Genomic DNA, 115343 nt, shown 5'->3' with positions numbered 1-115343 from the left:
TGGTGGTGTGGGTGCTGTGGGTTTCAAGATGGGCTTCGGCGAACCCGTGAAAATGGGGCCAGGAATCCTGCGTGCCGCAATCGGCCATCCGCATACCATCCTGGGTTCGGATAGTCAGGGTCGCGCGTTGATTCCGCTGCTCGACGGACTGATGCCGCCATTACCCCGCTGCTGTTCCTGGGCAGTGTGATCGGCCGCATCAGTTTCAAGGTATGGCTGTGGGTGGCGGCTGGTGGTCGTCGATGGGTGCGCTCGACTATTCCGGCGGATATGTCATCCATCTGGCCGCGGGCACCACCGGATTCGTTGCGGCGGCGGTGATCGGACCGAGACTGGCCCGGGATCGCGAACGCGCGGTGCCGAACAATCTGCCGATGCCAGCTACGGCGGCTGGCTGTACGGGCACCATCCGAAACTCATTCTGTGGCAGGCCGGAGCGGCATTGACGATCATCGTCTGGGATGCCTTCATCACGTTTGCGATCCTGAAGTTCCTGAGCCTGTTCATGAGTTTGCGCATGCCCGACGAAGTGCTGGAGGTCGATCGGCTACGACGGGATGTAGGCGGGCAAGGCCGCCACGATCTCCTTCGCGGTGGCGGTGAGGCCGAGGCGGGGGAAGATTTTGCCTGTCGAGTGCTCGTGTGAGGCGAGGTCGACGTCGGCGACCGCATCGGTGGCCACGACCACGTGGTAGCCGTGTTCGTGGGCCGCGCGGGCCGTTGATTCCACGCCGATGCTGGTGGCGATGCCGCCCAGGACGATGCCGGTGATCTTGCGGCGGCGCAGTTGCAGATCCAGATCCGTGCCGTAGAAAGCGCCCCACTGGCGCTTGGTGATCCGGATATCCGTCGGCTGGATATCGAGCTCGTCGACCAGCTCATCCCAGCTGTCCGGGCGCTGCACCGAGGACGCCGAGTGGGTGGTGCGCCCGGGCGCGACATCCGCTCCATCCGCCGAGAATGACACTCGCACAAGGACAACCGGCAGATCGCGGGCGCGGAACTCGCGAGCCAGGTCCCCGCACGTATGGACGATCTCGGCGCTGGTGTGCGGGACGGTGGGCAGGCCGACCACGCCGTGTTGCAGGTCGATCAGGACCAGGGCGGTGCGCTCATCGAGGGAGAGGCTCACGGGCGTGAATCCTTTTCTGGGAGTGGAGTTGTCAGGACTAGACCAGGCGGGCGAGCGCGGCGGCGAGCCAGTCACTGACCTCAGGGGGTGCGGCGGGCTCGAGCTCGGCGTTTGCCCTCGTGCATGGCCTGGACCCGGGCGACCGGGATGGTGTGGCCCTCGGCAATGAGGTCTTCGGGGAGGGAGTGCGGGGCGGGCATTTCGTCGAGCCAGGGGTCGCGATCGGCCAGGAGCTTGGGAGCCGTGCGAATGGTGAAGTCGCTGGGGTGGATCGCGGGCAGGTCGGCCCAGGGGATGGGGAAGGAGACGGGCGCGCCGGGGCGGATGCGGGGGCTGTAGGCGGCTACCACGGTGGCTCCGCCGGCGCGGGTGGAGTCCAGGAAGACCTTGCCGCCGCGGTCTTCTCGGATGAAGGCGGTGGTGGCCAGGGCCGGGTCCAGGCGTTCGGCGCGGGCGGCGATGGCGCGGGTGGCGGCCGCGGCATCCTCGATGGGGGTGCCGGGGTGGACCGGGATGAAGATGTGAACGCCTTTGGCCCCACTGGTTTTCACGGCACCGCCGAGCCCATCGGCGGCCAGTGCTTCGCGGACCAATTGGGCGGCGCGTACGGCCAAGCCGAAGTCCTGGCCTTCCGGCGGGTCGATATCGAGGACGAGATGGGTTGGGCCCGCGCTGAAGTCTGCCAGCAGCAGGGTCGGGTGGTATTCCACCGCGCGTTGATTACCGAACCACAGCAGCGTGGGGACATCGTCGCCGAGGGCGTAGGTCACCTCGCGGCGGGAGGTTTCGGCCCAGAGGGTGACTCGCGGGACCCACTCGGGCGTGTATTTGGGGAGGTTCTTCTGCATGAACGGTTCTTGTCCGGGACGGACCCGGACCACGGACAGCGGGCGACCGTGGATCGCCCGCACCATCCGTTCTCCGACGACCTCGAGATAGTCGATCAGGTCCCGCTTATCGCCGCCTGCGCCATCGAATAGTTCGACGTCCAGATTGGTCAGTCGAACACCCGCGCGAACCTCTTCGCTGCCCATCGCCCCACCATGCGCCTCCGGGCGTTTCGGGTCAACCGGGCGCGCGGCCGATCAGGCCGCCGCGAGGTGTGAAAGCTGCTGCCGCACGGCTTCCGGGTCGTCGACATCGATGACGAGCCGGGTGAAGTCCCCGCCGGATAGCTCGATGCGCACGCCGTGCCCATCGAAGCCGGTGTCCCAGAACTCTTTACGGCCCTTGCCCCGGAAGGTTCCGGCCGCGATGACGCCCGGGAAGAAGGTGCCCGGCGCACGCAGCCACGGTGGTCGGCGATCGACCTCGGCCGCGGCCACCTCGACGACATTCGACAGATCGAAACTGACGTGCTCCCGCAGCGACAGGATGCGATGCGCCCCGAGCACGTTCACCGTCACCGTTGTTCCAACGACCTCGAGCTCGACCATCGTGCGCACCTCGCCATCACCGGGAATCATCTGCTGCCCCCAGCCTCCCCCGCGCACCTGGCGGGAGCCTGAGGCAATCCCAAGAGTTCTCTCAGATTTGGCACACGATCGTTTCAACTCGTCTGGCGGTAGCGGTCCAGACCCACTCGGCGCAGCTCGAAAATACGGAATTCGCGGTGGTCGGAGCGGCGGTGTTCCATTTCGTAGCCGGGCCAGAAATCGAGGGCGTAGTCCCAGGCCTGCTTGCGGTCGACGCCATGCAGCTCGGTGACGGTGACCGTGAATCTCTGGCCCTGATAGACCACCGACGCGGTCTCGGCGGCACGCAGATTCGCGGTCCAGGCGGGGTGTTTGGTGCTGCCCCAACCGGAGCCGAGGACCAGGAACACGTCACCGCTCGGGACGGTGAGTAGCGAGGTCGTGCGAGGGAGTCCGGTCTTACGGCCGGGAACCGTGATCTCCAGCGAGGGCAGTCCCGCGACATCCAGAATGCCGCGGCGGCCACGCGTCAATCGCCGGATGAGGCTCTCGAGCCACATGACCAGCGGCGCGGCGCGCATCATCCACGGTTGCCTGGCCAGCAACCGGGCAACGGGAGGCAAGGGATTGTGCAGCATGGCGGATCCTCAACGAAGTGTGGTTTTCCGGGCGCGGCACCGAGCCTCGGTGAGAACGAGTTCCACTTTTTCACAACTCGGAGCTGAACGCTCGATGAATAATCTCACCGGGACAAGGGCTGAGATAGACAGTCCGCTGTGTGGGATTCGGGTCCGGTTGCCAGGATATTGCGTGTCGACCCACCCCACCGCCGACGCGCCGGAGTCATAAGGTGAGCGGGTGAGTGTCGAAGTTGAGGGGGCGGGCGGTCCCTTGCCGCGCGGGCGGCATGGGCTGAGCCGGGAAGAGGTGGTGACGTCGCAGTACCGGCGGTTGTGTACCGCGGTGCTGGAGGCGGTGGGAGAGCTGGGGTATGCCGCCACCACCGTCGCCGATATCGTGACGCGGGCCAAGGTGGCGCGGCGCACGTTTTATTCGGTGTTCGGCGGCAAGGATGAATGTTTTGCCGCTGCTTACGATCTCGCGGTGGGGACGGCGCTGGATCAGTTGCAGGAGACCGTGACCGGGATGGTCGGGGTGAGCTTCGCGGATCGGGCGCGGTTCTCGTTCGAGATCTATCTGCGGGTGCTCGCCTCACAGCCGACGGCGGCACGGGCGCTGTATATCGAAACCCTTGCGGCGGGACCGGGATTGGTGGCGCACCGGGCTCGCGTGCACGAGCGATTCGCGGACTACATCATGGCCGTGGTCCGGGTCGGCGTGCGGGAAGGGGATCTGCCGGGGGAGCCGGATCGGCAGCTGATCGACATGCTGCTCGGGGGGATCGATGATCGGGTGCGAGCCTGTCTGCATACGCGCGGCGCGGAGGCGCTGCCGGAATTGGCCCCGCTTTTCACCCGCACCGCCATCGCCATAGCCCGCACCGGCGAGTAATGGTGTCGATCACCACAACCGATGATCCGGTGACGCCGGGGATGGTTGTCTCCTGACACAGGAGTAGTGACACAGCGCACATCAAGAACCTACGGTCGCAATCGAATTCGACGTAATCGGTCGATTCGCTCGAAGGCAGTAGGAGAGTCATGAAGCCGATCATGCGGGCGCTCGGCAGCGCCGTGTTCGCGAGTGCGACCGCCGTGGCGGTGGTCTGTGCGAGCGGAGCGGCGAATTCCGATATCGACACCGGCAGCACGTCCGGATCGGGAATGGTCAGCGCCGCCAGCGATGCGATCGGCGAGGGCCCGGAGATGACGTCGTATTTGGCGGCCTTCGGGTATGGGCTCAGCCATCCCGATGCCGCGCCCGCGGGTTCGAACAATTGGAACTGCAAGCCCAGCGCCGAACATTCGCGTCCGGTGGTGCTCGTGCACGGCACCTGGCTCAATGTCTATGACAGCTACGCCTACCTCTCGCCCCGCATTGCCCGGGCCGGATTCTGTGTCTTCGCCTTCAATTTCGGCCGCGAGACGGTGCTGAACGGAGGTGGTTTCGGGACCATCCTGCCCGGCCGGTACGGCGTCGGGCCCATGGAGGATTCCGCACGTCAGCTCGCGCAATTCGTGGACCGGGTGCGGGAGGCGACCGGTGCGCCGGAGGTCGATATCGTCGCCCATTCCCAGGGCGGTCCGGTCGCCAGCCAATACCTGAAATTCGAAGGCGGCCAAGGGAAGGTGCGCAAGGTCATCACCTTCGGCGCGACCAATCACGGCACCACGCTGCTGGGCATCGCCGCGCTGGGACGGGCGATCAATAATGTCGGGCTGGATATTCTCGGCCTCTACCAACCGCTGATCGGGCAGTCCAATACCCAGCAGGTGGTCGGGTCGCCGTTCTACGCCCGCCTGAACGCGGACGGCGACACCGTGCCCGGCGTCGAATACACCGTTGTCGGAACCACTCACGACGAGATCTCCAATCCGTACGACTGGACCTTCCTGCGTCCCGGACCCGATGCCACGGTCGACAACATCACCTTGCAGCAGGACTGCGAGCAGGATCTCTCCGATCACCTGACCATGATGTACTCGCCGCGAGCGGCCTCAATTATGTTGCGCGCCTTGGATCCTGCCGCGTATCCGAACTTGGAATGCACCATGAACCCCTGGATCATCGGCGGCGGCGGACATTTCTAGCCGCCGCCCGGAAAGGATCACGATGACGATCGGCCATGCGGTCGAAACCACCGGTCTACCGGAGGAATTCGAACCCACGCGCCCGCGGCTGCCCTCGCAGGACCCGTTCTACCGCACGTCGATCGGCCTCGGACAGCTCGCGCCCGGGACGATTCTGCGCTCGCGGCCGGTGCGGCTGGGGCTGTTCGGGGTGATTCCGCAGCAGGTGCAGGCCTGGCAGTTGCTGTATCGCACCGTCGATCTGCACGGTACCCCGGAGGTCGCGGTCACCACGGTTCTGCTGCCCTGGGGAGCCGATCCGGCCGAGCCGCGCCCGCTGCTGTCATTCCAGTGCGCGATCGACGCGGTGACGCCGATGTGCTTCCCGTCCTACGCATTACAGCATCGGGCGCGGGCGGCCGGTGCCATTCCGCAGATCGAACTACCGCTGATTCTCAGCGCCCTGTCTCGCGGTTGGGCGGTGTCGGTGCCCGACCATGAGGGCCTCGACGGACGGTTCGGCGTGGCCCGCGAACCTGGCTACCGGGCGCTGGACGCGGTGCGCGCGGCGCTGCGTTTCGAACCCCTGAATCTGCACCCGCACACCAGGATCGGGCTGTGGGGCTACTCCGGTGGCGGGCTCGCCACCGCCTGGGCCGCCGAGGTGGCCGCCGACTACGCGCCGGAGCTCGATATCGTCGGCGCGGTCGCGGGCTCGCCGGTGGGTGATCCGGCCGCGGCGCTGGTGCGCATGAACGGTTCGCCCTTCGCGGGTTTCGCGCTGGTCTTCACCACGGGCCTGCGCCGCGCGTATCCGGCGCTGGATCACAGCATGCGCACCATGCTGTCGGCGGAATTCCAACAGCTGCTCGGCAAGACCGAGCACACCGCGACCTTCCCGCTGCTGGCCAAGTTCGCCGGGCGAAATGTCAACCGGCACATCAAGGGTGGGCTCGGCGCGCTGCTGACCCGTCCCGAGATCCGCGCCGTGCTCGACGATATCCGGCCCGGCGTGCAGGCTCCCGCCATGCCCTTGTTCGTCCTACAAGGCGTCAATGACGAGGTGATCGCGGTGGGCGATGTCGACGCGCACGTGCACCGCTATCTGAGCCTCGGCGCGCACGTGCACTACGTGCGCAACCGGCTCAGCACTCATCTCCCGCTACAGTTCACCGGCGCGCCGGTCATGGTCGACTGGCTGGCCGACCGGTTCGCCGATCGCCCCCTCGCCCCGCCGGGCATCGAGACGGTGTGGACCGTGGCGCTGTCCAGGAAGGCGCTGTCCGAACATTGGTCGTTCGCCGTGCTGTTCGCGAAGATGTTGTCCGGCCGCCCGATTCGGGTGCGCTCGGAATTGCGGTAGCTGCGCGCCACCAGTGCCGAGCGCAGGTACCACACCCCGGAGGACTGGGACGGATCGAATCCGGTGAGCTGCCCGATGCGTTTGAGTCGATTGTCGACGGTATTGATGTGCACGCCGAGCACGCGCGCGGTGCGCTGGCGGTTCATGTCATTGCCGATGTGGCGGACCAGCGTATCGAGCAGCTCAGGGTATTCATCGAGCGGATCCAGTAGCGCGCCGAGGAATTCGCGGCCCGGTCCGGGACGGGTGAGCTGGTACTCCATGACGAGGTCGTCGAAACGGTAGAGCCCGGCAGCGCAGTGCAGACGGTGCACCATGTCCAGCAGTTCGTGGGCGCGGTCGGCGGCCTCCGGGATGTCCGCGGTATCGGCCTTGATGAGAGTGGCGGTAATGGATACCTGTGCGGCCGTGGACAATCGGGAGACCAGGCCTCCCAGTGTGTCCTCTTCGACCACGCTCGCGGGCAGCAGCACGGTGCCGCCGTCCGCGCCGAGTAGTGATAGCGCGTGTCCCGCAGCGGAATCGGCCAGCTGGGATTGAATGCGCCGCAGCTTGCGCCGCGCCACCACCTCGCTGTCGACGGTGGGGTCGAACTCACCCGCGTGCGGTGGAATGCTCACCGCCAGTATGTAATACGACTCGTCGATCTGTACGCCGCCCGCGCGGGCCATGGTCGAGGTGGGATGCCCGGCCAGTAGCGCCGAGGTGACGGTGTGCACGGCCGTGTGATGTTCGGCGACCACCGCCCGATGCTCGCGGACATAGGCGACGGCGAAGGCCGAGTCGACCATCGCCACAACCTCCAGCAATCGCCGTGCGGTGACGGCCAATCGGTCGTAGTCCGCGGCGGTGGTGGTTTCCACGATGAGATCGAAGCCGAGCGTGAAGCCGTCGTGGACCGCCCGGTGAATGGTGCCGATCGGAATGCCCTCGCGCGCCCAATCCGCGCCCGCGCGTTGCAGCCGTTCGATTTTGGTCGTCACATCGCGGCCCTCGAGGACTCCGGCGGCGAGTTCGAGGCAGGTGCGGGTGACCGAGGTGATGTCACCGCGCAGAGCGTCACCGGGGAGCGTGCCGCACGGGGCGACATTGTCGGCGAAATGCGTGACCAGGCGGTGCGAGAGGGCTCGCACATCGCGCAGCGGGGAGGTGATCGCGGGTACCGGGGGTGCGGCGGCGTGCCGTGTCGGAACGGATGAACCTCGACCTGTCATGCGCCACTCCCACATTCGGTTTCAGGGAACTCTAGAGTTCCTACTGGAGCGTAACCATAGTGGCGGTCGGGTTGGGCGGCAATGACGGAATCGAGTTGTTTGTGCAGTTTGCCCATCGGTCACCACAGTACGTGCCGATGCCGAAGGGCCCGGCGCTCGCAAGCGCCGGGCCCTTCCACTCATGAATCAGCTCTTCAGCGAACCGAAGAACGCGCGAATGTCACCCGCCAGCAGCTCCGGAACCTCCAGCGCCGGGAAGTGCCCGCCGGAGAAGAACTCCGACCAATGCACGATATTGTGCGCCTTCTCCGCGAACCGCCGGATGGCGTAATCGCCGGAGGGGAACACCGCCACGCCCGTCGGCACGGTGCCCTTGGGCTTGGGCGCGAACATGCTCGGGTCGCTGAACCGCTCGAAGTAGTAATTCGCCACACTGCGCGCGGTATCGGTGAGCCAGTAGATGGTGACCGTGGTCAGCATCCTGTCCCGATCGATGGCCTGCTCCGGCAGCTCATGCGCGGCGTCGGTCCACTCCTTGTACTTCTCGATGATCCAACCCAGCTGTCCCACCGGCGAATCCGCCAGCAGCTGCGCGAGGGTGTTCGGCCGCGACCCCGCCAGATTCATGTACGCGGAGCCATTGTCCTGGAACTTCTTCATCGCACCCAGGCGCGTCTTCTCGGCATCGGTGAGTGCGGCCATATCGGCCGGATCGCCGGTCGGGAAGGTGACGAGTGCGTTGGTGTGCACGCCGATCACATGTTCGGAGTGTTCGCGACCCAGGCGTGGGGCGATGAACGCGCCATGGTCGCCGCCCTGCACGCCGTAGCGGTCATAGCCGAGACGCGCCATGAGCTCGGCCAGTGCGCCCGCGACCTTGCCGTCGTGCCAGCCGGTTTCGGTGAGCGGGCCGGAGAAGCCGTGGCCGGGCAGGGTCGGGATGACCAGGTGGAAGGCGGGTGCATCGGGTTCACCGTGCGCGGCCGGATCGGTCAGCGGGCCGATCAGGTCCAGGAAATCGGCGGCGGTGCCGGGCCAGCCGTGCACCAGCAGCAGCGGGGTGGCGTCCTGCTGCTCCGAGCGGATGTGCAGGAAATGCAGGTTCTGGCCATCGATGGTGGTGGTGAACTGCGGGTACTCGTTCAGGCCGGATTCGATGGCGCGCCAATCGAACTTCTCGAGCCAGTAGGTGGTGAGTTCACGCAGGTAGGAGGTGGGGACGCCGCGCTCCCAGCCGGTGCCGGGGACTTCGTCGATCCAGCGAGTGCGGGTGAGGCGGTTGCGGAGGTCGTCCAGGTCGGCCTGCGGGATGTCGATGCGGAAGGGGCGGATGTCCGTGCTGCTCATGAGATAAATACTTCCGGTAACGAGGGGCCCGGCACATCATGAGAATTCGTTATTCGCGGGATGGGTGGGGTCTTTACGCCGGACGCGGCATGATCAGCGAGTGGTGAGTTTTCCAGGCAGCAGCGCTCTGGTCGGCCGGGCCGGAGATATGTCCGCGCTGCTGGACACGGTCGGCGATGAGCAGAAGCATACGGTGCTGATCGCCGGGGAGGCCGGGATCGGGAAGTCGCGGCTGGTGGGGGAGTTCACCCGGCGGCTGGACCCGGGCGCGTTGGTGCTGGTGGGGCGGTGCCCGGAATTCGGCACCGGCGGTGTGGCTTTCGCGCCGTTCCTGGCGGTGCTGCGCAGCCTGGTGCGGCAGGTCGGGGTGGCCGAGGTGGCCGCATTGCTGCCGCCGCGGCCCGCCCTGGCGAATTGGCTGCCGCAACTGGCCGCACATACCGGTGGCGGGGCCCCCGAGACGGATCGGATTCGTCTGTTCGGCGAAATCCTCACGCTGCTGGAGCAATTGGCCATGGCGTGGCCGGTGGTGCTGGTGCTCGAGGACCTGCACTGGGCCGACGATGCGAGCCGGGAACTGCTCACATTCCTGGTAGCCAACCTGGCCGACGGTGAGGTGCTGCTGATCGGCACCTATCGCCCCGGCGATGCCGGACCCCTGCGCGGGCTGGTCGCCGAACTGCGCCGCAACCCCGGCGTGCGAGTGTTCACCCTCGAACCCCTCACCCGTCATGAGGTGGGCCGCCAACTCGCCTCCCTGCTCGATCGTGAGCCCGAACCTGCCCTGATCACCACAGTTTTCGAGCGCAGCGGAGGCAATCCGCTATTCGTGGAAGCCCTTTGGCAATCACCACAGAACGCGCCCGCCGATCTGACCGATCTACTACTCGGCTTCCAATCCGGGCTCTCCGATAAGGCCCGCGAGGTGCTGCGCGTGGCATCGGTGCTCGGTTCGCCGGTGCGACACGACCTGCTAGCGGGTGCGGCCGACCTGGCCCCCGACGCACTCCACACCGCTCTGCGCGAGCTGGTCGACCGTCAACTATTGCTCGCCACCGACACCGGTTACGAATTCCGCCACGTGCTGATCCGCCAGGCCATCTACAACGACCTGCTGCCGATCGAGCGCACCCGCCTGCACACCCGGATCGCCGAAGTCCTCCGCAAGAGCCCCGCCGACGAGTCCGGGGCGGACCTGGCTCACCACACCGAGGCGGCCAGATTGCTCCCGGAATCGCTGGCCGCGTACCTGAACGCCGCAGCGGCACCCACCGCGCTACCTGCCGAACGTCTGCGACTGCTCGACCACGCTCTGGGGCTCTGGGACCGTGTCCCGGCTGCTGAGCACCCGCCGGGCGCGACGAAACTGGCTGTGCTGGAAGACATTCTCGACGCCGCCGTGGAAAGTGGCGCGACCGAACGCGGCATAGCCGCCGCCGATACCGCGCTCGCACTGCACGCTGCCGCCGCATCGACAGATGGCGGTGTCATGTCGACGCTTGGCACTGCCGTGGAAAGTGGTGTGGCCGAGCGGGGTATGGCCGACGCGGATGTTGCGCTCGCATTGCGTACTGCCGCCGCGTCGACGGATGGCGGTGTCATGTCGGCGCCTGATGGCTCTGCGGCAGTACGAGCTGCGGATGATGCGCGGGTCGCACGGTTGTATCGGCAGCGGGCGTTGCTGCGCAGCGGGACCGGTGTCGGGCCGGGGGATGATTTGGCGCGGGCGCTGGAGTTGCTGCCCGCCGAGCTTCCGTCGCTCGAACGGGCCGAGGTGCTCTTGCAATTGGCTGTGGTGCGGATTTTTGGGGGCGATACCGAGGGGACGGTGGAAGACGCCCGGGCGGCGCTCGCCATTGCCGAGCAGTTCGGTGCGAGTGCGCTCGCGGCCCGGGCGCATGGTTATCTCGGTCTTGCTTCGGCCGCTCGAATCGATACCGCGCTGGCGCATTTCCGCGATGCCCATACCGCTGCGGAGGCGGACGGGGATCCACGGGTGCTGCTGGATGTGCTGACTTGGGAGTCGGCGGTGCTGGTGGCCGCCGGTCGGTATCGGGCCGCCATCACCGCTGCCCAGCGGGGGCTGCGGTGCGCGCATGCGGCCCTGCGTTTCTCGGACGCCGCGCCGATCCTGCTGGTGAAGTGGGTGCAGGCGCTGAGCGCGCTGGGGCGGTGGGCGGAGGCCCGAGACCTGGTCGAGGAGGCGGAGTTCGAGCAATTGCCGCCACTCAGCCGGGCGGCACTACGGTTGTGCCAGGGCAGGATCGATCTGGCGCGCGGGGATGCGGAGGCCGCTCGAGCCGGTGCGAGCGCGGCCGAGGAACTGCTGGGCGACGCTCACTGGGCGTTTCAGTACCGCCTGGAACTGCGTACCCTGCAATGCCTGCTGGCCCTTGAATCCGGTGACAGTGACAGTGCGGCAAGGATTCTCACGAAGGTGGCCGCTGTCGAAGAGGCTGCCGAGAGGCTGAATGCTCATCCGCATGAGGCCTGGCCATTGCTGGTCGTCGCGGGTCGGATGCCCAATGCACCTGGTGAATTGATCGAACTGGCCGACTCGCTCTCGATCGCCTTCCCGATCGATGCCGCCTACCATGCCGTATTCACCGCCCGGATGTCCCCATCGGCCGACCGGTGGCAGCACGCGGTCGAGGGCTGGCACACCCTCGAACGCCCCTATGAGGAGGCCGAAACCTTGCTCGCTGCCGCGGGATATCTTGCCGCCGAAGGCAATCGAGACGCGGCCCATGCCGCGCTGCGCACCGTGCTGGACCTCGCGACCCCGCTAGGTGCGACACCCCTCACCGCGGCCGCCACACAACTGGCCACAAGAGCCCGCATCGCCCTGGACCGTGCGCCCGGCGAATCCCCGAATCCCGTGGCCGCCAACCCTTCTCCCCGCTTCGGTCTCACTCCCCGCGAACTTGATGTGCTTCGCCTGGTGGCTAAGGGCCTGAGCAACCGCTCCCTGGCCGCGGAACTCTTCATCAGCGCCAATACCGCAGGCGTGCATGTTTCGCGAATACTCACGAAACTGGGCGTATCCACCCGCACCGAAGCCGCGGCCTTCGCCCACGAACACGACCTGCTCTGACAGTGGGGTGTCGCCCCGTTGAGCCCTTCCGGTGCGGGCGTGGCAAGGTGGACGGGTGGTGATCTTGGGATGAGCAGGGGCGTGCTGGTGACGGGGGCGTCGCGGGGGATCGGGCGGGCGATCGCGCAGGCGTTCGCCGAGCAGGGGGATCGGGTTGCGGTGCATTACTCCTCGCGGCATGCCGAGGCCGAGGAGACGCTGAAGAGCCTGGCCGGGGATGGTCATGTGCTGATCGGCGGTGATGTCTCCATTGCGGCGGAGGCCCAAGCCATTGTCGATACGGCGGTGGCGGCGCTGGAGACCGTCCATGTGCTCGTCAACAATGCGGCGATCAATCTCCCACATCCTCTGCCCTCCACTGATTACGAAGAGTGGCAACGGGTTTGGCGTCAGACGGTGGACGTGAACCTGCTCGGCACCGCCAATGTCTCCTACTGCGCGGCCCGCCACATGATCGAACGCGGTGTGCCCGGCCGAATCGTGAATGTCGGTTCGCGCGGCGCTTCCCGAGGCGAGCCCGACCACCCCGCGTACGGCGCAACCAAAGCAGCCGTGCACGCCCTGGGCCAATCCCTGGCCTTATCTCTGGCCCCGCACAATATCGCGGTCGCCTCGGTGGCTCCGGGCTTCGTGGCGACCGAGCGCGTAGCCGACCGCGTGACCGACGCGGTCCGAGCCCAAAGCCCCTTCGGCCGAGTAGGCGAACCCTCCGAAATAGCCGCGGCCGTTCGCTACTTGGCCTCTCCCGAAGCAATCTGGAGCTCCGGCTCGGTCCTGGACGTGAACGGCGCGTCCTACATCCACTGACGACAAAGAAACAGCCCCTCCCGGCGAGCCGGTAGGGGCTGTTTCGATGCGGCGGTCGATCAGGAAACGACCTCGACCGTGTCACCGGGGTTGAGATAGTTGAAGAACTCGCGCGCACCATCCGGAGTCATCCGGATGCAGCCGTGGGACTTCTTGTCCACCGGGCCGATGTGGAAGGCGATGTCGCCGTTGAAGAAGACGGCGTATTCCATCGGAGCGTTGTGCATGGTGCTCCAGTGGAACGGCTTCTTGAACGCCACGTGGAAGACGCCCGGCGGGGTTTCGAAGCCCGGCATGCCGTGCGAGATCGGGGTGGGGCCGAAAATGACCTTTCCGTTGTCCATCAGCCACGCCTCGTTGGTGTCGAGCTTCAGGCAGGCGCGAGCCTGCGCACCACATGGCGCGGTGACGGGGGTCGTGGTGTCCGGAACGATTGCGGGGACGCCCGGAATGTCCGGCCCGCCGGGCCACAACGGTTCGGCCTGCGCGGGCGCGGCCGCGAGCCCGGCGGTCGCGACGCCGGCCAACACCGCCGATCGCGCCACCACGCCGAGAGAACGCTTGCTCATCATGGAGTCTTGACCTCTCCTACCCTTGGCCCATCACCCTGTTGATGCCGCACGTCAGGATGAGGGACATGTTGTTGGCACAAGCATTGGGACCAGTTGGAGGTACCGGAGATCATTGTGAAGGGTGTACACGAGGATTTGCGGCACAAACTCGCGACACGCGCGCGTTTTACCAGGCGCGTCGTGCCGAGGGGTGTCACTTGATGGGCGGTAGGGTCCGCTCATTGGGATCGACGCCGGTCGGCCGCTGCGCGCCATTATTGGGTACATCCGGGCGCGGAGCATTGCCCGAGCCGCGAATCTGCTGTCCCGGTGGGGGATTGTCGCAGTAGCCGCCCCACTTGGCGAGAGTGCCGTCCTGCACCACGTATTCCGCGACGGTCTTGGCCGTGTACAGGCACCACGTTCGCGGCCAGATGTCCGCGATCGTGTAGAACTCATTGTCGTGCGCCGGGACGCCCATGGCCGAGGTGCCGATGACCAGCGCGGGGAACAGGGCTCGCAGAGCCGGGATTCGCAGTTGTGCGGCATTCACTATGGCGGACAGGGTTCCGGCGAGGGCCTGAATCGGGTCGTCATTGCGGGTGAGAATGGCATCGGCGATCGCGAGCTGCCCGGGCGCATTGTCGAGCAGGCGACGCAGCTCGGCATTGGCGGCATTGGCCGCCTCGAACAGGGTCTCCGAATTGCTGGTCAGCGTGCCGAGATCGGGCTGCGCGTGCGTGGTGGTGCTCGCGATCGAGCGCAGGTTCGCGATCAGGTTGGTGGTCTGCGGCAGCAGATTGTCGAGCCCGTTGACGGCCAGGCTGATGCCGTCGATGAGGTGCCGCAGCTGATCTGGCCCGCCGCTCAGCGCGATATCCAGCTCATTGAGGATGACGCCGAATTTGTCCGGATCGACCTGTGCGATCAAGTCATTGCTATTGGCCAACGCCTCCCAGATCGGCGTCGGGGTGGTGATCTTCTTCGGATCGAAGTGCACCACCGTGCCATTTTCCAGGTAGGGCCCGTCATTGGTATTGGGCCGGAAGTCGAGGTACTGCTCGCCCGCCCCGGACAGGGCGTGGATGGCGATGGTGGTGTCGACCGGAATCCGGTAGCTCTTATCGATCTCCGCGACGGCCTGCACCGCCGCGCCGCCATTGGTGAGCTCGATGGACTTGACCGTCCCGACGCGGTAGCCGCGCCAGGTCACATCGCCGCCGGGCTGTAGGCCGCCCGAGCGATCCAGCTGCACGGTGACGGCATAGGTGCTGTTGGGCGGCCGCACCCGGGCGATATCCAGCGCGAGGTATCCCGCGCCGGCCACCATCACCGTTGCGAGAGCCACGGAAGAAATCAGTGTCTTGTGTTCACTCAGCATGCTCACGGGCCCGCCTTTGCCGATCACGGACAACAGGTTCGGTGCATAGCAAACTCTTGGCGAAACTGCGGGCAATCTAACCACAGGTGCGGACGGGCCCAGCCTCGGCTCGGGGCGGCGGCGCGTGCGGGCTAGTCGAGGCCGGGCGTCAGCAAGCCGAGTTCGGCTGCGCGCACCCCGATTTGGAAGCGCGTCCGCACGCCCAGCCGGTCCATGAGCTCGGCGACCTGACGGCGGTAGGTGCGCAGCGAGACGCCCAAGCGCCGCGCGGCCGCCTCATCGATGAGCCCGAGATTGAGGGAGTTCAAGACCTTCAGCGACATCTCGTCGAACTCGGCCCCGTGCGAATCCAGGTGATTGCCGAGCCCGCACGCGGATTGCCAGGTCAGCAAGGCGAACTGGTGCAGCGTGCGCAAGATCGCCGGTTCTCGGACCAGATACGCGTACGGCTGCTCCGCCCCCGCACCACTCCACAGCACCGCGACGCGCCGGTCGATGATCAGCGCATTGTGGAAATCATTGTCCGTGACCCGAATCTGCGCGCCCTGCGAGGAATGCCGCAGCAGGGGCTGGCGATCCCGGCTCTCCAGATAATCCGGCGAATACAACAACCGGACCTGCTTCCCGCTGGCCAGCAGATCCCCGACCACCACCTGCCCGAGCCGCAAATGATCGGTCGACCTGGTCGGATTCGAAACGGCCACCACCGCTTCACTTCTGGCATGCCGCAGCAGCACCTGGACATCCTGATCCCAGTGCCCATCCTGGCTGAACCGGATGATCCCGGCAGCCGCCCCGGCGTTGGCTCGCGCGCTCATATTCCCCCGATCGTGGCACGAACCGCGCGGTGGCATCAGCTTTGGCAGCTTCCTGCCAGCCGCGCGGGACACGCCCGAATCCTTCGTACGTTCAGGCCATGCACATTGGTTTTACCGAGGAACAGGACCGGTTGCGCAAGCAATTGCGCGAATATTTCGCAGAACTCATGACTCCGGAGCGGCGGGAGGGGCTGCGGCCGGGGCCCGGAGGTGAGCACGGGGACGGGGTCGCCTACCGGGAGATCGTGCGGGCGCTGGGCCGGGACGGGTGGCTGGTGCTCGGGTGGCCGCTGGAGTACGGCGGGCAGGGGCGGTCCATGGTTGATCAGCTGATCTTCAATGACGAGGCGGCCGCAGCCGGAGTGCCGCTGCCGTATCTGACCGTGAATACGGTGGGGCCGACCATCATGCGATACGGCAGCGCCGAGCAGAAGACGTTCTTCCTGCCGAAGATCGCGCGGGGCGAAGTGCTCTTCTCCATCGGCTACTCCGAGCCCGAAGCCGGAACCGATCTGGCGTCGCTGCGCACCCGGGCCGTGCGCGATGGGGACGACTATGTGATCAATGGCGAGAAGATGTGGACCAGCCTGATCGAATACGCCGATTACGTGTGGTTGGCGGCGCGCACCGATCCGGCGGCGGGAAAGCACGGCGGGCTGTCTATTCTGCTGGTTCCGACTGCGGCGCAAGGCTTCTCGTGGACCAAGGTGCACACCATGGCGGGGGTCGGCACCAGCGCCACCTATTACACGGATGTGCGCGTCCCGGTCGCCGATGTGGTGGGCGGGGAGAACCGGGGCTGGTCGCTGATCACCAACCAGCTCAATCATGAGCGAGTGGCACTGAGTTCCGCTGCACCGCTACAGGAATCGCTGCGTCAAGTGCGGAAGTGGGCACAGCAGACCATCCTCCCCGACGGCTCCCGAGTCATCGACGCCCAATGGGTGCAACTGCACCTGGCTCACATCCACGCGCATGCCGAGTACCTGAAACTCCGCAACTGGCGCACCGCCTGGGCCGCCGACTCCGGCGAGCTCGGCCCCGCCGAGGCCTCCGCCACAAAGGTTTTCGGCACCGAATACGCCCCCGAGGCCTACCGCCTGCTCATGGAGATCCTCGGAGCCGAGTCCATCATCCGCGCCGGATCCCCCGGCGAACTACTGCGCGGCCGAATCGAACGCTTCCACCGCTCCTGTCTGATCCTCACCTTCGGCGGCGGCGTCAATGAGGTGCAACGCGACATCATCGCCAAAGCAGCCCTCGGCCTACCCGTAACCCGCTGACCTGTCTTCAAGGAGCCCACCCGTGGATTTCGACTACACCGAAGCCCAGCAAGACCTTTCGGCCCTGGCTCGAGACCTCCTCACCGATTGGTCCGCCCGCAACCCGCATCCCACCGACACCGGCTTCGACCCCGTCCTCTGGACAGCCCTGTCTCGAGCAGGACTGCTGGAAGCCGCGCTCCCCGAACGGGCGGGCGGCACCGGCTTCGGCCTGCTCGAACAGTGCGCCATCCTCACCGAAATCGGCCGAACCGTAGCCCCCGCACCGTATTCCACCACCATTGCCGTCTCCGCAGCCGCCATAGCCGAATTCGGTGCCCAAGCTCAGATCGACCACTGGCTCCCTTCAATCCTGCAAGGCGCGAAAACCATGGCCGCCGCCCTGGCCCGTGAAGCCCCCGCCTTCAAGGCTGTCGAGGCCGGAAAAGACTGGATCCTCAACGGTTCTCAGAGCGCGGTCGCCGCTGCTTCCTTTGCCGATGCCTATCTGATCGAAGCCCACTCCGCAGCAGGACCCCGCCTGTTCATCCTCGACCGAACAACCCCGGGCCTGACCGTCACCGAACAGCACGTAGTGAACGGCACGGACGCAGGTCTCCTAACCCTCACCGACGTTCACCTACCCGACCAAAACCGCCTGTCACCCGATGGCGCAGCCGAGTGGACCCGCCGCCGAGCCACCCTCGCCACCTGTGCCCACCAGCTAGGCGTCCTCGAAAGAGCCCTCGAACTCACCTGCGAATATGCCCGCACCAGAAAGCAATTCGACAAGCCGATCGGCTCCTTCCAAGCAGTCCGCCAACGCCTCGCCGACGCCCACATAGACGTAGAAGCAGTCCGCCTGACCCTCTGGCAAGCAGCCTGGCGCGAATCCCACTCCCTCCCCGCCGCCCCCGAACTATCGGTAGCCAAATACTGGTCCGCCCAAGCAGCCCACCGAGTAGCCCACACCGCAGTCCACATCCACGCCAGCACCGGCATCTACCTCGACTACCCCCTACACCGCTACTTCACAGCAGCCAAACGCTCCGAATTCGAATCCGCCCCCGCCACAACCCACCTCCGCCACCTAGGCCACCACTTGGCCAGCACTCCCGCCTGATGAGAACCGGTTCGATCGGGCGGCGGTGGGTTGGGGCGCGGCGCGGGTGGTCCACCAGGTGGCTTCGGCTCGGGCCAGGGTTAGGTGGGCGGTGAGGGTTGACCAGGATTCGGAGGCGCCGTCGCCGACCCTGGCGACGGCGATCCGGGCGTGCATGGTGCGTGTGCGCACCCCTCGTACGCACGCGGCCATGACTGCAATGTTCGCCTGCACCGTTGACCTCCCTTCGCGGGTGATGGCGTGGGGGAACAGTGCCAGGCGTCGATAAATTTCGAATAAACGGGCCCTACCGAGGGGTGTGGGCGGGGGCGAAGAGGCTGTTCACCGTGGGGGGTGGGAGGCCGGCGCGGCGGAAGATGTCGGTGGCGTCGGAGAGCTCGCGGGCGGCCGTGGCGGTGTCGCCGCGATCGGCGCGGGCGGCGGCGCGCAGGGCCATGGCCCGGGCTCGGTCGATCGGGTCGGCGGCCATATCGAGCAGGTCCAGGGCGCGGGTGGCCTCGTGTTCGGCGGCGGTGGTGTGGCCGGCGCGCAGGTGGATCTGGGCCAGGCGGGTTCGGGCCCAGCCTTCCCAGAGTCGGACCCCATTGCGCTGGGTGAGCCGGACCGCTTCCGCGCCGAGTTCGAGGGCCCGGCCGTGGTCGCCGAGCATCGAACGGGTGGCGGCCAATTCATGGGTGGCCCAGCCCAGTGCGACCGGATTGGAGGATTCGCGGGCCATGGTGATCGCCTTATCGGCCACGGCGATGGCCTCCTCGTACTGGGCGGATTCGCACAGGGTGCGGATGGCCAGGGCGAGAATCCAGGCTTCCATGGAGCGATCGCCCAGGGATCGGGTCAATGCCATGGCATTGGCGTAATGGCGGTGCGAGTCCTTGGTATTGCCGAGGCGGCGGTCCGCGATGCCGAGCAGCAGTTCGGCCAGCACCTGGAGCCTGCGCTCGACATCATTGGTGGGCGGCGCGATCACCTGGAGGTACTCCAGGCTGGCCGCCACCTCACCGAGCCCGACCTGGAGCAGCGCACCCAGGGAGGTCCGGACCCGCCGCACGCTTCCCTCGTCACCCTCACGAATGGCGGTGTGCAGCAAGGCTTTCAGAGCGTCAGCGAGTTCCCGGGCGCGGGTGCCCGCATCGATGATCTCGGCCATCACCCAGGCCAGGTCAGCCGCCACCGCGACCGCCTGACCACCCACCCGGGCAGCCTGCCGATGCAGCGCGATCACGACCGGGCGCTCGATATCGTTCCAGCACTGGCCATCCGCGCCGCTGGAGAAGTGATGTCCGGGCACGTTGGTGGGCACCAGCAGGGATGTCACATTGCTGTAATCGATTGCGCTGAGCAGGTTCTTGGCGCTGGCCAGGTAGTAGTCGAGCAGCCGGGCCAGGACATCCGACTCGTCCTCGCCGGGCAGCCGCCGCGCGAACAGTCGCAGCAGATCGTGGAAGTAATAGCGTCCCGGCGCGGCGGTCTCCAAAAGGCTGAGATCCACCAGTGATTCGCAGAGATACTCGGCGTCCGTCACCTCGACGCCCAGTACCGCGGCCGCGCCGTCGACCGGGAAGTCGGGCACATCGGCGCGGGCCAGCGTGCGAAAAGCCCTGGCCTGCTCCGGATTCAACTGCCCATAGCCGAGCCGGAAGGCCGCCGCGACAGTCAAGTCACCGGTTTGCAGCACGTCCAGCCGCTGGCTCTCATCGGCGAGCCGGGCCGCCAGCGACGCGATCGACCACTGCGGCCGCACCGCCAGCCGCGCACCGACAATGCGCACTGCCAGCGGCAGGCGCGCGCACTGGGTGATCACCGCATGCGCCGCATCTTGTTCGGCGGCAACCCTTTCCGTGTCGAGCAGGCGGGTCAGCAGGGTGAGGGCTTCCTCGGTTTCGAGGACGTCGAGGCGGGTTCGGCGCAGGGCGGGCAGTTCCGTCAACGCTGACCGGCTGGTGATCAGCACTGCGGTCCCCGGCGTCCCGGGCAGCAGCTGGCGCACCTGGGCGCTGTCGCGGGCATTGTCGAGCACCATGAGAATCCGCTTGTCGGACAACAGGGTTCGCAATTGTGCGGCGCGATCGTCCACACCTGGCGGGATATCGCCCTCCGCGACGCCGAGCGCGCGCAGGAATCCGCCGACCGCATCACCGGGGGAGACGGGTTCGGCATCCACTCCGCGCAGGTTCACGTACAGCTGCCCGTCGGGGAATCGGTCCCGGACCCGGTGCGCGATGTGCAGCGCCAGCGTTGTCTTCCCGACTCCACCCATGCCACCCACCGCAGAGATGGCGACCGCGCTGCCGTCACCCGTCAGCTGCGCCGCGATCTCCTCGGCCAGCTGCGACCGCCCCGTGAAATCGGCAATATCGGGCGGCAATTGGGCGGGCGTCTGCACCGCGCGAGCGGGCCGCACCACGGGTGGCAGATCCGCGCGCAGAATTCGCACATGCACCGCGGCCAGCTCCGGCCCGGGTTCGACGCCGACGCCGTCAACCAACGCCCGGCGAGCCCGCGCGTACTCTTCCAGCGCCTCGGCCTGCCGCCCGCAGTGATACAGCGCGGTCATGAGCAGCGCCCGGAAGCGTTCCCGCAGCGGATGCTCCTCGATCAGCGGCCCGAGTTCGGCGACCGCCTCGGCGCTATGGCCGGTTTCGATATCGAGGGCGAGCCGATCCTCCAGAATCGCCAGCCGCCACTGCTCGAGCCGCGCCCGCTGGCGTTCGGCATAGGGTCCGGGCAGCGCGCCGAGCGCGGGCCCCTCCCACTGGTTCAGCGCCGAGACCAGGGTGTCGCGGGCCGTCACCGGATCGTCGTCACGCAGTTTGTCGGCCGAGGCCACCCGGTCGGCGACCTCGTCGATATCCGTGCAGCCCTCCGGAACCCGCAGCGCGTACCCGTCACCGATGGACACCAGCAGCGTGGACGGCCCCCGATTCACCCGGTCCGGTTCCAGCTCGCGGCGCAGCTTGGCGACATGCGTGCGTAGCGCCGGAACGGCCCGCAGCACCGGATCCTCCCCCCAGATGCCCTCCACGAGTTCAGCGGCCGTCACCGCTTTACCCTCCCGCAGCAGTAACGCCGCCAGCACAGCCCGCCGCTGTGGCGGCCCTAATTCAATAGGCGTATCCCCGCGCCAAGCGCGGACCTCTCCCAGTACGGCAAATCTCAACAAACCGACCTCCCCGTTCGGCAGTGTAGATGGCCGCCAGCTGCATTGATCCGCCAACTATCCAACACTGATCCGAGCCCTCCATCGTGGAATATCGGCCCGACCACCGGGTCTGTCAACGCAGTTTCCACTGCAAACAGGGGGAGGGACCCATGACTCACCGCGCATCCGACAATGTCGCGCGCGCCGGAGGGGGCGCTGCTGCGGCGCAAACCCGAACGGCTGCGGGCCTTGCGGCGGGGGAAGCAGACGCTGCTGCGGGAGGAGGCGGAGCAAGTGCTGCTGTGAGGGGAGACGGAACCGGCGAGGGTGTTGATGCGGTGCAGACCCGAACGGTTGCGGGCCCTATGGCGGGAGGAGCCGGAGCGGGCGCTACTGCGGGGCGAGTTGGCGCCGGGGTGGTGCTGCTCGTGGTGTGCGCTGCTTCGTTCCTGACTTTTCTGGACGTCTCGGTGGTCAATATCGCGTTTCCGAGCATCAGTAAATCGTTCTCCGGCACACCGGAATCCGCGCTCACCTGGGTGGTCAGTGGTTACAGCGTCACCTTTGCCGCGGGGCTTGCGCCCGCTGGGCGGTTGGCTGATGTTATTGGGCGCGGCAGGCTGTTTCTGATCGGTCTGGCCGCCTTCGTGCTGACCTCGCTGGCCTGCGCGGCGGCCCCGACCGCTGAATGGCTCATCGGCGCGCGGCTGCTGCAAGGTGTGGCGGCGGCTGTGGTTGTGCCAGCCTCGGTGGGATTGCTGCTGGGCGTGGTCGAACCGGCCAAGCGGGCCAGTGCGATCGGCACTTGGACGGCCACCAATGGGCTTGGCGCGGTGCTGGGCCCGGTGCTCGGTGGGCTGCTCGTGGACCAGTGGGGGTGGCGCGGGATTTTCGCCATCAATATTCCGGTTGGGCTGGCGTTGGTGCTGGCCGGATTCTGGCTGATTCCGTTGAAGCGCCCGCAGGCGCGCGGTCCGCTGCCGGATGCGCTGGGGGCCATTGTGTTCGCCACTGCCACCGGGGCGCTGGTCGCCGCCATTACCCGTGGTCAGGATTGGGGCTGGGACTCTCCGCTCACCACGGCCTTGCTCGTCGGTGGGGCGGCGGCGCTCGGTGTGGCTTTGCTGCGCGCCCACTATCACCGCAGTCCGGCCGTGGACCTGGATCTGTGGCGCGTCGGCCTGTTCGCTCGCACCAGCGCCGCCTCGGCGGTCATCGGTTTGGCGCTGTTCGCCCACATGCTCATGGGCCCGATTTTCCTCGCCACGGTCTGGCATTACTCGGTTATCAAGGCATCATTCGTGCTGACTATCGCGGCGGTCGCGGCCATGATCACCTCGGTGATCGTCGGCAAGATCGGGACGCCGGAGAACGCGGGGCGGCTGTCGGCGCTGGGGGCACTGCTCTTCGCCGCCGGGGCCGCGCTGCTGGGCACCCATCTGCTGACCGATACCGAACGGCTGTGGACGGTTTGGGCTCCGGCAGCGGTGCTGGTCGGGCTGGGAATCGGGCTCGCCTTCGCGGCCTTGGGGATTTCGGCCTCGGCCTCGATTCCGGAGGAGAAGTTCGCCGCCGGACTGGGGATGAACTTCACGGTGCGGCAGGTCGGCGGCGGACTCGGCATCGCGATTCTCGCGGCCATGGTCTCCGCGCACGGGCCGAATCTGCTGGACGCGGTGCACGAGCTGTATCGGGTGGAGGCGGTGGTGCTGCTGGCCGCGGTACCGCTGTGCCTGACGCTGAAACCGGCGAAGACCAAGGAGCCCGTCGCGGTGGGATAGCGCGACACCGCGCGAGACGCGCCGGATCATTGGCCGTTCATTGGAATCCTGCAAGCGCGATCCCGACCCTGGAGTGAGGCGCCGAATACCGCGGTGCCCGGATCAGGGAGGGCACATGAGGATCAGGATCGCCGCTGCCATTGCCGCACTGTCCGTGGGGCTCACCGCCTGCCAGGGGCAACAGTCGCCACCGTCGATGCCGAAAACCCTGAACACGACGACCGAGCAGCCGACCACCGTGCAGCCGACGACCGAGAATCCGCAGACCTCGGACGCGATTCCGCCGAGCAATGCGCTCTCCACCTCGCAGACACGGGTGAACGGCAAGCAGGGCACCGTCAACTACGACGTGACACTGCCGCAGGTGCTGGGCGGAAACGGCAGTGCGGCAACAGCATTCAATGACGGCATGCGGGCGCTGCTCCAGAAGCGCATAGACACCTACTCCACGGCGGTATCGATCACCGATTCCAGCAAGCTGAGCAAGGTCGAGCACATCGGCACGCATGTCGTCAGCGGCTTCCTGTGGCTGAGCATCGACGGCGGCGGCGCACACCCGTGGACTGAATTGGCTACGTATGTCATCAATATCGACACCAAGAAGGAGATCACGCTCGCGGATCTGTTCAATGATCAGCAGGCGGGACTCGACGCGCTGTCCGTGCAAGCGGCGAAGCTGCTGCCCGCGACCAAGACCGGTGACAGCTACGACCGCAAGGGCATCACCGCGACCGTCGAACATTTCCAGACCTGGACGGCGACGCCCTCGGGCATGCACGTCTACTTCCAGATGGGCCAGGTCGGGCCCGCCGCCATGGGGCCGGTTGATATCACCATTCCTTGGGATGACCTGATCAATGTGTTGAAGCCGGGACGAGTCGCGCTGATGTCCAGCTAAAGGACTTGAGCTTCCCCTAGGGGGAGACAGCAAGCTGTACCTCATGGACGACGAGACGCTCTACACCATCGGTGCCCTGGCCGAACGGACCGGATTGACGGTCAAGACGATTCGGTTCTACTCCGATCGCGGCATCGTCCCGCCGACCATGCACAGCCCCGCCGGCTACCGGCTCTACGACATCGACGCGCTGACCCGCCTGGAGTTGGTCCGCACGCTGCGCGATCTCGGGGTGGATCTGGCGACCGTGCGCCGCGTGCTGGACCGGGAAGTCTCGGTCCGGCAGGTGGCGGCCGCACACGCCGACGCCCTCGACGTGCAGATCCGGGTGCTCCGGACGCGGCGCGCGGTATTGCGCGCGGTGGCCGAGCGGGGATCCGACTCACGGGAAATGGAACTCATGCACAAGCTGGCCAAGCTGTCCGCCACCGAGCGGCAGCGCCTCGTCCACGAATTCGTCGATGACACGTTCGGCCGGGCCGACGCCAATCCGGCCATGATGGAACTGGTTCGGACGACCATGCCGGAGCTGCCGGACGAGCCGCGCACCGAGCAGATCGAGGCGTGGATGGATCTGGTGGAACTCATCGGCGATGAGGATTTCCGGGCGGCGATCCGGCGCATGGCCGAGTATCAAGCGCGCGAACGGGCCGCCGGGGATGACACCGGACTGCATCACGATCTGACCGAAGCCGTGCGCGATGAGGTCGGGCGAGCGGTCGCGGACGGGATCACGCCGGGTTCCGCGGCGGCCGACGCGATTATCGACAAGCTGACCGCGCGCTATGCGGAGACCTTCGGACGGCCCGATGGTCCTGCCATGCGCGAGTGGATTATCGAGCGGCTCGAGGTGGCCAATGATCCACGGGTGGAACGCTATTGGCGTCTCGTCGCGGTCATCAACGACTGGCCCGAACTGCCTGATCTCGCACCCATTTTCGGCTGGTTCGGCGAGGCCTTGCGCGCTCGATAGCCCGGCCTCGATCAATAAATCACTGGCGTGGACACCGGTCGGCAGGCACCATTGCCCGCATGTCCACGCTCACCATCGCCGCACAGCCCGCAGTCGCGGGTGCGATGGTTGCTGCCCTGGCACTCTCCGCACTCGACGGCGCACGAAGCTGACCTTCTCCGGGACGTCCCCGGGACCTCAGACGGGGAAGGTCGGCTCGTTGCTGAGGTCCTCACTCGAATCATGCTGTCGCGCAGAGCGATAAGCCGCCACACGGAGAATTCATCATGGCCAAGCAGGCCTTCGTCCGCACCAAGCCGCACCTGAACATCGGCACGATGGGGCACGTCGACCACGGCAAAACCACACTGACCGCCGCCATCACCAAGGTGCTGGCCGAGCAGGGTGGCAGCACGTTCACGCCGTTCGACCGCATCGACCGCGCCCCGGAGGAGATCGAGCGCGGCATCACCATCAATATCGCGCATGTCGAATACGAAACCGCCACACGGCATTACGCCCACGTGGACATGCCGGGCCACGCCGACTTCGTGAAGAACATGATCACGGGCGCGGCCCAGCTCGACGGTGCGATCCTGGTGGTGTCGGCGCTCGACGGCGTCATGCCGCAGACCTCCGAGCATGTGTTGCTGGCCCGCCAGGTCGGCGTCGAGCACATAGTCGTCGCGCTCAACAAGGCCGACGCCGGGGACGGCGAGCTCCTGGAGCTGGTCGAGCTCGAGGTGCGGGAACTGTTGTCCGCCAACGGATATGACGGTGACAACCTGCCGGTCGTACCGGTGTCCGGACTCCGGGCGCTGGAAGGCGACCAGCACTGGTCGAACGAGCTGCTGCGGCTGCTCGACGTGGTGGACGAGTACATTCCCATGCCCGTCCGCTACACCGACGCCCCGTTCCTCATGCCGGTGGAGAACGTGCTCACCATTACCGGTCGCGGCACCGTCGTGACCGGTGCGGTGGAGCGCGGTGTCGTCCGGCTGGGGGACAAGGTGGCGGTGCTCGGGCTCGGCAGCGAGGTCGAGTCGGTCGTCACCAGTGTCGAAACCTTCGGCCGGACAATGGAATCGGCCGAGGCGGGCGACAATGTCGCGTTGCTGCTGCGCGGTGTGCAGCGCGGGCAGATCCGGCGCGGGCAGGTGGTCGCGGCGGTCGGCAGCATTGCCGTGCACACGCGGTTCACCGCCCGGGTGCATCTGCTGAGCGCGGCGCAGGGTGGCCGCCGTACGGCGATCACCACCGGTTACCGGCCGCAGTTCTACCTGCGTACCGGTGACGTGGTGGGCGATGTGGTCATCCCGGAGGGCCGCGCGCTGCCGGGCGAAACCGTCGAAGTGACGGTGACGCTGGGTCGTCCGGTTCCGCTGGAGCCGGGCCTCGGTTTCGCCGTCCGTGAGGGCGGGCGCACCGTGGCCGCGGGCACGGTCCTCGCCGTGACCGAGTAGGAAGTTCCCGGCCCCGAGTCCTGTACTCGGGGCCGGGAATCATTCGTCTCGGCTATCGACATGTGCTCGGCTACACCGCGTGTCGTGCAATGGGAGTGCTGCGGGTAGTTCGCCTATTCTGACCGGATGACCAGTCGTAGCCAGAAATTTGCCATCGCCTTGGGTGTCGCGGCCCTAGCCTTGACCGGCTGCTCCGGCGGATCCAAGGACGACTCCGGCAAGATCGATGTCGGCGTCCTGGTCATCACCATGTTCGACCCCGAGAACGAAGTCTGGCTGAAGCGCGAGCAGCTCCCCACCACGGTGGAAGTGCCCGGCGCGTTCAAGCCGGTCCGCTGCAACTCGGACAAGCTCTGCGTCGCCGAAACCGGCCAGGGCAAAGCCAATGCCGCCACCACCATGATGGCGATCCTCGGCAGCGACAAGTTCGACTTCTCGCACGCCTACTTCCTCACCTCCGGCATTGCGGGCACCCCACCGGACCAGGGCACTCTCGGCGGCGCGGCCTGGGCCCGCTGGGTGGTCGACTTCGACCTGGGCAACCACCTCGACCCCGCCGAAGCGCCTGGTATCCCCTTCGGCTTCCGCCCCGTCGGGGACTACAACACCGGCGCCTACCACTTGAACGAAACCCTGGTGGACAAGGCCTATGAGCTCACCCGCGAAGCCACTCTCGCCGACAGTCCGGAAGCCGCCGCCGAACGCGCCCACTACCCGGGCCAGGAAGGCCGCACCCCTTCGGTCATGAAGTGCGACACCATGACCGGCGACGACTTCTACTCCGGCAAGTTCCTCTCCGACACGGCCCGCTACATCATGGGCGTGCGCACCAAGGACCAAGGCGTCTACTGCTCCACCCAAATGGAAGACAACGCCACCGCCACCGCGCTCAACGCCCACGGCTACCTCAACCGCTACCTATCCCTGCGCACCCTCAGCAATTTCGACCAGCCGTACCCCGGCCAATCCGTGGTCGACCACATCGACCACTCCACCGCTGGCTTCCAACTGGCCTTGGACAACGCCTACACCCTGGCTCGTCCCGTCGCCGAGTACCTCATCAAGAACCCGTAGCATTATCAAAAACCGCCTAGCATTGGCTGGATGGGCGATCACAGTGAGTGGGAAGTCGAAAACACCGAACTGCATGCGCGCCGGGCGAATTCATTCGGCTCCCAGGCAGCCGTCTACTCCGAGCATCGCCCCGACTACCCGCTCGCGGGCATCCGCTGGGCGCTGGAATCTGTGGCCGATCTCGCCGGCCCGGAAGTGCTGGACCTCGGTGCGGGCACAGGCAAACTGACCGGCGGACTACTCGAACTCGGAGCCCGCGTCACAGCCATCGAGCCCGACGACTCCATGCGAGCCGAACTCGAACGCCTCTACCCGAAGGTCCCCACCGCATCGGGTACAGCGGAATCCATTCCCCTCCCGGACAATTCGGTAGACGCAGTCCTGGTCGGCCAAGCCTTCCACTGGTTCAACCAATCCGAAGCCTTCCCCGAAATCGCCCGAGTCCTCCGCCCGGGCGGCGTCCTCGCCGCCTTTTGGAACGCCCCCGACGACACAGTCGACTGGGTAACCGAACTAGACAAAATCTCCCACTCCTCAGCCTCTTTCACCCAACGCACCTCCAATTCCCTCCCCGCCCACCCTCTCTTCCACCCGTTCGAACGATCCGACTTCCCCCACACCCACCGCTGCACCGCTGAAACCCTCACCACCACCATCAGCACCCACTCCCACATCCTCGTCATCTCTCCAGAAGAGCGCACCCAACTCCTCTCCCGCATGATGACTCTCCTCCGCGCAAACCCCGAAACCGCCACCGGCGAATTCGACTACCCCTTGCGCACCTTGACAATTCGCACCACCCTCCGCTGATCCCCACCCCGCAAGGTTCGCGGACGGCTCGGCCTTCGGCCATCGCTTTCATTAACCGCACCGGTCAAAACCAGCGTCTCGACCGCTCGTGCCCCAAGCGCACGGCAGTACGGATATAGCGTGGTCGCCTCGCCTGCCGTACCCGACGTTGGCTCCCCGGCCCGGAGCCGCCCCCTCTCGTTCCAGCCTGGCTGGATGGCTGTGGTCCCGTTCCGGGACCAACAACCAAAGACAAAACACGAAAAGACAAGAGACGAAAGAACAAAAGACAAGAGCGCCTGGACGAGAAGAGATGAAAAGACTCGAGAACAAGACTCGAGACACCCACCGGGTGCGGGTATCGGCGTGTCGCGGCGTGTCGGCGTGACCTGTTCACCGAGGGGGACATGAGCCGGGGTTTTGTCCGGTTACCCCTGCCTCATGTCCCCCTGAACGTGTTCCACCCACGAGATAGTCTGAATATCCGCAGATCAGATGCCGTATTCCCTTCTCTTGCTTGATCATTCGCGGTAGAATTAGCAAATGAGTTCGAACCAGGAAACATTCACCATCTCGGGGGCCGGTCCGCTGGCCACCGCGGTGAATGCCCTGCTCGACACCTCCCTCACCGCCCTGCCCGAAGCCGATCTCACCGCGCTGCTGCACGAGATCGAAACCAGCACCCGCCAGTTGGCCGCGCTCGGACACCGCCTCCTGGTCGAAGCGTGCGAGCGGTCGCTGCCCCAGCGCGTGGGCGCGGGATCGCCGGTGCGGTTCCTGGAGGAGACCCTGCGCCTGTCCCATGCCGATGCGATCGCGCGGGTGAACGCCGCCAAGCACCTCGGGACTTGGCATGACGTGGCGGGGCGGGCGTTGGCGCCGATGCTCGCGCACACCGCGAACGCGCAAGCCGCCGGGGAGATCTCCGCCGATCACGCCCGCGTGATCGCGAAGATCACCGACCTGATCCCGCACCTGATCCCGCGCGAGGACCGCGAAGCCGCCGAGCAGATCCTGGTCGAGTTGGCGCGCTCGGCGTCCCCGGACGACTTGGTGAAGGTCGGTGCGCGGATCATCGATCACCTGGACCCGGACGGCACACTCACCGACGACTCCGACCGTGCCCGCCTGCGTGGAGTGGTGATCGGGCGCCAGCGCGCGGATGGGATGTCCCCGATCAAGGGCGAACTCACCCCGACCCTGCGCGCCCTGCTCGACCCCGTGCTCGCGAAGCTGGCACGCCCCGGCATGTGCAACCCCGAGGATCCGCAAAGCCCGTGGGTGGCTGATGATTCGGTGCCGCGTGAGCAGGTCGAACAGGCCGCCCAGCGCGATCGGCGCAGCGCCGCGCAACGCAATCACGATGCGTTGCAGGCATTGCTGCGCCCGGAAATGGGACCCACCGAACTCGGCTCCCATCGCGGGCTGCCGGTCTCGACCGTGATCACCATGTCTTTGGCCGAGTTGGAGTCCGCCGCCGGGGTCGTCACCACCGCTTCCGGTGGCACGGTGTCGATTCCGGTCGCGTTGAAGCTGGCGGAGAAGGCGTTGCCGTTCCTGGCCTTGTTCGATCACGCGGGTATGCCGCTGCACCTCGGGCGTGGGCAGCGTCTGGCCAACCCCGCGCAGCGTTTGGCCTTGATCGCCGCCGAGCGCGGCTGCACCCGCCCGGGCTGCAACGCCCCCGCCACTCTCACTGCGGTGCACCATGTGTCGGAGTGGGCCGACGGCGGCAACACCGACATCGAAAACTTGACGCTGGCGTGCGATCACTGCCATGCACTTGTCAACGACGGCCCCGACGGCTGGAAGACGGTGAAACTCGGTGCTGATTCGCAGTTCCCGGGGCGTACCGCGTGGATCGCACCGGCGCATATCGATCCGACCGGTACACCGCGCGTGAATCACCGCCACCACTCCAAAGAGCTGCTCGCCCTGGCCAAAGCCCGGATCCGGGTGCGTGAGGAACGCGATGCGCGTGCGGCGTGGTTCCATCGCCGCACTACCGCGCAACGCACCGCCGCGCTGGCCTGCGCCAATATCTGAACACCCTCCCAACGTCACCGCCCGTGACGCCGACACCCCCTGTCGGCGGCACGGGTGTTCGTGTTTGCTGGGTCGGCTCGGCCTGCGGCCATCGCTTTCATTAACCGCACCGGTCAAAACCAGCGTCTCGGTCGCTCGTGTCCCAAGCGCACGGCAGTACGGATATCGCGTGGTTACGCCGCCTGCCGTACCCGACGTTGGCTCCCCAGCCGGGAGCCGTTACCTCTCGTCCCGGCCTGGCTGGAAGGTTGTGGTCCCGTTCCGGGACCAAACCCCAAAGAGCAAAACGCGAAAAGACAAGAGACACAAGACAAAAGACGCCTGGACAAGAAGGGACAAGACCTCAAGGAACAAGACTCGAGACGCCCCGGGCCGTGGAGGTCTCCCTGGCTCGCTGCGCTGCGCGTCCCGGACCTCGCTGCGCTTCGCATCCGGGCGCCGCTGCGCTTCGGGTCCCGGATCTCGCTGCGCTTCGCATCCCGGGCGTCGCTGCGCTGCGCGTCCCGGACCTCACTGCGCTTCGCATCCCGGGCGTCGCTGCGCTGCGCTTCCACCGACTCAGTCTCGAAGGGGGCCTGCGGGTGCGCCGAGTTGCGGGTGGCGGAAGTCGAGTTGCGGTTGGCGGGGGTGAGGGAGCTCTTGTGGTGGGATTTCCGGCGTGTCCCCACCACCACAGCTCCCTCACCGCGCCGACCGGCGTGTCGGGCCGCGCCACGCGCGTGTCAGGGTGGCCGGTTCATCGAGAGGGGACATGAGCCGGGGTTTTGTCCGGTTACACCAGCCTCATGTCCCTCCTGAACGTGTTCTACCCCTAAGACGCGCAGCGGCGGGGCCATCGGAGGCTTCACGGCTGCTCGTTGGGGTTTGTTCTTGTCTTGTATCTCTTGTTTTGTCCCTTCTTGTCCAGGCGTCCTTGTCTTTTATCTTGAATCTCTTGTCTTTTCGTGTTTTGTCTTTGGTGGTTGGTCCCGGAACGGGACCACAGCCATCCAGCCAGGCTGGAACGAGAGAGGACGGCACCCAACGGGGGAGCCAACGTCGGGTACGGCAGGCGAGGCGACCACGCTATATCCGTACTGCCGTGCGCTTGGGACACGAGCGTCCCGAGACGCTGGTTTTGACCGGTGCGGTTAATGAAAGCGATGGCCGAAGGCCGAGCCGTCCGCGAACCTAACCCGGCAGTGGTAGAGCGGAGGACGCTGAGGCTGGTCGTTGATCCGGATGCCGGACAGGGTGGTGGGGTTTATGCAGAAGAGAGGGGTGAGCTCTCGGTGGGCGTGTCAAGTTCGCGTGGAGTGGCCGCACATCTGGCCGACAACAGTAGTAGAGCGATTGGCTGCGCACGACGCATCGGAGCCGTCGAGTTGAATTGTCCTGTTAGTCAATGGCATAGCGCACTGATCCTCTCAGCGTTCACTTCGCCCCGGCCGGGCGTCTGCGGCCGTCAGGGCAGAGGCTGGCCGGGAATGTCTGTTCGGGGTGAGGGAGATCGCGGAGGATTGAACGATGGAACGTGGGCACTACACCGATGATCACCTGGCCTTCGCGGAGTTGGCGCGAGGGTTTGTGCGGAAGGAGGTGGCGGGCCGGTACCTGGAGTGGGAGGAAGCCGGGATCGTGCCGAGGGAGGTGTTTGCTCGGGCGGGGGAGTTGGGGCTTATCGGGTTTGCTGTGCCGCAGGAGTATGGCGGGTTGGGGGTGCGGGATTTTCGGTTCAATCAGGCGCTGATCGAAGTGTTCATGGATGAGGGCTGTGCTGGGGTGGGGCTGAATTTTGCGCTGCACAATGACATTTGCACGCCCTATCTGGTGCAGTTGACCACGGAGGAGCAGCGGGGGCGGTGGCTGCCGGGGTTCGTGGCGGGGACGTTGATCGCGGCGATCGGGATGACTGAGCCTGGGGCCGGGTCGGATGTGGCTGGGATACGGACTGCGGCAGTGGATATGGGGGATCACTTCTTGGTCAATGGCGCGAAGACGTTTATTACCAATGGGATCAATGCGGATTTGGTTATTGCGGCGGTGCGGACTTCGGAGGAGCGGCATCGGGGGGTGACGCTCTTGGTGATCGAGCGGGGGATGGAGGGGTTTGAGCGGGGGAGGAATCTCGAGAAGCTGGGGTTGCACTCGCAGGACACTGCGGAGATGAGCTTCACGGATGTGCGGGTGCCGAAGGGGAATGTGTTGGGGGAGGTGGGGCGGGGGTTCGAGTATTTGATGCGGAATCTGGCGCAGGAGCGGATGCAGATTGCGGTGGCTTGTTTGGCACGGGCTCGGGCGGCGCTTCGGATGACCGTTGAATATGTCGGTGCGCGAAAGGCTTTCGGGCAAGCCATCGGCGGGTTTCAGAATACGAAGTTCGTGCTTGCCGATGTGGCTACCGAGGTTTCGGTGACCGAGGCATTCGTCGACAAGTGCGTCATCGAGCTCAATGCCAACCGGCTCACCGGGGCCGACGCGGCGAAGGCGAAGTTGTGGGCCTCGGAGATGGAGTTCCGGTGTATCGACAAGTGTCAGCAGTTGTTCGGCGGGTACGGGTACATGCGGGAGTATCCGATCGCCCGCGCGGCCGCGGATGCGCGGATCACGCGGGTATACGGTGGCACCTCGGAGATTATGCGGGAGATCATCGGGCGTGACTTGAAGCTGACCGACCGCACATAGCCGTAAATCGCTGGTTGTCAGTATGTCTTGCCCAGGCTATCGGCCTTCGAAATGTAGCCCACGACAAGGCGATTCAGCCATGTCGGAGAGAGTGCTGTGGCGGCACTCAGCAGCTTGGTCTGCCAGCCGACGAGCACATGCGGCTGCGGCGGGCGGCGGTGGGAATGCACTGTGTGCCAGACCTGTTCGGCGATATCCGCCGGAGTCAGCCTGACGCCGAGCGACTTCGCGCTGGCCGCACCGCGATTCACCTCATCCATCATGGCGGTCTGCACGAACAGCGGGAGCAGGTCGTGCACCGCGATCCCGAGCCCACGCCATTCCAGGTCCAGCGCCTCGGTCAGGCTGCGCACCGCCGCCTTGCTGGCCCCGTAGACGGCCAGTCCGGGCTGGCCGTAGAGCGCGGAGGCCGACGCCATGTTGATTACCTGGCTGCCCGGCGTCTCCCGCAGATACGGGAGGGCGCAATAGCATCCGTTGAGGACGCCCTTGATATTCACATCGAGAACGGCATGCTGGGTGGCCAGCGAGGTTTCGCCGAAAGCGCCGGACACCAGAATGCCCGCATTGTTCACCAGCACATCCAAACGCCCAGTGGCGGAAGTGAATACATCCAGCGCGCTACGCCACCCCTCCGCATCGGTGACATCGAAAGCGCCTGTGAGTGTGTCGCCGCCAATGGCCGCGGCGGTCTCCTGCACCGCATCGGCGTCGACGTCGTACAACCCCACCGCCCAGCCGTCCGCCGCGAACCGCTCGGCGATCGCCCGCCCGATTCCCGCGGCAGCGCCGGTCACGAATACGGCACGAGGCATCCCGCTCCACCTTTCGGTCGTGGCGCGCATCGCGCCACGCTCACCCTAACGATTCCCGGCGCGAACCTACTTGAGCGGCAGCGCGCCGTCCATACCGCCGACGTCGGTGACCTTCCAGTCGGAGTTGCCGTCCACAGTGACGTTGTAGGTGACCGTGGTCTGCGCGCCGTCGGGGTTTTGGGCGTTGGTGGAGGAGACGTTGATGAAGACGTTGACCTTGTAAATGCCGCTGGATTCCGACATCACCTTGGCGGTGATGGGGGTGGCGGTGGAGGTCCACTTCAGGGGGGTGAGGATGTCTTGGAGCTTGGGTGCCGAGGTGTCGAATTTGTTGGCCAGGGCGGGGGCGGTATTCGACTTCAGGCGGGCTACCCAGGAATTGAAGTCGGCGAAGTTGACGGTGGACGCGCCGACCGCGTAGTCGCTGGCTACCTGTTCGGCGCGCTTGTTCTCGGCCGCGGCGGTGTTGCGATTCGAGAGGTCACTGCGGGCGGAGAACAGGAAACCGCCCAGCACCACGGCGACGATTGCCAGTACTGCCACCGCACCTGCCCAGCCGACCGAGGCTACCGGGATCGAGACGGTTCGTTGCGGTGTGGCGGATTTCGGTTCGGTTTCCGATGCCTTGTCGCGTTCGATTGTCATTGGTACTCCCGCTGTTTCGGATACGGCTACTTGACGGTGATCTGGAGTTGCAGGGTTCCGTCGGCGCTCGTGCTGTGCAGGGCCTGGGTGATGAGGCTGCCTAGGTCGAGCTTGCTGACGGCGGTGGTTCCGGAGGCGACCAGTGGGCGGAGCAGCGGGACCATGGGTGCGAGTTCCGGACCGAGTTGGTCCACGCGTTCGGCGAGCTGGTTGAGCCACGGGACCAGGCCGATGGTGTCCGGTCGGTCTACCAGGTAGTCGTTGGGCACATCGCCGACCCGGATGACCCGGGCGATGGCGGCGGCCACGTCGGCCACCTTCGGGCCGAAGTCCGCCCAGGGCCCGGATGCGGTTTCCAGCGCGGGCCGCGACCAGGACATGTCGGTGGCATTGGCCTGCATGGCCACCAGTAGCTTCCGGATGACATCGGTCCGGCTCATGAGTGTCGCGGCCAGCAGGTCGGTGGCGTGCGACAGTTGCGGCACCAGCGTCTCGGTGCCTGCCATGGCTTGGCTGAAGGTGTCCACGATGGAGGCCAGGGTGGTCGGATCCAGTTGTCGCAGTAGTTCGGTCGTGGTCTTGGCGACGTCGGGAATGGACAGCGGTTTGGTGACCTTGTCGGCCTGTACCGTCTGACCGTCGTGCAGGTAGGGGCCGTCGCCATTGGCGGGCCGGAAGTCCAGGTATGGCTCGCCGAGCGCGGACAGGCTTTCGATTCGGGCCGGGCTCGCCGCCGGGATCTTGTAGTCACCGTCGACCCGGAACACCACCTGCACGCCCTTGCCGACGTGCGTCACCTCGGTGACCTTGCCGACCTCGACGCCGGACAGCAGCACCTTCGAGCGGGGGATGAGCCCACCGGATTCCGGCAGTGCGAGGGTGGCGGTGACGGTCTCGCGGAATGGATTCGCCTTGACCACACCGAAGGTCAGGTACCCGGCACCGACCACCAGGATGACGGCGATACTCGCCAGCGAGACAAGCGAACTCGGCTTCACCGCACCACTCCGATCATGCGCAGCGCCCGGGCGACGCTGTCCACTTCCTGATCTCCCGCGATCGGCGCGGCCGCGCCCTCGACGGTGAGGCCGGTGATATTCACCTTCGGTCCCTGCGTCACGAAGGGAATGACCTTGCCCTGCACCAGATCCACCAGCTTGTGCAGGTTCGACGGCGAGCTCAGGTCGAGCGGATTGGAGCCCCACAGCAGTGGCACCAGGGCCTTGGCGGTGGCATCGCCTGCGGTCAGGAACGGGCCCAGCCAGCGGATGGCCTCACCGACGAGGCCGAGGCCGCCGACGATGCCCAGGGTTTGAATGAGCGAGTTCGCGTCGGCGGGGATCTCCACCGACCCTTGGGCGCTGAGCAGTTCGGCCAGTTCACGCGGATTGTCCAGCACCGCTTTGAAATCCGATTGAATGGCGTCGAGGAACCGGTCGACGGTATCGAGGTTCGAGCTGACGTCTTGGATATCGCGGCCGATGGTGTCGAAGATGCGCGCGGTGTCCGCGCGGTCATCGGGGAGCACCGCGTTGCTCTGGTTGATGATCTCCTGAACCTGATGCAGCGCACCGCCGCCCACGAAGGTGGACAGCCCGGCGAGCAGATCCTCCACCTGTAGTGGCGGTTTGGTCTGCGATATCGGAATGACTCCGTCGGCGGGGATAAGATTGTCGAAACCCGTTGTCGGTGTTGTTAAACCGATAAAGATGTCGCCGAGAATGGTGTTCTGTCGCAGCTGGGCTGTGGTCCCCGCGGGCAGCTTGACCGATGAGGAGATCTCCACGACCGCCTCGATTCGGCCGGGTCCGGATGTGGACGGATCGACCACGGTCACCGACCGCAGGCTGCCGATCTTCGCGCCATTGGCGACGACCTTGGCCTGGGCGGGCAGGTTCAGCGCATTGGCGAACTCGATCTTGATGTCATAGGTCGGCCCCGATACCGAGGCTCCAGGCACCGGAACCTTTGCCGGATCGAGCGTGCATCCGGAAATCGGCAGTGCCGCTGCCAGAATCAGCGCGGTACCGGCCAGGAGGCGACGGCAAGAGTGGGAGGGTCTCACCGCGCACCTGCCAAGCCGAGAACCAGTGGAACGAGATCGGCATTGGCCAGCCCATTGGCAGCCGTACGGCAGCGGCCCGGCATGACCGTGTTGACCGCCGCGCAGATTTGCTCCGCGTTCTCCTGCGGCAGTTGAACTTTCGGCGCGGCGTAGGTGAGTCGCGCCTTGCCGGTCTCCGGATCGATGGCATTGCGGAAGGCGTCGGAGATCGCCGGAATCATGTCGATCACCTTCTGCAATGTGCTGAGGTTGGCGGAGAGCAGCTTCATGTATGGCATGAGCTCATCGAGCCCATTGAGGATGTCGCGCCCGTACTTGCGGGAGATGTCATTGAGCATCGGGAACACCACCAGCAGCGAGTCCAGCAGCTGCACGGTGGTGCCCCAGATCTCATTGACCAGGGTGATGCCCGGACCGGTCTGCAGGAGCGTGGATTTGATGTCGTCCCAGTTGATCGAGATGCTGCCCACGATCGAGGAGAAGGAGTCGATCAGCGCGCCCATATGCCCGATCGCCGCATCCGGCTGGCGCAGCGCCGTGCCCAGATCCTGGATCAGCTGATTGAGCTTCTGGCCGCTGCCGCTGGTGGCGGCCTGGAAGGCGGCGACGGCGTCCTTCACCCGGGTGGCGTCGGCCGGATTCCCGTTCCCGGTGAGCTGATCGGCCAGCCCGGTGAACGCCTGCAGGGTCTGGGTGATGCTCTTGGGCGTGAACGTCTTGGTGATGCAATTGCCCGGATTCCAGTCGGTCTGTGACTTGCTGTCGCCGAGCACCTCGAGCTGACGGTCGGCGACGAGCGTGTCGGAGACCGTGGTGGCGACGACGTCACCGTGCAGCTTGCGAGCGGCGTCGATATCGAATTCGACGCGAACACCGCCGCCCTGTGGCCGCACCGCCCGCACCGTGCCGACCGGAATGCCCAGCATGGTGACCTGATTGCCGGTGTAGAGCCCGACCGCGTCCGGCATGACCGCGCAGTAGGCGACGGTCTTCTTCAGTGGATCGAATGCCACCAGGTACGCCACGACGGCGACGATCGAGATCAGCGCCACCCCGATGGCGGTGACGAAACCCTGTGATCCCAGTACGCGTTCACTTCGTTTCAACAGCACTCAGCACCCCCGGCCCGGCACCGGCACGCACACCACGGGCGCGGCGACGGTGACCGCGGACTGATCGATGCTGATCCCGTCGGCGGGTGTGACCGCGTTCTGCAACCGCAAACGAATCCCGGTCAGGCTCGACACCACCTGATCGAGCCGCGACCCGAGATCCTTCAACTGCGGCAGCGCTTCGAGGAGCTTGTCCACCAGTGGCTGCAGCTGCGTCTTCCACGAGTCATTTGTCCCCGCGATGCGGGACAACAGCTGGGCGGCGACCCGCAGCGCCTCCTTGATCTCGGCCTGCTTGTCCAGGCCTTGGGTTTCCAGGCGTCCGATCTGGCGTACGAAGGTGCCGAGCAGCGATTTGTTCTGGTCGACCGTGGCCAGGTATTCGTCCATGACGGTCAAGGCGCGCGACACCTCCGTGTTCTGCCGATTGAGGATGCCGACGAAGGTCTCCATCGCATTGCCCATGCGGCGCAGGGCATCCGGACTTCCGTCGAGGGAATTCTGGAGGGCGGCAAGGTTCTTGCGGAGCGTGTCGCCGTCGACTTGGGCGACCGGGGTGGAGGCGTCTTGCAGGGTGTGAATCAGGCTGTAGGGCAGGCGAACCCGGTCGGACGGGATCACGGTCTTGCCCAAGCCCTTGTCTCCGGCGGGGAAGGCGGCGATGTAGTGTCCGCCGACCACGGTGAGCATGCGCACCTCGAGCGTGGTGCGATCACCGAGGAAGACATTGTCTTTGACGGTGAACTTCATTCGGACCCGATCCGGCAGCAGCTCGAGGGATTTCACCGAGCCGACTCGGATTCCGGCGATGCGGATCTCGTCTCCAGCCTTTACGGCGCGGCCTTCGGTGAGTTCGGCGGTGTAGGTGGCCTTGCCGATCGGCAGTACGTAGATCGCGCCGGTAATGATCATCAGCGCCGCGAGCACCGCAGCGCCGAACAGCCCGTAACGCAGTTCGCGGCGCATGGCGGTGGCTTGATGCCGGTCATGGTGAGTGTGCAGGTCGCCCAGCGCCGGAATCAGCCGGTGCAGCAGTGAGGTCTTCTGCTCGGGCGGGTTCAGCTGTTGCATATCGAAATCCTCTGGCCTGCAATGAGAACCGCGAACGGCCCGGGGACGTCGGCCTTGCCCTTGGAGCAGGTCAGATCGACCTGCCCGGCCGGGACATCGGCGGGCGGCAGCAGATTGGCCAGTGACTGGATCAGCCCGGGCAGCTTGCCGAGCAGGTCGAGCGCCTGCTCCGGGTCGGGGAACAGCAGGCGCAGATCCTTATCGAGGTTGGGGTTCTCCGCTTCGGTGAAGCCCAGCGTGGCCAGAATGCTGTTGAGCGGTCCCAGCGTCGACGGCGCGACATCGGCGAAGCTGATCAGGCCGTCCAGCTTCTGCTGGAAGACGGTGAACACATCCGCGAGCCCCTTCAGCAGGGTCACCAGATACGGCGACTTCCCGCCGATCTGATCGGAGATCGACTGCAGATTGCCCACAATGGTGGTCAGCACGGTCTGCCGGTCGGTGACGTAGCGGCTCAGCTTCTCGAAAGCGTCCAGGGCGGGCCCGATTCCGGCTCCATTGCCTTCCACCACCGCGAGCACGCTCTCGGCGAACTTATTGAGCGCACCGGGGGAGAACTCGGCCAGGACCGGCTGCAAGCCATTGAACAGCTGGGTGATGTCGAAGGACGGCACGGTCTTATCGGTGCCGATCGTCGAACCCGGCTTCAGCGTGTCGCCGGGCGAATCAGGTTGCCGCACATCGACATAGCGCTGACCGGTCAATGACTGGTAGCGGATGGCGAACACGCTGGCGGTGAAGACCTGTCGATCCGATTGCACGGTCATCTCGACCCGGGCCCGATTCCCGGCCAGATCGATCGCGGTGACCTTGCCGACCTGCACTCCGTACATTCGTACGTCATCGCCGGTCTTCAAACCGCTGGCGTCGGTGAATTCCGCTGTGTACGACTCGGTGTCGCCCGACACCGGCCGGGTAATGGCCGTGACCACCACCGCCAGCAAGGCCATCATGACGGCGGCGAACAACCCCAATCGCAGCAGTACGCCGCGCACGCTTGTCTGCTTCATCAGTTCCCTCCGGCGGTCAGCGCCGCGAACAGCTGCTGCCCGAACAGCGGCACCGCGATCCCCGGCACCCCGCGCAGCGTGACCGCGACATTCACCACCGGTCCGTTGGGGCCGTCGGCGAACATCCGATTCAGGCGCTCGATCAGTTCGGTCAATTCCGCTTGCGACACAGTCGGATTGGGCACGGTCGCCGCGACCGCGGTGAGCAGCGGCGTGAACATGTCGGTCATTTCCGTGAAGTGCTTGCCCGACACTCCGCCGATCGCTCCGATGGCCGGGAATGCCTTATTGGCGATCATGTCGATGGAGGAGTCGAACTTCTCGCGGTCGTTCTTGAACACCTCGACATTCATGATGGCGTCGAACAGCCTGAAGCTTGCCGAGCTGAAGGTGCCGAGGCCATTGAAGAACGCCCCGTACTGGTCGATCAGGAATGACGACGGGTACTTCTGGGTGTCGGCGATGGCCCGGCTCAGCGTCACCAGGGTCTCCAGTATGGGCGTGAAAGCCCGTAGATCCCCGTTGAATTGGGTGAGTAGCTCGGTCAGTTTGGGGGTGAGCACCTCGGTGGAGGTTTGGGTGAGGCTGCGCAGCAGCGCTCCCATGGTCACGTCATTGACCCGCCCGGCCAGGTCGACGACCGTGCCCTCGCTCAGCGGCGTACCGCCCGCGGCGGCACGCAGGGTGACCGCGCTGATTCCGAACAGGTTCTCGGGCGCGTAATCGACGCTGAACGAATCGGTGAGCGAGGAGGCCTGCGAGCGATCCAGATCCAGGCTGAGCAGCTGCCGCCCCTGATCGATGGACTCGACGTCGGTGATCTTTCCTACCGCCACGCCGTCCAGGCGCACCGTGGTCCCCGGCGTGATGCCCTCGCCGATCTGCTCGGTGCGCAATTGGATTCGCATCCGGTCGGATTCCGGCACGTGCTTGTAGGCGTACCAGGCCACCCCCAGCGCGATGATCAGCCCGAAGGCGACCAGGCCCAGAAGTCGCGAGCCGACCCGGGTCATGGTGACGCCGGGCATCGAGTAATTCGCCATGCCGCCCTACCCCGGGAATTCGATCGACGAGTTGACGCCCCACAGCAGTAGCGTCATCACCATGTCCAGGCCGATAATGGCGACGAAGCTGGCCCGCACCGCCCGCCCCGACGCAATGCCCACGCCCTCGGGGCCGCCGCTGGCGAAGAAGCCGTAGTAGCAGTGGATCAGGATCACCGCGACGCCGAACACCAGGATCTTGATGACGGCCGCGAAAATGTCGTAGCCGCTGGTGAATTGGAAGAAGTAGTGGTCATAGACGCCGCCCGCTTGGCCGTGCAGCAGCACCACCACGGTGGAGCAGGACAGGTACGACAGGATGAGCGCGATGATGAACGTCGGCACGATGGCCACCGCTCCCGCGATGATGCGGGTAGTGACCACGAACGGAACCGACCGCAGCCCAAGGGATTCGATGGCGTCGATCTCCTCGGAGATGCGCATGGATCCGATCTCGGCCGTCATGCGGCACCCGGCCTGCGCCGCGAAGCCGATGGCCGCCGCAATCGGTGCGAGCTCACGGGTATTCGCGAAGGCCGACACCACGCCGCTGATCGACCCCAGCCCGATCAGGTCCAGCGCCGCGAAGGCCTGAATCCCGACCCCGCCGCCTATGGCCACCCCCAGTACCACCAGCATCGGCACCGTGCCGCCGCCGACAATGAAAGAGCCACGGCCCCAGGTCATATCGGTGATCGCCCGCATGGTCTGCCCGCGATACCGCCGCAGCGTCAGGGGAATTCCCGTGAGCGCCTGCCAGGCGAAGCCCAGCATGAAGCCCGCGTTCTCGAGCGGATAGATGGCGCGGTCGCGTTTGCGGAACAGCCGGACCGCCCAGTTGAAGCCCTTGGGAGCGTATGGCGCAGCGGTCATCACGCCACCCGGATCGGCAGGAACATGGTGACCACCTGCGTGATTACCAGATTGACCACGATGATCGAGGCCACCGACAGCACCACCGCGGCATTCACGCCGTCTGCTACCCCGCGCGGCCCACCGCGTGCCTCCAATCCGCGCTGGCAGGCGATGATCACCACCAGGAACCCGAACAGCAGCGCCTTGGCGAGTGAGATCCACACATCGGCGAGCACGGTGAATGCCCCGAAGGTCGCCCAGTAGCTGCCCGGCGTCACATTCTGTGCGCCGATGGCCACGAAGTATCCGGCCACGATTCCTACGAAGATGATCAGGATATTCAGCAGCGGGGCGACCAGCATCATTGCCGCCACGCGCGGAATCACCAGGCGCTGAACCGGATTGATGCCCATGGTGCGCAGCGCGTCGATCTCCTCGCGCACGGTGCGCGCCCCCAGATCCGAGGCGATGGCGGACGCCCCCGCGCCGCCGAGCAGCAGCCCGGTCGCGATCGGCGCACCCTGCTGGATGACGCCGAGTCCGCCCGCCGCGCCGAGCAGCGAATCCGCGCCCAGCTGATGAATCAGATTGCCCACCTGCACGGAGACGACGACGCCGAAGGGGACGGCCATGAGAATGGCGGGCAATGCGGTGACGGTGATCAAATACCAGGCCTGGTACAGCATTTCGCGCCATTGGAACTTGCGTCCGACGATATCGGTGGCCGCGCCGCGGAGGGTTTCGACACCGAGGTCGACCGTCCGTCCGAAGGTGCGCAGGCTGCCGATCGCGATATCGGAGAAGTTCTGGCGGACGATCCGCAGGGCCGTGGCCGTACCGCCCCGCTGACGGGTCGACGACGCTGGCTCCATGTAGTGCTTCCTCCCTTATATCCCCCGGGTCCGGCGTTCGCTGGAAGCAAACGGGCGGAGGCCTTTTCTGAACGCTATGAGTGCCGGGCGGCGCTGCCCATGGCACTGCAAGCCAGGCGGTTGACCTTTTCCGACTGTGACTCGCCTCACTGGCGCGGAGCTGACGCTAACACCGTGCGGGATCTAAAACAACAGCGTAAATTTGCACCGGTATCGACTCGAGGAGGAATCGGTGACCGACGGAATCGACGTACGGACTACCCGGGGATGGCGGGGTCCGGTCAAGCCGCGAACCAGCTTGGAACTGCGGCGAATCGGGCCACTGGCATGGGCGGCGTCGCGGCTCGCCGGAGCCGCCACGGGGTCGGGGCGGGTGCACGCGATCGAGGCTGTCGGCCTGGTGCCGGGCATGCTGCCGTTCTTCGGGCTGTACTTCGGCTACGTGAATTCGCTGACCCGGCTGAAGCGGGCCGACAGTGAGTTGGTGATACTGCGGACGGCCTGGAACTGCGGCTCGTATTACGAGTGGTACCAGCATGTTCACACCTCCAAGCTGGCCGGATTGACCGTTGCGGAGGTGGAGCGGGTCGGGGCTGGGCCGGATGCGCCGGGATGGTCGGACAAGCAGCGCGCAGTGCTGCGGGCGGTGGACGAACTGTGTGCGGATCGGCTCATCGGCGACGACGCCTGGGCCGCCATGCGCGAATTCTTCGACGACCGGCAGACGGTGGCGCTGTGTCTGCTGACCGGTAACTACGCCATGCTGGCCATGCTGATCAACAGCTTCGGGCTGCAACCCGAAGCGGGCATGTGGCAGGCCTGGCCGCTGCGCGCGCTGGTCGGCCGGGACGAGGATCTGACCGCGGTATTGGCCCGCCCCGCAGGGGAATCCGACGCCTCGCGATCCAATCCGGTGCCGGAATGGCAGGACTCCGACAATGTGGCCGCCATCGGCGATCGCATCGACCTGCTCGCCGCCGCACCTCACTTCCGATCCGCGGATCCGAAACGCATCGCGCTGGGCACATTTCGTGATGTGGGGCCGCTGACCTGGGTGCTCTCGCGCCTGGGCGGCATCGGCAATGGCGGGGGAGAGGTGACCGCCGCCGATGCCATCGGCATGGATCCGCGCATGATGCGGCACTATTTGCCGTTCGCGCTGAAACTGGTGCTCGGATCACATCTTTCACGCCGGGATACCGAGCTGGCGACCTTGCGCCTCACCTGGAACTCCGGGGTGCGCTATGAGTGGTTCTACCACGCGCACTTCTCTCGGATCAGTGGAGTTTCGGTGCGGACGGTGGAGCGGGTGGCGGTCGGGCCGGATGCGCCCGGGTGGAGTGCGCGAGAGCGTCTGCTGCTCAGCGCCGTTGACGAGCTTCAGACTGATCGGTGCCTGTCCGAGGACACCTGGTCGCGGCTGCGCACCCACTACACCGAGCGCAAGCTGGCCGCTCTGTGCCTGCTGGTCGGGCACTACGACATGATCGGCATGCTGTTCCGCAGCTTCGGCGTGGAGCCGGAACCCGGTGCGCTGCAAAGTGGTCTGGGGCATTGGGCGATCGCCAAAGCCGCACAGCTGTGGGGGATCTGACATGGCGGCCATCACCCTCACCAAGGACATCGCGGCCCCGCCGGAATTGGTGTTCGACATCCTCACTGACCATCGCGGCTACGCCGACATCACGCCGCTGCGCGCGGTCGATATGGAATGCGAAGGCACTCCGGAACCGAACGGCGTCGGCGCGATTCGCGTAATCTACGTGCTGGGCCGGGCCTTTCCCGCGGTCCGCGAACAGGTCACGGAGTTCCGGTCACCGGAACACTTCGCGTACCAGATCGTGTCAGGGCTGCCCTCGCGTGATATCCACGGTGTGGTGGCCGTGCACGCGCGGCCGGGCGGCGGTGCGCGGCTGGAGTATCGGCACGTGCTGGTGCCGCCCATCCCGCTACCCGATGCCCTGGTCCGGGCGGGCCAACGGCTGGTGATCGGATTCCTGGTGCGCGGCATAGCGCGGGAGGCCGAGCTGCGTGCGGCGCAACAGGTCCGTTCGGCCGAAGGCTGACCGGCTCTGCGTACACTGGCCGCACCGAATGTCAGTTCGATGATCGAGAGAATCCGGAAGGAGTGAGGTGTCCGAGCGACGAGAGCGCATGCTCGATGCCGCACGGGGTCTCATCGTGCGGGACGGATTCGCCGGTGCGAGCATGCATGCCATCGCGCGGGCGGCCGGTGTCACCCGTCCTGCCCTCTATGCCGAGTTCTCCGATCGTGACGACCTGTTCGACGCTCTCCTCGAACGTGAGGAGGCTCGGGTGCTGACCATGTCGGAGGAGGCGACACCCGAGGTCGATCCTGGTGTCGATCCCGTACGGGTGGCCGAGGATTCGGTCGACATATTCGTCGACCTGGTGCTCTCCGCACCGGAGACCTGGCGACTGGTCCTGATGCCCGGCGACGGCATGCCGCCCGCCGCGCGCGAACGCATCGAGCGTGGTCGCGACGCCATCCGGCAACGCACCCACCTGCTGCTGACCGTGGTCGCGGCCCTCGGCGAGCGGCCGGAGCTGGATTCCGAACTACTCAGCCACGGCGTGATCAGCGCCAGCGAAACCGGAGCACGGCTGCTGGTGGCCGAGAACGGCCCGGACCGCGCGGCCGTGACGAAGACGCTGCGCTGGATGGTTCGCCGGATCATCACCGCCTCCGGGCTGCCCTCCGCGCTGCCGGGGAAGGACTGAAGCATGCCGAACGCGTCGAGCCGTGGCACCCAACCGCGCCGCCGCTATGCGAAACGGCTCTCGCCCGCCGATCGTCGCGAGCAATTGCTGGATGCCGCGTTGAGCTTGGTCGCCGAGAGCGGTTTCACGGCCGTGTCCATTGCCGCGGTCGCCGAACGCAGCGGGGTCACCCGCCCGGTGGTCTACGACTCCTTCGGCAGCCGCGACGAGGTACTGCAGGAGCTCATCGAACGCGAGACCGCGCGCATGCATGACGCGGTCGAGCGCTCGATGTCTGCCGCACCCCCGGAAGGCACTGCGGCAGAGGTTGTTTCGGCCGCACTCGGGCACTTCCTCGCCGAGGTGCGGGCTCAGCCTTCCACCTGGCGGCTGGTGTATTTCCCCATCGACGGGGTTCCGCCGATGCTGCGCGAGCGGGTCGAGAAGGCTCGCAATGAACTGCGAACTCCCTTGCGGCACTTGTTTGCCGACTGGCTGGCCAGTAGCCCCGAGGAGGCGGAGGGCATCGACCTCGACGTGCTGGTTCAGGTCCTTCAGGGCATGATCCAGACCATGTCCCGGCTCGTCCTCGACGATCCGGAACACTACGACGCCGAGCGTGTTCTGGCGCTCATCGGACCACTGTTCTTCGCCGAATCCTGAACGGTTACCGCGCGAGTCCCTGAGACTTGGCGATGAGCCGTTCCATGACGGTGCGCGGCAGGATGCGGCGCACTATGAACATGAGCGGCGCGTTGCTGCCGACCGCGTACAGCGGTCCGGGTCGATCCGCCTCCGCCGCAGCGACAATCGTGCTCGCGACCTTCTCCGGGGTGACGCCCCGGCCCATCTTCGCGTCCAGGGTCGCCATGAACTTCGTGAAATCCGTTGTGTGCGGAGAACCTTCGTTCAAGTACTTGGTGCGCCGCTCGCTCAGGCCGGTGTCGACCTGGCCGGGCTCCACCGTGGTGATCCACACCCCGAACGGCGACTCCTCGAAGCGGGCCGCGGTCGCGAAGCCGCGTAGCGCCGCCTTCGCCGCCGCGTATGAGGACCGGTACGGCATGGGGAAGCTGGCAAGCATGGATCCCACCATCACGACCCGGCCATAGCCGCGTTCCCGCATGCCCGGTACTACCGCCTGGGTGAGTGTCACCGCGCCGAAAACGTTGAGCTGGAACAGCCTTTCGATGGCGTCGGTCGGCAGTTCGGCGAGTGGTCCGGCCTGGCTCTCGCCCGCATTGTTGATCAGCAGGTCGACCGCCCCGAGTCCTTCGGTGAAGCGCGTGATGGAGGCGCTGTCGGTCAGGTCCAGGGCCCGGTACTCGACCCCGGGCGCGCGATCGGCCTCGGCGATCTTGTCCGGATTGCGGCTGGTCCCGATCACCTTGTGCCCGCGCGCCGCGAAGGCCGCGGCGGTCGCCCTGCCGATGCCCGACGAAGCGCCGGTGACCACCACGGTGCGAGTCGTATTGCTGCTCATGCAGCGCACGTTACCGAGGCGGGGTGTGATGCGACCAGGAGGCCGGCCGTCGGTGCAGTGATATTTCCGGCCAGAGACGCCGCAGCGACTCACGGGAGACGCGCCGCTCGACTTCCTTCTCGGCCACCGAGCGAACTCCGAGCCATACGCCGGTGCCGAATGCTCCCGCCGCCATAATCGATACGAGCAAAACTGCGGGAGCGTTCATGTGTAGAGCCATCGGCATAGCGAAGATTCCGTTACGTGACGAATTAGCTGGTTGATCTTGAAACCGGCTGTCTCACCACAATTTCGGCAACATTTCCGAAATCCGGCTACGCGGTTCTGTATTCGGCCGGTGGGCGACTCAAGACGCCAGTGGCAGCGTGGCCAGCGTCGTGCGCACGAACTCCGCGAGCTTCGCCGCGATCGGCTCAGGTGAGCCGTCCACCCGGGGATGTGCGCCCGCAGCCACATCGCAGTGCAAATATCCGGGGAACCAGTGCGTGTTCTCCGGATATACGCCCCAGCCGTTGATCACATTCGTGAAGCTGGATTCGCCCATTAGATTGATATACGGGAGCCGCGCGGCACCGGCCTCATACCGGACCGGGGCGAGCGATCGAGTCCGGCAGCCGCCCAGAACGGCCACCGCGTCGATGCTCTGTCGAGTCGGGAAATAGTCCTCGAACACATTGAGCCGCCCGCCCGCGAGAATCTTCGCGAGCTCGACAATGCTCACCACTTCACTGCCGGTGGTGGCGGCCGGAATTCCGGTGCGGGTCGGCTGCTTCGGCGCATCGGGTGTGCCGCAGCGGTCGTAGTCGCGCCAGTGATACAGCTCGTCGAAGGAGGTCGGGCTGTAGCGCGGCGCGGTGCCGCAGGCCGCCTTGTAGAGCGGCCGGATGCCCGGTCGCTGCCCCGCTTCGAAGGACATCGGGAAGGTGCGCGGCGCGACCGCGGCGCTGTCGAGGGTGCCGCAGCTCATCGACAGGATCGCGAAATTGATGGAGGTGTGTGCGCCGGACATCAGTCCGAGGGTCGCCAGATTGGTGAGCCGCAAATCCCGGTAACTCGGTGTGCCGGTGAGGAATTCACGCCAGGTGCGGGCGGTGGACCCGCGCAGGGCGATGCGCGGCGTGCCGTGGTCGGGTAGTAGCCGCAGAATGTCGGATTCCGCGTCGGGCGCGAGCGTGGCCGCCACGGCGGTTGCCGCGACGAGGGCGAATACTTCGGCATTGCCCCAGCCGCCCTTCATGACTGCGGTGCTGCGCGGGGCCAGGCCGCGCCGCATGGCGACCGGAATTCGTTCCAGTCCTCGGGCGAGCGCGCCGACCGGTTTGCGCACTGCCGCCGGGCGTTCGCTCAGTCGCAGCGGATCCAGATGCGTGACGGTGTCGAGTGCGACCAGTCCGGCGATCTGCTCGTGCCCCGGCCGCCCGTCGAAATCCCATGCGGCATAGGTCCCGGCTTGGATGCCGCCGAGTGAGTGCCCGCCGAGGAACACCTTCTGCGCCCGCACATCCGGGTCCGGGAGTTCCCAGATTAGCACGGCGTGCGCATCCTCGACGGTGCGAGCCATCCCGAATTCGCTCAGGAATCCGAGTTCGCGATCGGATCGGAAGCCTTCGAAGACGCGTCCGCCGACCCGCTTCCCGCGGTAGTAGTAGTCGAAGGCCAGGTGATAGTCGCCCTCGGCCATGGCCACCTCGATGGCGGAGTGGTCCTCGACGCCATTGGCGCGCCGGTCGAGCACCCACACCTCGGCGGTGATTCCGGCGTCGCGCAGAGTGCGAATCGTATTGCGGCCCAGCGGTTGTAGTGAGCGTGCCCCGGCGATCGCGCCGGGCAGCAGCACGATCACCGCATCGGCCTGCGCCGGATCGTCCGGGCTGTCGGCGTGCTTGACCCGCAGATGCTGCAATTCGTCGCACTCTGCGGGGTGGCCGGGGAACCCGGCGGGCAGGGGGACCTGATGAACCACTCTGCTCAGCCGGATGCCGTCGGCGATCTCCAGCACGTCTTCCGTGCGTTCCATCTACCCGGACCTCCCCTTGTGGAACTGCCTCGATGCAGCTGTCTCAGACTATGCAGGCTGCCAGAAAAGTTGGCCTGACCGGCGGCTACTCGGCGGATTCGGCATATGGTCCGGCGGAAGAGATCAAGCTCTCACGTTTGTCCGTTACGATCCGGAACACCCAAATGTGTAAGTTGGGCCACACCGGACGGTCGGAAGTTGATATATTTCGCCAACCCGACGGGACAAGACAGTTGGTTGGGTAGTCGATGAGGGCAACGGGTAACTGGTTATGTTCGACTGGGATTTTTTGAGGAATACCTCCAGCGTTCACGTCATGACGCAGCTCGCGGAGGAACGAGGGATGTCCGTCGCGGCCTGCCTCACCGGCACGAGTCTGCCCCCGGAGTCGGTGATCGATCCGAATACCGAGGTCACCGCGCGGCAGGAACTCACGGTGGTGCGCAATCTGCTCGCCCGGTTCGGTGACGAACCCGGGCTCGGGGTGGAAGCGGGCAGCCGGTATCACATCTCGCTGTACGGGCCGTGGGGTCTGGCGTTGCTGAGTAGTCGCACGTTGCGGGATTCCGTCGAAGTGGCCTTGCGCTACGTCGAATTGGCCTTCGCCTTCGGGCAGCTCAGCTTCGAGGAAGTCGGCGGCGAGGCGCGCCTGCGGTTCGACGATCACGAGGTGCCCGAGGATGTGCGGCCGTTCCTGGCTGAGCGGGTCATCACCGGCATTCAGATGCTCGGGCGGGAGCTGTTCTCGGCCGGTGTGCCCATGAATCGCGTTACCTTCCAGCATCCCGCGCCCGCGGACACCACCCGGTATCGCGAGGTGTTCGGGCTCGAGCCGGTTTTCGGTGCGCCCGCCAATGAGGCGGTGTTCGATGCGGCGTATCTGGATATTCCACTGCCGCAGGCCAATGAGTGGGCGCGCAGCACGTGCGAGCAGTTGTGCCGTGATCTGCTGGCCAAGCGGCAGGCGCGCACGGGGGTCGCGGGGGCGGTGCGAGATCTGCTGGTGCGCAATCCGGGGGAGATCCCGGATCAGGCGGCGGTGGCTTCCGAGCTGTTCATGAGTCCGCGCACGCTGTCGCGGCGGCTCAATGAGGAGGGCACCTCGTTCCGGGCGCTGCTGGACGAGGTGCGGCAGATGCTCTCCGAGGAGCTGCTCAATCACACCGATATGACCACCGAGCAGGTGGCGGCGCGATTGGGCTATGCCGAGGCGGCCTCGTTCATTCGGGCCTTCCGGCGATGGAAGGGTTGCCCGCCACAGGAATACCGCACCCGTGGCGGCCGGGTGCCTGCCAGAGTGCCCGAATTGGTCTGACGCTAGCAGCCGCTCTCGAGGGGGACGTTGGCGAAGCCATAGTCGGACAGGTACGGGGTCAGGTCGAGGTCGAAACCGCGTGCCGCGCCTTGCATCACATAGGGCAGGACGAGAGCCATTCCGAGCTGCCGTCGACATAATCTATGGTGGCGGCCATATCGACGGGCATGGAACCGCCGACCGGTGTCGTGGCGGGAGCGTCGACCATTCGGGCCACGGTAGAACGGGTCGTCGCGGCCATGGCCGCCCGATCCGGAGTAGGCGTCGGACGGTGCGCGCGGGGCTGTATAGGGCATCTGCCCGATACAGCCCCAGGCCATTGCCTGGCAGCATGACTCGCGTTCAGTCACCAAATCCAGAGGAGTCGGTACTTGATGCGAAATCTGCGTAGCTCTGTGTCGGTCACGATCGCGCTGGCCGCCGTCGGCGTGGCCTGGAACGCCCCCGCCGCGTCCGCCGACATCGGCATCCAGGTCGTGATCGCCAGCGGCGTCATCGGCACCGGTTACGGCACCGGTTGCACCTACAGCGTCGTCGCCAACGGCTCTGATCCCGAGGGCATGAATTTCTTCGACAACGGTATCCGGTTCGCCGTCACGCCGGGCGGCCAAACCACGCAGGTGGCGCGGTGGACTCCGACCACGGTCGGCACCCACGAGATCCTGATCACGCAGAGCAACGACTCCAAGAGCGTCATGCTCACAGTCGGCACCGGCATCAATGCCGGCAGCGTCTGCCAGGCGATCTAGAGTCTCACTCCATCGCGACCCGATCAGACTGAAAATATCAATCGCGAGTCCTCGACTGCGCTGGTCGCGTGTCCGGAAGTCCGGATAACGTGCCGGGAAATGGCAGCGTGGAGGATGCGACGTGGACAATTCCCAACCCGGGTTCGAGCAGTTCGACTTCGATTGGCTCGTGGTCGGCAGCGGGTTCGGAGCCAGTGTGTCGGCGCTTCGGTTGTCGGAGAAAGGCTATCGAGTCGGCGTGCTCGAACAGGGCCGCCGATTCGCCGACGCCGATTTCGCCGAAAAGGCTACGCAGTTGGGCAGATTTCTGTGGCTGCCGTCGCTCGGGTTGCGCGGAATTCTGCGGCTGGCACCGTATAAGCACGCCATGGTGATCGCGGGTGTAGGTGTGGGTGGGGGCAGTCTCGTCTATGCGAACACCATGTATCAGCCGCAGAGCGATGATTTCTACCGGCATCCGCAGTGGGGCGAATTGGCGGACTGGCGAACGGAATTGGCGCCGCACTTCGATACGGCGCACCGGATGTTCGGTGTCGAACCGTATCAGGGGTCGCGGCCGGTGGATTCGCTCATGCGGGGGCTGGCTGCCGATCTCGAAGTGCGGGAAGGGTTTCGGCGCACACCGGTTGCCGTGTATTTCGGCGAGGCCGGGAAGACGGTGCCGGACCCGTATTTCGATGGGGTCGGACCTGCGCGTACCGGGTGCGTGCGCTGTGGGCAATGCATGCTCGGGTGCCGATACGGGGCCAAGAACAGTTTGCCCAAGAACTATTTGTGGATGGCGGAAAAGGCTGGGGCGGAAATACTTCCGGAGCTGAAGGTTGTCGATATCCAGCCATTGGGTGGGGATGCCGGTGAAGGCGGGTATCGGCTACTGGCTCGTCGGCCCGGCACTGTGCGGCGCAGGACAAGAGAATTCACGGCGCGCGGTGTTGTGGTGGCTGCCGGGGCGCTGGGCACGAACGAATTGCTGGCATCCTGTAAGCGCACGGGCTCGCTGGCCGGTCTCTCCGATCGGCTCGGAGAAGTGGTGCGCACCAATGACGAATCCATTCCCGCCGCCTCTACCATGACGCCCGACGCGGACTATCGCAGTGACGTCGCCATTACCTCGAGCATCTTCGTCGATGAGCACACGCACTTCACCAATAACACCTACGGTGACGGCGGCGGCATGCTGTCGCTCTTCTATGGTCCCGCCACCACCGCGAATTCGGCTATCGGGCGGTGGGTGCAATTCCTGTCGAGCTATCCGGGTTACCTGTTCGGGCTGTTGCGCCGCCGCCGATGGTCCCGTCGCACAGTGATTTTCACTGTCATGCGCGGCACGGATATGGCCTTGCGGCTGCGGCGGGGATTCGGGCCGGGAGGTTTGCAGACCGAGTCGACAGGTACGGAGCCCACGGGGGAGTCGGCCGTGGAGCTCGCGCGCAGGGTGGCCGGGCTGGCCGCGCGGCGGATGGGCGGCCGTCCGCTCGCCTCGATCGGCGAGACTCTCGGATCCGCGCCCATGACCGCGCATTTCCTGGGCGGCGCGGTCATTGGCCGGGACCGCGAACACGGCGTAATCGACCGGTACCACCGCGTTTTCGGCTACGCCAACCTGATGGTGTGCGATGGCTCGGCGGTGCCCGCCAATGTCGGCGTCAATCCGAGTCTGACCATCTGCGCGATGGCCGAGGCGGCCATGGCGCACGTACCGGAGGCCGCCCTGGCCGCCGAGCAGCAGGCCTGACAGCAAACATCAATTCCTTGGCGAAAGGTGCGTCTCCGGACGCCTTACCGTCAATTGGACGACATAACCGTCCCAGACGTTGAGGAGGCTGCGCAGGTGCAGCGAGGAATTCTGGCGGCATTGGCCGCAGTGACGGTCGCAATGCCGTTGGCGCTCACCGAGCAGCCTGCCATCGCGGAACCGGAGACGCCCGATCGCACCGAGGTCGTGCTCGAACAGGACAATGGGCTGGTGGTCAGCGAGGTGCATCTCTATGACCCGCTGCCTGCGTCCATGGGTCCGCGACCGGCCGCCTGCGACGAAATCACGTATCTCCGTTACCGATTCGCTGACGGCCCGACCGACGCTCAGAAGGCGGACAAGGTCTTCGTCATGCAGCCCGGCGCCTTCGCGGGCGCGGTCTCCATGGACGGTGTGGCCCGGGCCGAACTTCGCGCGCTGCGTGAGCGTGGCACCACCGCCGAATGGTGGTCCTACGACCGCCGCCCCTCCTGCGTCGCCGATATGACCGGCATCCAAGAAGGCTCGCGCACAGGCGATTACCACAAGGCCATCGACTACTACTACAACGGCGCGGAAATCAACGGCCGCCGATTCGCGGGCTGGCCCAGCTATTTCCAGCTGAACTTCCTGAAGCAGTGGGGCCTGCCCGAGAACGTGCGGGACCAGTACGACCTGCTCACCCGTGAACTCCCCGATCCGGCCTTCCGCGCCAATAATGTGTACTGCGGCGGACATTCGCACGGCGGCCTGGCCGTGGGCGACTTCGCGGCCTGGGACTTCGGTTCCGGCGGCCGCGGACTCGACCAGTGCAAGGCTTTCGTGGGCCTGGATACGGTCGACAAGTCCGATGTGGCGAACATTTCCGCCGATCCGGTGCTTTCGGCCGTCCTGGAGGCGGCGGGCGGAGTGCAGCAGGCGATTCTCGATCCCGTCGTGACCTCCGGCATCACCCCGAGCTCTCTGAATCTCGGACCCTTCGGTGGCGCAGCCGAATTCGCCACCCTTGTCGCCATTGCTGCCCAAGCAGCCCACCAGCATCCGAACGAAGAATCAGACGTCCTGAAGCTGGTCCCCCGGGACCCCGCCATCGAACTGATCCTGCGCAATTTCTCCAATACCACCCTCGACTTCGTGAGCGGCCAAAACCAGCTCTGGAGTTACCGTTTCACCAATGAGGCCCTCTTCGGCGTCTTGGTGGACAACAACACCAGTCCGCTCGGCCTGCTCCAATCCGGTGTAGGTGGGCTGGAAGGCCCCGTGGCACATAAGGATCACCCGACGCCCGACTGGCTGGCCCAGATCGCCCCCATCCGCCCCCTGGTCTCCTTCTTCGGCGTCAATGAGCGAGTGGGCCCCACCGACCACAATTACCTCTACACCTGGCGCAACTACAACGACGTCGCGGGATTGCCCTACACCACTCCCGACAAGGAAATCGTCGACATCCGTGAATGGGCTCGCCAACTCGCCAGCCCGTACGCCTACGGTGCGATCGAACAGGGTTACGCCATCAAATTCCTCACCGACACCGCTCTGGCCCTGACCGGTACCCGCACAGGCGATCTGGCCCCCATCCGCTATGAACAAGCAGCCCAAGCCAAACCGGCCGTCTGGATCCTCGGCACCGACAGCAACGTCCGCTACCAACTCGAAATCGCCGACGTAGCCCGCCCCTCCACGCCGAGCAGTGACATCGTCTGGTGCCCCGGATACACCCACACCGACGTTCTGAGCCCAGCCCAGGAAACGAACTCCGGCACGCCCGAATGCACGGTGTCCGCTCTGACGGAGTTCCTCCTGAACACCCCACCCACCGCAGGCCAACCAAACAGGTAGCCCCATGCAGGCTCAGTTCACGGAGAGCCGTGACTTCTTGGCCTTGTTGCCGCAGGTGTTCATGGAACACCAACGGCGGTTGGCTCCGCGGCTCGTGTCGAGGTAGAGCCCCGCGCATTCGGGGCCCTCGCAGTTCTTGATGCGGCCGCGATCGGGGCCGCCGAGGATGCGGATGGCGTCCGTGGCCAGGACGCCGAGGGCGTCACCGACGGGGGTCGCGTCCGTCAGGTGCCATTCCGCGCGTTCGTGGTTCAGCGCCGCTTTCGCGTGCCCGGCGGCAGCGACCGTGTTGAGAGTGCGGACATCCTTCGAATCTGGCGGTTCACCTGCGGCGATCGCCGACCCGGTGTGGTAGATGGCCTCACGCAGTGCCACGGCGTCCGCCAGGTCGGCCGACGACACGTCGGTGACTTCGAGTCCTGTGGCGTGCAGCCAGATCTTCAGTCGCGTGGAGCTTGTCAGCCGCTCTCTCGGCACCGTGGCGGCTCTATCGCTGAGGGTGGCGGTGAACCGGAACGCCAAAACCTCGTTGTCCATCCGGAATACGCGCCGTACGTCCTCGGTCATTTCCATGGCACTATTGAACCGTCTTAGACGGTTCAAGGAAAGGGTGTGGTCCCCATGAGCAGCATTGCAGTCATCGGTCTGGGAGCAATGGGGAGGCCCATCGCACACAACCTTGTGAAGGCCGGCCACGATGTCGTGGTGTGGAATCGCTCCGACGCACCTGCGGAGCAACTCGTTGCGGCGGGTGCCCGTCGTGCCGACTCGGTCGCGGCGGCCATGCACTCGCCAGTGGTCTTCTCGGTCTTGTCCGATGACCAGGCCGTCACCGAGACGTTCATCGATTCCGGTGTCCTCGCCCAGACCCCCGCCGGAACCATTCACGTCAACCTCGCCACGGTGAGTCCCGAGCTGGCTCGCCGGGTCGGCGCAGCGCATGCCGAGGCCGGTGTCGGGTACATCGCGGCACCGGTCTTCGGCCGTGTTCCGGTCGCCGAAGCCGGAGCGCTCAACATCCTCGCGGCTGGTGAGAACGCGCTGATCGACCGCGTGCAGCCGTTCTTCGACGTGATCGGCTCGCGCACATGGCGACTCGGCGACCGTCCGGAACAAGCCAACATCGTGAAGATCCTCGGCAACTATCTGATCGCCTGCGCAATCCAGTCACTGGGCGAGGCCGTCAGCCTCGCGGAGGGCAGCGGCGTCGACTCGGTGCAGTTCGTCGAACTGCTGACCTCGACACTCTTCCCAGGGCCCGTCTACACCGGCTACGGCTCGATGATCGCCGAACGGCGCTACCAGCCAGCCGGATTCACCACAGTCCTGGGCCGCAAGGACCTGAACCTCGCGCTCGACGCGGCCACCGACCACGACATTCCGCTCCCGATCGGTCAGCTGCTGCGGACGGTCTTCGATCAGGCGATCGCCGACGGTCGCGGGGCAGACGACTGGGCGGTCATCGCGGAACAGCAACCGCGGTAACCACCGACAGTGACCGCGGCTGGTCAGAATGCTGCCTGGACCGCTCCGAGCAGGTCGTTGACGGGCTGAGTGAGCGGACCGAGGGTGTCGGGGGCGAGTGGGGGCAGCTCGGCGATCGCGGTGCGTAGTGAGGTGACGGCCCGGTTGGTGTCGGGGGTAATCGAGGCGAAGGCGTCGGCGGCCGCTGCAACGGGCTGGGATGCCAGCGGATCGGACTGGGGCGCTTGGGTGTTCACGATGGGGAGGGATGCATCGTCGCCTGAGCCCAGCGCGCCCCCGGCGATTCCGCCGATGACCGCGCCGCCGACGAGGCCGATCACATCCACCGGGATGGCCACTGCCACACCGCCGATCAGACAGCCCGCCAGCCCACCGACCGCTGCACCTACCGGAACGCCCGCACCCACGGTCGGAAGACCGCCGATGACACCACCGGCGATTGCCCCAACCGCCGCACCCACCCCACATCCCACGATTTCCAGTGGGAAGACGACGACCTTGCCGACGGCGGCACCGATGACTCCGCCGATCACGGTGGCGGCGGTGCGGGCATCGACGCCCTCGGGCAGCTGGACGGTGTCGGAACCGATCCGCAAAGAGTTGGAAACCGGTGTCACAGCAGGCGATTCGATCGGCTCGAAACGACCGGCCGCGGGCGAATCGGGAGGTTGCGCCGCAGCGATAGCGGTGCTGGACCCGAACGTCAACAGGAGCGCGGGCACTATGGCCAAGCCTGCGTTAGCACGCAAAACAGACATCGTCGCACCCCTCGATCCGGTTGACCACCGTCGAGCCTCCCGTGCGGACCCGAACCTGCGATGGCCACGCTGAGTCCTGATCTTACTCCGAACCCCTTACCCAACAGAATGATTCGCCCCGACGCGAAAGCCTGGGCGGAGATCAGGATCGGCGAGAGGGTGGGTCTGCCTCGCCCGCGGCTTTTCGTGCCTGCTGTGCGAGCGCGGTAAGGGCGTTCAAGTGTTCGTGGTACGCCGTGCGGCCGCCGTCGGTCAAGGCGAGCCATGTTTTCGGTCTGCGGCCGACGTATCCCTTTGTGATCGTGATGTATTCGGCGGCCTCGAGCACGGTCATCGCCTTTGACAGCGTGGATTTGTTCATCTCACACAGGTCGGTGATCGTGCCGAACTCCGCCTCGCGGCATCCGTCCAGAAACGCGACCACTTTCAGGCGTGGCAGCGAGGCCAGCACGGTACTCAGTTCCGCCATAACGCGATCCGCGGTCGTGCCAATTGGATCCACACCCATACGCCCATGACCAAGGCAAACGCACTGTCACTGAGAAGGGCAAAGGCGACGAACGGCGTCAGCCCCAAGGCAGTTCGCTTCCAACGCTGCAGGGGTTCGTCGGCCAGCGACCGGGGAACGACACCGCCATTCCTCCATGCTCGTATCACCCACGGCATGAAGAATCCGAATGCGACCCCCACCACGATTCCGGCAACCCCGCGAACGGTGATTGTCCGGTCTACGAGCATGTCGATCATGTCGCCGAACAGGAAGAAGGTGCCGAAGCACAGCAGCGCTGCTACCGGTGGCACCCAGCCCCGTCCGGCCTGCGCGCTGCGGGCTCGACGGGTGGAGGCCGAGGCGATGTCCAACGCGTCCTGTGGTGTCAATTCGTCGCTCACACCCGCAGCATAATCAACTAGTTTCCATTCGCCAACTAGTATCTGATTTCGCCGATGCCGGAACACGTTCAGGAGGGACATGAGGCTGGTCTAAACGGACAAAACCCCGGCTCATGTCCCCCCGCGGTGAAAAGGGTAGCCCGGCAGACGATCTGGTCCAGGTGGCTGGCGGTCTGGGGCTGCGGGATTCAGTTGATTGTGTTGAGGATCAAGTCTGCGGAGGTGCGGCTGACTTGTTCTGGTTGGCCGTTGTTTTGGTGTTCGGCGGCTGCGATGACGTCGAGGTGGCTGTAGTGGGGGGCGTAGATGGCTGAGGCGGGTTGGCCGAATTGGATGCCGGGGAGGCCTAGGGATGGGCCGAGTTGTTGGTAGGGGCGCCAGATGTCGCCGATTATGACCGTGTTGGGGATGTGGGTGAGGTAGTCGGGGTGGCGGAGGTTGGCTAGGTCGCCGCCGCGGTAACCGGTTGCGGCCCAGGTCATGTCGGCCAGTTGGCGGATCGAGTCGTACGAGGTGGTGTAGCCGAGGGGGCCTTGGCCTACGTCGCGGGCTATGTCGGTGATGTCGGAGACTTGTTCTTCGGGGGTGGTGAAGGGGGCTCCGCCGTCTTGGGCTCGGTCGAGTTGGTTGTAGTTGAGCCAGCCGTTGAGGCGGCCGGTGGGGTCGGCGGGGCGCATGAGGCGGTGTGCGGAGGCGACCGCGAAAATCCCTCCGATGACCGGGATTTGGGTGATCTCGGGCGGGATGATCACGCGCTTTTCGACGACCGGGCCGTCGAAGACGCCGAAGCTGGCTTGCAGGCCTACCGAGGGCATGGAGTTCTTGCTGATGAGTGCGCCGAGGACGGCGGCATTGGTGAGTCGCCAGGTGCGGAAGTCGGGGGCGTTGGGAAAGAGCGTGGCCAGGATGATGTCCCAGAAGGGGGTGTGTGGAATGGACTGGGGAATAACGCTTTCCGCATCCGGCTGGAAGCGCGCGCCGATGGCCGCGATATTGATGAGGTTGAACAGGTCACCGCTGTTGACGATGCCCATTTGAGTGGACTCCGGCGCGATACCGGCCTCCAGTGCCGCGTTCGCCACCGGCTGGCCGACCATCGAATAGAGATCCGCCAGCGGCTGCAACCCCAGCGATTTGACCAGGAACGGATCCGACCGGATCGGCCCGTCCACGCCGATCACGCCCGCGATCTGTGCGAACCCGGGCCCATCGGCGAAGTCCCACTGCCCGTAATCACTGGACAGCGGCCCGCCCAGGGAATGCCCGGAGAGGAACATCTTCGCCTTGCGGTCGGCCGTCGAAGGCAGCTCGTGGCTATTGATGAAATGCCAGTCATCGATGGTCTGCTGCAGCCCGTAGTCGGCCAGCCAGCGCTGCTGCGTATTGTCCGCCCAGCCGGTGAAGGTCCGCCCGTCGGCGGGTTTGCCACCGAAGTAGTAATCGAGCGCGACGCGGTAGTCCTGCTCGCGGACAGCGGCGATCATGCCGGTCCGGTCCTCCATGCACAGCGGCCGCCGCGCCATGGACCAGTACTCGGCCGTCTTGCCCGCCTCCCGCAGCTTGTGCAGCGTCGAAACGGCGAGCGTGCCCAGCGAACTGGGTCCGCCGATATTGCCGGACTGTGCACTGACGATCGCGTCCGCGTCATTGGCGTCGGCGGGTCCGTCCAGGAAGCGGTAGCGCAGGAACGAGAGCGTGTCGCAGGCCGAGGAATGCGCGGCCGACCCCGCGGGCAGCGGCGCTTCCCAGGTGACCTCGCTGACCTGGATATCCCCGCGTACCTCCACGGGTGTCTCGGTGCGTCCGGGCTCCTCGGCCTGCGCGGCAGGCAGCATCGGCGCTGCCGATAGCGCGAAGAGGGTCGCGGCGGCAGCGATGGCCCGGCCCGAATACTTGTGCGTCATTGCTCTCCCGTGACTCGTCCGATTTCGACGCTAAATCCACGGTTGATCGGTCCGTGTGGCATTGGCAGCCGTGCCATTGACATACACGGCCAACTCGGCGTCGCGCCGTGGTTGCAAGCGCGCGGTACTGGGTACGTTCCGGCTCATGGTGAAGGGCAGAGACTGGACCATCGGCGCGTCGATGGCACGGGGGGCGGGTTTCGGCAATGGATTCGGGGTGCTGCTGCGGCGGGTGCGCTTCGTGCGGCTGGACCCCGCCGACTGCACCGCCATTGCGCACCGCGCCGCCGAGTTGGCGGGCTGTGCGGTGCTGGTGGATGCGTATCGCACCGACCATTCGCTCTCGCCGACGCTGGCGCGGGCGGTGGAGGAGCTCTACCGTGACCGCTACCTGTCCGACAATAGTTGGGACGCACTGGATCTCGATCCCGCGCAGCGAGTTGAACTGTGCTTCCTGGTCGGGTTGATCGATCTCATAGCGATCGTGGAGAACACCCTGACGAACCCGGCGCAGGCCGCGGTCGAAACACCGCTGCGGACCGGTCGCACGCCCGCCGAACCCGGATGGCTGCTGCCCGAGCAACCGCGCCTTCCGCGCCCGGAGTTCCGCGAGATCGGTGTGCGAGCCTGGGCGTTCTCGCGCGGTGTCGGCGCGCTGATGGGCTGCGGCCGGATCGACGGTCCCGAAATGTTCGCGCGCAGTCCACGCATGTTTTGGAGCGTGGCCCCGCTGCTGGTGCGCCTCGGCCCGCTGCGCATGGGCCGCCGCAATGGTGAGCTGGTCACCCTGCGCGCGACTTGGAATGTCGGCTCCGAATACCACTGGGGCCACCACGGTTTCGGCGGCCGCGTGATGGGTTTGTCGGAGGCGACCATCAACCGCGTGGCCGCTGGTCCGGGGGCGCCCGGCTGGGGCAGTGAGGATGCCGCGATCCTGCGCGCCGTCGACGACCTGCATGAGCATCGTGCCATTCGTGAACCGGCATTGACCGAGCTGCGAACCTTCTTCGATGACGGCCAGATCGCTGAATTATGTCTGCTCGCAGCCAATTACGAGATGTTGTGCATGGCGCTGAACAGCTTCGGCATCCGGTTCGAGGAGGGGGCCTGGTACGGCGGGCCGACGCGATACCTGCTGGCGTTCGAGAACTGAGCTGCTGTCGAACGGGGTGCGGGAGCACATGCCGTGAGCACGGCGGTGAGGTCCGGGCCGCTCCCGAGCGGCAGTGGTCAGGCGGATTCTGGGTTTCCGAGTAGGGACGCCTCTCTGGTTGGCACGTGCTCGAGCAGGAAGTTGGTGAAGGCGGTGGTTACCGGTTCGGTGGGGTGGTCGGTGGCGGTCACCATGTCGAGGTGGCCGTAGCCCGGGGCGTAGGACGCGGAGGGCGGGGTTAATCCGGTGAGGCGCAGTGCTTCTGGGACGAAGCGGGCGGGGTCGGAGAGGGCGTGGAGGGTGGGGAGGGTGGAAGCTGTTTCGGCGTGGCGGTAGTCCGCGAGGTCGGCGGTGCGGGCCCCTGCGAGGGCGGTCCAGAGGTCGTAGTGGATGCGCATGGGGAAATAGGTTTCGAAGGTGCTCAGCGGGCCGGTGGCCAGTTGGTGGGCGATGGCGGGGAGGTCGCCGCTGCCGCCCGGCTTCCAGCGGTAGCGGGCGGTGGGGTCGGTGGGGGACGAAGTGGGGGAACCGAATAGCGCTCGGAGGGTGCGTCCCAGGCCGGGGAGCCGGTGCGCGGCGGGCGGTACCGGGAAGGTGGTGCGGGGGAGGGTGGGGCCATCGAGGGTGCCCAGGTCCGCGAGAAGGACATCGAACGGCTGTCCGGCGATCAGTCCGAGCAGTGCCTCACCGGTGAGGTCGAGGGCGCGGATGCTGGTGTCCGTGCGGAGTAGATCGCGGTAACGGCGCGCGCCCGGGAGACGGAGGAACAACTCCCAGCCGGGGGTGCGCGGGAGGCGTAGGTGTACATCGGTTTCGGTGTCGCCGTGGCAGGCGGCGGCGAGGCCGAGAATGTGGACGAGGGTTGCGAACTGGGCCATGGTGGTGGCGCCGAGGGGTGTCGCCCGAGGGATCGCGCCTCGGCGTAGGCCGCTCAGGATTGCGGAGTGCAGGCGGTCGGCCGCCTTGGATGCGGTATTGCCCCAGCGTCGTTCGCCGAGGCCGAGCGGGTCGGGGGAGACCAGCGTATCGATGGCGATCAGGCCCGCGCACTGGTCGTGGCCGGGACGGCCGTCGAGGTCCCAGGCCGCGTAGGCTCCGGCCAGCAGGCCGCCGAGGGAGTGTCCGCCGCAGAAGACCTTGGCGCGCCGTAGGTCAGGGTCGGGGAGTTCGCGGGTCAGGACCTCGTGCTGGTCCAACACCACCTGCTGGAGGCCGAGCTCGGCGAGGAATCGCAGGTCGTCACCGCGGCGGAAGCCTTCGAAGACCTTGCCGTTCAAGGATTTGCGGCCGAAGTAGTAGTCGATGGCCACGGTTGGATCGCCTGCCGCATAGGCGGCGTGGATGCCCGCGCGGTCGGTCGCACCCTCACTGCGTCGCGACAGCGACCACCATTCGATGGATCGGCCGTGCGCCGCGGCCCGGCGAACCACATTGCGTGCCAGTCGATCCATGGATTGCGCACCGGCCCACGTGCCGGGCTGCATGACGAGAATGGCGTCGGCGTCCTCCATCGAGGGCCCCGCGACGAGCCGATACCGCAGATACCCGAGTTCACCCAGACCGGCCGGGCATTCCGGGAACCCCGGCGGCAGTGGCGAATCCAGGCGGACGTGGCTGATCTGCACACCGTTGTCGGTGTCGACGATGGTTTCGATGCGGGTTTTCATGACGTCCTATCTGGTGGGTCAGCGTGGCTCGGGGGTGGACCAGCACTCGTCGAGGAACTCGACCACCGGGTCGAGTAGCGAGTCCGGGTCTGTGTGCAGCTGGTACATGGAGCGCAAGCGCAGATATCGGCTGTCGGGCAGTTCGCCGAGCAGGCGCTGTACCTCGGAGTCGCGGTGCAGCGGGTCCTTCGGGTAGCCGACGACCAGGGTTTTGGCCTTGATGGTGGACCGTTCGGCGGCGGGAGGTGCGGTGCGGCCGAACATGATTCCCTGCAATAGGGCCGCCTTCGCCGCGGGATCACCGCCCAGTGCATCCAAGTACATGTCGCGAATCAAGTTGCGGCCCCGGCGCACTCGCGCGGTGCCTGCCGCCAGCGCTCGCATGGCCGGAGCCGCGAGTGCCCCGGCCGCGAAGAACGGACCGAAGGCGACCATGGCGGCGGTCTGCGCACCCTCCAGGATCGGCCCCTCGGCAATGAGCCCACGCAGCCGCTCGGGCGCGAGCAAGGCGATCTCCAGCCCGGTATTGGCCCCCATGGACCGCCCGGCGATCACGGCCTCCTCGACACACAGGTAGTCGAGAACGCCCAGCACGTAGTGCGCGAACTGCTGCATGGAGTACGCGGCCGGATCGATGGGCCGGTCGGATTCGCCGTGCCCCAGTTGATCCAGGCAGATCACCCGGAATCCCCGGTCGGCCAGCGCCGCCGCCAGGCGCTCGTCCATCTTCCGGTGGAACATCAGCCCGTGAAGGAGCACCACCACCCGATCACCGGAACCGACCTCGCTGTAGGCGAATTCGTGGCCGTGTGTGCGTACTCTCCCGGTGTGTACAGCGGTCATGACGCGCCGCGCGATCGGTCGTAGCCGGGATGAACCGGGCTCAATTCGGCTCGCACCACCTCCCGTAGCGCGACGGCCTGGGCTACGAGATCCGCGTCGTGTTCCCCGGCCCGCACCGCACGGGTCAGCGCGGTGCCATCGAGGCGAACACCGGTAGTCGTCCCCAGCTCCCGCTCGGCCACGTCCAGCGCGTGCGCTAGCACCAGCAATCGCTTGCGTATCACCCCCTCGGCGGAATCCGCCAGCACCCGAGCCTCTTTCGCACTCGCTGCGACCAATTCGCGCGTCCGCTCGCTCACGCTTCCTCCAGTAGATCGATGAGGTCCCATTCGACCTCGCTGATGCGACGGCCGACGAGATACCGCTCCAGATGCTTGTGCCCGCCCTGCCGGAAGGCGAACTCCTGCATGAGGCAGTACACGCCCCAGCGCAGCTGTCCGGCGATCTCCCAATAGCGGACGGTCGCGGAATCCAATGGCTCCGGCGCGGTTTCGGCATAGCCGTCGAGCAGTTCGGCGAGCGAGCCGAGGCCGCCCGCCCGCTGCTCGTCGTGATCGAACCGCCACGGCCGCAGGCAGAAGAAGCCGAGATCCTGTCCCGGGCTGCCCGCCGAGGTGAATTCCCAGTCGATGACGCCGGTCAGTCCGGCATCGCCGACCATGAAGTTGCCGACCCGGAAATCACCGTGCACCAGGACAGTTCGCGACACCGACGGCTTGTTCAGTTGCAGCCAGCGATATGCGGCCGCCAGCACCGGCCGGTCGGCGGCCAGAAAATCCAGCCCGCCACCGAGTTCCGCCAGCGTCGCATCGACGGGATCACCCTCCACCCCGAATCCGTCCGGCAGCTCGGCGCGCGCCAATAGTCCGGCGGCCCGGCCGATATCGCGCACCAGATCCTTACGCGCCACCCCCGAAGCCTCCAGCGCGAGAATCTGATTCGGGCTCGACGTGCCCTCGACGAACTCCGAGATCAACCCGGCGCTCCCGAATCGCCCGCCCGCCGCCTCGAAACACACCGGCCGAGGCACCGGCACTCCCGCCCCCTGCGCGGCGTGCGCGGCCTCGAACTCCCGGTGGCGCGAGGTCATCGGACTGCGCTCATGCAGCGGATCCCGCTTCAGCACATACCGCCGCGACCCCGCCACCACCAGCCACGAATCCCGTGATGCCCCGCCGGGTAGCGGTTCGATCCGCGGCGGATCCGTCACCGGCTCCCCGGCTGCAGCGAGCGCCTCCCGCACCAGCTCGGGATACGGTGGCGTGGAATGCCTCTCGCTCACGATCAGTGCCCCCGATTCCGCAGCTCATGCTTGGCGATGGTCATCAAATGCACCTCGTCCGCCCCATCGCCGATGCGCAATGCCCGGCTCTGCGCCCACATCTTGGTCAGCGGCACATCATCGGAAAGGCCGAGCGCCCCGTGGATTTGGATGGCCCGGTCCACCACCTGCTGGGTCACTCGCGCGGCGAATACCTTGGCAATCGAAATGTCCCGATAGGCGGCGCGTTTACCGTGCTCATCGATGGTGTGCGCGGCGCGCAATACCAGCATGCGAGCGGCATCGATATCGATCCGGTTCTGCGCCAGCATCTCTCGAACCAACTGCGACTTCGACAGCACGCCGCCCTGGTGCGGTCGGCTCGCCGCACGGTCGATCGCCAATTCCTGCGCCCGCTCGGCCCACCCGATCGACCGCATGCAGTGGTGAATCCGCCCGGGCCCCAGCCGATCCTGCGCCAGAATGAACCCCGCACCCACGTGCCCGAGCACCGCGTCGCCGGGCACCCGCACATCATGGAACCGCAGCTCGGCATGACCCGGCCCGCCCGCATGCCCGAAGACCGGCACATTGCGCACGATCTTCACCCCCGGCGCATCCATGGGCACCAGGAACATGCTGCCCCGGAAATGCGGTTCGGCCTCGGGATCGCTGCACGCCATCAGAATGCATAGCTGCGCACCGACCGCATTGCTGATGAACCACTTGTGCCCGTTGATGATCCAGTCGTCACCGTCATGCACAGCCAGTGTGGTGATACCGGTCGGATCGGAGCTGGCGGTATTCGGCTCCGTGAGCGCGAAGCAAGACCGAATGCTGCCGTCGAACAACGGTTCCACCCACCGCGTGCGCTGTTCCGGAGTGGCGTTCTCGTGCAGGATCTCCATATTCCCGGTGTCCGGGAAATTGCAGTTGGTCACCATGGGAGCCCACAGACTGCGCCCGAGCAGCTCACACAGATGCCCGTAATCCACATTGGACAACCCATGCCCGAGCGACTTGTCGGACAGGAAGAGATTCCACAGCCCGGCCTCCCGCGCCCGCTTGCGCAGATCGGACATCAACGGCCCGAACGGTTCCGGACCCTTCAGCGCATCCATCTCGGCATCGAGTTCGGCCTCGACGGGATAGAAGTGCTCGTCGAGAAACGCCGACAGCCGTTCGCGCAACTCCTCACCGCGCGCCGACAGCGTGAAATCCAAGGTCACAGAGCTTTCCTTCCACTGACGAACTGCAATCCGGCCATCGCGACCAGGGCCCTTGCCGCACCGCTCACGCCGCCACGCGCCGGAAGGTCGGTCTCGCCGTGTCCCACCGCGCGGAAGCGGTAGTCCTCGAGCGGGAAATGCCTTGACCGCCACCAGACTTCGACCCCGGTCGCGGGTCGCAGCATGGGTGCGTCACCGTGATGATCGAAGTAGTAGCTATTGGAGGACGTGCAGTTCGCGGCCTTGAATACGGTGTTCTCCTGCCGCCGCAGAATGTCCTCGAAGTACTCCCGGTGCGGTTCCTCCCGGACCTCGATATAGCTCGCGCCGCGCTTGTCGGCCTCGCGCAGCAGCCGCAGCAGCTGGGTGGTCGAGGCCTCGATCATGGAGAAGTACGACGGCCCGATCAGCGAGTACGGCGCGAGAATCGCGAACATATTCGGGAACTTCGGCACGGTGAGGCCTTCATAGGACTGGTACCGCTTGTCATGCCAGAACTGCCCCAGCTCGATCGCATCGCTGCCGTGCACCGGGAACGGCGGCGTATTGCCGAGCTCGAACACCTTGAATCCGGTTGCCAGGATCAGCGTGTCGATCTCGTGGAGCTGGCCGTCGCGTGTCAGGATGCCGCGCTCGGTGATCCGCTCGATCCCCTCGGTCACCAGATCCACGTCGGGCCGCATGAAGCTGCGCAGGTAGTGGTTGGAGAAGGTCGGCCGCTTGCAGAGGAAGTCGTAGCGCGGGGTCAGCTGCTCGCGCAGCACGGGGTCCGGCACCTGTAGCCGCAGATGCGCCTTGCACAGCCGTTCGATGCCCTTGCGCAGCGCCGGGAACTGCCGTTCGTAGGTGGAGCCCAGGCCCATGACGATCTCGGTGATGACTCCGGTGGTCAACCGCACCGTCGATTGGGATGCGGGCAGCCGTTCGAAGACGCGGCGGATCGAGGTGGGGATGGGCGCATCGAGCTTGGGCACCACCCAGATCGGCGTGCGCTGGAAGACCTCGAGATGCGCGACCCGGTCGGCGATGGCGGGCACCAGCTGCACCGAGGTGGCCCCGGTGCCGATCACGGCGACGCGTTTACCGGTGAGGTCGTGGTCGTGATCCCAGCGCGCGGTGTGCATGGTCTTACCCGCGAAGGACTCCAAGCCCGGAATGTTCGGCGGTTTGGGCTGGGTGAGCCCGCCCACCGCCGAGATCACGTACCGCGCGGTGCCGGTGCGGCCGTCCTCGGTGGTGAATCGCCACAGGTGCGCCTCCTCGTCGAAGTGCGCTCCGGTGATCTTGGTGTGGAATTCGATCCGATCCTTCAACTCGTACTTGGTCACGAGATGATCGGCGTACGCCTTGAGCTCATTGCCCGGCGCGTAGACCCGAGACCAGTGCGGGTTCTGCTCCCACGAGAACGAGTAATTGAACGACGTGATATCCACGCCCACACCGGGATAGGTGTTATCGCGCCAGGTACCGCCGACATCGCCGGTCTGTTCGATGATCAGGAAGTCGTTGTATCCGGCTTGCTGCAACTGCACGCCGACGCCGAGGCCGGAAAACCCGGCCCCGACAATAATGATGTGGGCGTTGAGTTCTCGGCTCATCAGGCGCTCGCCTCCTCGGCGAGGATGCGGGGCCGCGCGTTCGGCTGTGCCCCGGCGTGACGGAATTCGTAGTCGTGCATGCTGAATGTCCTGCTGTCCCACCAGGCTTCGATCGCCGAGGACGGCCGCAGGATTGGCGAATCGCCGTGCTTGTCGAAGTAATAGCTGTTCGAGGACGCGCAGTTATTGCTGTAGAACACCGTGCTGGGCTGGCGGCGCTGGATGTAGTCGAAATAGCGCTGATGCGCCTCCTGCCGCACCTCGACGACCGTCGTTCCGGTCTTGCGGGCACGGGCCAGGCAGCGCACGACGTGCCGGGACTGGTTTTCGATGAGCTGGAAGTAGGAGCCGCCAGTGAAGCCGTACGGTCCGGCGATCAGGAACACATTGGGGAAGTTCGGGATGGTGATGCCCTGATAGGACTGGTATCTCTGCTGGTCCCACCAGTCGCCGAGCTCGAGCCCGTCCTTGCCGTGCACCGGGAACGGGGGAGTGTTGCCCTTCTCGAACACCTTGAATCCCGTTGCCAGGATGAGGGTGTCGATTTCGTGCAGCTTGCCGTCTCGGGTGCGAACGCCGTCCTCGGTGATCCGCTCGATGCCCTCGGTCACCAGCTCGACATTCTCCCGGGTGAAGGTGCGGAAGTAGTCATTGGAGAACGACGGCCGCTTACAGCCGAAGCCGTAGCTCGGAGTCAGCTTGGCCCGCAGCTCCGGATCGGACACCTGCATGCGCAGATTCGCCAGGCACGCCTGCTCGATGGTCTTCACCAGCAGCGGCAGCTCTTTGTTGTGCACGATGCCGAGCGTCATCACGGTCTCGGTGAGGGTGGTGGTGACGGCGCGGAAAGTCTTCTGCGCACCGGGAATCCGGCGGAACACCGTGCGCACGGGCGCGGGAATGGTGGCATCCGGTTTGGGGCCCACCCAGATCGGGGTGCGCTGGAAAACGGTCAGCGCTCCGACGCGCTCGGCAATGGAGGGCACCAGCTGCACCGAGGTGGCTCCGGTCCCGATGACGGCCACCCGCTTGCCGGTCAGGTCGTAGTCGTGATCCCAGCGCGCGGTATGCAGTGTCTTGCCCGAGAAGTCCTTCAGACCAGGGATATCCGGCGTCTTGGGCTGAGTAAGAATGCCGACCGCAGCGATGACATAGCGCGCGGTGATCGACCCGCCCCCGTCGAGCCGCAACGTCCAGATGCTGTGCAGCTCATCCCATTCGGCGGCGACAACCTTGGTGTTCAACCGGACTCGCTCGCGCAGCCGGTACTTGTCGAAGCAGCGATCGGCATAGGCCTTGAGCTCTCGCCCCGGTGCGTAGGCGCGCGACCAATCCGGATTCATCTCGAAGGAGAACGAGTAGGTGAACGACGTGACATCCACGGCCACACCGGGATACGTGTTGTCCCGCCAGGTGCCACCGATATCGGCGGCCTGCTCGAGCAGGATGAAGTCGTGGATCCCGGCCTTGGTCAGCCGGATGGCGGCGCCGAGTCCGCCGAATCCGGCCCCGATGATCACCACCTCGTGGTCGGGGAGCGCGCGCAGCGGTGGGAGTGCCGCGCTGTCGTCATTGGCAGCGGTCATGGCGGGTCCAACTTTCTACGGAAGGATACGGCCGGTCAGAGGATCGAGACAGGCTGTCGTGCAGGAGGGTTCGCAATGGCTGAGTCCCAGCACTCGGTAATGAACTCGGTGAGGGACTCGAGCAGCCGATTCGGATCGCGGCGCAGCTCGACAATGGAGCGGCTGCGCAGGAAGCGGGCGTCGAAGAGCTCCGAGGCCAGCGCGCGATCATCGGCAATCGGATGGACCGGGTCGAAACGATGCCCGATGACGAGGGCCTTGGTGCGAATGGTGCTGCGATCCGCGCGCGGGACCATCACCCCGCCGTACACGATGCCCTGGGCGACATCGGCCGACCGGCGGGAATCCTGCGCGATCCAGGAGAGCACCAGATCCGCCAAACTGCTGCGATCGCGCGGTATCCGATCGGCGACCCGGCCGACCAGGTCCACCAGCGGCGCGCCATAGCGCCCGATCATGAGCGCGGGCGCACCGACGGCGGCGCAGAAGGGGAAGGCGCGTTCCAGCACCGGCGATTCGACGACCATGCCGCAGAGTCGTTCCGGCGCTTCGAAAGCTGTGGCCAGGGTGATATTCGCGCCCGCCGAAGTCCCGAGCAGTACGGTGCGCTCCAACCCGAGCTCATCGAGCAGCGCAATGACCTGCCGGGCGAATTTCGGCATCGAGTAATGCCAGTACCCCGCGGGTTTATCGGATTCACCGAAGCCGAGCGGTTCCATGCAGATCACCCGAAACCCGCTGTCGGCCAGCCGTTCCGCCAATCGCAGATGCATGCGCCGCGGCATGAGCAGGCCCGGGACGAGTACGACGGTGCGATCCCCGGTGCCCCGCACGTCGTATGCGAGCCGGTGCCCGTCGACGTGGAGGCTCTGAGTGGGAGGTTCCATGACTACTCCTCATTGAGTACGGAGCAAATACTACACTGTTGTATCTGTATCGCGAAGGGTTGAATTCAACCCGTTGAGCGGCGGATATGTCCGCCGCCCCCGATCAGTCCCCGGGTCAGTCCTCGACCAGGTCGCCGACCAGCACCCGCACCAGGCGCGCATACCGCTGCACCTGCTTGGGCAGTTCGGTCGCGCCCGCGGCATCGACTACTCGCGGATTCGTGAACTTGTGGGTCTTATTGCGGTAGGTCGCCTCACCGCCACCAGCGGCCACGATATTGCGCAGCCAATCCGCCTTGCTGCCGTAGGGGAGCGGCACGATGAGCAGGCCGTCACTGTAATGCGCGACGACCGGATTGGAGAACGGCTTGCCCGACTTGCGGCCGATATGGTGAATCACGCTGTACGGCGGCAGTTTTCCGGCATAGAGCTTGGCGAAACGATTGGTGACCACGCGATTGAAGGCGGGCAGCCAGCTCGGTGTGATGCCATCGCCGCTCTCGGCGTCACGCAGCCAGCTCATGGGCCCGCGCCGCCACATGCCCTCCTCGTGCTCGATCCCGTGGGTCTTGAGCAGCATGGCCAGCATCTCGTAGTGCCCGACCAGCATGCACAGGTCCGCGAGCTGCGCATCCGAAAGGTATTGCGACAGACCGGTGAACGTCTCGTCCGCGATCATGCGGTCCGCATGCAGCTCGTCCACGGCGCGCAGCAGCAGGCGCTGTTGTTCGGTCCAGCCCTGCGCCTCGGGCCCCTCGGCGACCCGCTCCACGGTCTCCACCGAGAGTCCGCTGAGCCGGGCCGCGTAGACATGGTGATGCCATTCGTACCGCGCGCCCACATCCCAGGCGGTGCGCAGCGTGGCGAGTTCGCAATCGACCCGGGACAGCCTGCTGCGCAGCACGACTCGAATGCCCAGCGGCGCGTACCCGAAGAACAGTGCGCCGCTGCGGCCCATGGTCTCCAGCACCTTGATCCGCTCGCCGCCATTGAGCGTGCCGCCGGTCTTGGCGACCAGCCAGGTGAGCGGGTGCGTCTTGCCGAACTTCCCGAGCTCGGGCATGCGTTCGGTGGCGGCGGCCTGCCAGTGCGGCGAGCTGTCGGTCCGTTCCGCGACATCGGTTTTGAGGTTCACGGGGGAATCCTTCTGTCGAATTCGTCGAGCGGCGAGGACGGTGACCGCGGCCGCCGTCGTGATCGCCGCGGTCTTACCTGCCCGCGAGCGTCGCTGGGGCACTGACACCTCCACAGGTCGGGCCGGGTGTGGTACCCGGACCTCGAGAGCGTAAGAATCCGCGGGGAACCCGGTACAGGGCGTGGAGCGCCAGCTGATTGACGATCCACGCCAAGCCGAATCGGGCGTTGACAGATGCCCGTCGCGGATCGGAGACTCACGATACAACAATGTTAATTTCATTGCTCGGCGGCGCAAGCCCCGGGATTCACCGCTCGACGAGGAGCAGCTGATGACTGCCGTGCACACGCCGCCCACGCACCGGTACACGGTCGCGGGCCACCGGCTCGCCTATGACATTCGGGGTACCGGTGACCACACTGTTGTGCTGGTCCCGGGGATTCTCATGTCCCGGCGCATGCAGTGGCCACTCGCCGACGAACTCGCCGCCGCCGGACTGCGGGTGGTGACACTGGACCCGCTCGGACACGGCGAATCCGACCGGCCCACCGAGTATTCCGACTACACAATGCGGTCGGCGGCAGGGCATGTGGTGGCGCTGCTCGACGAGTTGGGTCTCGAGAAGGCGGTGGTGCTGGGAACCTCGGCGGGCTCGCTGATCACCATGGCGCTGGCCGGTCATGCGCCCGCGCGGCTGCACGGGATCGTGCTGGAGGGGCCGGTGCTCGACCACTCGATGCCGTTCGGGGCGGCTTGTTTCGCGTTCCTGTCGACGGCGTGGACCGTGGGTCGTCCACTCTCGCGGCTTGTTTCGCGGGTCGCGGCCCATGCGCCGCGGGGATTCAGCGTGGTTCCCGATCTCACGCTGGACTGGCTGGCGCAGGACAGTGATGCGAGTCTGGCTGGGGTGCAAGGGCTCATGCTCGGCGGGCCCAAGCCCGGCCGGGATGTGCTGGCAGAGCTCGCGCCACGGACCCTGGTCATCGGGTATCGGTTGTTCGATCCGATTCACCGTGGCGTGGATGCCCGCGAGCTTGTGGACATCGCGCCCGATGCCCGGTTGGAACGGGCTTGGACCTGGCTGGATCTCCGGTATCGGCCGCAACGGCTGGTGCCGCGGATCGCGGACTTCGTCGTCGAGTGCTATGCCGCTGGAGAGCGTCGAGAGGCGGTGTCGGCATGACGATGACAGCGGCGTCGCCGGACCACGAGGTCGTCGTGGTCGGTGCCGGATTCTGCGGAATCGGTTCCGGAATCCGGTTGAAGGAGAGCGGAATCCACGACTTCGTCATCCTGGAGCAGGCGGACGATATCGGCGGTACCTGGCGGGACAACACCTATCCCGGGGTGGCGGTGGATATCGCGTCCTCGGTGTACTCGTTCTCCTTCGAGATGAACCCGAACTGGTCGCGCACCTATGCCCCCGGACGGGAGTTGAAGCAATACGCCGATCACTGCATGACGAAATACGGACTGCGGCAGCATCTCCGGCTGCGCACGCGGGTACATGAGGCACGTTTCGATGCGGACGTGCACCTGTGGCGGGCGCAGATCGAGGACCTGGATACCGGTGAACGGCGTGAGCTGACCGCTCGATTCGTCATCGGTGCGACCGGCGGACTCACCCAGCCGAAAGCGCCAGACATTCCCGGGCTGGAGAACTTCGGTGGCGTCACCATGCACACCGCGCGCTGGGACCATTCGATCCAACTCGAGGGCAAGCGGGTGGCGGTGATCGGGACCGGGGCGACGGCGGTGCAGGTGGTGCCGTCGATCGCGCCGGAAGTCAAGCAGCTGTCGGTGTTTCAGCGGACCCCGATCTGGTGCGTTCCCAAGCCGGACCGGACCATCTCCTCGTTCGAGCAGACCGTGTATCGCCGCGTGCCCGTGACGCAGACCGCCATGCGGTATCTCCAGACCTCGATCACCGAAACGGTAATGGTGGGAATCCGTCTGTACTACAAGCGGTTTCCGTGGGCCAATCATGCCGTTGAGCGAATCTGCCTGGAGCACTTGAAACGTCAGGTGCCCGATGCGGATATCCGGGCCAAGCTCACTCCGGACTACGGCTTCTGGTGCAAGCGTCCGACCTATTCCAATGATTACTGGCGAACCTTCATGCGGGACAATGTCGATTTGGTGACCGACAAGATCGAGAGGGTCACCAAGACGGGTATCCGGACCGCCGACGGTCGCCTGCACAAGGTCGACGTGCTGGTTCTGGCAACGGGATTCAAGGTCTTCGAGATCGGCAATACGCCGCCGTTTCCGCTCTACGGCCGCGATGGCACGGATCTGGGGCACTACTGGGACGCCGAGCGCTATCAGGCGTATCTGGGCGCGTCGGTGCCCCGATTCCCGAATCTGTTCCTCATGCTCGGGCCCTACGCGCTCACCGGCGGCTCCTGGTTCCAGTTGGTGGAGAACCAATCTCGGCATGCCGTCCGCGCCATCGTGGAGGCTCGGCGGCGCGGGGCGACCCTGGTCGAAGTGCGCCAGGAAGCCCACGATCGCTACTTCGCGCAGGTTCAGCATCGCCAGCAGGGGACCGTGTTCTTCAACCACAACTGTGGCGGCGCGAACAGCTACTTCTTCGACCGGCACGGCGATGCGCCGTTCCTGCGGCCGGGCCTCGCGGTCGAGGCCTGGTGGAACGCGCGCACTTTCGACCTCGACGACTATCGCTACGAGAAGACGTCGCAGCGCGCATTGCAGCCGGTGCGATAGGTCATTCGGGGAACGTCAGGGCGAACTCGGCTCCCCGGCCCGGCTCGGATGTCACGGTGACCTCGGCACCGTGCAGCTCGGCGACGTGCGCCACGATCGCCAGTCCGAGACCGTGGCCCGGGGTGGTGCGGGCGGCGGTGGAACGGTAGAAGCGGTCGAAGAGATGGGGGAGGTCTGCGGCCTCGATGCCCGGGCCTTGATCGCGCACCGTCAGCCGCCGCCCGCTCAGCTCGACCTGGACCGTCGCACCGGATGGACTGAACTTGGCGGCATTGTCGAGGAGATTGGTGATGGCGCGGGCCAGGCGGGCGGGCACACCCTGGACCGTGGTCGGCTCCAGGTCGACCGTGAAGGTGATTGCGGGCCAATGCCTTCGGGCTGTGTCGAGGCGATCGGTGACGAGGGTGTCCAGGCGAAGATCCTCGAGGGTTTCGCGCACCGCATTCGGGTCGTCCGCACGGGCTAGATCGATCAGGTCGCTGACCAGTCCGGAGAGCTCTTCCGACTGCACTCGCAGTGCGGCGACGGTGTCGTCCAGCTGTTCCGGGGACAGTCGTGCGGCCCGGCGCAACAGGTCGATATTGGTACGCAGGGCCGTGAGCGGTGTCCGCAGCTCATGCGAGGCATCCGCCACCAGACGTTGTTGCGCCGCACGGGAATTGCGTTCGGCGGTGAGCGCGGCATCGAGTTCGTCGAGCATGGTGTTGATGCTTGCTGCCAGTCGCGACAGCTCGTCGGAACCGCCGATGGCAATGTGCTGGTTGGGATCTCGCGTGCGGGCAACTCGTTCGGCCGCCTCGGTCAACTTGGTGACCGGTGCCAGTGTGCGCCGCGCGAGCAGAGCGGCGATCGCGGCGGCGAGCAGCGTCCCCGCCACGGCGGCGGCCAGCAGCGCGATACCGACCCGTCGCAGACCGGTATCCACGGTGTCGGACCGCTGTGCTACCTGCACGGCACTGCCTGGATGCAATTGCTCGGTATACATGCGCATGGGGAATCCATCCAGCGTGATATCGCTGAAGTACTCCTTCCCGGAACCTGCTGCCACAGACCGTGTTTCGGCATCGACAGGCAGCGTCTGACCGTCATGCTCGGACTCGATCGTCCCGTCGGCCGCCACCACCTGCACGCAACTGGGCGCGGCCAGGTACCGGCACGATCCGGACATCGCCGCGACATCCGGCTGTACGGGGAACTGCCGCACGATCCGGGTTGCCTGACGTCGTAGCCCGAGATCGAGCGAACTCTCCAGCTCGTGCCCCACCACCACATAGGCGGCCGTGGCCATCCCCGCGAGCGCCAATGCCATTGCCAGCACGAAGAATACGATGATCCGTCCGCGCAGCCCGAGCCGCCTCACGCCGGACCCAGCCGATAGCCGACACCGCGCACGGTGTGAATCAGCGGCGGCTCGTCGACCAATTCGATTTTGCGGCGCAGATACCGGATATAGACCTCCAGCGAATTCGACGACTGCTGCCCCCAGACGCGATCGATCAGCGTCTCACGCGGTAGTGCCTGGCCCGCATTGCGGAGCAGCACCTCCAGCAGCGCGAATTCGGTTCGGCTGAGCTCGATCTCGCGTCCGCCTCGCTGCACGGTGTGCGCCGTGGTGTCCATGACCAGATCCGCGGACGACAGCACCGCGCCGTCCTCGGTATACGTCCGCCGCACCAGTGCCCGCACCCGTGCCAGCAGCTCATCGAGATCGAACGGCTTGACGAGATAGTCGTCGGCCCCCGCGTCCAGACCCTCGATCCGGTCGGATACCGCGTCGCGGGCGGTGAGCATGAGAATCGGTGTGCGGTCGCCGCGACCGCGCAGGGTGCGGCAGGTGCTCAGGCCATCCATGAACGGCATGAGCACATCCAGCACGACGACCTCGGGCTGCCAGCGAGCAATCTCCTCGAGCGCGGCCCCGCCATCGCCTGCGGAGCGGGTCTCATAGCCTTCGCTTTGCAGGGCGCGCATCAGGGCGTCCCGCACCGCGGGTTCGTCGTCGACTACAAGTACACGCATCCCACGGATAATACGTATGGGCTCGAGCTGGGCGTTCTCATCGGACTCTCATCTGTGGCCGCGAGTGTGGGCACCATGCGACTTCGGAGACTGTCTCGAGCCTCGGCCGTGATCGCCGTTCTCGGATTGACGGCGGCGGGACTGGCGGCCTGTGGGGATGCGGGCTCTACCGCCTCGGCTCGACTGGATGGCAATCATGTGGTTATTCCACTGGGTGACGGCACGGCCGAGGTGGATGTGGCATCGCTCGCTGTCAGCGCGCGGGCCGGTGGTCAGCAGTACGAGCTGTCGGCAGGCGTTGCGGGCGGTCTCGGAACCCCCGGGCCGGCCCGTATCGACGGCACCGGCGCGAAGTGGACCTACCCCGACAAGGCAATGACCGTGACCGCGTCGCCATCGGACGGTCGATTGCAGGTCACCGTCCACAGTGACCGCGACGGCAAGCTGGCCTGGCCGGTCACCGGCAGCGACGCCTCGGCCGCATCCCTCCAGATACCACGCGGCGAGGGGTTGTCCCTGCCGGTGCGCGATGCGTTCTGGAACGGCACCGAGAACGGCGTGACCGGCGAATCCCTCAGCCTCACTTCGGGTCTCACCATGCCGTTCTGGGGCTATAGCCTCGGCGGACGTGGCGTGAGCTACCTGGTCCCCACCGACATCGGCAGTGCCGTGACCGTGGACTCCGACGGCGGCCGCCTGCTGGCTAGCGGCGAACACGACTTCGCCGAGCGCGCAGGCACTCTCGATTACACCGTCACCTTCGCGCTGACCGACGATTCCCCGGTCGCGGCCGCCAAGGATTACCGCGACTGGCTGATCCGGCACGGCGAATTCGTCTCGCTGAAGGACAAGATCGACCGTAATCCGGCTGTCGCGCGGCTGCTCGGCGCGTTCCATGCCTACCTGTTCGGCGATGGCCGCACCGCCGAGACGGTCGCGCAGCTGCGGGGACTGGGGATCGATCGGACGTGGCTCGGCTATGACGCCGACGACCATCCGATGGACGCCGCCGCCGTCCAGGCGGCCAAGGATGCCGGTTACTTGACCGGCCCCTACGACACCTGGGCCAATGCGCAGGATCCCGCAACGGCCGACACTCCGGCTTCCCGCTGGCCCGGCCGAGTGTGGCCCGACGGCTGTGTGCGCCGCGCGGATGGCACGCCTGAATCCGGATTCCACGGCCGTGGCTGCTATCTGAGCTCCGAAGCGCTGGCGAAGAATCCGCGGCTGTTCCAAGACCGGTACGCGCAGATGACCGCCAATGGCTCAGACTCCTACTTCCTCGATGTCGATGCGGCAGGCGAGTTCTTCGACGATTACAGCGCCGACCATCCGATGACCCAGCAGCAGGACCGTGACAACCGTCTGGCTCGCATGCGCTGGCTGGCCGATGACCGCAGGACCGTGCTCGGCTCGGAGGCGGCCGGTGCCTGGTCGGCTCCGGTGCTCGCCTTCGATCACGGTGCGCAGAACCCGATTTCGGATCGGCTGTGGGCGCTGCAACGCGATCGCCAGAGCTGGGGTGGCTATGCTCCCGAAGGCGCTCCGGGGGTCTTCTTCAAGCCGGTCGACCTGCCCGCCGACCTGGTGAAGTCCATGTTCGACCCGGCCTATCGGGTGCCCCTGTACGAGACCGTCCTGCACGACTCCATCGTCAACCTCGACCGGTGGGAGCTGTCGTATTACAAACTCCCGCAACAGAAGACGATGCGTGCGCTGACCGCCATCTTGAACAACACGCCACTGAACTTGGTGCTGGATCGTGCGGCTCTGACCGAGCATGGTCCCGAAATCGCCCGCCTGCAACAGTTCTTCGCACCGCTGCACGAGAAGGCGGGCACGCTTCCGATGACCGACTTCCGGTGGCTCACCGACGATCACCTGGTGCAGCGCAGCGTCTTCGGTGACAATGCCCTGACCGTGACGGCCAACTTCGGAACAAGTGCGCACGACGGTCTGCCCGCCGGTTGCGTCGACGCCCAGCTGAAGGGTGACCCCACACCTCGCCGACTGTGCCCGGCGCAATGAGCATCGGTACGCGCGTGCGGCCGACCGGTATCGGAGGGGCCGGTCCGCTCGATGCCCGGCATCGGAGAGGCTCCGGTAGGGCGCTCGTATTCACCGGTGCGGCAGTGATTCTCGGTGTTGTCATCGCTGCGCACGAGCGTATCCCGGACGCATTCGGCTCCGCAGTGATGCTCGACGCGGCCGCTCCGTGGCTCGTGGTCCTGGTCCCGATCCTGGCTTTGGCGGCTTTGCTGCTTCGCTCCCCGGCGGGTGCGGCGGCCACACTGATCCCGGTCATGGCCTGGGCGTGGACCTTTGGCACCTGGTGGGCACCGAACCCGCACGCACCGTCGATCCCCGCTACCGGCACCGTGCAAGTGGTTTCGCAGAACCTGTTCGCCGACAACAGTTCTCCCACCGCGACGGCCCGAGCCCTGGTCGCCACGCACGCCGACATTATTGCGGTGCAAGAGTTCGCGGGAACCGACCGCGAGCCGGTGCAACGCATCCTCGATGACGCTTACCCCTATAACGAGGTCGTCGGAACCGTCGCGGTGTGGAGTCGCTACCCGACTTCGGACACCACCTCGGTCGATGTCGGTCTGCCTTGGAAGCGCGGCATGCGCACCCATATCGAGACTCCGCGTGGGGATCTCATCGTGTATGTCGTGCACTTGCCGTCGGTGCGGCCCGGCGATACCGCCACCCGCAATGCGGGCCTGTCGACCCTGTCCCGTCGGCTGACCGCGGACACTGCCGAACGCGTGGTGGTAGCGGGCGATTTCAACACTCCCGGCACCGACCGTCACTGGACGGGCTTTGCCACCGGTTACCGGGACACCCACTCCGCCAATGGTTCCGGCCCCGGTTTCACTTGGCCCGCATCATTTCCACTGACCCGGCTCGATCACATCCTTGTTCGCGGCTCGACCACCCTCGCGGCGGCCGTGCTGCGCCTGCCCGGGCCCGATCATCTCGCGGTCTCGGCCACCATCGACCTGGATCGGTAGCCACTGCTGCTCGCGGCGATTCGGCCTTCCGTGGATTCCCGCCCACCATCGGTGACCTGCGCGTGATCGACCCTGGCTCGAAACTCGCCTACACTGTCTGGGACGGGGGAGTCGGGCGCAGCTGGTTTCGCGCGGCACGAAAGGAACGGCAACGTGGCCGGACTCAGACGAACAGGATTCACCCGCATGGCGAAGGTGGCGAGCATTCCCGCCACCTTGATGGCGCAGCGGATTGCCGCCACCGGCCGGGGACTCATCGCGGGCGCGGAGCGCGGGTCGATCACCGACGAGATGCTCGACAATGCGGCCGATCAGGTTTTCGCCGTGCTCGGTGAACTCAAGGGTGGCGCGATGAAGCTCGGGCAGGCGTTGAGTGTCGCGGAAGCCGCTGTGCCGCCCCGGTTCTCCGATCACTTCCGGGCTTCGCTGACTCGTTTGCAGCAGGAAGCCCCGCCGATGCCGGTCGCCGACACCCATCGCATGCTCGACATGCAACTGGGTACCGCCTGGCGAAAGAGGTTCGCGCACTTCGATGATCAACCCATTGCCGCGGCCAGCATCGGGCAGGTCCACAAGGCGGTATGGCACGACGGGCGTGAGGTCGCCGTCAAGGTGCAGTATCCCGAGGCGGAGGAATCGCTGCGCTCGGATCTGAAGATGCTGCAAATGTTTTCGGGCGCGTTCAATACCCTGCTCGCCGGCACCAATGCCCGGCAGCTCATCGAGGAATTCCTGGCCCGCACCGAGGATGAACTCGACTACCGCATCGAGGCCGCCTACCAGCGACGCTTCGCCAAGGCGCTGGCCGGTGACCCGCAATTCTTTGTTCCCCGCGTAGTCGCCGCCGCACCGAAGGTCATGATCTCCGAGTGGATGGACGGCACCCCGCTCTCGCGAATCATCGCCTCCGGCACCCGCGCCGACCGCAATCGAGCCGGACTCCTACTTGCCGAATTCGCCCTATCGTCCCCCTCGCGAGTCGGCTGCCTGCACAGCGACCCACACCCCGGCAACTTCCAGCTCCGACCCGATAACCGTTTGGGCGTAATAGATTTCGGTGCCTGCACGGACCTCCCACACGGTATTCCCGCAGCTGTCGGACGTCTGGCCAACCGCATGCTCGCCGAAGACTGGGCGGGGTTCGAACAGGTCATGCGCGAGGAGGGCTTCGTCAAGTCCGGAGCTCCGATCGACCTGGCTCCGATTCAGCGACGCGCCACCCCGCTCATCGCTCTCCTGGACGGCCCGAACTTCCACTTCACCCGCGCCCTGCTCCAAGAGGAAGCTGCCCGCGCCCTCGATCCCGAGAACATCTCGCTCACCAATGCGCGCGCCATGCGAGTTCCCGTCGATCACCCCGAATACGCCATGCTCAGCCGCGTCTTCGGTGGCATTGTGGGCATCTGCGCACAACTGGATGCGGAAGGCACATTCTTCGCCCTCGTCGAAAAGTGGGTTCCAGAGTTCGGCTCCGAGCGTGAGGCCGCCTCCTGACCACGGCTTGACCTTGCCGCTACGTAAACCTTTAGCGTCTGCGACATGAGTGAGAACACCACACCCGCCATCGACCGGACCATCTACCCGATGCCGATGTTCGCCACCTTCCACGTCGCGGACGTCGCCGCCGCCGAAGCGTTCTACCAGGCCGTCGGCTTCATCACGCTGGCCACCATTCCCGCCGCCGACGGTTCGACCGCACTGATCCACCTGCGCCGCATGAGGTACCAGGACCTGCTTCTCGTCCCGGGCACTCCGGTGCGCGGCAGCACGACCGTCAGCTTCGCCGCGGGCGGTGCCGACCTCTTCGCGTTGGCCACCACCCTCGGAGCCGTGGCTCCGAGGGGAGCCCACATCGGAGGCCCGGCCGATACCGCCTGGTTCACCACCGACCTCACCATCGACGATCCGGACGGCAACCGCATCATCCTGACCGCCTTCCGTGAATCGGAGCTGGCCGACGCTCAGGAATGGGCGCGAGAGAACATCATCGATGGAGATTCCGTGATCAAGAACTAGGGTCGATCCGAGACTCGGGCAGGAGGCGCAATGGAGTGGACCGTCCAAGAAGTGGCGAAGAGCGCCGGGGTAACCCCGCGCACCCTGCGCCACTACGACGACATCGGCCTCCTGCCTCCGGCCCGAATCGGCGACAACGGCTACCGCTACTACGACCTCACCTCGGTGGCCCGCCTCCAGCGCATCCTCCTACTCCGAGACCTCGGCCTGACCCTCCCCACCGTCGCCGAAGTCCTGGCCCGCGAAACCGACGAGGAAGCAGCCCTGCGCACCCACATAGCCCTCCTCGAAGCCGAACGAGACCGCCTGGACCAGCGCATCAAGGCCGTCCACCACACCCTCGAGTCCACTCGAGTGGGCGCGGACCCCGCCATGTCGATACTCCTGGAAGGCTTCAACGACCCCTACCGCGAAGAGGTCATATCCCGTTGGGGCGAAGAAGCTTTCGAAGCAAGCAACACCTGGTGGCACTCCAAATCCCTACAAGAACAACTCGCATGGAAGCGCACCACCGACCAACTCGTCACCGACTGGATCACCACCTGGAAAACCGGCGACCTCCCCTCCTCCCCGCCCGCCCAAGCCATGGCCGCCCGCCACATCGAATGGCTCACCCAAATCCCCGGAACACCGTTAGCCGACGGCAACCACGACCAGTCGATGGCCATGATCCGCGGCATAGCTCAAACCTTCGTAGACGACCCCAACTATGCAGACCTCTACGGAGGCCCACTCGGCGCCGTCTACGTGCGGGATGCGCTCCTGAAGTACGTCCGAATTCGTTCCACCCCAGGACAATCCGAGGAGCCCACTTCGAGATGAGGTGGCCACACCGATGGTCCAAAGCCTGGGAACACGCGTGTACCCGTATCGCCGACAGGGGATATCGGCGACACGGTGCAGTGACGACCTCGAGGTGGTGACGGCCGCTAGGTCCTGGCGGTGGCCATAGTGGGGCGTTCGAGCCAGCGGCGATGATGCGCGGCAAGGCGTTCATCGCGGGCCCGAATCCGCGCATGGGCTTTGGCGATCAACTCTTTCGGGTACTGCCGGTGATTGACTCGCGGGGTCCCAGTCGGGTCGATGTGCGCGGGCGCGATCCACCCGGTGCGGCCCGGGAACGCCGAGTCCGCACCAAGTTTCACTGTTTTCCAGCCATTGGGGCCATCATTGACCAGTGCATGGCAGTGATCACACGCCAAGGTGAGATTCTCGATATCGGTAGCGCCGCCATCGGTCCATTCGGAGATGTGATGCACCGCAGCGAGAGTGGCGGGTGCACTGCAACCCGGGCGAGTACACCCCTTCTCCGAGGCGATCAACGCGATCCGCTGCGCAGCATTGGCCAGGCGCTGGCCGCGTCCCAGATGCAGGGGCAAACCCGCATGGTCGAACAAGGCCAGAAACGGCATTGCCCTTTCAGCAAGTTTCAATGCTGCCGGAATGGACACGGTGCCACCCGATGCAGTGGTCGCCACGCCCGCAGCCTGCTCCAACTCGGCGACAGTCATAGTAAAGATCGCCGAAACCGGCAATCCTCGATGCGCACCCAGCCGGTCGGGCCCGAGTTCGGGGCGCAGGAAGGCCTGCAGCGCATCGTGGTTGCGCTGGGCCACAGTGCGGGTGTCGCGGGCTGCGGCGGCGTCGATCCAGGCGCGCGTGGCGGCATCGATGAAGTCCACGGAATCATCGGCACCGTTGAAGCCGCCGACAATGCCGGAGCCGCTGGCATTGCTCAAGCTGTCGGCACCGCCGAAGCCGTTGGCACCGCCCAAATCGTTGGAACCGCCGGGGCTGCTGGAACGGCTGGGGCTGTTGGCGCTGCTGGAATTGTTGCAGCCTGTAGAAGCTGCGGAGGCGGCGAAACCTTCGGTGGTCCAGGGGCTTTCGGGGTCGTCGGGGTTGCACATGCCGGGGCGGGCCAGTTTGGCGAGTACTGGATCCAGCAAGGCGCGCAGGGTGGGGGTGATTTCGCCTTTGATTGTGGACATGCCGTCGGCGCGTTGGCGGCCGAGGGTGATTCCGCGCTGGCGGGCGCGGTCCGTATCGTCGGTGAGTTTTCCGTCGGGGTCCAGGTGGGCGAGGAGTTGTTCACCGACCTTGGGCAGGTCGTCGGGTGTGGCGGAGCGGGCGAGTTCGACGAGGATTTGTTCGGCGGCTTCGTGGTCTTCGCGGGGGACGCGGTGGGGGATGCGGTCGGTGATGCGCGCGATGACGCGGGCGTGATCGGCGGAGATTTCGCCTGCGGCTTGGGCTTTCGCGGTGTGGGCCAGCGGCGGATCCAGGGATTGTCCGCCCGCGTCATGCCAGGTGCCCAACTGTTTGGCGGCCCGCAGTCGCGCCACCGCGTCGGCATGGGACAGCCGCAGGGTTTCCTCGAGGAACCGGACCGGGTTGCCCGCGCCCAAGCGTTGCGGCAGGGAGCGTTCGACCGCCTCGATGAGCAGGCGATGTCCCACCGCGGCCAACTGTCGTGTGCTGGTTTCGATCTCACGCAGAAGTTCGGTGACCTCAGCTTCCGGGAGCCCGGTGAGGGTGGTGTCGAGCAGGGTTTTCACCGCGGCGGCCAGGGGGCTGGCTGCCGTTCGGCTACATGGTTCCCCATTCGAACTCATGTGCTAATTCTATAGCGAATGATCAAGTAGGAGAAGGGAAAACAGCATCTGATCTGTGGATATTCAGACTATTGCCTTCTTCACAACAACCTCACTGAACGTCCCGGACAACCCCATCCGGATTGGCCGGGTCGATGTGCCAGCTGCGAATGCGCCGGGGCCGGATTCGGATGATCTCCTTGGAGAACCAGTCCGGCGCCACGGGCGGCACCTCGACCGTGAGGATTTCGGCAATACCCCGAATCTCCACTCCACGCCCCCATCCCGGCTTTACTTCCTTCGGGTCATCAGGCGTCATGTCATCGATCACGATGCTCACGTTCGGATTGCTTCGCACATTGCGGTATCGGGCGGCGGTGGGGGTGGGCCCGCCGATATCGATGGTGCCGTCGGGATTGAGTTGGTACCCGACGGGGACGATCTGCGGGGTGCCGGACGGGCTTACGGTGGCGAGGCGGGCCAGGTTCTGAGTGGCCAGGTAGTTGCGTTCGGCTTCGGAGTACGTCATACGGCGACGGTAGAACCTGAAGCGCGGTTCAGGTCAAGTCGTGGTGGAGGCTTCGAGTTTCTTCACCAGGCCTTGGGTTTGTCGGCGTAGGAGGCGCCGCCGGTGCGGTGGCCGATGCGTTCGAGGATGGATCGGGTTCTGCGGCCGAGGGTTTCGTAGTCGGCGGGGAAAGCGAGTGCGCCGATCAGGCGGAGGGCGGGCATGGCCACGCTCGGTGGGAGGTATCGTCCGGCGAGGGTGGCCCAGGCGTCGGGTCCGGCGGCTGCGGCGCGGCGGCCTTTCATCATTGCCTCTACGCCTTTGCGGGCGGTTGGTGCGGGTTCGTGGAACATCGGGAGATTCCATACCCAGTCGGGTAGGAAGCTGGTTTCCTCGATTCCGTAGGCCAGGGGTGTTTTGGTGATGCCGGGAATCAGTGTGGTGCAAGAGATTCCACTGCCGCGTAACTCCTCGTGCAATGCCATGGAGAAGTAGATGACGAATGATTTCGCTGCCGAGTATGACGCCACATAGGGCAGCGGCATTACCCCGGCGGGGGAGGATACGTTCAGGAACGCGCCCTCGCCCCGCTCCCGCATCCCGGGCAGGAATGCGCCCGTGAGATGGTGCAGCGCACTGGTACTGACATCCACGAGGATGCGTTCCCGCGCCAGGCTCATCTGGTCGAATCGCCCGGCCGAAATGAGCCCGGCCACATTGCACACCCCGGCCACGGCGCGCGGTCCGGCCTGCACCTTGTCGATGAACGCCTGCCGGGCCGCGGCATCGGTGAGGTCCAGCCGGTATTCGTCCACCTCGACATGCTGGGCACGCAATTCCTCGGCGACGGCACCGAGTGAATCCTGGAGATCGGCCAGCGACAGGTGATAACCGCGAGCGGCGAGCTCGCGCGCGATCTCCTTGCCGATGCCGGAGGCCGCGCCGGTGACGATCACCTGGATGTCGTCGGCAGGTTTGGGGAGAGCCATGTTGGATGTTCCTTCGTAACCGGGTCAGTGCACGGGGGTGAGTGCGTCGTCGGCGTGACCGTTCCCGGTCACGACCAGCGGCTGGGAGGTCGTGTACCGGTAGTCATCGAGGGGGAAATGCCGGTTCTCCCAGTACATTTCGAGTTGTGTCGACGGCCGGAACGCGGCACCGTCGCCCTGGTAGTTGATGTAGTAGGTATTCGACGTGACGCAGCCCTGGGAGAACAGGTGAGTCTGCTTGGCGCGGCGATACATGCGCTCGAAGTACTTGTCGTGCGGCTCCTGGCGCACTTCCACTCGAGTCGCGCCGCGTCGGCGGGCCTCCTTGATGGCACGTGCGGCGTGCGCCGCCGTCGATTCGATGAGCGGAATGTAGGAACCCGGCGCGTAGCCATACGGCCCGGTGATCAGGAACGCATTGGGGAAGCGCGGCATCGAGACGCCCTGATACGCCTGGTAGCGGTTCTCGTCCCAGAACTCGCCGAGTTCCACGCCGTCGCGCCCGTAGATCGGATACGGCGGGGTGTAGCCCTTCTCCATCACCTTGAACCCGGTCGCGCACACCACCATGTCGAAGTCGTGCTCGGTGCCGTCGGTGGTGACAATGCCGGTCGGCGTGAACCGTTCGATGCTGTCGGTGATCAGATCCACGTGCGGCTGGGTGAACGTCTTGAAGTAGGCGTTCGACACCGACGGCCGCTTGCAGCCGAGTCGATAGTCGGGGGTGAGCTTGCGCCGCAGTTCGCGATCGCGCACCTGCGTGAACAGGAAGCCCTTCAGTGCCGTCTCACCGATGGTGAGCCCGACCGAGGTCAGCCGCGGATAGTTGGACGCAGCCAGGCCCGCCCCGAGCCCGACATTCACGCCCACATTGCCCGCGAAGCGAACGGTCTTCTGTAGCGGCGAGAAGTTGAGCACGGTATTGAGCACGGGCCCCATCGGGAAATCCGGTTTCGGCCCGATCCAAATGGCCCGCCGCTGGTACACCGCGAGGTGCGAAACCGCTTTGGCCAGTTCGGGAATCGCCTGTAGGGCGGTGGCCCCGGTGCCGATCACGGCCACCCGCTTGCCGGTGTAGTCGTAGCCGTGATCCCAGCGGGAGCTGTGCATGATCTTGCCGGTGTAGTCCTCGATCCCCGGGATTGGCGGATTATTGGGCTGCTCCAGCCCGCCCACCGCGCCGATCACGAACCGCGCGGTGACCACGTCGCCATTCTCGAGGGTGATCCGCCACAGGTCATCGGCCTCGTCGAAGGCGGCCTTCGTCGCGCCCGCGCCGAGCCGGAGCTTGCCGCGCAGACCCTGCTTATCGACCACTTCCTCGGCGTAGCGCTGAATCTCGACGCCGGGCGCGAAGAATCGGGACCACTTCGACCGCGGCTGGAAGGAGAAGTTGTACACCGGCGACGGAACATCCACCGCCACACCGGGATAGGTATTGGCCAGCCAGGTGCCGCCGACCTTGTCCCACTTGTCGACGATCAGGAAGTCCTCGACGCCGGCCCGGCGCAGCGCGACACCCGCGCCGATACCGCCGAGCCCGGCACCGATTATGACAACGTCGTATTGGGGAGTGATACGGGAACCGTTGGGGGAGTTCATGAAGGAAACCTCGGGTCTCGGAAGGCGGGTCAGATGTACCAGTGGGCGTTGCGGGCCCGGTCATAGAAGGCCCCGAAGAGCCGTTCGTGCTGTTCGCGGAAGCCCGCGAGTCGGTCCTGCGGCACACCCCACTGCGCCAGCAGCGCGATGAGCTGGTCACGGAAGAGCATGTGCCCCACCTGAACCGCGGTGATCCCGGTGCTTCCGACGGCGTGCACCCACATGCGCACCGCCCACAGTTGCGGCACCGGTGCCGGGAGCTCACTGATGCGATCGTCCAGGCGCTGCATGAGCGGCGGCGGCTTGATCAGATCCGAGATATGGGCGGGAACAAAGGATGCGGTGGCATCGGCCCGCGCCGGGGCCGACTTGCCCTGTGCCGTCGTCTTGTTGCTTCCGTCGGTTCGGAAAGTGGTCATGGTGCTGTCGCCTCTGCGGTGTCGTTCGGTTCGATATCGGATGAGGGGCTGGCCTGCGCAATGACCTCCGGAAGCTGTTGCCGCCGAAGCTTTCCCGCCGTGGTGCGTGGCAGTTCGGGAACGAAGACGACGTCGCGCGGCACCTTGTAATTGGCCAGGGTGGTCTTGACGTGGGCTTTCAATTCGTCGGCCGTGGTCCGCGCACCGTCCTTGAGCACAATGGCCGCGGCCAGTCGCTGCCCGAAGTCCTCGTCGGGCACGCCGATGGCCCCCGCGTCGGCGACGGCCGCGTGCGCCAGCAGCGCGTCCTCCACCTCCTGCGGGAAGACGTTCTCGCCGCCGGACAGGATCATGTCGTCGGAGCGGCCGTCGATGAACAGCCGTCCCTCGGCATCGAAATGCCCGACATCGCCGGAGTCCATGTACTTTCCGAACATGGTCTTGTTCTTGCCATCGCTGTAGCCGCGGAACAGGATCGGGTTCTTATTGATGATCCGGCCGCTGGTCCCGGCAGGCAGCTCCCGGCCCTGATCGTCGATGATGCGGATATCCACCACACCGGTCGGCGGCTTGCCGACCGTGCCGGGCGCGGCGCGTAGATCCGCCGGGGTCGCCATCGCTCCGACGCCGGTCTCGGTGGAGGCGTAGCCGTTGAACAGCACATCACCGAACTCGTCCATGAACGCGATCGCCAGCCACGGCGGCAGGGGAGCGGCCCCACACGGAACCGCTTGCAGGCTGTCGGTCTTGTAGTTGCCCCGCACCTCTGGCGGCAGATCCATGATGCGCTTCACCATGGTCGGCACCAGGCAGGCGATGTGCACACTGTGGCGTTCGATATCGGCCAAAACCTGTTCGGCATCGAACTTCTCGTGCACGATCGCCGTCGAACCCAGGAGGAACGTGCCCAGCAATGCGAAGAAGCCATAGGCGTGATGCAGCGGCGGGGCCACGATCATCGGACCGCCGAGGCGCGGAATCGGCTGGAACTTGGCCACATCCGAGAGGGCGAGCACCATCTTCGGATGCAGTCCCGCGACCATCGGAATCGCTTCCCGAATACCGAGCTGGCGGGGTGCGCCCTTCGGCACGCCGGTGGTGCCGCCGGTGAGTATGACAATCGCACTGCCGTACGCGGGTGCGCGCACGGGAGCACCACCCTCGGCGATCAATTCCTCGACCGTCGGCAGCTCGCCCGAGCTGCCGCGCACTATGACGCGGCGGCCCTCGTAACCGGATTTCTCTATCTCGGTGTGGAATTCGGCGTCGTAGAGCAGCACGTCTACGTGTTCGCGCTGCAATACCTCACCGATCTGCGGGCCCGCGAATCCGTAGTTGAGCGGCACGATATCGGCCGACAACCGGGCGGCGGCGTAGATCCCCTCGGCGAAGCCGCGATGATTGCGGCACAGCACGCCGACTCGATCGCCGCGCCGAATGCCCCAGCGCGAGCGCATGGCTGCCGCCAGCCGCTCCACCCGGGAATGCAGTTCGGCGGCGGTGATCGACCCGTAATCGTCGATGATCGCGGGCCGGTCCGGGAACCTTGCGGCGAACGACGCGAGCACCGTGGACAGCCCGACTCCGCCACGCAAGGACAATGCCAGCTGCGGAATCCTGGTGGGCGGCACCAGATTCAGTACGCCACTGTCGGGCAGCCAGCTCGCGATGGTGACCATATCGTCGAGCAGATTGGCGGCGGTCTCGAAGCCCCGCAGCAATGGAGCCGAGTCGACCGGCCGGTTGTTCCAGTTCCCGGCCTTCGCGTACAAGGTCAGGGCCCGCTGGGCGGTGCGAGAACTGTCCAGTGCATAAAGCATTGGCGCACCGGCCCTTTCGAACCACGGCCGGATCGCGAGCGGCCGATCGACAATGGCCCGGCACACCACGCTCGCCGCCTCTTCCGGCGTATTGCCCGGGGTGTACCGCCACATCCGATACGGACCGAGCATGTCCGAGCGCACCAACTGCAAATGGATGGCGGTCGAGGTGATCCCGTCCGCCCGCAATTCCGGTGCGGCTCCGCGCATCCAGGCATTGAACGCCGCCTTGGTGGCGATGTAATTGGTCCAGCCGACCGCAGGCGCGTGCACGCCCGCGGTGCTCACATTCACGATGTGACCCCGATGCCGGGCGCGCATGGACGGCAGCAGGCTCATGACGAGCCGCACCGGACCCAGATAGTTGACCATGGTGGTTTCGTCGAAGTTGTCCCAGCGATCCACCGAATCCGTCAGCCAGCGGCGAATCGAACGGCCCGCATTATTGACGAACACATCAACGAAACCGTGGTCGGCCAGGACCCGTCGCACCAGCTCGGCGCAGGCGTCGATATCGGTGAGATCGGTGGGATAGGGATGAATCGTGCCGGGGGAGTCGGCGACCTCGTCGCGCAATTCCTCGAGCAGCGCCTGTCGACGGGCGACGGCGATCACCGTCGCGCCATTGCCCGCCAATCGTTTCGCCGTGGCGCGGCCGACGCCCGACGACGCCCCCGTCACCAGGATTACCTTTCCGGCGACCGCCGGGGACAGCCGCCGGTCGCTGATGCCGTAACTGCTTGCGCCGAGCGCGATTCGAAGGGACTTCGGCAGTTCCATCGCAGGACTCAACTTCCTTGTCGAGCAAAATCAGGCACCGGTGCGAGCGCGCCTGGTGGACTTCGTTTTGGAACCATTGGTCTTCGCCTTCGCGATTACCGGCCGCAGCACCTCGAACTGATAATCGGAGAACGGGAACCGGCGGTGCCCGCGCCGCGCCCGGAAGAATCCGCTCGGGCGGATATAGGTGCTGTCGCCCTGCGAATTGCGGTAGTACGTCGGCACATGCGCATTGAGTTCGGCCAGGTAGAAGCGCATCGCCTCACCGTGGGCGTAGATCTTGCGGTGGTACTCGTCCTGCACGTCCTGCCGGATGGCCACGAACGTCGCGCCCCGGCGGCGAGCCTCGGAGATGGCGCGCACCGCATGATCGGCGGTCATCTCCACGAAGGCATGCCAGCCGCTGCCGGACCACGAGTACGGGCCGACCAGCGTCCAGCGATTGGGCAAGCTTGGCAGCGAGACGCTTTCGTACGCCTGCAAGCCATGTTCGGTATAGAACTTGCCCAGGTCGAGGCCTTCACGGCCGACCACCATCCCGGGCGTGTAGGTCTCCGGATCGGAGAACACGTTGTACCCGGTGGCCAGCACGATCATGTCGAATGCGTGCTCCTCGCCATCGGTGGTGCGCAGGCCCTGCTCGGTGAAGCGTTCGATCGGGGTGGTGACCAGTTCGACATTGTCGCGATTGAAGCTGAGCAGATAGCCGGTATTCGCGGTGGGGCGCTTGGCGATCGGGCCGTAATTGGGTGTCAGCCCGGCGCGGGTCTGCGGGTCCTTGACCATGAGCCGCAGCAGGCCCTTGTAGCCGCGAATCGCGGCGGCGTCCACGGTGCGCATGGTGGGTCGTACCACGGCCATCGGTGCATTCGACATCACCCGCAGCAGCCCGTCGATGACGACCAGCACCGCGCCGTGCGTGGCGGCCTGCAACCCCGGGGTATGCAGGACCGCCTTCACCGCGGCCGGAATCTTCGGATTGGGCTTGGGAATGCACCACACCGGAGTCCGCTGGAACACCGACAGCGTGGCGACCTGCCCCGCGATGGACGGCGTGATCTGCACCGAACTCGCACCCGTACCGATAATGGCGACACGCTTGCCGGTGAGGTCATACTCGTGATCCCAGTCGGACGGCCGCTGGAGTTTGCCCTGGTAGTCGGGCAGCCCGGGAATCCCGGGATCCTGCTTGGGACTGATGAACGCGCCGACCGCGCTGACGACGAACCGCGCGGTAATCACCCCGCCGCCTTCGAGATGCAGGTTCCAGCGGTGGTTGGTCTCGTCCCACTCCTCGCCGGCCACCGCGGTATTGAACCGGATGTGCGGGTACAGACCGAACCGGCGTGCGACGTCGATGTGGTACTGCTTCACCTCCGCGCCCGGCGCGAACAGCCTGCTCCAGTTGGGGTTTCGCGCGAACGAGTACTGATATGCGATCGAGGGAATATCGACTTCCAGCCCCGGGTAGTGATTCTCGTTCCAGCTGCCGCCCACCTCGTCGGCGCGCTCGATGATCACAAAATCGGTGACGCCCGCTTTCTTCAGCTTCACCCCGGCCGCGATCCCGCCGGGCCCCGCACCGATGACCGCCACCTCATGATCCGGTCTCGAATTTGCCGTTGCTGTTTTAGCTGCGGACGTCTTCCCGTTCGCCGTGCTGCCAACCATGCCAGGCCTTTCGAACGCATCGGCGGCTGGTTTCGAGGCCGCCATGGACTCGACCCGCGCAATGGCGGGTGTCACACTAGGTTAGATCTGTCTGGGACAGTGATCAATAGTCTGGTCAGGAGTGAATGCGAATGTCCACACTGCCGCCCAAAGTGGCCGAAATCGACTACCGCGAGGACGCTCTCGTCATCGAGTCCATACCGGGAGCCTCCCCGCTCACGCTGCTGATCGACCAGGGGCTGCGGGTGTTGCGACCGTTGGAGGCAATGCTGGTGTGGTGGCAGCGGGCGATGCCGGACCGCGATCTGCCCGCAGCGGATTTCACCGATATCGCAGGCGTGCTGCTACCGCCTCGACGCGGAACGAGGGTGCGGCGGGAGCGCCTCGGGCCGTTCGACGCCGACTGGGTGATCGCCCGTGGCACCAGCGAATTCGCGCCGGTCCTGCTGCATTTTCATGGTGGCGGACTGCGGTTGGGTGGTCGCAGGACCTATCGGCGCGTGGCCTCGAACCTGTCCGCTCTCACCGGAACTCGCGTGTTCCTGCCCGGCTTCCGACTGCTCCCGCGCGCCACCCTACGAGAGACGCTGTCCGATGCGGGTACCGCCTACCGCTGGCTGCTGGACCAGGGCATTCCCGCGAATCGGATTGTGGTGAGCGGGGATTCAGGCGGTGCGCAAATGGCAGTACAGGCCGCCCTCAGCGCACGCGACGCCGGACTTCCGGTCCCGGCGGGCCTGGTCCTGCTGTCACCATGGCTGGATTTCGACCATGCGCGCAAACGTGCCCACCCGACATTCCGTATGGATCCCATGGTGTCGCACCGCCTGGCCGAGGTCGTCGATCGCTGGGTGGCGAATCGCGTCCTCGAACCGGCCCTCGGCGCGGTGAACGCCGAGCTCTCCGGATTGCCGCCCGTGCTGATTCAAGTCAGCTCGACCGAGGTCTTGCGCGCCGACGCCGAACTCATGGCCGAGCGGCTGGCCGCTGCGAAAGTGCGCTGCCACCTACAGATCTGGGACCGGCAGATGCACGTATTCCAGGCCATCAGCGATGTCCTGCCGGAGGCTCGTCAAGCCGTCACGGTGATCGCGAGCTTCATCGACGCGGTGACCTCGGCCAGGGCCTACCGCGCCGCCTGACGCAGCGGCGTCGAACCCTGCTGCACCGCAATGGTTTCGCAGCGATAGCCCGCCAGCGGCGCGCGCATGCTGCGGACCATCAGACCGATATTGCTGGTGCGGCGCAGGGCGGCCATCTGACCTTGGGAATTGATGTAATAGGTGCGCAGGCCGCGATTGAGATCCTTGAAGTAGTAGTGGATGTTCTCGCCACGGCCGAGAACCGTTGCGTGATAGGCGTCGTGGACCTCGCGACGGACCTCGACCAACGTCGCGCCACGCTCCCGGGCGGCGGCAATGGCACGGGCCGCGTGGTAGGCGACATTCTCGGCCATCGGATGCAGGGAGTGGCCCCACGAGTATGGTCCGGAGATCATCCAGCGATTGGGAATGCCGGGAACAGCAGCGCTTTCATAGGCTTGCAGACCGTGCTCGGCATAGAACTCACCGAGGTCGAAACCATCGCGGCCGACGATCATTCCGGGCTTGTAGTACTCGGGATCGCTGAAAACCTGCTGCCCGGTGGCGAGGACGAGGACATCGAATTCCCGCTCGAGGCCGTCGGCCGAGACGATGCCCGTGTCGGTGATCCGTTCGATCGGCTCGGCCACCAGTTCCACGTTCGACTTCCGGAACGCTTGGAGATACGTGTTGGAAGCCGTGGGGCGCTTGCCGATCACGCCGTAGGCGGGCGCGAGAGCCGAGCGCAACTCGGGACGGTCGGGAAACATGAGCGCGAGGTAGGCGCGATAGGCGCGTTTGGTGGCCCAATCGACGGCCTTCATGCCCGGTGCCATGACGGGATTGGGGAGATGGGTGAGGCCGTAGATGCCGAGGTCGAGCACCGCGAAGCCACCCGCGTCCATGGCCCGGCCGAAGGGCTTGGAACCCATCGCACCGGCCAGCCACTTGGGCAGCGGAAAGTCCGGGCGCGGCCAGCAATACGACGGTGTGCGCTGATAGACGGTGAGTGCGGCGGCTGTTCGCGCCATCCCCGGCACGATCTGAATGGCGCACGCGCCGGTGCCCACCACAGCGACCCGCTTCCCGCTGTAGTCGAAGTCGGGGTCCCAACGCGCGGGCCGCAGGATCCGGCCGGAAAAGTCTGCCGCACCGGGGATTCGAGGGTCATTGACATCGACGAACGCACCCACCGCCGTGATCAGGAATCGGCAGGTGAGCGTCTTCCCGTCGGCCAGGTGCAACCGCCAGAAATGCCCGCTGTCGTCCCAGACCTGGCGCAGCACCTCGGTATGGAATCGGAAATGCGGGTCCAGCCCGTGCTCGTGGGCCACCCGATGGTGATACGCATTGATCTCGTATCCCTCGGGAAACAGCCGCGACCATTCGCGATTGCGTGCGAAGGAGTACTCGTACCAGGGCACCGGAACATCCACGGCGATACCGGGATAGCAGTAATCACGCCAGGTGCCGCCCAGGTCCCCGGCCCGATCGAGGATCACGAAATCGTCGATCCCGGCCCGCTTCAACTTGATTCCCGCGACGATGCCGCTGGGCCCCGCGCCGATCACGACCACCTCGTGGTCGGGTCGGCCGGGCAGGCGAGCCTGCTCTCGTTCCGGTGCGGTCATCGGACGCCTCCGTCTACTGTCTGAGTCAGTACCCTCAGTGTAGACAGGGATGATTGATCAGCACAGAGACTCCGATCAGAGCCGAGGACGCGACCGCGATATCGGGCAGGCCATCGCCATCGAAGTCGGCAATCACCGGACTCTGCGGCGCGGGAAGCACTTGGTGCCGGGCAGTTTGGACGAAGGTGCCGTCGCCATTGCCGTGCAGGATGTTCACCCCGGAGGACACGGCATTGGCCGTGACAATATCCGGAATGCCATCGTCGTCAACGTCTCCCGCGACCATGCCTTCGGGGAGGTCCCAGGTGAAGGTCGAGGTGGACGGACGGAAGGTGCCGTCGCCATTGCCGAGCATGACCGACTCGTCGAAGGTGAGCAGGTTCGAGGTGACGATGTCGAGATTGCCATCGCCATTGAAGTCGGCCAGATTCACCATCTCGGTGACGAGGCCGAACTCCTGCATGCGATACCCGCCGAAGGTGCCGTCGCCATTATTGAGCAAGACGCCCGCCTTACCGGGGGACAGGCCCACCACCAGATCCGGCTTGCCGTCATGGTTCAGATCCCCCGCCTGCACCGCGCCCGGAACGCCGGGAATCAGATTCGCCGGACCCTGGCGCATGGTGCCATCGCCATTCCCGTAGAACACCTGCACATTCGGCGCACCCGCGACCGCCACATCGAGCTTGCCGTCCCCATCGAAATCGGCGACGGCCAGACCCTGCGGCACCACCTGCCACGCGAATTGGATACTGCGGAAACCGAATCCGCCGTGCCCGTCATTGAGTGCGATCGACATGGTGCCGAGCACCTCATTGGCCACCACCAGATCTGGTGCGCCATCGCCATTGAAGTCGCCGACGGTGACCGCGTACGCGCCCGGCTCGGTGTAGGCGCGATAGGGGAAGGCGAAACTGCCATCGCCATTGCCGTGCAGGATATTGATGCCCAGGCCCGCCACATCGGTGACGGCCAGGTCCGACTTGCCGTCGCCATCGAAATCGGCTGCGGCCAAGGTATTTCCGGAACCACCCGAGGTGAAGATGGTGCCCGGGTAATGCACCGGAGCGGCGAAGCATCCGGCGGACGTCGCGCCGATGGCATGCGGGGCATTGATGGTCAGGATCGCAGTCGCTGACAGCACCGTAGTGGTCGCGATGACGGGAATAGTCCAGGGGCGCAAGGTCATTGTCCTCATCGAGTCCGGTTGGGCAGGATGGCGATCTGAGCGTCGAAGGAGCTCATGGCCAGCAGATCGGGGCGGCCGGTGCCGTGCAGATCGACGGCGAACAGAGCCTGGCCGCCGGTCGCGGCCTGATGCTCCTCGACATAGGAGAAGTTCAGATTGCCGTTATTGCGGTAGATCTTCACGGTGCCGGGCAGGTAATCGAGCACGCCGATATCGACCTTGCCGTCACCGTCGAAATCGGCGGCCTCGATGCCGGTGGGCGCGAAACCGGTCAGCACCTCGGTGGGCCAGAGATCGAACGTGCCATCGCCGTGGCCCCGGAAAACCGAGAAACCGAAGGTGAAGGCGTTGGCGGACACCACATCCAGGTTGCCGTCGCCGTCCACGTCAACCAGCTTCATATCCTCGGCGGTGAGGTGAGTGAAGGTGTCGATACGGGTGTCGAAATTGCCATGACCGTCATTGATGAGCGAGTACAGCAGCCACGGCTGTCCGGCATCGGCGGTGACCAGGTCCACCGCGCCATCGTGATTGAGATCGCCGACCAGAATGATCGAGCGGAAAATGCCCGCCAAGACCTGGCGCGGCGGATCGAAGGTGCCGTCGCCGTGGCCTCGGACGAGAGTGATGCCGTAGGGCGCTGCGATGAGATTGTCGATGGCGATGTCATTGATGCCGTCGCCGTCGAAGTCCGCGATCACCGAACCGACCGGAGCTATCCCGCCCGGCACACCCGCGCCTTGCAGATCGGTGGCCTTGCGGAACTGCCCATGGCCGTCATTGACGAGCACGGACACGGTGCCGATTCCATTGGTGACCACCAGGTCCGGACGCCCATCGCCGGTGAGGTCGCCCGCGGTCGCGCCGGTCGCGACGAGACCGGTCTTGACCTCTTGAGTCTTGGTCAGCGTGCCGTCGCCATTGCCGTGAAAGATGACCACCGCATCGAGGAAATTACTGACCGCCACATCTTGCTTGCCGTCGCCGTCGAAATCGCCGGAGGCGACGGTCTGTGAGCCTTCGCCATTGGCGAGGCCGCCGAAGTACGCGGGGTTCGCGGGTGCGCCGAACCAGGGTTCGGCCGCGCTCGCGGTGCCGGGTGCGACGAACGCCGGGATGACGGACGCGGCGACCGCCAGCGCGAAAATCGACAGTGATGTCCGCTTCAAATCACAAACCTTCCACACGAGGTGTCGTCACGATGGCCCGGCGGATGGGGTGCGGAACAGGGCGGCGGCGGCCAGATGATTGACCGCTGCGGTCAGCTCGACCGCGGCGGTTTCTGTCAATCAGCTGGCCGACGGTGTCGTAACGCTTTGTCCCAGACAATCCCTACCGTTATGGGTAACCAGACATGCGCTCGATGATGAGGGGTTCCCTTGCCGCGTCACCGTTTCACGCTGGCCGCATCCGCGGTCGGTGTCGCCGCCATGATGTTCGCGAGCGGGCCGGCCGCGCCGCCCGCCTTCGCCGAACCGGCCGAGCCCGCCATCGATTACATGTATCCGCTGACCGAGGTCCTCGATATCCTCACCGGTCCGGCCTTCGACCTGAGCCGCCCGGGCATGCTCGACTATTTCGTGAAGGCGGGCATTCTCACGAATGCCAAACACCTCACCGAGCCGTTCCAGAAGATCCTCGATCCGCGGACCTACGACGGTCCCGACGGTGCGCGCCAAGCGCAGGTCGCGGCGCAGACCCTGATCGACGCGGTGCTTCATCTGCCCCCGTTCAGCGCGGGGTTCCCACCGAATCCCGACTATCTGCCGGACTGGAACGCCAATGGCGTGTTCGGAATGGCCGATACGCCGGGATTGCCCGGTGCGGACGCCGACATGATGCTCGACGACGATTACAGCCCGGACGCGCCCACCTCCGCCAAGTTCCGCTACCCGTGCATCGATATCGGCGGCACCGTGGATTTCGAAGTGCGGGACGGCAGTTGCGTGGCCGGGGATACACCGGGCGCGGACTTCAAGCTCGGGACCGTGTACAAGACGAAGGTCGTCGACTCGCGCGGCATGAAGATGATTGCCAAGGTGTGGCTGCCCGAGGGTGCGGAGACCTCGGGGCAGAAGTATCCGGTCACGCTGGCGAGTCCCGGTGCGGCCGAACGCCAACTCGACTTGGCCATGTACATCGAATCCGGTGTGCGGAACGGATTCATCGGCGTCAGCTACGACCAGGCGGGCAATACCGGGTCGGAGGGCGACATCGCCGATCCGTTCACGCCGCTGCTCGGCGTGCCGTATTGCGTGTCGCCGGGCTCCTGCCTGGATGTTCAGGACATGACGCGCTGGATCGTGCAGGACGACATCACGCCCATCATGGATCTGAACAATGAGCTCGCGAACATCATCAAGCTGCCGCTCGGTGATGTCACGGTGCCCGGCGTGAGCGTGCCGCGGCTGGTGCGGCGCAATTCGTACTACGAGCCGGTGGGCGAGAACGTCCGCAATCCGTGGATCGATCTGATGGATGCCGACCACATCAATCTGTGGGGGCAATCGCTCGGATCGGTCGGCGCGACCGCCTACCTGCACTGGCAGAAGATCGGGCATGGCGCGGATGGGCGTCCGCTGCCGCGGGTTTCGTCGGTGGTGGGGCTCTCCGGCTTCACCGGTCCCGGCGATGCCGATGTGCCTTACCAGATGCAGACGGCGGACTTCGATATCCCGGGCCTGTTCGCGCACGGCCTGCTGCCCTTCGCGAATCCGGTCTTCGATACCACCGACGGACCGGTCGGCACCAAGCAGCTCTATGACGAGATGCTCGGCAAGCGGCTCACCGATCAGCCGCTCATGTGGATGTCCTACGAGGGCGGCAGCCACGGCGACAACATCAACTGGCCGGGCGTACCGCGCGGCGTGTGGTCGGCTGCCATCTCCACCAGCTATGCCGTGAATTGGTTCAACTGCTACGGCCGCGCGGACAAGAACCAAAGCTCGTGCGACGCACTGCTGAAGCCCATGCCGCATTTGTCCCGTGCGGTGGCCACCGAGTACGCGCCGCAGGGGCCGAATGGGCCGAGCCTGTGCGTCACCATCCCGGATCGGGCGACCATCGGCCAGCTGATCCAGGAGCCACTGAAGTTCTGGGACAACCTGAACGGCCGCCCGCAGTACAACTGCACGCCGCAGAGCTGACTCGCACAAGAACCGGGGCCCGTCACCATGATGGTGACGGGCCCCGGCCCTTTTCCAGATACTCCCGAAAAATGCTGTCCGTCAGGAATGTCCGCCCGCGATACCCGCCAGCCAGCCGTGCAGCCATGAGGTCGCGGTATTGCCATCGTTATCCACCACATAGCGCGGATACGACTGATGCGCCCCGGACTTGAGGAACGCCTGGAGCTGCTTCACCCACTGCTCACTCGGCGGGTTGTCGGGCGCGGCGTCCATGAACGCCGTATAGCCCGGCATCAGCGCCTCACTCAGAATCGATTGCAGATTGAGGAGGTAGCTGCCGATTTGGAGCACATCCGGCGCGGACAGCTGCGTCGCCAGCCCGGCGAGGCGACCGGCCAGATCATCCCTGGCGAGCGAGCAGTACAGATCGCCCTCGGCGCAGAAGGTCCGCACCTTCGAGCTGAGCCAGCCGAAACCACCGGCCCGGGTGCCCGCCGCACCCACACCGGGCACCGGCGGACCCACCAGATCATCGGTGGGTGAGCGGCGCGGATCGGCGATCAGCCCGACCGCCGCCACCCGCTCGGGCCGGATGGTGCCCAGCCCGGTGCCGATCTCGGCGGCCAGATCGCCCGCCGCATCCGCGCCTTGGCTGTAACCGAGCAGGGCGATTTTGGTTGCGCCGCACAGGTTCGCCATCCCGGAGACCAGTTGGCGCGCATTGTCGACACCTTCACGCTTGGACCGGCCGTAGACCTGGCCCTCCCACGGCATCGCCGTGGCCGCATAACTCACATAGTCGGTGCGCACATTGCCGGGTAGTCCCCGGGTCACCTGCGACAGCATCCCCTGATGGGGATCCTCATTGGAGGTCTCCCAGGTGCCCGGTACGGCCACCACATACAGGTCGGGGCAATCGGTCGGCGCCGCAGAGGCAATGGGCTGGCCGGTTGCCGTCAAGATTCCCGCCGCGACCGCGACCGCGGAGACGGCGGCACCACACGCATTCCGTAAGGACAAGGCCCACACTCCTTGTTCAGACTCTTGTTTTGATCAGGCACTGCTGGCGATCAAACGCTGCGCCAAAGAGATTGGCGGTACTGCGGAATCCATTGCCGCGCCCCTTCGCCTCCCGACTGCCAGGCGATAGCGGGGTGCGCGGTGTCTCGCGGGTGCTGGCCGAAGATACCAAGAAACTGGCCGGTTCGGAGACTACCGGCCTGGCCGCAAGTGTCAACCTCCCCGCAGCCATTGCCGCGCTGGCCACGGTACCTGCCGGAGCGCTCGCCGTACCCGCACACGCCGAATCTGTGCGGGGTTCGCACCGAGATTTTCGGCAGCTTGCCCGCCTCGGTGGGCATTCGTCCGGTGTGTCCGCAATGTCGCTGGCGGCATGCGATTCGGACATGATCGGCGTGAGGGGGGCGCTGTCCTCGCCGCTCGATCTTTCTTTGCGTTCGGGACTGGCCGGGCGCGTCGGGCAGGGCTGTGCGGGTCGCCAACCGTCGCGGCGACTTTCGGAAAGGCTGAACTATCCGGCGGCGGCGTCGCGGGTCGGTGCGCTGGCGCGTCGTAGCCGGGCGGCATTCAGGTCGACCGGCTGGCCGGTGCGCGCCCGGTAGCGGTCGAGGACCTCGGTCAATTCCGGTGACCAGCGCAGGATTTCGTCGCGAATCGGGCCGCTGGTGCCGAGTCGGCAGCACAGGCCCAGCAGCGTGAGGATGGCGCGGGCGAAGGGGGTGTAGTAGGCGGGCATGGTGAGCTGGCGATTGACATTGGTCAGGCGCGGGTTCAGGGCGACCTGTACGCGCCGGCGCAGCCAATTGCTGTCGACGCGGAAGGTGTCGTGGCGCAGCAGCTCGGTATAGGGGAAGAGCTGTTCGGCGACGGCCTCGACATCGAAAGTGTGGCGGCGATCGGCGAATTCGTGGCGGCGCATGGCGGCATCCAATTCCGCCGGGCCGCCATTGAACAGGGCATCGGCGATATCGTGGACCATCGGCCGGAAGTCCGGGGTCGGCCACGCGGTGCACGCGCCGAAGTCCACCACGCCGAGCCGCCCGTCCGGCAGCACCCGGAAATTGCCGGGATGCGGGTCGCAGTACAGCAATCCGGTGCGATCCGGCGAAGAGAATACGAACCGCAGCGCCAGCATGCCCACCCGATCGCGTTCGGGTTGCGCACCGCTGTCGACGAGTCGGGTCAGCGGAATGCCGTCCAGCCATTCGGTGATGATCACATCGCCGCGCTGGAGCACCACGGAGGACACCACGAAGTCCGGATCATCGGCGTAGGCGGCGGCGAAGGTGCGCTGATGGTCGGCCTCGGCGGCGAAATCGAGTTCGCCGCGGACACATTCCGCGAGCTGCTCGGTGACCGCCCGGACGTCGGCGTTCGGGACGAATACGCTGGCCAGCGTGGACATTCGGCGCAACTGATCGAGATCGCTGAGCACCGCGGCGCGCGCGCCCGGGTACATGATCTTCACCGCGACGGTGCGGCCGTCGTGCCATATCGCCCGATGCACCTGACCGATGCTGGCGGAGGCGGCGCGCCGATCGTCGAACTGCCGGAACTGGGCGCGCCAGTCCGACCCGAGCGATGCGGTCAGGGCCTCGTGCACCGTTGCGGGCAGCATGGGCGGCATCGAATCCTGCAGGCGGCTCAGGGCGATTCCATACGGTTCGGCGAGTTCGGGCGGCAGGCCGAGCTCGTAGATGGCGAGCAGCTGGCCCAATTTGGCCGCGCAGCCCTTCAATTCGCCGAGCACCTCGAACATGTGCTGGGCGGTGCGCAGGCGAATATCGGCGTCGATCTCGGCCGCCGGGCGACCCAGCGCGCGCTTGCTCGCACCCGCGGCGCGGCGTCCCGCGAACGCCACCGGCAGGGCGGCGAGCTTGGCATTGCGAACCACCTTGCGCGTCGGCGGATTACCGCCCACATCCCGCATGGGCTCGCCGTGATTTCCCCACCTGGCCCCGATGCGCCGAACTCCCACTGATCAACCCCTCGCGCGTTTTACGTACAGATGCGCCTCGAGAAGTCTCTCATAATCTGAAACTGGGTGGTCTGAAAGCTGCGGCTAGTGGCGCAACGATCCCGGATATTGGGATTGGCGACGCGGGGCGCTCGGCAGGTTCGGGTGAATATTGCACAGCGACAGGTGCGCCAGATCGGCGAGGCGGTGCGCGCGGGCGATCTCGGCGGGAGTGAACGGTTCCCCCGAGCGCACGAAGGTCATGGCGTCGATCGTGGTCTCCGGTTTGATCTCCAGAATGGTGCTGCCGGGCGTGCGCTCCGGATGCGGATCCGGAACGTATTGCGCCCCCAGCAATTCCGCGATGACCAGGGGCAGCTCATCGGGATCATTCGCGATGCGCGCGGCCAGGCCCAGAGCCCTGGTCTGGCCGTCGACCAGAGTCAGCGCGGAGGCGGGCCAGACGCCAATGGCGATGCCTCCGGCCCGGGCGACGGCATTGGAGAGTCGGTGCGGGGCCACATCGGCGGGGGTGGACACCACCAGCTCATCGAGCACGCCGTCTTCTAAGTGATGCACGTGCACGGTGAGGATATTGGCGTGGCGGTGCGCGAGCTGCTTGGTGAGCATTTCGAGGCGGCCCGGCTTGTTGTCCAGGCGCACCCGAATGCGCCACAGCCGCTCGGCGCTGTCGAGCTGATCGCGGTGGTTCAGCTCCGGGCCGTGCAGCCAGCGTGCGAGATAACGCATGGCCCCGGGCTCCACCACCCAGATGACGAGAATCGTGGTGGTGAGGGTGAGCAGCGCGACCGTGACGAGGTAGGGCAGGTCGAAATGGATCACCAGGGCGTGCAGCGCCAATTCGACCGGAAATACCGCCGCCAGTTTGGCCAGCGTCAGCCGGGTGCGACGGGGGTGGGGCATGCGACCGCACACTTCACACGCCAGCGCGTGCACCTCGGTTTGCCTCATATTCACCAGCTTGGGCACATCAGATTTCTGTACTGTGCTCCGATGTAAAGAAGCAGTGAATCAAATCGACAAAATGACTGCGGCACGGGCGAATTCGGTGAACTGCGGCACAGGATTGGCGAGAATGTGTCGGGTAGCACATTCATAGCGCACCGGGCCGGTCACACACCTATTTCGGCGGCAGCGTGCATGCGTACGCCACACCGCGATCGACCCACTCCTGCAGAACTTTGTCGTCCTCCAGGATCTGTGTGCCGACCCGTAGCCAGTTGTGCATCTCGCGGCCGCCCATGATCATGGCTTCGACCGAATCGCGTTTCAGCAGGTCGGCGGAGTCTTCGGGATCCACTCGGGCCATGAGGCCGCCCTTGCCGCTGGCGGCGACCGCCATATTGCCGCCGACCAGGAAGGCGAGGCCCCCGAACATCTTCTTCTCGACCACTTCGCCGAGCGCGGGGCCCAGCGCGTCCCGAATTCGATCGGCCAGTTTCTCGTCGTATGCCATGCAGGCATTGTGGCGCAGGCCACCGACAATTGTCCGGGCCGCAAGCGACAAAAAGAGACCGCTCCGGAAGGTGTCGAGGGGGCGCGGATGAGGTACAACGGAAAGGTGGACGCCCCGCCGACGGTTGGTGTCGAAGAGGAGTTTCTCCTCGTGGATCCGCTCACTGGTGTGCCTGTCGGAAGGAATGTCGACGTAGCTCGCACCGCAGCGGACTTTGGCATGGATCTGCAACTGGAGATCATGCGATGCCAGGTGGAGACCAATACCGGGGTGCACACCAATACCGCGGATCTGCTCGACGAATTGCGCAATCTGCGGCGCGCGGCCGCTGCCAGCGCGGAGAAGAACGACGCGATGCTGCTGGCCGTCGCGGTGCCGCCGACCGGTGCCGACCAGCTGACCATCACCAGCACGCCGCGCTATGAACGCATTGCCGAGAGGTTCGGGCGAGTCGCCAGTGAACAGGGCCTGTGCGGCTGCCATGTGCATGTGGCGGTTCCGGATCGTGAGGTCGCGCTGCGGGCGAGCAATTACCTGCGCCCATGGCTGCCACTGTTTCTCGCGCTGACCGCCAACTCCCCGATCTATCATGGCGACGAAACCGGTTATGCCAGTTGGCGGAACATCCTCTGGCGGCGCTGGCCGAGCGCGGGACCGCCCCCGCACTTCGATTCGGTGCGCGACTACGACGTGGCCATCGAATCCATGCTGTCGCAGGGCCTCATCCTCGATCGTAAGATGGTGTATTGGGATGTGCGGCCGTCGGCCACGTTCCCGACGGTCGAGGTCCGGATCAGTGATGTACCCGCGACCGTACAGGAAACCGCTCTGCTCGCAACCCTCGTTCGCGCCACCGTAATGACCTCCTTCACCACCGATTCCGTCCCGGTGATCGCGGAACGCACACTGCGAGCGGCCTATTGGAGGGCCGCACACGACGGGATCGACGGCCCGGCCATCGATCCGATCGACGGCAATCCCATCCCGGTCCAGGATCTGCTGGCGAAACTCATCGAACGCATTGCTCCCGCGCTGGAGCAATTGGGCGACATTGATTTCGTCGCCGCGGGCATCACTACGGTACTGGCCCGCGGTAATGGCGCGCGCCGACAGCTCGAGGCCTTCCGGGTCCGCCGCCAACTCATCGACGTCATAGGCGAATTGGCCGACGCCACCCTCGACTCCTGCCGCTGACCCGGCTCACTTCGTGTGCAGGCAGAGGATGTAGCTGTTCACCTGGGAGAACGCGCCCGTCCACGTGACGGTATACACGATATCGGTCTTGGGATAGCGCTCGCAGATGGACTTGCCGAGGATCCCCGGCACATTCGCCAGCACCTCCGCCTGCGCGCGTGGGTCGGCACAGTCGATGATTTGGATATCGGGATGACTGTCGCTGACATCCATGCGGCCGTGCGTGTTCCAGACACAATCACCCTGCTTCGGGTCGGCCGAAGTGGGAGCCGCCGCCGTCGTTGTCGTTGGCACGACCGGTGCGACCGTGGAGATCGACGTGTAGATAGTGCTCTGATAGCCGGAGTCGCTGTGCTTGCCGGAGTTGTCGGCGGCGGACCAGAGCGCGATCAGTCCGATCAGCGCGGGAGGCAGCAGCGGGCCCAGGATCTGCCATCGGCGGGTCAGCGGCTTGCCCGGATCCATCGGCAATGACGGTGCGCCCGGGATCGGTGGTGGCAGCTTCGCCACCTTCGGGCGCAAAGTCAGATTGAGAAAAATGGTGAAAGGATTGAAGACCATGGCGGAGAGGGGACCCCACCAGCCCTGAACCAGGCTGTCTCCGGTCATCTTCCGGAACAGCGCCAGGCCGCAATCGCGGCAGACGGGTCCTCGCATCGTGCGGAACTGCATGAGGAGGATCAGGCCGCGATGGGCGCGGAAATCCACGGCGACCGCGGGCGTGGAGCCGCAATATCGGCAATAGACGCCATTGGCCGTCCCGAAAACGGAAGGGTCGCGTGGCGATTCGGATGAAGACAAATGGATGATCCCCCCGGGTGAAGCTGTGGAACCGCCGTATTCAAGCACACGGTGGTGGGGACCGCAGCATTATTTCGAGGGAAGACAGTGGTCAAGCCAGCGGCTTATCGTCCACGACAATTCGCTCACGTGCGAATTCGGCCACGCTCGGCCAGGATCTGGCGGCGTCTCTCGGCCATGGCGTCGGCCGGGGAGGTTCCGGCGAGGATCGCGTCGTGGATGGCTTGTGCGTCTTCGATCGCGTCGCGAGCGCCGATTCCGGCGGCGGGGGAGACGGCGTGGTCGGCATCGCCGCACAGCACGATCGAGTCGCGGGGCGGGCGAGCCTCGGCGAGTGGGACATTGCGGGCATTCAGGGCGTGCACGGTGTCGGTGGCGGCCAGGAGTTCATCGATCAGGTCGGCGGCGTCCGGGGCGGTCTCGCGAATTCGGTCGGCCAGGGCGGATACCGGGTGCAGGCCCAGTTCGACCGCGGTGCCCGCGGGGCGGGTGAGTCGTGCGAACCAGACAGCGACGCTGTCGTTCCAGAAGTGGCCGAAGGCGGGGGAGGCGACCGGACCGGCGGAGGAGCCGCCGTGGAAGTGCATGATGGACGACTCGCTGTCGAGGTGGACCGGGCGGACAGTGGTGCCGTAAACGACCATCTGCCCGGCATATTCGGCGCGCCGGGGTTCGATGCGGGAGCGGGTGAGGGAATCCGTGCCGTCCGCGCCGATGATCGGGCCTGCCGCGGCTATTGTTTCGCGGCCGCTGAAGAGTTGGCCGGTGTCCGGATTCAGATCGGTGATCGCGGTGTCATAGTGCAGTTGCGCGGAGGTGCCGCGGGCGAATTCGGTGAGCACCCGGCTCAGATCCGCCCGGTAGTACAGGCGGCGGCCGTTCGAGGCGAGGGTGCGGCCGGAGGTCGGCGGGAAATGCGCCTGTAGTGCCGTGACGAGATGAGAGGCGGCGTGCAGCCGATCGGAGGGGACGCCGAGGGCCTCGAGCGCATCGTGGGCGCGGCCGTCGAGCACCAGGAACGCGCCGCCCTGCGCTCCGGGTTGCCGCTCATACAGATTGACCGAATGTCCGTGCGTGGCAAGCGCTCCCGCGAGCACCGTGCCCGCGATACCGCCGCCGATAATCGTCACCATGCGCTGCTCCCTACGTCGAGGATGAAGCTGCGGTTCTGGTCGAGCGCACCCGGACACGACAGAAGCGCGGCGGGAATCATTCATTATCGCGTTCCCGCCGCGCTCCGGTTCGTGGTTCGGGTCAGTGGCCGCGTTGGCGCCACTCGTCGAGATGTGGGAATTCGGCTCCGATGGTGGTGGATTCGCCGTGGCCCGGGTGCACGAGGGTGTCGTGCGAGAGATTGAGCAGGCGATCGGCGATGGAGCTCAGGATGGTGGGGAAATCGGAGTAGGAGCGGCCGGTCGCGCCCGGGCCGCCGTGGAAGAGGGTGTCGCCGGTGAAGACCGCGCCCAGATCCGGGGAGTGGAAGCAGACGGCGCCGGGGGCGTGGCCGGGGGTGTGCAGGACGTGCAGCGTGGTGTCGCCGACCTCGATGGTCTGCTTGTCCTGGAGTTCACCGTCGGGATCGATATCCGGGTGGGTGAGCCGCCAGAGCACCAAATCATCCGGGTGCAGCAGGATGGGAGCCCCTGTCGCGCGGGACAATTCGGGGGCCACGCGAATGTGGTCGTCGTGCGCGTGGGTGGCCAGGATGGCCTTCACCTTGCGGCCGTCGACCAGATCCAGAATGGCGGCCACATTGTGCGGCGCATCGATGATGACGCATTCGGCGTCATCTCCGACCAGCCACACATTGTTGTCGACCTCGAACGTCTGGCCGTCCAGGCTGAAGGTGCCGGAGGTGACCGTATGGTCGATGTGTCCCATCAGAACACCACCACCGAGCGCAGCACCTCACCGTGGTGCATTTTGGTGAAAGCGGCTTCGACATCGGTCAATTCGATGGTCTCGGTGACGAAGGCGTCCAGGTCCAGGCGGCCCTGCTTGTACAGCTCGATCAGGTAGGGGAAGTCCCGTGAGGGCAGACAGTCGCCGTACCAGGAGGACTTCAAAGACCCACCGCGCGAGAAGAAGTCGATGAGCGGCATATCGAGCGTCATGTCGGGGGTGGGCACGCCGACCAGCACCACGGTCCCGGCCAGATCGCGGGCGTAGAACGCCTGCTTCCAGGTCTCCGGGCGGCCGACGGCATCGATCACCACATCCGCGCCGAAGGTGTCGGTGAGCTCCTGAATGCGTTCGACCGCATCCTCTTTGGAGGCGTTGATGGTGTGGGTGGCCCCGAAACCGCTGGCCCACTTCAGCTTCCGCTCATCCACGTCGACCGCGATGATGGTGGTCGCGCCCGCCAGCTGCGCGCCCGCGATGGCGGCATTACCCACACCGCCGCAGCCGATCACGGCGACGCTGTCACCGCGGCTCACATTGCCGGTATTGATGGCCGCACCCAGCCCGGCCATGACGCCGCAGCCCAGCAGCCCGGCCGCGACCGGCGACGCGGTGGGATCGACCTTGGTGCACTGCCCGGCGTGCACGAGGGTCTTCTCCGCGAACGCGCCGATACCCAGCGCCGGGGTCAGCGGCGTGCCGTCGGTGAGCGTCATCGGTTGTGACGCATTGAAAGTCGAGAAGCAGTACCACGGCTTGCCCTTGCGACAGGCGCGGCAGTTACCGCACACCGCCCGCCAGTTCAGAATGACGAAATCGCCCGGCTCCACATCGGTGACGCCCTCGCCCACGGCCTCCACGATGCCCGCGGCCTCATGCCCCAGCAGGAACGGGAATTCGTCATTGATGCCGCCCTGGCGGTAGTGCAGATCGGTGTGGCACACCCCGCACGCCTGGACCTTGACCACGGCCTCACCCGGTCCGGGATCCGGGATCACGATTTCGGTCAGTTCCACCGGGGCGTTCTTCGAGCGGGCGATGACGCCGCGCACAATCTGGGACACGTAATTCCTTCCTGAATAACAAAGCAATCCCCACGACTATCGCATCAGTCCGGGAATGTCGGCGAGTGAATCTCGGTCAGTACGGGTTTCACAGCAGTGCCGCCGCGGCCGCCTCGGCGATGGTGGCGGCGACCAGACCGAGGGCGGGGGAGTCCAGCTTCCACTGCTGCCAGTACAGGGGGACATCGATGAATACCTTGTCGTCCAAGGGAATCAGGGTGTCGTTCCGGCGCATTTGCAGGTCCGGCATCATGCCCCAGCCGAGCCCGAGGCGGATGGCGTCACCGAAGCCCGCCGAGGAGGGGATGTAGTGGCGAGGCGGGTCGAGGGGTTTACGGGTGTAGTGGCGGACCAGCCGGAACTGTAGATCGTCCTTGCGGTCGAACAGGATTACCGGCGCTTGCGCGAATGCCTTGGCGTTCGGGCCGTCGGGGAACCAGGTCCGCAGGAACTTCGCGCTGGCCACGGGGCGATAGCGCATCGCGCCGAGCCGCCGCACCGTGCAGCCCTGCACGGCCGCCGAGGTGGAGGTGATGGCCGCCATCACGGTGCCGTCGCGCAGCAAGCGGGTGGTGTGTTCCTCGTCCTCGCGATGGATCTCGTAGGACACGCCCTTGGCGGCGCGGCCGAGCGCGGCCATGACCCAGGTCTGTAAAGAATCCGCATTGACGGCGATGGGAATGTTCACCGGGCGGGAGGATGGCTGATGGGCGTCGCCGAGTTCGCGGGCGGTGTCGCTGGTGATGAGCTGAATCTGCCGGGCCAGGCGCAGCACGGTGAGCCCGGACTCGGTGGGCTGCACGGGTTTGGTGCGTTGCACCAGGATGCGACCGGCGGAGTCCTCGAGAGCCTTGATGCGCTGACTGATAGCCGACGGGGTGACGCTGAGCCGGCGCGCGGCGGCCTCGAAGGTGCCCTCGCTGATGACGGCATCGAGTGCGCGCAGCTGATCGAGCTGGAGATCCATATTAAGAAACTGTAATGGTCCTTCAGAATCTTTAGCTGGCCTGGTCCTGGACGACTGCCCTAGTTTCTTAGGAGTGAACGCATCATCGGCGGCCCTGGCGGGCATTTCAGGACTCGGCTTCGGACTCTCCCTCATTGTGGCGATCGGCGCGCAAAACGCGTTCGTGCTGCGACAAGGAATCCGACGCGAGCATGTCCTGCCGGTGGTGGCGGTCTGCGCCTTATCGGATGTGGTGCTCATGACCGTCGGCGTCGCCGGATTCGGCGTCGTGGTCGAAAAGGCCCCGATGCTGCTGACCATGGCCAAGTACGCCGGTGCGGCCTTCCTCATCGGCTACGCCTTCCTCGCCGCCAAGCGCGCGTTCTCGGCCTCGGGACTCACCGCCGGTGGCGGCGCACCCATCGCCCTCGGCGCGGCCATCACCACCTGCCTCGCCGTGACCTGGCTCAACCCGCACGCCTACCTCGACACCATGGTCCTGCTCGGCTCGTTCGCCAGCACCTACGCCGCCCCCGACCGCTGGTTCCTGGCGGCGGGAGCCATCCTCGGCAGCATTATCTGGTTCGTGTCGCTCGGCTTCGGCGCACGGTTGCTGGCTCCGCTGTTCGCCAAGCCGAAGGCCTGGCGAATCCTGGATTCCGGCATCGCGTTCGTCATGGTGAGCCTGGCCATCGGCCTGCTGGTCAGCTAACGACGGACCTCGGCCACCTGAACCGGCCTGCCCTCCCGGCGCGACAGTTCGCACGCCTCGGCGATGTAGAACGCCTCCAGCGCTTCGCCGGGAGGGCAGGGGTTCATCAGCTGGCCGGTGGCTACTCCGATGAACGTGGCCAGTTCCTCGGTGTAGGCACCTTGGAAGCGATCCATGAAGCCGGGGTAGGCGGGGAGTGGGGAGGGTGGGTAGTCCGGTTCGACGGAGTGCAGCGGGGCCCGATCATCAAGGCCCACAATGGCATTGCCCTGGGAACCCAGTGCTTCCAGTCGGACGTCATAGCCCGCACCGTTGTAGCGGCTCAGCGAAACCGTCGCCAGCGCACCGTCATCCAGGCGCATGATCACCGCGGCGGTGTCCACATCGCCCGCGTCGACGAAGAACTTCTCACCGCGATTGGCTCCGGTCGCGTAGACCTCGGTGATCTCGCGTCCTGTCACCCAGCGGATGATGTCGAAATCGTGGACGCCGCAGTCGCGGAACAGGCCACCCGAGCGCGGAATGTATTCGGCGGGCGGCGGGGCCGGATCGAGAGTGGTGGCGCGCAGGGTGTGCACCCAGCCGAGTTCACCGGAGGATACGGCGGCACGGGCGGCGCGGTAACCGGCGTCGAAGCGGCGCTGAAAGCCGATCTGCACGGGCACTGTCGAACCTGAGACCCGCTCGACCACCGCGAGAGTGCCGGTGATATCGGCGGCGATCGGCTTCTCACAGAAGACCGGAATGCCGCGATCCACCGCCGCGGTAATGAGTTCCGGATGGGAGTCGGTGGCGGTGGTGACGACCAGGGCGTCGAGATCGGAGGCGAAAAGCGTGTCGATATCGGCCGCGAACTCCACCTCGAGCTTGTCGGCGGTGGCGCGGGCGCGCTCGGCATCGGCATCGGCGACGATCACCGTGCCCACACCGGGCAGGATGCGCAGGGTTTCGGCGTGAGAGGTCCCGATCCGGCCCGTGCCGGCGAGACCCACTCGGATGGACGGCATTATGTGCTCCTATTCGCGGGGTGCGGCCGTCGTGGAGCGGACGACCAGGGAGGGCTCGAGGCGTTTGCGCACCGGTTCGGTCCGGCCCTCCCGGAGACGTTCGGTGAGTGCGTCCACGGCCAGCCGCCCGATATTGGTGCGCGGCTGATCGATGGTGGTCAGCGACACGTGACGCAGTGCCGCCAATGAGGTGTTGTCGTAGCCGACGATCGAAACGTCCTCGGGGACACGGAGTCCTGCTTCGGCGAGCGCGGACATGGCTCCGACGGCATTGAAGTCGTTGCCGCAGACCAGCGCGGTGGGAAAGGTGCTGGGGGAGAAGATATTCAGCAGCTTGCGGACGGCCGCCGCGCCCGCTTCGTCGGTGTGTTCGCTGGGGATGACCATGGGTTCGAGGTTGTAGCGCTCCATGGCCGCGGTGTAGCCCTTGCGCCGCGGCGGCGCGGCGAAGGCGGCTCCGCCATCGAGATGCACGATGCGCCGATGGCCCAGTGCGACAAGGTGATCCACGGCCAGCGCCGCACCGACTTCGCCGTCGTCATTGACGGTGTCGACGGTGGTGATGCTGGAGGCGCGGGACACCAAGACGACCGGGCACCGCTCGGCCGCATCCCGAATGGCGGATGCGGGCAGAACCGGTGAGAGCAGGATGATTCCGCCGGGGCGGAAGGCCAGCAGGCTCTCCAATGCGGTGCGTTCCCGGGCCGCACTGCGCCGCCCGGTATTGAGGATGAGCTCCAGCCCGGCCTCCTGCGCGGCCTCGTCCATACCCTCCACCACATCGGCGAAGAAGGCATTGCGCAGGTCGGAGACCATGACGCCGACCAGATTGGAGGTCCGGCTGGCGAGTGAACGGGCCATGGCGTGCGGCTGGTAACCGAGATCGGCGGCGGCTTGCAGGACCGCCTTGCGGCGATGCTCGCTGACCTTGGGGGAATTGCGCATGACCAGCGAGACCAGGGCGCGGGAGACGCCCGCCGCGGCGGCGACGTCTTCCATCGTCGGTCGCGTCATGGTGCCTCCGTGGTTTGAGCGAGGGGTGCAGCGGGTTCCGAATCGGTTGTGACGGACGGTACAGCCTCGCTTCGTTGCGATCAATAGAGCGCTCTAATCGGATTTTCTGGGCATCGAATTTCGGGGGTGTTTGCCCTGGAAGACCCTGTATTGCATGGTTATCGGCCACTTTTGGTTCCGCGGAGGCCTCTTGACACTCGAGTGAGCCAGGTTACATTGTTGGAGCGCTCCAATGACGAGCGACCACTCGATGGTTTACGACGGGTCTGGGAAGTGCCGATGACCGAACCGCTCCATCCACTGCGTATTGCCGCCGCACCGATCTCCTGGGGAGTCTGCGAAGTTCCCGGCTGGGGTCACGTCCTCGAATCGAGGACTGTCCTGGCCGAGATGGCGAAACTGGGAATCACCGCGACCGAGTTCGGTCCACCCGGCTATCTACCCGATGATCCCCACGAACTACGAGAAACCGTCGGCGCGTACGGCCTCACCGCCCTCGGCGGTTTCCTGGCCCTCGCGCTGCATCATGAGCCCAGCGCCGCCCTGGCCCAGGCCCGCGAGAGCGCGGCGCTGTTCGCGGCCACCGGCGCGGAAGTGCTGGTGCTCGCCGCGGCGACCGGGCAGGACGGGTACGACACGCGTACGCCACTCACCGATTACGAGTGGCGGACGCTGATCGACACCGCTGCCACCATCGGCGATATCGCCGCCGAACATGGCCTGCGGGCCGTGCTGCACCCGCACGTCGGGACGCATGTCGAGACCGAGGCCGAGGTGGAACGCTTCCTGGCCGACTCCGAGCTCGATATCTGCCTCGACACCGGGCATCTGCTCATCGGCGGCACCGATCCGGTGCGCGTGGCCCAGCGCCACGCCGAACGCATCGGGCACATTCACCTCAAGGATGTGAGCCTGGCCGTGGCCGGTGAAGTCCGCAGCGGGCGAATGGAATACAGCGAGGCGGTGCGGCGCGGACTGTATGTGCCGCTCGGTGACGGGGACGTCGATATCGACGCCCTGGTGCGTTTCGTGCACGACGCCGGATATCGCGGCTGGTATGTGATCGAGCAGGACACGGCCCTGTCCGTGGGCGATACCGCGGACGCGCCGAGCCGAGATGCCGAACGAAGTCTGCGTGTCCTGGCCGAAATCGGCGACTCTTTATCGTCTGCCCGGATTTAGTGGGGAGGTGAAGACGATGATGTCTATATCCAAACTCTCTCGGCGGTCGCGCTGGTCGCGGCTGAGCCGACTATCGCCTTGGATCGCGGCCGCGGCCGTGCTCGCCGCGTGCAGCGGCCCGGGTTCCGATGTCGCCAGTTCCACGGAAGCCCCGGCGGCCGTCGGCAAGTTCGAATCGGTCGCCGTGGTCACCCACGGTTCGCCCGGTGATGCCTTCTGGAATGTGGTCAAGAACGGCGCGGAAGCGGCCGGGAAGGATCTCGGGGTCCGGGTCGAATACAACTCCTCCGGTGATCCCACCCAGCAGGCCAAGCTGATCGACAATGCCGTGGCGCAGAAGGTCGACGGGCTGGTGGTGTCCATGGCCAATCCGGATGCGCTGAAGCCGTCCATCGCCAAGGCGGTGGCGGCGGGCATTCCCGTGGTCACCATCAACTCGGGCGAGGCCGAGAGTGCGCAGTTCGGAGCCATCGGCCACGTCGGGCAGAGTGAGCGGCTGGCCGGTGAATCGGCGGGCAAGCGGCTGGCCGAGGCCGGAAAACGCAAGCTGCTGTGCGTGATTCACGAGGCGGGAAATATCGGCGCGAACGAACGCTGCGCCGGTGCGACGCAGGGCTTCGGCACTGCGACCACCCTTCAGGTCGATATCAATAATCCGACCGATGTGCAGGCCCGCATCAAGGGTGCGCTCGAGTCCGATCCGTCGATCGACGCGGTGCTGACGCTGAATTCGCAGATCGCCGCGCGTGCGGTGGACGGTGTCCGCGAGTCTCGTTCCGCGGCCGCGGTCGCGACCTTCGATTTGAATACCGATGTGGTGGAGGCGATCCGAGCGGGCACGCTGCTCTTCGCCGTCGACCAGCAGCAGTACGAGCAGGGGTATCTGCCCGTGGTCATGCTGAAGCTGTACCGGTCGAACCTGAACGGCGTCGGCGGTGGACATCCGGTGCAGACCGGTCCCGCGTTCGTGGACAAGAAGAATGTCGATGCCGTCGCCGCGCTGGTCGGCCAGGGCACCCGGTGAGCGGGTCGGGAGTGAATGAAATGACTGTTCAGACAAAGACGTCCGATACGACGCCGTTCGCGGAGGTGAAGGCGTCGATTCTGAATCGCCTGATCGTCCGGCCCGAGATCGGCGCGCTGCTCGGTGCGCTGGTGGTGTTCCTGTTCTTCTCGATCATCACCGACAAATTCCTCAGTGCGCTGGGTGTTTCGACGTGGCTCGATGATGCGTCGACGCTCGGCATCATGGCGGTGGCCGTGGCCATGCTCATGATCGGCGGGGAGTTCGATCTGTCCGCCGGTGTGATGACGGCATCCACGGCGCTGATCACCGGGTTGCTCGCGGTCAATGCCGGGTGGAATGTATGGCTGGCACTGGCGGTCTCGCTGGTGTTCGCGCTGGCCGTCGGTGCGCTCAATGGTTGGGTGGTGATGCGCACCGGGTTGCCGAGCTTCATTGTCACCCTCGGCACGTTCCTCGCCTTGCAGGGTCTGAATCTCGGTGTGACGCGGTGGGTTACCGGAACCGTGCAGGTGTCGGGCATCCGCAGCGCGGACGGGTATCAGTCGGCGGGGTGGGTCTTCGCCTCCACCACCAATATCGGCGATGCCCGCATTCAGGCGTCGGTGGTGTGGTGGATCGTGCTGACCGCCATTGCCGCACTCGTGCTGGTGCGCACCCGATTCGGCAACTGGATCTTCGCGGTCGGCGGTTCGCTGCCGAGTGCTCGCGCGGTCGGTGTGCCCGCCGTGCGGACGAAGATCATTCTGTTCATGACCACGGCCTTCGCGGGTTGGGTGGTGGGCGCGTGCAATCTGCTGCGCTTCGCCGGTGTCCAGGCCAATCAGGGTGTGGGACTGGAGTTTCAGTACATTATCGCCGCGGTCGTGGGCGGCTGCCTGCTGACCGGTGGTTTCGGCTCGGTGGTCGGCGCGGCCATCGGTGCGCTCATCTTCGGTATGGCGCGACAGGGAATCGTGTTCGCGCGCTGGGACAGTGACTGGTTCATGTTGTTCCTCGGCGTGCTGCTGCTCTCGGCCGTACTGGTCAATAACGCGTTCAAGAAGCGGGCGGAAAGGGTACGGCGATGACTGTCCCACTTATCGAAACCATTGATATCGGAAAGAGTTACGGCGGCGTGGTGGCGCTGCGGGATGTGTCGACGGTCGTCAAGGCCGGTGAGGTCACCTGCGTGCTGGGCGACAATGGCGCGGGCAAGTCGACCTTGATCAAGATCCTGGCCGGAGTGCACCAGCACGACACCGGGGAACTGAAGATCGAAGGCGATTCGGCCCGATTTTCCTCGCCCCGTGAGGCTTTGGATCGGGGTATTGCCACCGTCTACCAGGATCTCGCCGTGGTGCCGCTGATGAGCGTGTGGCGCAACTTCGTGCTCGGCTCCGAACCCACCAAGAAATATGGGCCGCTTCAGCTGCTGGACCGCAAGGAGGGCCGGGACATCACCCGTAAGGCCCTCGCGGACATGGGAATCGAGATCCGGGATATGGAACAGCCGGTCGGCACGCTGTCGGGCGGGCAACGGCAGTGCGTCGCCATTGCCCGGGCCGTCCACTACGGGGCCAAGGTGCTGATTCTGGACGAGCCCACCGCGGCGCTGGGCGTGAAGCAGGCGGGTGTGGTGCTGCGTTATGTCGTGCAGGCCCGCGACCGTGGGCTGGGGGTCGTGCTCATTACGCATAATCCGCATCACGCCTTCCCGGTCGGCGATCGGTTCCTGCTGCTCAAGCGCGGTGCACAGCTGGGCAGCTACGAGAAGTCCGAGATCGACCTGCCCGAGCTCACCCGGCAGATGGCCGGTGGGGCCGAACTCGAAGCGCTGCAACATGAATTGGAGCGGGTGGTGTCGCCGTGACCGAACTGGAGGTGCTGACGATCGGCCGGGTCGGGGTCGACCTGTATCCGGAGCAGAGCGGCGTCTCCCTCGCCGAGGTGTCGAGCTTCGCGAAATTCCTCGGTGGCACCGCCACGAATGTGGCGGTAGCGGCGGCCCGGCGGGGCCGCCCCACCGGGGTGGTCACCAAGGTGGGCGGTGAACGGTTCGGGGAGGATGTGGGAAAGTTAGGAATAGCCTCGTGTAGGGAAAAAGTGTGAAAACGACAAGTTA

At 65.8% G+C, this 115343-nt stretch carries 101 protein-coding genes and 1 pseudogene (1 of these 102 running past the window's edge); 43 read left to right on the top strand and 59 right to left on the bottom strand.

Annotated features, from left to right (window positions below):
• Together AB0N05_RS34615 and AB0N05_RS34610 are read left to right on the top strand one after the other, a co-directional pair.
• On the top strand, positions 1-50 hold the 3' portion of the coding sequence (locus tag AB0N05_RS34615) for a hypothetical protein (protein WP_364702003.1). The gene continues 100 nt to the left of window position 1, outside the view; the window shows 50 of its 150 coding nt (coding positions 101-150); its start codon lies beyond the left edge, outside the window; the stop codon is at positions 48-50.
• A gap of 162 nt (positions 51-212) precedes the next feature.
• Positions 213-446 (top strand): hypothetical protein, encoded by a 234-nt coding sequence (locus tag AB0N05_RS34610; RefSeq protein WP_364702000.1) that lies wholly within the window; start codon positions 213-215, stop codon positions 444-446.
• Positions 447-547: 101 nt separating this feature from the next.
• Here AB0N05_RS34610 and AB0N05_RS34605 read toward each other — a convergent pair whose 3' ends face one another.
• The 4 genes from AB0N05_RS34605 to AB0N05_RS34590 form a co-directional block, all read right to left on the bottom strand.
• A complete protein-coding gene (locus AB0N05_RS34605; RefSeq protein WP_364701998.1) occupies positions 548-1132 on the bottom strand; it encodes a hydrolase in 585 nt (194 codons plus the stop codon).
• Between the two features lie 80 nt (positions 1133-1212).
• Positions 1213-2166 carry an ATP-dependent DNA ligase gene (locus AB0N05_RS34600; RefSeq protein ID WP_364701995.1) on the bottom strand — a complete coding sequence of 318 codons (954 nt, stop codon included), beginning with the start codon at positions 2164-2166 and terminating at the stop codon, positions 1213-1215.
• A 51-nt stretch (positions 2167-2217) separates the two neighbouring features.
• Positions 2218-2568 carry a hypothetical protein gene (locus tag AB0N05_RS34595; protein ID WP_364701992.1) on the bottom strand — a complete coding sequence of 117 codons (351 nt, stop codon included), beginning with the start codon at positions 2566-2568 and terminating at the stop codon, positions 2218-2220.
• Positions 2569-2681: 113 nt separating this feature from the next.
• Positions 2682-3185: a nitroreductase family deazaflavin-dependent oxidoreductase gene (locus tag AB0N05_RS34590; RefSeq protein WP_364701989.1), complete on the bottom strand. Its 504-nt coding sequence runs from the start codon at positions 3183-3185 to the stop codon at positions 2682-2684.
• Positions 3186-3405: 220 nt separating this feature from the next.
• On the opposite strand from AB0N05_RS34590, the gene AB0N05_RS34585 reads away from it, so the two are divergent.
• The 3 genes and pseudogenes from AB0N05_RS34585 to AB0N05_RS34575 form a co-directional block, all read left to right on the top strand.
• Entirely contained in the window at positions 3406-4059 is a 654-nt protein-coding gene (locus AB0N05_RS34585; protein WP_364701986.1) for a TetR/AcrR family transcriptional regulator, read from the top strand.
• A gap of 149 nt (positions 4060-4208) precedes the next feature.
• Entirely contained in the window at positions 4209-5258 is a 1050-nt protein-coding gene (locus AB0N05_RS34580; protein WP_364701984.1) for an alpha/beta fold hydrolase, read from the top strand.
• A 22-nt stretch (positions 5259-5280) separates the two neighbouring features.
• Positions 5281-6405 (top strand): annotated as a pseudogene (locus tag AB0N05_RS34575) (lipase family protein); the annotation flags it as partial.
• Here AB0N05_RS34575 and AB0N05_RS34570 read toward each other — a convergent pair.
• Entirely contained in the window at positions 6390-7814 is a 1425-nt protein-coding gene (locus AB0N05_RS34570; protein WP_364701981.1) for a helix-turn-helix domain-containing protein, read from the bottom strand. The pseudogene AB0N05_RS34575 and the gene AB0N05_RS34570 sit on opposite strands and share 16 nt — an antisense overlap.
• Before the next feature lie 186 nt (positions 7815-8000).
• Complete coding sequence (locus AB0N05_RS34565) at positions 8001-9161, bottom strand: epoxide hydrolase family protein (RefSeq protein WP_364701978.1); 1161 nt, start codon at positions 9159-9161, stop codon at positions 8001-8003.
• A gap of 100 nt (positions 9162-9261) precedes the next feature.
• On the opposite strand from AB0N05_RS34565, the gene AB0N05_RS34560 reads away from it, so the two are divergent.
• Positions 9262-12255, top strand: a complete 2994-nt coding sequence (locus AB0N05_RS34560) for an AAA family ATPase (RefSeq protein WP_364701975.1) — start codon at positions 9262-9264, stop codon at positions 12253-12255.
• Positions 12256-12324: 69 nt separating this feature from the next.
• Positions 12325-13062: an SDR family oxidoreductase gene (locus tag AB0N05_RS34555; RefSeq protein WP_364701972.1), complete on the top strand. Its 738-nt coding sequence runs from the start codon at positions 12325-12327 to the stop codon at positions 13060-13062.
• Between the two features lie 59 nt (positions 13063-13121).
• On the opposite strand, the gene AB0N05_RS34550 is transcribed toward AB0N05_RS34555, so the two are convergent.
• The 3 genes from AB0N05_RS34550 to AB0N05_RS34540 all read right to left on the bottom strand — a co-directional run bounded on the left by AB0N05_RS34550 (position 13122) and on the right by AB0N05_RS34540 (position 15812).
• The gene (locus AB0N05_RS34550) at positions 13122-13634 is read right to left on the bottom strand and encodes a L,D-transpeptidase (protein ID WP_364701970.1); all 513 of its coding nucleotides are present in this window, start codon (positions 13632-13634) and stop codon (positions 13122-13124) included.
• A gap of 193 nt (positions 13635-13827) precedes the next feature.
• Complete coding sequence (locus AB0N05_RS34545; RefSeq protein WP_364701967.1) at positions 13828-14961, bottom strand: MlaD family protein; 1134 nt, start codon at positions 14959-14961, stop codon at positions 13828-13830.
• A gap of 164 nt (positions 14962-15125) precedes the next feature.
• Positions 15126-15812: a hypothetical protein gene (locus AB0N05_RS34540; RefSeq protein WP_364701965.1), complete on the bottom strand. Its 687-nt coding sequence runs from the start codon at positions 15810-15812 to the stop codon at positions 15126-15128.
• A 98-nt stretch (positions 15813-15910) separates the two neighbouring features.
• Here AB0N05_RS34540 and AB0N05_RS34535 point away from each other — a divergent pair, with 98 nt between their 5' ends.
• Both AB0N05_RS34535 and AB0N05_RS34530 read left to right on the top strand, forming a co-directional pair.
• Positions 15911-17095 (top strand): acyl-CoA dehydrogenase family protein, encoded by a 1185-nt coding sequence (locus AB0N05_RS34535; RefSeq protein ID WP_364701962.1) that lies wholly within the window; start codon positions 15911-15913, stop codon positions 17093-17095.
• A gap of 22 nt (positions 17096-17117) precedes the next feature.
• A complete protein-coding gene (locus AB0N05_RS34530) occupies positions 17118-18197 on the top strand; it encodes an acyl-CoA dehydrogenase family protein (protein ID WP_364701959.1) in 1080 nt (359 codons plus the stop codon).
• Positions 18198-18483: 286 nt separating this feature from the next.
• Here the strand turns inward: AB0N05_RS34530 and AB0N05_RS34525 are convergent, their stop codons facing one another.
• Positions 18484-21354, bottom strand: coding sequence for a BTAD domain-containing putative transcriptional regulator (locus AB0N05_RS34525; RefSeq protein WP_364701956.1), 2871 nt, complete (start codon positions 21352-21354; stop codon positions 18484-18486).
• Positions 21355-21701: 347 nt separating this feature from the next.
• Between AB0N05_RS34525 and AB0N05_RS34520 the strand changes: the two genes are divergently transcribed.
• The 8 genes from AB0N05_RS34520 (at position 21702) to AB0N05_RS34485 (ending at position 33003) form a co-directional block, all read left to right on the top strand.
• Entirely contained in the window at positions 21702-23117 is a 1416-nt protein-coding gene (locus AB0N05_RS34520) for an MFS transporter (RefSeq protein WP_364701954.1), read from the top strand.
• A gap of 115 nt (positions 23118-23232) precedes the next feature.
• Positions 23233-24015 (top strand): RsiV family protein, encoded by a 783-nt coding sequence (locus tag AB0N05_RS34515; RefSeq protein WP_364701952.1) that lies wholly within the window; start codon positions 23233-23235, stop codon positions 24013-24015.
• Between the two features lie 43 nt (positions 24016-24058).
• A complete protein-coding gene (locus tag AB0N05_RS34510; protein WP_364701950.1) occupies positions 24059-24988 on the top strand; it encodes a MerR family transcriptional regulator in 930 nt (309 codons plus the stop codon).
• A gap of 266 nt (positions 24989-25254) precedes the next feature.
• On the top strand, positions 25255-26430 hold the full coding sequence (tuf, locus tag AB0N05_RS34505; protein ID WP_364701947.1) for an elongation factor Tu: 1176 nt from the start codon (positions 25255-25257) through the stop codon (positions 26428-26430).
• 126 nt (positions 26431-26556) lie between these two features.
• Positions 26557-27504: a purine nucleoside permease gene (locus AB0N05_RS34500; RefSeq protein ID WP_364701944.1), complete on the top strand. Its 948-nt coding sequence runs from the start codon at positions 26557-26559 to the stop codon at positions 27502-27504.
• Positions 27505-27534: 30 nt separating this feature from the next.
• Positions 27535-28314 (top strand): methyltransferase domain-containing protein, encoded by a 780-nt coding sequence (locus tag AB0N05_RS34495; RefSeq protein ID WP_364701942.1) that lies wholly within the window; start codon positions 27535-27537, stop codon positions 28312-28314.
• Positions 28315-28836: 522 nt separating this feature from the next.
• The gene (locus tag AB0N05_RS34490; RefSeq protein ID WP_364701939.1) at positions 28837-30339 is read left to right on the top strand and encodes a DUF222 domain-containing protein; all 1503 of its coding nucleotides are present in this window, start codon (positions 28837-28839) and stop codon (positions 30337-30339) included.
• Between the two features lie 1506 nt (positions 30340-31845).
• Entirely contained in the window at positions 31846-33003 is a 1158-nt protein-coding gene (locus AB0N05_RS34485) for an acyl-CoA dehydrogenase family protein (protein ID WP_364701937.1), read from the top strand.
• A gap of 17 nt (positions 33004-33020) precedes the next feature.
• On the opposite strand, the gene AB0N05_RS34480 is transcribed toward AB0N05_RS34485, so the two are convergent.
• From AB0N05_RS34480 to AB0N05_RS34435, 10 genes are all read right to left on the bottom strand, one after another.
• Complete coding sequence (locus tag AB0N05_RS34480) at positions 33021-33818, bottom strand: SDR family oxidoreductase (RefSeq protein ID WP_364701935.1); 798 nt, start codon at positions 33816-33818, stop codon at positions 33021-33023.
• 66 nt (positions 33819-33884) lie between these two features.
• Positions 33885-34463, bottom strand: a complete 579-nt coding sequence (locus AB0N05_RS34475; protein WP_364701933.1) for a hypothetical protein — start codon at positions 34461-34463, stop codon at positions 33885-33887.
• A gap of 26 nt (positions 34464-34489) precedes the next feature.
• Positions 34490-35461, bottom strand: coding sequence for an MlaD family protein (locus tag AB0N05_RS34470; RefSeq protein WP_364701931.1), 972 nt, complete (start codon positions 35459-35461; stop codon positions 34490-34492).
• A complete protein-coding gene (locus AB0N05_RS34465) occupies positions 35458-36528 on the bottom strand; it encodes an MlaD family protein (RefSeq protein ID WP_364701928.1) in 1071 nt (356 codons plus the stop codon). The genes AB0N05_RS34470 and AB0N05_RS34465 overlap by 4 nt, the downstream gene beginning before the upstream one ends.
• Positions 36525-37640, bottom strand: coding sequence for an MlaD family protein (locus tag AB0N05_RS34460; RefSeq protein WP_364701925.1), 1116 nt, complete (start codon positions 37638-37640; stop codon positions 36525-36527). Before AB0N05_RS34460 ends, AB0N05_RS34465 begins: the two co-directional genes overlap by 4 nt.
• Positions 37641-38711 (bottom strand): MlaD family protein, encoded by a 1071-nt coding sequence (locus AB0N05_RS34455; RefSeq protein ID WP_364701923.1) that lies wholly within the window; start codon positions 38709-38711, stop codon positions 37641-37643. It abuts the gene before it with no gap.
• A complete protein-coding gene (locus AB0N05_RS34450) occupies positions 38699-39721 on the bottom strand; it encodes an MCE family protein (protein ID WP_364701921.1) in 1023 nt (340 codons plus the stop codon). Before AB0N05_RS34450 ends, AB0N05_RS34455 begins: the two co-directional genes overlap by 13 nt.
• Positions 39721-40764, bottom strand: a complete 1044-nt coding sequence (locus tag AB0N05_RS34445) for an MlaD family protein (protein ID WP_364701918.1) — start codon at positions 40762-40764, stop codon at positions 39721-39723. Before AB0N05_RS34445 ends, AB0N05_RS34450 begins: the two co-directional genes overlap by 1 nt.
• 6 nt (positions 40765-40770) lie before the next feature.
• A complete protein-coding gene (locus AB0N05_RS34440; RefSeq protein WP_364701915.1) occupies positions 40771-41637 on the bottom strand; it encodes an ABC transporter permease in 867 nt (288 codons plus the stop codon).
• Positions 41637-42491 (bottom strand): ABC transporter permease, encoded by an 855-nt coding sequence (locus AB0N05_RS34435; RefSeq protein ID WP_364701912.1) that lies wholly within the window; start codon positions 42489-42491, stop codon positions 41637-41639. The genes AB0N05_RS34440 and AB0N05_RS34435 overlap by 1 nt, the downstream gene beginning before the upstream one ends.
• A 232-nt stretch (positions 42492-42723) precedes the next feature.
• On the opposite strand from AB0N05_RS34435, the gene AB0N05_RS34430 reads away from it, so the two are divergent.
• The 4 genes from AB0N05_RS34430 to AB0N05_RS34415 all read left to right on the top strand — a co-directional run bounded on the left by AB0N05_RS34430 (position 42724) and on the right by AB0N05_RS34415 (position 45875).
• Positions 42724-44085: a carboxymuconolactone decarboxylase family protein gene (locus AB0N05_RS34430; protein WP_364701910.1), complete on the top strand. Its 1362-nt coding sequence runs from the start codon at positions 42724-42726 to the stop codon at positions 44083-44085.
• Between the two features lies 1 nt (position 44086).
• A complete protein-coding gene (locus AB0N05_RS34425; RefSeq protein ID WP_364701908.1) occupies positions 44087-44557 on the top strand; it encodes an SRPBCC family protein in 471 nt (156 codons plus the stop codon).
• 67 nt (positions 44558-44624) lie between these two features.
• Positions 44625-45233 (top strand): TetR/AcrR family transcriptional regulator, encoded by a 609-nt coding sequence (locus tag AB0N05_RS34420; RefSeq protein WP_364701905.1) that lies wholly within the window; start codon positions 44625-44627, stop codon positions 45231-45233.
• Between the two features lie 3 nt (positions 45234-45236).
• The gene (locus tag AB0N05_RS34415; protein ID WP_364701903.1) at positions 45237-45875 is read left to right on the top strand and encodes a TetR/AcrR family transcriptional regulator; all 639 of its coding nucleotides are present in this window, start codon (positions 45237-45239) and stop codon (positions 45873-45875) included.
• A gap of 4 nt (positions 45876-45879) precedes the next feature.
• Here AB0N05_RS34415 and AB0N05_RS34410 read toward each other — a convergent pair whose 3' ends face one another.
• Together AB0N05_RS34410 and AB0N05_RS34405 are read right to left on the bottom strand one after the other, a co-directional pair.
• Positions 45880-46695, bottom strand: coding sequence for an SDR family oxidoreductase (locus AB0N05_RS34410; protein WP_364701900.1), 816 nt, complete (start codon positions 46693-46695; stop codon positions 45880-45882).
• A gap of 346 nt (positions 46696-47041) precedes the next feature.
• Positions 47042-48712, bottom strand: a complete 1671-nt coding sequence (locus AB0N05_RS34405) for a hypothetical protein (RefSeq protein WP_364701897.1) — start codon at positions 48710-48712, stop codon at positions 47042-47044.
• A 316-nt stretch (positions 48713-49028) separates the two neighbouring features.
• On the opposite strand from AB0N05_RS34405, the gene AB0N05_RS34400 reads away from it, so the two are divergent.
• The 4 genes from AB0N05_RS34400 to AB0N05_RS34385 all read left to right on the top strand — a co-directional run bounded on the left by AB0N05_RS34400 (position 49029) and on the right by AB0N05_RS34385 (position 54350).
• Positions 49029-50027, top strand: a complete 999-nt coding sequence (locus tag AB0N05_RS34400; protein ID WP_364701894.1) for an AraC family transcriptional regulator — start codon at positions 49029-49031, stop codon at positions 50025-50027.
• Between the two features lie 374 nt (positions 50028-50401).
• On the top strand, positions 50402-50776 hold the full coding sequence (locus AB0N05_RS34395; protein WP_364701891.1) for a hypothetical protein: 375 nt from the start codon (positions 50402-50404) through the stop codon (positions 50774-50776).
• Positions 50777-50897: 121 nt separating this feature from the next.
• On the top strand, positions 50898-52511 hold the full coding sequence (locus AB0N05_RS34390; protein ID WP_364701889.1) for a GMC family oxidoreductase: 1614 nt from the start codon (positions 50898-50900) through the stop codon (positions 52509-52511).
• Positions 52512-52607: 96 nt separating this feature from the next.
• The gene (locus tag AB0N05_RS34385; protein ID WP_364701887.1) at positions 52608-54350 is read left to right on the top strand and encodes a hypothetical protein; all 1743 of its coding nucleotides are present in this window, start codon (positions 52608-52610) and stop codon (positions 54348-54350) included.
• Positions 54351-54362: 12 nt separating this feature from the next.
• Here the strand turns inward: AB0N05_RS34385 and AB0N05_RS34380 are convergent, their stop codons facing one another.
• Positions 54363-54917, bottom strand: a complete 555-nt coding sequence (locus AB0N05_RS34380) for an ABATE domain-containing protein (RefSeq protein WP_364701884.1) — start codon at positions 54915-54917, stop codon at positions 54363-54365.
• 54 nt (positions 54918-54971) lie between these two features.
• Between AB0N05_RS34380 and AB0N05_RS34375 the strand changes: the two genes are divergently transcribed.
• Positions 54972-55835 carry an NAD(P)-dependent oxidoreductase gene (locus AB0N05_RS34375; protein ID WP_364701881.1) on the top strand — a complete coding sequence of 288 codons (864 nt, stop codon included), beginning with the start codon at positions 54972-54974 and terminating at the stop codon, positions 55833-55835.
• A gap of 23 nt (positions 55836-55858) precedes the next feature.
• Here the strand turns inward: AB0N05_RS34375 and AB0N05_RS34370 are convergent, their stop codons facing one another.
• The 4 genes from AB0N05_RS34370 to AB0N05_RS34355 all read right to left on the bottom strand — a co-directional run bounded on the left by AB0N05_RS34370 (position 55859) and on the right by AB0N05_RS34355 (position 59388).
• Positions 55859-56452, bottom strand: coding sequence for a hypothetical protein (locus AB0N05_RS34370; protein WP_364701878.1), 594 nt, complete (start codon positions 56450-56452; stop codon positions 55859-55861).
• Positions 56453-56735: 283 nt separating this feature from the next.
• Entirely contained in the window at positions 56736-57062 is a 327-nt protein-coding gene (locus tag AB0N05_RS34365) for a transcriptional regulator (RefSeq protein ID WP_364701875.1), read from the bottom strand.
• Entirely contained in the window at positions 57050-57484 is a 435-nt protein-coding gene (locus tag AB0N05_RS34360; RefSeq protein WP_364701872.1) for a hypothetical protein, read from the bottom strand. Before AB0N05_RS34360 ends, AB0N05_RS34365 begins: the two co-directional genes overlap by 13 nt.
• Positions 57485-57672: 188 nt before the next feature.
• A complete protein-coding gene (locus AB0N05_RS34355) occupies positions 57673-59388 on the bottom strand; it encodes a hypothetical protein (RefSeq protein ID WP_364701870.1) in 1716 nt (571 codons plus the stop codon).
• A 145-nt stretch (positions 59389-59533) separates the two neighbouring features.
• Between AB0N05_RS34355 and AB0N05_RS34350 the strand changes: the two genes are divergently transcribed.
• Positions 59534-60541 (top strand): hypothetical protein, encoded by a 1008-nt coding sequence (locus AB0N05_RS34350; RefSeq protein WP_364701867.1) that lies wholly within the window; start codon positions 59534-59536, stop codon positions 60539-60541.
• A 77-nt stretch (positions 60542-60618) separates the two neighbouring features.
• On the opposite strand, the gene AB0N05_RS34345 is transcribed toward AB0N05_RS34350, so the two are convergent.
• The 9 genes from AB0N05_RS34345 to AB0N05_RS34305 form a co-directional block, all read right to left on the bottom strand.
• Complete coding sequence (locus AB0N05_RS34345; protein WP_364701864.1) at positions 60619-62208, bottom strand: hypothetical protein; 1590 nt, start codon at positions 62206-62208, stop codon at positions 60619-60621.
• Positions 62209-62226: 18 nt separating this feature from the next.
• A complete protein-coding gene (locus tag AB0N05_RS34340; protein ID WP_364701861.1) occupies positions 62227-63051 on the bottom strand; it encodes an alpha/beta hydrolase in 825 nt (274 codons plus the stop codon).
• Positions 63048-63350, bottom strand: coding sequence for a hypothetical protein (locus tag AB0N05_RS34335; protein WP_364701858.1), 303 nt, complete (start codon positions 63348-63350; stop codon positions 63048-63050). Before AB0N05_RS34335 ends, AB0N05_RS34340 begins: the two co-directional genes overlap by 4 nt.
• Entirely contained in the window at positions 63347-64333 is a 987-nt protein-coding gene (locus AB0N05_RS34330) for a phosphotransferase family protein (RefSeq protein ID WP_364701855.1), read from the bottom strand. The genes AB0N05_RS34335 and AB0N05_RS34330 overlap by 4 nt, the downstream gene beginning before the upstream one ends.
• A 2-nt stretch (positions 64334-64335) precedes the next feature.
• A complete protein-coding gene (locus AB0N05_RS34325; RefSeq protein ID WP_364701852.1) occupies positions 64336-65541 on the bottom strand; it encodes an acyl-CoA dehydrogenase family protein in 1206 nt (401 codons plus the stop codon).
• A complete protein-coding gene (locus AB0N05_RS34320) occupies positions 65538-67139 on the bottom strand; it encodes an NAD(P)/FAD-dependent oxidoreductase (RefSeq protein WP_364701849.1) in 1602 nt (533 codons plus the stop codon). The genes AB0N05_RS34325 and AB0N05_RS34320 overlap by 4 nt, the downstream gene beginning before the upstream one ends.
• The gene (locus tag AB0N05_RS34315) at positions 67139-68725 is read right to left on the bottom strand and encodes an NAD(P)/FAD-dependent oxidoreductase (protein WP_364701847.1); all 1587 of its coding nucleotides are present in this window, start codon (positions 68723-68725) and stop codon (positions 67139-67141) included. The genes AB0N05_RS34320 and AB0N05_RS34315 overlap by 1 nt, the downstream gene beginning before the upstream one ends.
• Positions 68726-68760: 35 nt before the next feature.
• On the bottom strand, positions 68761-69612 hold the full coding sequence (locus AB0N05_RS34310; RefSeq protein WP_364701844.1) for an alpha/beta hydrolase: 852 nt from the start codon (positions 69610-69612) through the stop codon (positions 68761-68763).
• A gap of 115 nt (positions 69613-69727) precedes the next feature.
• The gene (locus tag AB0N05_RS34305) at positions 69728-70747 is read right to left on the bottom strand and encodes a nitroreductase family deazaflavin-dependent oxidoreductase (RefSeq protein WP_364701842.1); all 1020 of its coding nucleotides are present in this window, start codon (positions 70745-70747) and stop codon (positions 69728-69730) included.
• 331 nt (positions 70748-71078) lie between these two features.
• Here AB0N05_RS34305 and AB0N05_RS34300 point away from each other — a divergent pair, with 331 nt between their 5' ends.
• The gene (locus AB0N05_RS34300; RefSeq protein ID WP_364701839.1) at positions 71079-71930 is read left to right on the top strand and encodes an alpha/beta hydrolase; all 852 of its coding nucleotides are present in this window, start codon (positions 71079-71081) and stop codon (positions 71928-71930) included.
• Positions 71927-73474, top strand: a complete 1548-nt coding sequence (locus AB0N05_RS34295; RefSeq protein ID WP_364701837.1) for an NAD(P)/FAD-dependent oxidoreductase — start codon at positions 71927-71929, stop codon at positions 73472-73474. The genes AB0N05_RS34300 and AB0N05_RS34295 overlap by 4 nt, the downstream gene beginning before the upstream one ends.
• A gap of 1 nt (position 73475) precedes the next feature.
• Here AB0N05_RS34295 and AB0N05_RS34290 read toward each other — a convergent pair whose 3' ends face one another.
• Positions 73476-74783, bottom strand: a complete 1308-nt coding sequence (locus AB0N05_RS34290; protein WP_364702501.1) for a HAMP domain-containing sensor histidine kinase — start codon at positions 74781-74783, stop codon at positions 73476-73478.
• 47 nt (positions 74784-74830) lie between these two features.
• Positions 74831-75493 carry a response regulator transcription factor gene (locus AB0N05_RS34285; RefSeq protein ID WP_364701834.1) on the bottom strand — a complete coding sequence of 221 codons (663 nt, stop codon included), beginning with the start codon at positions 75491-75493 and terminating at the stop codon, positions 74831-74833.
• 75 nt (positions 75494-75568) lie between these two features.
• Here AB0N05_RS34285 and AB0N05_RS34280 point away from each other — a divergent pair, with 75 nt between their 5' ends.
• The 5 genes from AB0N05_RS34280 (at position 75569) to AB0N05_RS34260 (ending at position 81348) form a co-directional block, all read left to right on the top strand.
• Positions 75569-77521 (top strand): glycoside hydrolase, encoded by a 1953-nt coding sequence (locus AB0N05_RS34280; RefSeq protein WP_364701832.1) that lies wholly within the window; start codon positions 75569-75571, stop codon positions 77519-77521.
• Positions 77518-78510 (top strand): endonuclease/exonuclease/phosphatase family protein, encoded by a 993-nt coding sequence (locus AB0N05_RS34275; protein ID WP_364701829.1) that lies wholly within the window; start codon positions 77518-77520, stop codon positions 78508-78510. The genes AB0N05_RS34280 and AB0N05_RS34275 overlap by 4 nt, the downstream gene beginning before the upstream one ends.
• A 186-nt stretch (positions 78511-78696) precedes the next feature.
• Entirely contained in the window at positions 78697-80004 is a 1308-nt protein-coding gene (locus AB0N05_RS34270) for an AarF/ABC1/UbiB kinase family protein (protein ID WP_364701826.1), read from the top strand.
• Between the two features lie 45 nt (positions 80005-80049).
• The gene (locus AB0N05_RS34265) at positions 80050-80526 is read left to right on the top strand and encodes a VOC family protein (protein WP_364701824.1); all 477 of its coding nucleotides are present in this window, start codon (positions 80050-80052) and stop codon (positions 80524-80526) included.
• A gap of 30 nt (positions 80527-80556) precedes the next feature.
• Positions 80557-81348 (top strand): MerR family transcriptional regulator, encoded by a 792-nt coding sequence (locus tag AB0N05_RS34260; protein WP_364701821.1) that lies wholly within the window; start codon positions 80557-80559, stop codon positions 81346-81348.
• Between the two features lie 107 nt (positions 81349-81455).
• Here AB0N05_RS34260 and AB0N05_RS34255 read toward each other — a convergent pair whose 3' ends face one another.
• The 7 genes from AB0N05_RS34255 to AB0N05_RS34225 all read right to left on the bottom strand — a co-directional run bounded on the left by AB0N05_RS34255 (position 81456) and on the right by AB0N05_RS34225 (position 90909).
• Positions 81456-83141 carry a DUF222 domain-containing protein gene (locus AB0N05_RS34255; RefSeq protein ID WP_364701819.1) on the bottom strand — a complete coding sequence of 562 codons (1686 nt, stop codon included), beginning with the start codon at positions 83139-83141 and terminating at the stop codon, positions 81456-81458.
• A 91-nt stretch (positions 83142-83232) separates the two neighbouring features.
• The gene (locus tag AB0N05_RS34250; protein WP_364701816.1) at positions 83233-83649 is read right to left on the bottom strand and encodes a PPOX class F420-dependent oxidoreductase; all 417 of its coding nucleotides are present in this window, start codon (positions 83647-83649) and stop codon (positions 83233-83235) included.
• A 62-nt stretch (positions 83650-83711) separates the two neighbouring features.
• A complete protein-coding gene (locus AB0N05_RS34245) occupies positions 83712-84617 on the bottom strand; it encodes an SDR family NAD(P)-dependent oxidoreductase (RefSeq protein ID WP_364701813.1) in 906 nt (301 codons plus the stop codon).
• Positions 84618-84641: 24 nt separating this feature from the next.
• Positions 84642-86219 (bottom strand): NAD(P)/FAD-dependent oxidoreductase, encoded by a 1578-nt coding sequence (locus tag AB0N05_RS34240; RefSeq protein ID WP_364701811.1) that lies wholly within the window; start codon positions 86217-86219, stop codon positions 84642-84644.
• 29 nt (positions 86220-86248) lie between these two features.
• A complete protein-coding gene (locus AB0N05_RS34235) occupies positions 86249-86638 on the bottom strand; it encodes a hypothetical protein (protein ID WP_364701808.1) in 390 nt (129 codons plus the stop codon).
• Positions 86635-89238: an SDR family NAD(P)-dependent oxidoreductase gene (locus AB0N05_RS34230; RefSeq protein ID WP_364701805.1), complete on the bottom strand. Its 2604-nt coding sequence runs from the start codon at positions 89236-89238 to the stop codon at positions 86635-86637. The genes AB0N05_RS34235 and AB0N05_RS34230 overlap by 4 nt, the downstream gene beginning before the upstream one ends.
• Before the next feature lie 30 nt (positions 89239-89268).
• On the bottom strand, positions 89269-90909 hold the full coding sequence (locus AB0N05_RS34225; protein WP_364702498.1) for an NAD(P)/FAD-dependent oxidoreductase: 1641 nt from the start codon (positions 90907-90909) through the stop codon (positions 89269-89271).
• Positions 90910-91040: 131 nt separating this feature from the next.
• On the opposite strand from AB0N05_RS34225, the gene AB0N05_RS34220 reads away from it, so the two are divergent.
• Entirely contained in the window at positions 91041-92051 is a 1011-nt protein-coding gene (locus AB0N05_RS34220) for an alpha/beta hydrolase (RefSeq protein WP_364701802.1), read from the top strand.
• Here the strand turns inward: AB0N05_RS34220 and AB0N05_RS34215 are convergent.
• Genes AB0N05_RS34215 through AB0N05_RS34205 form a run of 3 tightly spaced genes read right to left on the bottom strand, consistent with a single transcriptional unit; the run spans position 92036 to position 95980 of the window.
• Positions 92036-93622 (bottom strand): NAD(P)/FAD-dependent oxidoreductase, encoded by a 1587-nt coding sequence (locus AB0N05_RS34215; protein WP_364701799.1) that lies wholly within the window; start codon positions 93620-93622, stop codon positions 92036-92038. The two genes, AB0N05_RS34220 and AB0N05_RS34215, sit on opposite strands and share 16 nt — an antisense overlap.
• A gap of 34 nt (positions 93623-93656) precedes the next feature.
• Positions 93657-94811, bottom strand: coding sequence for a VCBS repeat-containing protein (locus AB0N05_RS34210; protein WP_364701796.1), 1155 nt, complete (start codon positions 94809-94811; stop codon positions 93657-93659).
• Positions 94812-94816: 5 nt separating this feature from the next.
• Entirely contained in the window at positions 94817-95980 is a 1164-nt protein-coding gene (locus AB0N05_RS34205; protein WP_364701793.1) for a VCBS repeat-containing protein, read from the bottom strand.
• Between the two features lie 210 nt (positions 95981-96190).
• Between AB0N05_RS34205 and AB0N05_RS34200 the strand changes: the two genes are divergently transcribed.
• The gene (locus tag AB0N05_RS34200; protein ID WP_364701790.1) at positions 96191-97957 is read left to right on the top strand and encodes a hypothetical protein; all 1767 of its coding nucleotides are present in this window, start codon (positions 96191-96193) and stop codon (positions 97955-97957) included.
• A gap of 81 nt (positions 97958-98038) precedes the next feature.
• Here AB0N05_RS34200 and AB0N05_RS34195 read toward each other — a convergent pair whose 3' ends face one another.
• From AB0N05_RS34195 to AB0N05_RS34180, 4 genes are all read right to left on the bottom strand, one after another.
• Positions 98039-98959: a cutinase family protein gene (locus tag AB0N05_RS34195; RefSeq protein WP_364701787.1), complete on the bottom strand. Its 921-nt coding sequence runs from the start codon at positions 98957-98959 to the stop codon at positions 98039-98041.
• Between the two features lie 511 nt (positions 98960-99470).
• Entirely contained in the window at positions 99471-100889 is a 1419-nt protein-coding gene (locus AB0N05_RS34190) for an AarF/ABC1/UbiB kinase family protein (protein WP_364701784.1), read from the bottom strand.
• A gap of 132 nt (positions 100890-101021) precedes the next feature.
• Positions 101022-101888 (bottom strand): amino acid-binding protein, encoded by an 867-nt coding sequence (locus AB0N05_RS34185; RefSeq protein ID WP_364701781.1) that lies wholly within the window; start codon positions 101886-101888, stop codon positions 101022-101024.
• Positions 101889-102057: 169 nt separating this feature from the next.
• A complete protein-coding gene (locus AB0N05_RS34180; RefSeq protein ID WP_364701778.1) occupies positions 102058-102393 on the bottom strand; it encodes a TfoX/Sxy family protein in 336 nt (111 codons plus the stop codon).
• Between the two features lie 105 nt (positions 102394-102498).
• Between AB0N05_RS34180 and AB0N05_RS34175 the strand changes: the two genes are divergently transcribed.
• Entirely contained in the window at positions 102499-103587 is a 1089-nt protein-coding gene (locus AB0N05_RS34175; protein WP_364702495.1) for a glutamate--cysteine ligase, read from the top strand.
• Between the two features lie 6 nt (positions 103588-103593).
• Here AB0N05_RS34175 and AB0N05_RS34170 read toward each other — a convergent pair whose 3' ends face one another.
• From AB0N05_RS34170 to AB0N05_RS34150, 5 genes are all read right to left on the bottom strand, one after another.
• Positions 103594-104388: a hypothetical protein gene (locus AB0N05_RS34170; RefSeq protein ID WP_364701775.1), complete on the bottom strand. Its 795-nt coding sequence runs from the start codon at positions 104386-104388 to the stop codon at positions 103594-103596.
• 125 nt (positions 104389-104513) lie between these two features.
• Entirely contained in the window at positions 104514-105521 is a 1008-nt protein-coding gene (locus AB0N05_RS34165; RefSeq protein WP_364701772.1) for an FAD-dependent monooxygenase, read from the bottom strand.
• 121 nt (positions 105522-105642) lie between these two features.
• Positions 105643-106269, bottom strand: coding sequence for an MBL fold metallo-hydrolase (locus tag AB0N05_RS34160; protein ID WP_364701769.1), 627 nt, complete (start codon positions 106267-106269; stop codon positions 105643-105645).
• On the bottom strand, positions 106269-107354 hold the full coding sequence (locus tag AB0N05_RS34155; protein WP_364701766.1) for an S-(hydroxymethyl)mycothiol dehydrogenase: 1086 nt from the start codon (positions 107352-107354) through the stop codon (positions 106269-106271). Before AB0N05_RS34155 ends, AB0N05_RS34160 begins: the two co-directional genes overlap by 1 nt.
• An 88-nt stretch (positions 107355-107442) precedes the next feature.
• A complete protein-coding gene (locus AB0N05_RS34150; RefSeq protein WP_364701764.1) occupies positions 107443-108321 on the bottom strand; it encodes a LysR family transcriptional regulator ArgP in 879 nt (292 codons plus the stop codon).
• A 73-nt stretch (positions 108322-108394) separates the two neighbouring features.
• Here AB0N05_RS34150 and AB0N05_RS34145 point away from each other — a divergent pair, with 73 nt between their 5' ends.
• Positions 108395-109012, top strand: coding sequence for a LysE/ArgO family amino acid transporter (locus AB0N05_RS34145; protein WP_364701761.1), 618 nt, complete (start codon positions 108395-108397; stop codon positions 109010-109012).
• Here AB0N05_RS34145 and AB0N05_RS34140 read toward each other — a convergent pair.
• Together AB0N05_RS34140 and AB0N05_RS34135 are read right to left on the bottom strand one after the other, a co-directional pair.
• A complete protein-coding gene (locus AB0N05_RS34140; protein ID WP_364701758.1) occupies positions 109009-110019 on the bottom strand; it encodes a Gfo/Idh/MocA family oxidoreductase in 1011 nt (336 codons plus the stop codon). The genes AB0N05_RS34145 and AB0N05_RS34140 overlap by 4 nt on opposite strands.
• A gap of 9 nt (positions 110020-110028) precedes the next feature.
• Positions 110029-111033, bottom strand: a complete 1005-nt coding sequence (locus tag AB0N05_RS34135) for a LacI family DNA-binding transcriptional regulator (protein ID WP_364701756.1) — start codon at positions 111031-111033, stop codon at positions 110029-110031.
• 279 nt (positions 111034-111312) lie between these two features.
• Here AB0N05_RS34135 and AB0N05_RS34130 point away from each other — a divergent pair, with 279 nt between their 5' ends.
• Genes AB0N05_RS34130 through AB0N05_RS34110 form a run of 5 tightly spaced genes read left to right on the top strand, consistent with a single transcriptional unit; the run spans position 111313 to position 115330 of the window.
• Positions 111313-112215, top strand: coding sequence for a TIM barrel protein (locus AB0N05_RS34130; protein ID WP_364701753.1), 903 nt, complete (start codon positions 111313-111315; stop codon positions 112213-112215).
• A gap of 16 nt (positions 112216-112231) precedes the next feature.
• A complete protein-coding gene (locus AB0N05_RS34125; RefSeq protein ID WP_364701750.1) occupies positions 112232-113239 on the top strand; it encodes a sugar ABC transporter substrate-binding protein in 1008 nt (335 codons plus the stop codon).
• Positions 113240-113259: 20 nt separating this feature from the next.
• Entirely contained in the window at positions 113260-114309 is a 1050-nt protein-coding gene (locus tag AB0N05_RS34120) for an ABC transporter permease (RefSeq protein WP_364701747.1), read from the top strand.
• Positions 114306-115091 carry an ATP-binding cassette domain-containing protein gene (locus AB0N05_RS34115; protein WP_364701744.1) on the top strand — a complete coding sequence of 262 codons (786 nt, stop codon included), beginning with the start codon at positions 114306-114308 and terminating at the stop codon, positions 115089-115091. The genes AB0N05_RS34120 and AB0N05_RS34115 overlap by 4 nt, the downstream gene beginning before the upstream one ends.
• Positions 115088-115330, top strand: a complete 243-nt coding sequence (locus tag AB0N05_RS34110; protein WP_364701741.1) for a PfkB family carbohydrate kinase — start codon at positions 115088-115090, stop codon at positions 115328-115330. The genes AB0N05_RS34115 and AB0N05_RS34110 overlap by 4 nt, the downstream gene beginning before the upstream one ends.
• Positions 115331-115343: the final 13 nt, after the last annotated feature.

The organism is Nocardia sp. NPDC051030 (assembly GCF_040683015.1).
Lineage (GTDB): Bacteria > Actinomycetota > Actinomycetes > Mycobacteriales > Mycobacteriaceae > Nocardia.
Note: the sequence above shows the minus strand (reverse complement) of the source record. Positions and strands in the feature narration are given on the sequence as shown.

Excerpts from the sequence above, each read along its gene's own strand:
- AB0N05_RS34520 (WP_364701954.1), top strand. The coding sequence starts at position 21,702 with ATGGCGGGAGGAGCCGGAGCGGGCGCTACTGCGGGGCGAGTTGGCGCC.
- AB0N05_RS34250 (WP_364701816.1), bottom strand. The coding sequence starts at position 83,649 with ATGACGTACTCCGAAGCCGAACGCAACTACCTGGCCACTCAGAACCTG.
- AB0N05_RS34515 (WP_364701952.1), top strand. The coding sequence starts at position 23,233 with ATGAGGATCAGGATCGCCGCTGCCATTGCCGCACTGTCCGTGGGGCTC.
- AB0N05_RS34485 (WP_364701937.1), top strand. The coding sequence starts at position 31,846 with ATGGAACGTGGGCACTACACCGATGATCACCTGGCCTTCGCGGAGTTG.
- AB0N05_RS34410 (WP_364701900.1), bottom strand. The coding sequence starts at position 46,695 with ATGAGCAGCAATACGACTCGCACCGTGGTGGTCACCGGCGCTTCGTCG.
- AB0N05_RS34550 (WP_364701970.1), bottom strand. The coding sequence starts at position 13,634 with ATGATGAGCAAGCGTTCTCTCGGCGTGGTGGCGCGATCGGCGGTGTTG.
- AB0N05_RS34610 (WP_364702000.1), top strand. The coding sequence starts at position 213 with ATGGCTGTGGGTGGCGGCTGGTGGTCGTCGATGGGTGCGCTCGACTAT.
- AB0N05_RS34295 (WP_364701837.1), top strand. The coding sequence starts at position 71,927 with ATGACGATGACAGCGGCGTCGCCGGACCACGAGGTCGTCGTGGTCGGT.
- AB0N05_RS34270 (WP_364701826.1), top strand. The coding sequence starts at position 78,697 with ATGGCGAAGGTGGCGAGCATTCCCGCCACCTTGATGGCGCAGCGGATT.
- AB0N05_RS34185 (WP_364701781.1), bottom strand. The coding sequence starts at position 101,888 with ATGAGGCAAACCGAGGTGCACGCGCTGGCGTGTGAAGTGTGCGGTCGC.
- AB0N05_RS34315 (WP_364701847.1), bottom strand. The coding sequence starts at position 68,725 with ATGACCGCTGCCAATGACGACAGCGCGGCACTCCCACCGCTGCGCGCG.
- AB0N05_RS34245 (WP_364701813.1), bottom strand. The coding sequence starts at position 84,617 with ATGGCTCTCCCCAAACCTGCCGACGACATCCAGGTGATCGTCACCGGC.
- AB0N05_RS34220 (WP_364701802.1), top strand. The coding sequence starts at position 91,041 with ATGTCCACACTGCCGCCCAAAGTGGCCGAAATCGACTACCGCGAGGAC.
- AB0N05_RS34255 (WP_364701819.1), bottom strand. The coding sequence starts at position 83,141 with ATGAGTTCGAATGGGGAACCATGTAGCCGAACGGCAGCCAGCCCCCTG.
- AB0N05_RS34290 (WP_364702501.1), bottom strand. The coding sequence starts at position 74,783 with ATGGCATTGGCGCTCGCGGGGATGGCCACGGCCGCCTATGTGGTGGTG.
- AB0N05_RS34450 (WP_364701921.1), bottom strand. The coding sequence starts at position 39,721 with ATGAAGCAGACAAGCGTGCGCGGCGTACTGCTGCGATTGGGGTTGTTC.
- AB0N05_RS34340 (WP_364701861.1), bottom strand. The coding sequence starts at position 63,051 with ATGACCGCTGTACACACCGGGAGAGTACGCACACACGGCCACGAATTC.
- AB0N05_RS34440 (WP_364701915.1), bottom strand. The coding sequence starts at position 41,637 with ATGACCGCTGCGCCATACGCTCCCAAGGGCTTCAACTGGGCGGTCCGG.
- AB0N05_RS34345 (WP_364701864.1), bottom strand. The coding sequence starts at position 62,208 with ATGAAAACCCGCATCGAAACCATCGTCGACACCGACAACGGTGTGCAG.
- AB0N05_RS34365 (WP_364701875.1), bottom strand. The coding sequence starts at position 57,062 with ATGGCGGAACTGAGTACCGTGCTGGCCTCGCTGCCACGCCTGAAAGTG.
- AB0N05_RS34210 (WP_364701796.1), bottom strand. The coding sequence starts at position 94,811 with ATGACCTTGCGCCCCTGGACTATTCCCGTCATCGCGACCACTACGGTG.
- AB0N05_RS34495 (WP_364701942.1), top strand. The coding sequence starts at position 27,535 with ATGGGCGATCACAGTGAGTGGGAAGTCGAAAACACCGAACTGCATGCG.
- AB0N05_RS34395 (WP_364701891.1), top strand. The coding sequence starts at position 50,402 with ATGCGAAATCTGCGTAGCTCTGTGTCGGTCACGATCGCGCTGGCCGCC.
- AB0N05_RS34165 (WP_364701772.1), bottom strand. The coding sequence starts at position 105,521 with ATGGTGACGATTATCGGCGGCGGTATCGCGGGCACGGTGCTCGCGGGA.
- AB0N05_RS34265 (WP_364701824.1), top strand. The coding sequence starts at position 80,050 with ATGAGTGAGAACACCACACCCGCCATCGACCGGACCATCTACCCGATG.
- AB0N05_RS34235 (WP_364701808.1), bottom strand. The coding sequence starts at position 86,638 with ATGACCACTTTCCGAACCGACGGAAGCAACAAGACGACGGCACAGGGC.
- tuf (WP_364701947.1), top strand. The coding sequence starts at position 25,255 with ATGGCCAAGCAGGCCTTCGTCCGCACCAAGCCGCACCTGAACATCGGC.
- AB0N05_RS34280 (WP_364701832.1), top strand. The coding sequence starts at position 75,569 with ATGCGACTTCGGAGACTGTCTCGAGCCTCGGCCGTGATCGCCGTTCTC.
- AB0N05_RS34580 (WP_364701984.1), top strand. The coding sequence starts at position 4,209 with ATGAAGCCGATCATGCGGGCGCTCGGCAGCGCCGTGTTCGCGAGTGCG.
- AB0N05_RS34425 (WP_364701908.1), top strand. The coding sequence starts at position 44,087 with ATGGCGGCCATCACCCTCACCAAGGACATCGCGGCCCCGCCGGAATTG.
- AB0N05_RS34535 (WP_364701962.1), top strand. The coding sequence starts at position 15,911 with ATGCACATTGGTTTTACCGAGGAACAGGACCGGTTGCGCAAGCAATTG.
- AB0N05_RS34160 (WP_364701769.1), bottom strand. The coding sequence starts at position 106,269 with ATGGGACACATCGACCATACGGTCACCTCCGGCACCTTCAGCCTGGAC.
- AB0N05_RS34300 (WP_364701839.1), top strand. The coding sequence starts at position 71,079 with ATGACTGCCGTGCACACGCCGCCCACGCACCGGTACACGGTCGCGGGC.
- AB0N05_RS34435 (WP_364701912.1), bottom strand. The coding sequence starts at position 42,491 with ATGGAGCCAGCGTCGTCGACCCGTCAGCGGGGCGGTACGGCCACGGCC.
- AB0N05_RS34500 (WP_364701944.1), top strand. The coding sequence starts at position 26,557 with ATGACCAGTCGTAGCCAGAAATTTGCCATCGCCTTGGGTGTCGCGGCC.
- AB0N05_RS34600 (WP_364701995.1), bottom strand. The coding sequence starts at position 2,166 with ATGGGCAGCGAAGAGGTTCGCGCGGGTGTTCGACTGACCAATCTGGAC.
- AB0N05_RS34125 (WP_364701750.1), top strand. The coding sequence starts at position 112,232 with ATGATGTCTATATCCAAACTCTCTCGGCGGTCGCGCTGGTCGCGGCTG.
- AB0N05_RS34120 (WP_364701747.1), top strand. The coding sequence starts at position 113,260 with ATGACTGTTCAGACAAAGACGTCCGATACGACGCCGTTCGCGGAGGTG.
- AB0N05_RS34215 (WP_364701799.1), bottom strand. The coding sequence starts at position 93,622 with ATGACCGCACCGGAACGAGAGCAGGCTCGCCTGCCCGGCCGACCCGAC.
- AB0N05_RS34310 (WP_364701844.1), bottom strand. The coding sequence starts at position 69,612 with ATGGAACCTCCCACTCAGAGCCTCCACGTCGACGGGCACCGGCTCGCA.
- AB0N05_RS34405 (WP_364701897.1), bottom strand. The coding sequence starts at position 48,712 with ATGGAACGCACGGAAGACGTGCTGGAGATCGCCGACGGCATCCGGCTG.
- AB0N05_RS34230 (WP_364701805.1), bottom strand. The coding sequence starts at position 89,238 with ATGGAACTGCCGAAGTCCCTTCGAATCGCGCTCGGCGCAAGCAGTTAC.
- AB0N05_RS34380 (WP_364701884.1), bottom strand. The coding sequence starts at position 54,917 with ATGACCGAGGACGTACGGCGCGTATTCCGGATGGACAACGAGGTTTTG.
- AB0N05_RS34275 (WP_364701829.1), top strand. The coding sequence starts at position 77,518 with ATGAGCATCGGTACGCGCGTGCGGCCGACCGGTATCGGAGGGGCCGGT.
- AB0N05_RS34490 (WP_364701939.1), top strand. The coding sequence starts at position 28,837 with ATGAGTTCGAACCAGGAAACATTCACCATCTCGGGGGCCGGTCCGCTG.
- AB0N05_RS34260 (WP_364701821.1), top strand. The coding sequence starts at position 80,557 with ATGGAGTGGACCGTCCAAGAAGTGGCGAAGAGCGCCGGGGTAACCCCG.
- AB0N05_RS34355 (WP_364701870.1), bottom strand. The coding sequence starts at position 59,388 with ATGACGCACAAGTATTCGGGCCGGGCCATCGCTGCCGCCGCGACCCTC.
- AB0N05_RS34130 (WP_364701753.1), top strand. The coding sequence starts at position 111,313 with ATGACCGAACCGCTCCATCCACTGCGTATTGCCGCCGCACCGATCTCC.
- AB0N05_RS34540 (WP_364701965.1), bottom strand. The coding sequence starts at position 15,812 with ATGAGCGCGCGAGCCAACGCCGGGGCGGCTGCCGGGATCATCCGGTTC.
- AB0N05_RS34480 (WP_364701935.1), bottom strand. The coding sequence starts at position 33,818 with ATGCCTCGTGCCGTATTCGTGACCGGCGCTGCCGCGGGAATCGGGCGG.
- AB0N05_RS34445 (WP_364701918.1), bottom strand. The coding sequence starts at position 40,764 with ATGGCGAATTACTCGATGCCCGGCGTCACCATGACCCGGGTCGGCTCG.
- AB0N05_RS34285 (WP_364701834.1), bottom strand. The coding sequence starts at position 75,493 with ATGCGTGTACTTGTAGTCGACGACGAACCCGCGGTGCGGGACGCCCTG.
- AB0N05_RS34590 (WP_364701989.1), bottom strand. The coding sequence starts at position 3,185 with ATGCTGCACAATCCCTTGCCTCCCGTTGCCCGGTTGCTGGCCAGGCAA.
- AB0N05_RS34595 (WP_364701992.1), bottom strand. The coding sequence starts at position 2,568 with ATGGTCGAGCTCGAGGTCGTTGGAACAACGGTGACGGTGAACGTGCTC.
- AB0N05_RS34150 (WP_364701764.1), bottom strand. The coding sequence starts at position 108,321 with ATGGATCTCCAGCTCGATCAGCTGCGCGCACTCGATGCCGTCATCAGC.
- AB0N05_RS34115 (WP_364701744.1), top strand. The coding sequence starts at position 114,306 with ATGACTGTCCCACTTATCGAAACCATTGATATCGGAAAGAGTTACGGC.
- AB0N05_RS34375 (WP_364701881.1), top strand. The coding sequence starts at position 54,972 with ATGAGCAGCATTGCAGTCATCGGTCTGGGAGCAATGGGGAGGCCCATC.
- AB0N05_RS34240 (WP_364701811.1), bottom strand. The coding sequence starts at position 86,219 with ATGAACTCCCCCAACGGTTCCCGTATCACTCCCCAATACGACGTTGTC.
- AB0N05_RS34415 (WP_364701903.1), top strand. The coding sequence starts at position 45,237 with ATGCCGAACGCGTCGAGCCGTGGCACCCAACCGCGCCGCCGCTATGCG.
- AB0N05_RS34225 (WP_364702498.1), bottom strand. The coding sequence starts at position 90,909 with ATGGTTGGCAGCACGGCGAACGGGAAGACGTCCGCAGCTAAAACAGCA.
- AB0N05_RS34350 (WP_364701867.1), top strand. The coding sequence starts at position 59,534 with ATGGTGAAGGGCAGAGACTGGACCATCGGCGCGTCGATGGCACGGGGG.
- AB0N05_RS34190 (WP_364701784.1), bottom strand. The coding sequence starts at position 100,889 with ATGCGGGATGTGGGCGGTAATCCGCCGACGCGCAAGGTGGTTCGCAAT.
- AB0N05_RS34555 (WP_364701972.1), top strand. The coding sequence starts at position 12,325 with ATGAGCAGGGGCGTGCTGGTGACGGGGGCGTCGCGGGGGATCGGGCGG.
- AB0N05_RS34565 (WP_364701978.1), bottom strand. The coding sequence starts at position 9,161 with ATGAGCAGCACGGACATCCGCCCCTTCCGCATCGACATCCCGCAGGCC.
- AB0N05_RS34510 (WP_364701950.1), top strand. The coding sequence starts at position 24,059 with ATGGACGACGAGACGCTCTACACCATCGGTGCCCTGGCCGAACGGACC.
- AB0N05_RS34180 (WP_364701778.1), bottom strand. The coding sequence starts at position 102,393 with ATGGCATACGACGAGAAACTGGCCGATCGAATTCGGGACGCGCTGGGC.
- AB0N05_RS34570 (WP_364701981.1), bottom strand. The coding sequence starts at position 7,814 with ATGACAGGTCGAGGTTCATCCGTTCCGACACGGCACGCCGCCGCACCC.
- AB0N05_RS34455 (WP_364701923.1), bottom strand. The coding sequence starts at position 38,711 with ATGCAACAGCTGAACCCGCCCGAGCAGAAGACCTCACTGCTGCACCGG.
- AB0N05_RS34475 (WP_364701933.1), bottom strand. The coding sequence starts at position 34,463 with ATGACAATCGAACGCGACAAGGCATCGGAAACCGAACCGAAATCCGCC.
- AB0N05_RS34400 (WP_364701894.1), top strand. The coding sequence starts at position 49,029 with ATGACGCAGCTCGCGGAGGAACGAGGGATGTCCGTCGCGGCCTGCCTC.
- AB0N05_RS34320 (WP_364701849.1), bottom strand. The coding sequence starts at position 67,139 with ATGAGCCGAGAACTCAACGCCCACATCATTATTGTCGGGGCCGGGTTT.
- AB0N05_RS34135 (WP_364701756.1), bottom strand. The coding sequence starts at position 111,033 with ATGACGCGACCGACGATGGAAGACGTCGCCGCCGCGGCGGGCGTCTCC.
- AB0N05_RS34140 (WP_364701758.1), bottom strand. The coding sequence starts at position 110,019 with ATGCCGTCCATCCGAGTGGGTCTCGCCGGCACGGGCCGGATCGGGACC.